Origin of the sequence: Sporosarcina sp. BI001-red (genome assembly GCF_003384035.1) — a bacterium.
Lineage (GTDB): Bacteria > Bacillota > Bacilli > Bacillales_A > Planococcaceae > Sporosarcina.
Genome location: NZ_QQAK01000011.1, coordinates 230685 through 346027, shown reverse-complemented (window position 1 = coordinate 346027; position 115343 = coordinate 230685). Strand labels below are relative to the sequence as shown.

Below are 115343 nucleotides of genomic sequence, written 5' to 3'. Positions count from 1 at the left end.
TTGTCGTCACCAACGCCAGGTGCAGCAAACGCAATCGGGTTTGTCCCGAAATACGGCTCCGCTCCGCCAAAAGGAACGACCATTGGATCGGATTGGCACATCGAAATTCCAATCATGCCAGCTTCTGCTGCTTGTTGGACGAAGTAAGACATGGCCCCACTATGACTCATCCGACGAATGCCAACAACTGCCGTTCCGTTTTCCCGTGCCATATCAATTGCACGCGTCATCGCTTCTTTTGCGGCAACGTGGCCTACGCCGTTATCCGCATCCAATACAGCGCTCCCTGGACCTGTCTGCTTAAATTGAACGTTTGGATTTAAGGTGATCCCGCCTTTTGCTATTCGCTCGGCGTAATACTCCGTCCGCATCGCCCCATGTGAAAAGATCCCACGAGCGTCAGCGTGCGCAAGTACATCTGCAACTATTTCCGAATCATTAGGTTGTAGTCCTGCCTGTGTGAGTTTGTTCGCCATCAGTTTTTTCAATTCCTCAATCGATATGTTCATCTCCAACACTCCTTTAGTTCTGCTAGTAATTTAAATTGTCTTCATAATTGAAACCGTTCTTGTAAAAACTCTATTACATGCTTCACAGCGTGCACAGAGTCAGGGTCGTCCATGTTGGCATCGAAGTTATGCTTCCCCTGAGCTATCGTCATGAGTTCGTTCGGAACACCTACTGAATCTAGTCTTGCTTTCATGGCAACAGACTCCGCGTACGGGACATCCTCGTCAACATCCCCATGTATAAGAAGGGTTGCTGGAAAGTCTGTATCTGCTAATTCAACAGGTGCATACTGCGTCAGATCGCTTTTACTTGTAGCATCAGAACCTGCCACCCAATCGAGCCACGTGCCTTGCTGACGGCAATATAAGTAAATCGCATATCGCCGTTCGATCGGAGCCGATGAAATCGGATTTGGCTGAATCAGTTGTTTTGCCAACAGTTCAGGCACCATCGTCATCGACGTAAAATGTGGACTGGGTTGCTGATACCAGTCACCCGTAACTTGTCCGTATCCATAAAACGAAACAATGGCATCTGGCTTCACTTCAAATGTACCTGATAACAGGGCCAGATATCCTCCTGCTGAACTACCAATTACAGCAACTCGTTCACGATTGAAGTCGAATTGAGCGTGCGCTTCGGTCTTAATCCAAGCCAACAAATCCTTCAGGTCATCCCGAATTTCAGAAAGTCGAGACTCAGGAGCAAGACGATAATCGACAGAAAACACATTGAATCCAGCCTCATTGTATAGACGGATTTGCTCACGGTTCATGTCATTCCGAGTCCCCCAAATCAGTCCGCCACCGTGAATGTAGATCAGTAAAGGTGCCTGTTCCAAAGCGGTTTCATGAAGTACTCCTTGAATTGCACAACCATTCACATGTTTATAAACAAAAGTCTCTGCCATAACCGCATCCTCTTTTCTTAATACGTTCCTATCCTACTCACTAAATATTTCAATTGGTGCTTTTACTAGTCTACATAACAATCTATAAAACTATTTCTGAACCTATATTACGACACGAAACGCCAAGAATACAGCTTTCGACTCACAATTTTATGTTTTTGTAATGTTACACTCTAGTATTTTATTCGTCTGTAATGCAAATTGCGTTACAATTAGTTTGGATAAACAAAACCAGCTTGCGCACAAGTTTTGTGTTCATCGATTAGGGAAACACATGCTACTGCAAGCTCGCAGATTTAAAAATATACTTACAGGGGTGATTTTTGTGCTTCATACGATTATCAAGAAGAACTCGTACCAAGACTCCATTAACCTCATGTTGCTTACAAACTCAGTAGCAACTATGGAAGGTCTCAACAAAGTACAAATTATGATGGCGACACCAGCTAACAAAGACATCTTTAAAGATGCAGGGTTGCATACAGAAGAACTAGAAGCAGCAGAATCGAACGACATGGCAATTGTTGTCGACTCAGACAATGCAGACATGATGGATTCAGTGCTGGAAAAAGTAGAACAATATTTGAATGACCAATCCATTAGCAACAAGAAGCAAGGATTTGAAACGGTACGTACGTGGGATAAAGCGGTAGATGCATTACCAAATGCAAACGTTGCTATGATTTCAGTTCCAGGTGAATATGCAGCAGAAGAAGCGGACAAGGCATTGGACCGTGGCCTTCACGTGTTCATGTTTAGTGATAACGTATCCGTAGAGGACGAATTACGATTAAAGCAAAAAGCGCACGACAAAGGTTTACTTGTCATGGGACCTGACTGCGGTACTGGAATTCTTGATGGTGTTCCTTTGGCATTCGCAAACGTAGTGAACAAAGGTCGTATCGGACTTGTCGGTGCATCAGGAACAGGAATTCAGGAAGTCTCTACAATTATCGATCGCTTAGGAGAAGGCGTAAGCCACGCAATCGGTACAGGTGGACGTGACCTGAAAGATCCAATCGGTGCAATTACGATGATGGATGGAATCCGTGCTCTTGAAAACCATAGTCAGACTGAAATTATCACGATTATTTCGAAGCCACCTGCAGAACACGTGCGTAACGAAGTAATGGAACTTCTTCAAAGCTTGACGAAGCCAGTCGTTGCTGTATTCCTTGGAGAAAAGCCTGAACAGTATGAAGGCAATGTCTACCAAGCATATACACTCGCGGAAACTGCACATATTGCAGTGGATCTAGCACGTGGTAACGAAGTGAAAGCAGACTACAACTCAGGCGACTTCACTGTAGAGAATTCAAGCTTGAAAGAAGGTCAGAAAACGCTAAAAGGATTGTACTCTGGTGGTACACTCGCTTCTGAAGCGGCAGTTCTAATTTCTGACGCATTAGGTCTTGGCACACATATTAAAAACGAAGAAGGCTACGTCTTAAAGCACGAGGGTCAGGAAATCGTTGACCTTGGAGATGACAAGTATACACAAGGGAAACCACATCCAATGATCGATCCGGAAACTCGTTCGAAGTTCATCGAACAAGCGGGTGCTGATGAAACAACAGCTGTTATCTTGCTCGACTTCGTCCTTGGATATGGCTCACACGATGACATGGCTAGCGCGTTGCTTCCTTCTATCAACAAAGCAGTAGCAAAAGCAAAAGAAGGCGGCCGTACATTACACGTTGTCGCAACTGTTTGTGGTACGAAAAACGATCCCCAAAGCTATGACGGTCACGTGAAACAGTTGAAAGAAGCTGGCGTAATCGTTAAAGAGACAAACAACGAAGCGGTCCGTACTGCGCTTAATATTGTTGGCCTTCACGTAGAAGACAACCAGAAGAAACATGTAGAAGGAACTAAGTCAGCTAAGAAATTCGATCTCTCTGTATCTGAAGACATTGCGTTACTCGTTTCGGAACGCCCACGCGTCATTAACGTTGGTCTGAAAGGCTTTACTGGTGCGCTATCAGATACAGGCACACAGTTCGTCCAATACGACTGGCGTCCAGTTGCTGGCGGTAATGCACGTATGGCTAAAATCTTGAGCTTACTGAAATAATTTCAGAGTGATGAAGATAGAAGGTCCAGATCCGCTCTGGACTGGGCCTTCTCCATGCAGATGGTGGCATCTGTAAATATGACGAATGAGGTGTGTACGTTATGAACTACAAGTCAATGGATGAAGCAAACAAAGCAGTTGTTGATAAAATTACTGGATCGGCTCCATTTCTAGTGGATGTTGTACCGGCTAAAGATAAAATTAAAGAACTGAATGACGGAAAGGTATTGCTACATGCAGGTCCACCGATAGTGTGGAATGATATGACCGGTCCGATGCAAGGATCTTGTATCGGTGCTTCGATCTATGAGGGTTGGGCATCTAACGAAGAAGAAGCGGAAAAGCAACTAGCAGGCGGCGAAGTGAAATTCATCCCGTGTCACCATGTAAACGCAGTAGGACCAATGGGTGGTATCACCTCTGCTAACATGCCAGTATTCGTTGTAGAAAACCGTACAGACGGTAACGAAGCCTACTGCATCATGAACGAAGGGATCGGGAAAGTTCTTCGTTTTGGCGCTAATTCACAGGAAGTCATCGATCGTTTGAAATGGATGCAAAACGTGCTTGGACCGACGATTGCAAAAGCTCTTACGCTCACTGAAGATGGCTTGAATTTGAACGTTATCATCGCAAAAGCAATTACCATGGGGGATGAGTTCCACCAACGTAATATTGCCGCGTCCTTAATTTTCTTGAAAGAGATCAGCCCGTACATCGTACAGTTGGATATAAATGAAAGCGATCGTAAAGACGTTATTCAATTTTTGGCGGATACAGATCAATTCTTCTTGAATATCATGATGGCAACAGCTAAAGCCGTAATGGACGGAGCTCGCACTATTCAAGACGGAACTGTCGTTACAGCAATGTGCCGTAATGGTAAAGACTTCGGAATCCGCATTAGCGGAATGGGGGACGAGTGGTTCACAGCGCCAGTTAACACGCCACAAGGTCTATTCTTTACTGGGTATTCCCAAGATGATGCTAACCCGGATATCGGGGACAGCGCGATTACTGAAACTTTCGGTGTCGGTGGTATGGCAATGATCGCAGCACCTGGCGTAACACGTTTTGTAGGAGCAGGTGGATTTGACGATGCACTTGAAACAAGTAATGAAATGACAGAGATTTGTGTATCCCAGAATAGTAACTTCACTATTCCAACTTGGGATTTCCAAGGTGCTTGTCTAGGAATTGATGCTCGTAAAGTAGTCGAGACAGGTATTGAGCCAGTCATCAACACAGGAATTGCACACAAAAAAGCAGGGATGGGTCAAGTAGGTGCAGGTACTGTTCGTGCTCCTAAAGAATGTTTTGAAAAGGCACTGGAAGCATATGCTGTGAAGTTAGGCTTGATCTAATGGCCAGCCCGCAAGCAAGGCTAACAATCCTGCATGCGACTGAATACCAGCAACAGATTCCATTCCATTTAGCAAATCATCCTGTTTGTCAGATCCATAGTATCTTTCAAAATGGGTTGAATATCAGAAGTGGAAATTGCTTATTTTTCGTGGGAACAGTGAAGAACGGACGTTTACCATTCGGTATCCATCTAACATCAGAACAATTACGACAGCTACTGAATGGGATAAATGAAAACTCCTCGGTCTCTTGGGAACCAAAGGAACGCTGTCTCGCATTTGGAGAGACAGGACCAATTGTGAGCATTGTTGGTGCGGATCCTTTTGACTGGAGGATATCTAGTGAACTTGTAACGAATGAGCTACTGTCCGATAACTTGGCAATGTTTGCATCTATTTTACTTGAAGAACCACGAGTGACAGGCTTAGACATCGATGTCGAATCATGGCTAACCAGACACTTAGAAGGAAGTTCTCCTAGTGGACTGACAGAGCAACGTTTCACTTCGTTACTAGATGTATTAGATTCTTCAAACACGATCGATATTGAACAGCAACTAAGATTTGTCATCGGCCGGGGACAAGGACTGACCCCGTCAGGTGACGATCATCTAGTAGGCTTACTCGCCATCCATGAAGCAACAGGGATTTTATCGACAGCATTTTTAGAGACGTTAAAACGGCTCATTGAGAAAGAGAGTCTTACGACTGATATAGGTAGGGAGTACTTACTCTACGCATTAGAAGGACAATTCAGTTCGACAGTAGTACAAGCGGCTTCAGAATTGACACGGAAGACAGATATTTATATGCTGAAAACATTGCTTTCCGAATTGCTCGATATGGGGCATAGTTCTGGAATTGATACGGTTTTTGGCATGTTACTCGGCTTACTAGCGCTAAGGAGGAAACTAGAATGACAGAAAAAGTAGTAATTGCCCTTGGGGGAAACGCAATCTTGCAACCTAAGCAGGAGGCGACTTATGAGAATCAGCGTGAAAACGTACGGATTAGTACTGAAATCATCGCGAAAATTGTCAAAAACGGTCACGAAGTCATTGTTACACATGGCAACGGCCCGCAAGTAGGCAACATTCTTCGTCAGAATGAAGAAGCAAAAGATGTTGTTCCCGCACTTCCACTTGACGTATGTAGCGCAGAATCACAAGGATTCATAGGGTACATGATGGAACAAACATTGAAGAACGAATTGAATAAACTCGGTCTCAAAAACGAAGTGGTTAGCATGCTCACTCAAACAGAAGTCGATCGAAATGACTCGGCGTTTGAAGACCCATCGAAGCCAATCGGTGTCTTCTATTCAGAAGAGGAAGCAAAGCAATTGGCAGAAGAAAAAGGCTGGGATGTAAAAGAAGACGCAGGTCGTGGATGGAGACGTGTTGTTGCTTCTCCAAATCCGAAGTCGATCTTAAGCTCCGATACAATTAAATTACTGACTGATAACAACATTATTGTTATCGCTTCAGGCGGGGGCGGAATACCTGTTGTACGTGAAGAAGATGGTAGCTTAACAGGTATTGAAGCGGTTATTGATAAAGACCGCAGTGCGTTCCGTTTAGCAGAAGAGGCGAAAGCGGACGTTCTTATGATCTTGACTGATGTCGATAACGTATTTGTAAACTACGGAAAACCAGATCAAAAAGCGCTTGGCACAATTACGCTTGAAGAAGCAAAAGGCTATGCAGATGAAGGTCAATTCTCTGCAGGCAGCATGGGTCCTAAAATGGAAGCGGCAATGGAGTTCGCAAAAATGGGTGGACGTGCTATTATTTGTTCACTTGGACAAGCTGACCAAGCAGTTGAAGGTAAAGCTGGAACACAAATTAAAAAGTAAACCAATGAATGGTATTGGCTTTGGTCGTTATGACACAAGCCAATACCGTTTTGGTATGTACATAACCATTTTAAGTTACATAAAAAGTAATCACGGGGGGAGAAGATGAGAATGAAGAATAGACGATCGCGTTCTTTTAAAAAGGAACTAATTTATTCGTTTCTCACAATTGGACTGACTTCAATTATTCTCCTCGGAATTTTTCAATACTTCCAGCTCTCTTCGTTAATCGAAGATAATCAGGACAGTCAAACAAAAGTAACCGAGTTTTTAGAAGATAATATTGAAGGCTATATGGAACAGCACGGACGAATCATAGAAACGATGTCTACGAGTATTGCACCACTTTTAGAGAACAATCAACCAGACAAAGTTGAAGAGAAACTCCGAGATATTAAACACAACTATCCGGGTTTCGTCAACTTATATGTTGGCGATAAAGACGGAAAGTCCCTCGTCTTTTATCCAAGGTCTTATACCGATGGTGCAACACGTGAGCATTTGGATTTTAGCGATCGATCGTATTACAAAGAACTGCTGGAAACGAACGAACAAGTGATTTCGCATGTATTCCACGGTCGAGGTGGAACAGATACGTTGCTCGTTGCAATTGTTTCACCAATTTTCGGCAGTGATGGCAAGATGGAAGGATATATTTTAGGGGCAATCGATTTAAATGCGTTAGAAAATTATGTATCCACGAGAATAACCGGAGAAGCCAGTTACGCCGTTTTACTGGATCAAGATAACAATGTGATTGTGCATCCTGACGTTAATACAAGGACGGAAATGGTCAATTTGACTAATTCGAAAACTGTACAAAAAATTACCGATCAAGAGAATCAATCCATGAATAGCTTGACCATCAAAGACGAAGGCAAAGAAAAAGAGTTCATCACCTATGCAAAAATCAGAGAACTGGGTTGGACGGTATGGATTGCAAATCCCTCCACTCTTATTAACAAGCCACTCAGAAGTGCTACCAAAACGATTTTATGGTTTATCCCAATCACAGCTTTGGTTGTGGTACTCGCTAGTGTCTTTTTGACGAATCGTCTTGGGCGAACCATCCGAAATTTACTGGATACTATAAAACGTTATACAACGAGTTACAAAACGAATCTACCGGTTGAATTAGCTGAACGCATTCAAGGACCGCAAGAAATGACGGATTTACTTACGCATTTCAATGATATGATGTCTGAAATTGAAGAAAACCGAGTCGAGCTTATGGAGTTGAATTCAGAACTTGAAGCTCGTGTTCATGAGCGAACATCAAATTTAGAACGGCGAAATGCAGAATTACAAGCAGTTAATCAACTCATTACTCCGGTTTCATCGAAAATGGACTTACCGCATTTTATTCAATTATGTCTAAATAGTATTAAACAGTCTGTTCCATTTAATGTACACATCTGGTTTCGTGAAATAGCTGTGACGTGCGAAAAGATTTACTCCGATAATAGTTTGCAACAGTATTTAAAGACTAACGTTCATGGTACGAATCATCATATGGAACCGATTGTATTGGATGGTTTACCTAGCGGATATCTTATTGTGGATCTGCAAGACGAGCAGACGATAAAGCCCAAAGAACAAGCGTTTCTTCAAACGTTCTCTCGGTCACTTGCAATTATGTTGCAAAACAAATTGTTATTTGAGCGTTATCGAAATAAGCATGCGGAACTCGATGCTGTTCTGGAAAGTATGTCAGAAGGGGTTATGCTCCTTAATAACGACCATGAAGTCGAGTATGTAAACGAATTCTTTTTGAATGTAATCGATGGAGACGGTACGAATGTACCCCTGGGACGTTTGTCTGATGTTCTCGATCGTATTAACGTTCTGTTTGAAATTACTGGAGAAGAGCTCGCTTCATTTTTTAACGGGGAAGCGAGTGAACTGAAACTTGAAAACAAAACGAAATCAGGGAACACCGATTTTTATATGCTCCACAAGTTCTCTGTTGTATCCGATGAGAAAAAGATTGGCGAGGGACTGCTCATAAGAGATATAACAAAAGAAGAAGAAATTGACACGTTGAAAAATAATTTGATTTCTTTAACTTCCCATGAATTCAAAACTCCGATTACGAACATAAGAGGAAGTGTAGAAACGCTGTTGCGGGAAGATGTCGAATGGGAACAGGACTTCCAACATGAATTGCTTGAAGGAGTTCATGAAGACATTGAACGTATTCAACACTTAGTCGATGATTGGATGGATATTTCTAAAATCGAATCGGGTTCAATGTATATTGAACGGAATATGGTTCGAGCAGACCATGTGATTGAGAAATCGATTGAACTCGTGCCTATTACACTAAAAGAAGGGGCAACCCTAACGTTCCACAACAAAGCGGAAGATTACCTATTCTTCTACGCAGACAAAACTCGGGTACAGCAAGTGCTAGTGAATCTCTTTACGAATGCATTACGATATAACGACCATCCACGAAAGCAGATCCACATCACCTTGGAAAAAAAGGAAAAATACTTAACGATTGCAGTGTCGGACAATGGAATTGGTATTTCGAAAGAGCATTTACAGAAAATCTTTAACCGATTTTATCAAGTGGATGTCACTGCCACACGACGATCAGGAGGAACGGGCTTGGGATTATCTATCTGCGAAGGAATTATGGAAGCGCATGAGGGGAAAATCGAAGTCGATAGTAAACCTGGGGAAGGCAGCACATTTACACTCTACTTTCCAATACGAGAGGGGTCTTAAGAGATGAAACAAAAAATATGTGTCGTAGATGATGAAGCAAAAATTTTACGTTTCATCTCTGCGAATTTACGATCCGTTGGATACGAAGTCATAACTGCTGATTCCGGTGAAGAACTGTTGGAAAAGTACGATCTGATCTCACCCGATCTAATATTGCTCGATATTATGATGCCAGGACGGGATGGCTTTTACGTATTAGAAGAACTTCGAAAGTTCTCCCACACGCCGATTATCATGCTAACAGCAAGAAGTAACCCAAAAGATAAAGTGAATGGGTTAAATCTGGGGGCCGATGATTACTTAACAAAACCATTTTCGTTGGATGAGCTGTTTGCACGCGTCAACGCAGTTCTTCGTAGAAGTCAGCCGAGTCTTGCTGATTCGGCGGCGGGTACATCATCTGTAATTGAAACGGGATCTTTACAAGTGGATGTCGGTGGAAAGAGGATCTGGATAGACGATGAAGAGTTGAAATTGACACAGACGGAGTTTTCGTTGTTGGAAATTCTAGCATTGAATCTGGACAAGGTCGTCCAACATGAATCGTTGCTTTCAGAAGTGTGGGGACCCCAGTATCGAGACGATGTCGAGTATTTACGTGTCGGTATAGCAAGAATCCGCCGCAAAATCAAAGAGCGCTTGAAGGAGCCTGAGGAGTATATTGTTACGTATCCTGGACTTGGATACATGTTAAAAAGTGTAACAGCTTATCACGAAAAGGATGTGGATGGTCCAACAGTTTAGACTCTTATATTCAATGAAGAGAGCCAGGATTCTGCATGGAATGACCCTACTGTATATAAGGGAGAACATTCTTTTAGATATTTAATGTTTTGGCAATGTTAACTGTTTTGATTTTATTCGTCTGTAATGCCTCCTACAGTATTATACAGGTGTAAGGCAAATGATCATTTTACTTAAGTAACTAATATAAAAAAATTGAGGAGGAACAAAAGATGGCGAAAAACGTACAAGATAATGGCCAGAAAAAAGAACTTATACCTTATTGGATCAAAGCCGTTATCGTATTCTTCTTAGGTTGGGTTGCAATTTACGGAACACGTGCAATCTTGAACCCAGTCATGGATGATATTCAAACCGAATTTAGCTTGTCTGCCAGTCAACTTGGTATGATCAGTAGTATTTTCTTCATCGGTTACGCAGGATTGAACATACCGTCCGGTATACTTGGTGATAAAATTGGTAAAAAGGTAGTACTTGTACCAGGGATTATTATGTTTGGTGTCTTTGCAGCAATTGCAGGCTCGATGCCGACATTCTTCCTATTTATACTAATGTGGTTAATGGTTGGTGTGTTCCAAGGGTTCTACTATGGACCTCAATATGGATTATCGTCTGAAGCAATTCCTAAGAAACACATCACAGTCGGTTCAGCAATCATCAACAGTGGTATGGCGTTTGGTCTATCAGCTGGTTACTTCTTATCAAGTTGGACTATCGAAGCGGGTATGTCGTGGAGAGCACCATTTTATATCGTTGCGATTCCAGTCGTCCTCATCGGTTTGCTAATGTGGTGGCTTGTTAAAGAAAACCCATATGGCAAGAAAGCTAAAGCTGAACTTGATAATCAAGAACCATTCAAGATCAGTGTGCTGTTCAAAAACCGCAACTTGCTCATGTCTTACATCGTAATCTTCTGTGCGATTTACGGATTCTTCGTAGTCGTTACATGGATGCCTTATTACTTGCAACACGCACGTGGAGTTGAAGGAAGCGCAGTTGCGACAGTTTCTTCACTAGTACCGTGGGCAGCTGTTCCAGGTTCAATTTTCTTCAGCTGGGTTGCTGACCGTATGGGTAAACGTCGTCCTGTACTACTCGTCATGCTTCCACTTTCACTTATTTCACTCGTTTCCATCGTTGCATTCGACAACATGTATGTCCTTTATGCAGCACTAATCGGTTACGGGATCTTTGGTAAAATCAGTACAAACCCAGTATTGGTTGCTGTTGTAGCAGACAATGCTCCTAAAAATGCATATGGAACATCATTTGGTATATACAACTTCATCGGAATGTGTGGATCCATCCTTGCACCATACATCACAGGTTACTTGGCTGATGTAACTGGTAATCTGGATATGGGCTTCTACTTTGCAGGTTTCCTACTAATCATCGGTACAATTGCTGCCGCGATGATTAAGGAAGATAACAAACCAAAATTAACAGACCAGAAAGCAGTAACTGAATAAGTGAACTAGACAGGCTGTCCTTTTAGCGGGGCGGCCTGTTTTTTATATTATGCACTCTTAGGTTGATGGTTAAACAACAATGTTTTTTCTAGAATGTATACGTACAAACTTTATCTGGGAATTGTCTGAACAGTGTTTCTTCACTTATACTAAACAAAACGTGTGGAGGAGGAGTCGGATGGAATTCATCATTTCTCCTTTAGGAGATCAGGCAGCTCACCTAGAATTCGGTAGACCTTTTCATGAAGAAACAGAGAAAAAGATTAGAACCGTCACTACTGTATTGGATGAACAATGCCCCGCCTGGGTCATCGAATATATACCATCCTATACGTCGGTTACAATTTTTTATGATATCCATTTCTTCAAGAAAGAAGCACTTCCTTATGAGGCAGTTCGTTTGGAAGTAGAACGGTTATTTAATCATCTTGAACCGATGGAACTAAACGATCGACGCAAGGTGAGGATCCCTGTACTCTATGGCGGAGAATCGGGCCCTGATTTGCAGGAAGTTGCGACACTGAATGGATTGACGGTAGACGAAGTAATCGATATACATACTTCGAGTGTCTACACCGTGCAAATGGTAGGGTTCTCACCTGGGTTTCCATTCTTAGTGGGAATGTCGCCTCGGATTACAGCACCACGTCGAATGAATCCGAGACTTCGAATACCACCCCGATCTGTTGGGATAGCCGGTGGACAAACCGGGATCTATCCCATTGAAACCCCGGGTGGCTGGCAGCTGATCGGGCAGACACCGATTGAATTGTTTTTACCGAACGAAACGCCACCCAGTTTGTTACGTGCGGGTGATCAGCTCGAATTTTTCTCCATCACAAAAGAGCAGTATGATGCTTATAGGGAGGGGGATGTATGATTCGAGTAAGGAAGGCGGGGTTGTCAGACACGATTCAGGACAGCGGTAGGATTGGCTACCAACAATTCGGAGTCATTCAAAGTGGAACGATGGATTCAAACTCTAGTCGAATTGCCAACCTTCTTGTTGGAAATGAGGAAGGAGAAGCCGTTCTGGAAATGGCGCTCATTGGACCGATTTTATTATTCGAAGAAAGGATGCTCATCGCTTTATGTGGAGGGGAATTTGCACCTGAAATCGATGGAGTATCCGTCCCGATGTGGAAGCCTATCGTTGTAAAAGAAAACTCTGTATTGAAGATGGGCACTGCAACAAGAGGGTGTCGTCTCGTGATGGCAGTTGGAGGAGGGTTTGACTTGCCTCAAGTGCTCGGGAGTCATTCCACATACTTAAAAGCAGGATTTGGTGGGTTCAATGGAAGAAGTCTGCTGAAAGGAGATCTACTTTCAGTTAATAAACCTAATGAAACATCTAAAATAATAGACAAGCAGGCTCTAGATTGCAAAACTACACCTTTTTCGACGACTAGATGGTCCGTTGCCAAACAACTACGACCGTTTGTCGGGAAATCCTATATAATTCGAGTTTTACCAGGCAGACAGAAAAACTTGTTCACTCATCAAACCCAAAAAGACTTTTTGTCCTCTGTTTTTACATTGGGCTCAGAATCAGATCGCATGGGCTACAGACTACATGGTCCAAAACTTCAACTATCTGAACCGAAAGAGCTCCTGTCTGAAGCTGTCACGTTCGGTACCGTTCAAGTCCCTTCAAATGGACAACCCATTGTATTAATGGCGGATCATCAAACTACGGGTGGCTATCCAAAAATTGCTCAAGTGATCTCGGCTGACCTCTCGATGTTAGCACAAGTGAAACCCGGGGATTCAATAAGGTTCGAAGAAGTCTCTTTGCATACTGCGCAGCAGCTACTCATGCAAATTGAGAGAACTATACGCGAACTACGTAAAGGTATTGAACTTCAACAATACAATGGAGGTATTCAATGACTGTACATATAGATATCAATTGTGACTTAGGAGAAAGTTTTGGTGCTTACAAACTTGGAAACGACGAGGAGGTCATGAAGCATATCACATCTGCGAATATTGCATGTGGATTTCACGCAGGAGATCCAAAAACGATGCATACAACAATCGATCTCGCTTGTCGGCATGATGTTGCAATCGGTGCTCACCCAGGGTTACAAGACTTAAATGGGTTCGGTAGACGGGAAATGAAACTGACACAACGGGAGATATACGATTTGATGGTCTATCAAATCGGAGCACTTCAAGGATTTGTAAAAGCGGCTGGGGCGACACTCCACCATGTAAAGCCTCATGGAGCCCTTTACAATATGGCTGCAAAAGACAAAAGAATCGCTGAAGCCATTGCGCTGGCGGTATTAGCAGTAGCACCTGAAGCCATATTATATGGATTGTCGGGAAGTGAACTAGTTCTAGCGGGTAAAGCGCAAGGGCTTTTGACGGCCAATGAAGTGTTCGCAGACCGTACGTATCAGCCGGATCTATCGCTAACGCCGAGAGCACATCCAGATGCAATCATCGAAGACTATGATGTAGTGATGATGCAAGTATTAGGTATGGTGAATGATGGGGTCGTGCCTACAGGTATTCAACAAGAAACATCAATCCAAGCAGATACAATCTGCATTCATGGGGATCATGAAGGTGCGCGGTCTTTGGCTAAGAGAATGCGTACTGACCTTACCCTAAATGGGATTTCTGTCACGAAGGCAGGAGACTTTATTCATTGGACCCCTTAACTTCCTTAAAAATAGAGTGGGTAAAGAACGATGACGGAATCTTTGCTATACTGAATGCATGACAACACTTACAGCGAACCAAATCAGCCAACTTCATAGCAATGGTGTTTATACAACACCCCCTGAACATCCGCTTTTTACGTTAGAAACCTTAACTTTCCTAACTGATGGAAAAGATCTATTAACAGTTCTTCAAACAGTGAGTCAAAGTCCGAATACGACTGTTGCGGCCTCTTTTTTTATGCGGCGTTATGGAATGTTTACGGCTATGCAACTTGTTCAATTCATTCAATATGAAGAACTTTGGCAAGGGGAGCATGACGACTTATGGTTTGGAGCCATTCAAGAGTATGGCAATTTGACTGTCAGTACATATCCAGAAGTCACTGGATGGATAGAAGCCTCTATTGAAGACGCTGCGGAAGTTGTTCGAAGTCTTCTTGTCCAAATCCATACAGTAATTGAGGCGCTACGGTCATCGGCATTAATCTCTGCAAATGTGTTATGGGAGAATGTATTCGGCTTCTGGCTTTGGCAGTTTCACATCATGCTGAATGATCCAACCTGTTCGCACGAAGCAAGAATTACATTCAATTACCTCAAAGATGATTTGTTATGGGAAGGGATCTCTTCGCATTCTCGATTTTCATCCTACTTAAACGGATGTGAACCGACAGACTTGTTGAACACAACGGTCCGGAAAACATGTTGTCTTTCTAAAGATGTCCCAGGATTAATGCAATGTGGATTTTGTCCATTAAAATCGGAGTAGGGCGCTCATTTAGCCCGGAATGCTAGATAAGATTGCTTCATTGAATAGAGGGCTCCCATCGCGGCACCGCTATAGAAGAATCCCATGAAGATACCCGCTGAAAGACTTTGCGGATGACTGATGAAAATGGACAAGATGAGAGCAACGACCGTCGAAACTGTAGAAAGCCATGTAGGACGAACCCTAAATACCCATTTAGCAATGAGTACGATTGCAAATGTCACAGGAACCGCCCAAAAAGCATCCCAAATGTTCGTATGAATCGTTGGGAATTCCGTCAGCATAATCCACCCCTCCTTTTATAACTTAGTGTGGAAACATTTGTGAGAGACTATACATAGACTGGAGCGATATAAATGCCGAAACAACAACCTATGAAAATTAGAGCGAGGGGGATTCAGATTGGGACACTTCCAACAGGGAAGAAGAATTGTATTACGGACGTCGCAAATGTACGAGTCGGACACGTAACACTCGATGAACCGTTAGAAAAGGGAGAGTATATAGCAACAGGTGTGACTGCTATCTTGCCTCATCTCGGCAATCCGTTCCGCGAAAAAGTGGCGGCGGCGAGTTATATCATTAACGGATTCGGGAAGACGACAGGACTCATTCAGTTAGACGAACTTGGGGTTCTGGAGTCACCCATCATGTTGACGAATACATTCGGTGTTCCAGCTGCAACTGAAGGAGCCCTACGCTGGATGCTTGACCTGACACCGGAAATCGGTGACACGACTGGAACTGTTAACATTGTGGCAGGAGAGTGCAATGACAGCCGGCTTAACTCCATTAGAGCACTGTCCATCACGCCAGCTCATGCCGAGCGAGCAATTGAAATGGCATCCACTGAACCATCTGACGAGGGAGCGGTCGGTGCAGGGAAAGGAATGGTCTGTTTCGGTTATAAAGGAGGCATCGGGACATCCTCTCGTGTTCTTAGCTCAGAAGTATTGACCGAGTCATATACAATAGGGTGTCTCGTATTAAGTAATTTTGGCAAACGGGAAGAGTTCGCCATTGATCGATATATGAAATTGGTACCTATGGATCAACCTGATGCTCCAAAACCTGCAGACGGATCGATTATGATAGTCCTAGCAACAGACGCTCCACTCGATCATCGTCAGTTAAAGCGGATAGCAAAACGCGCTGGAATTGGACTCGCAAGAACAGGTAGCCATTACAGTAACGGTAGCGGAGATATCGTGATTGCATTTTCAACAGCGCACAAATTCGCTCATGAACAACCAGCTGGTTTTGAAAACGTCCATTTACTTCGGGACAGTCATCCTGTCATGAATGAGCTATTCCAAGCAGCAGCGGAAGTAACGGAAGAGGCGATCTTGAACTCGTTGTCACAAGCGATTGAAACGACTGGACGAAATGGTTTAACTGTACACCCAGCACCGTTTTCTTAACTGTTCCATGTGAAACATTTTCCGACTTATTTCGACAGAATAGAGATGGTACAACTAAAAAAGCTGTTTCCCCATCAGTAAACCTAGTGGGGAAACAGCTTTTTGTTATGGATGAAGTTAATTCCAATGACCTTGTTTTTGAAGTTTTTTCTTACCTTCAAACGCATATGTCACGAGAAGAATATTTAAAACTAGTAAGGCAAGCACAATATACAACGCTGGTGTATAACTTTTCGTGAAATCATAAATATATCCGTAAGCAGGAAGTGCAATAAGACCGGCGATTGCAAGTCCTAGTGAAGCCGTGGAGTAAATTTGAGAGTATTCTCTACTACCAAATAGGCTAGTTGTGAGTGCTGGTGCTAGAGTTCCAACAGAGTTGGATACAGTAAATCCGTACAATGAAGTTGCTAAAACGACAACAATTTTACTATCAGCAGCAAACAGAAGAGCAATAACAGCTACTATTGCTAAACCCATTGCTACATAAACAGTGTTTCGTGAACCGATTTTGTCTACAAGATAGCCTAGTGCAAGTGCCCCTAAGAGGACGCCAATCATATATCCTGCCATGGCATTTCCGGCAAATATGGCATCATATCCGATGGATTGGATATATGAAGGAATATGAATTGAGAAACTGGCGGTCGATGTAATCAGAAGGAAGAAGAAAAATAGTGAGTAAAAAGCAGATGACTTTCGGGCAATCGCTAATGTAACCCCTTTGTCTACTTCATCTGTTTTTGTTTCGTCGGTAACATCTGTAACATCTTGTGCTCCATAAGGTAACAAATCGATGGATTGTGGTGATTTACGAATGATTAAGAGAACTGTAGGGACAACAATAATGATAACTGCTAAGCCAAGTCCAATGTAGCCTGTACGCCAAGTATGTTCAGCTGTAGCAATTGTATATCCAATGATTGGTTGAGCAATGGCGCCTAGTAAACCACCAGATGCTCCAATTAATCCAAGTGCCATACCGTTTTTCTTCTTAAACCACTGATTAACGAGGACAGGTCCAACGATAACCGTTGTAAACACGCCGCCGACAGCCAATGGAATAGCGAAAATATACCAACCCCATACGGAGTTACTAAAACCAAATCCAACATAAGAGCCTGCTTGTAAAATAATAGCAATCACTAATACCATACGAATATCATATTTAGCTAGGATCTTACCCCCAATTGGAAGGAAAATCATCGTCACTACTGAAGAAATACTAAAGTATAACGTCAAGTTACCAGTTAGAATACCTAAATCTTTTGTAGCTCCTGGAATGAATAATCCAGATGATGTATTTAACGCACCTTTTGCAAGTCCGACAATAATACAGAGTGCTACAAGTGTCCACCAAGCATAGTGGATTTTCTTCTTAGCCTTCGCCATCATTTCCCACTGCTTTCTCTATTATATTTTTCGCAATCAATATCTTGTGTTCTCTGTTATGACGATTTATATACGTTTATACAATCTCTTCAATCTAAAATAACCACCTGTATACAGGAGGTATCTATGAAGAGCAGTTAGTATGGGTAATCGAATAGCAGAGTCCTTCGGGGAAATCAATTACCAATCGAGCATACTTAATCGACAGTTATGTGTCAATAGAAATAATTTAAGATTAAACCTTCTGATTTGATTGTACAATTGTTTGACATTAAAAGGGTAGTCTAATAGCACTTCATAGTTAGTAAAATACTTTAATACAATAAAGTAACCGATCCGAATTGAAACAAGTTTCGTCAATTTCCAGTCTGTTTATGGATTTTAAATAGGAGTCATTTCCTCATATTTCATTACCATTCTAGGGGACATAAGAAAAAGGGTATTTTGTTCTTTTGTAATGGTAATTAGTACTTTTGGAACAATAGTATTGCAAAAACATTAAAAACTAAAAAACATAATTTCATTATACTAAATTGTCTTGTAATTTTGAAAATATTTTGGTATTGTTAGTTGACAATAAAATCAGACAGATTCTCTTTTCTGTTTAATAGGTGGAGGCTTATATGAAATTATTTGTATCCGTTGATATGGAAGGAATCACAGGTTTGCCAGATGAGACGTTTGTAGATTCACATCGAAATAATTACGAACGGGCTCGGCGTATTATGACCGAGGAAGCGAATGCAATCGCAACAGCTGCATTTGAAAAAGGTGTTCATGAAGTTCTTGTGAATGATAGCCACTCAAAAATGAATAACTTACTAGTTGAAGAGATGCATCCTGATGTGGAGCTAATCACTGGAGAAGTGAAACCGCTTTCAATGGTGCAGTCGTTGGATGAAACGTATACAGGTGCTGTGTTCGCCGGGTATCATGCTCGTGCAGGACAACCTGGTGTCATGAGCCACACGATGATTTTTGGCGTTCGTAACATTTTTATCAATGACGTCGTAGTTGGAGAACTCGGGTTCAATGCTTATGTTGCGGGACATTTCGACGTTCCGGTCCTATTGGTAGCAGGTGATGATGGAGCATGCCGGGAAGCAGAAGCACTCATTCCGGGTGTCGTAACAGCTGCAGTGAAGCAGTCCATTTCCCGTTCATCGGTACGGACGCTACATCCTTCGAAAGCACAGGCGTTACTGAAAGAAAAAATGGCAGAAGCGCTTGAAAAACTTAGTGAAATTAAACCGCTCAAAGCACCGGATAACCCTATCATGCGTATCGAATTTACGAATTATGGAGAAGCAGAGTGGGCTGCGATGATGCCAGGATGTGTGATAGAAGAAGGAACAACAATCGTTCGCTATGAAGCAAAAAATATTATTGAAGCCTATCGTGCGATGCTCGTCATGACAGAGCTCGCGATGCAAACGAAGTTTTGTTAAGGAGGAAGCAGAGTGCCGCTATACATATTGAAGCGTTTCATCATGATGATTGTCACCGTCCTAATTATTGCCACGCTTACATTTGTACTCATGCGGGCGATACCAGGCTCACCGTTTGACGAAGAGCGCACGTCCAATCCGACGATCCAAGCAAACTTGGAGAAGTTTTATAAGTTAGATCAGCCAATGCCGATTCAATACTTGAATTACTTGAAGTCCATTGTAACGTTCGATTATGGTCCTTCAATAAAAAAACCAAATGAATCTGTGAATACGCTACTTGCGCGGGGCTTCCCAATCTCCTTTGAACTAGGAATGGCGACAATTATTGTCGCAGTCATTTCAGGAATTATTCTCGGTACGTTTGCTGCCCTTCGGCATAATGGGATTATCGATTATGGGGCCATGACCTTCGCAGTTGTGGGAATATCAATTCCGAACTTTGTTCTTGCGACGCTTCTGATTCAGCAAGTTGCAGTAAACTGGCAACTGCTGCCTCCCGCTACTTGGAGCAGTCCGAAGCATATGATTTTACCAGTTATTGCACTAGCTACTGGACCGACTGCCATTATTGCACGTCTTACTCGCGCCAGTATGTTGGAAGTGTTGACGCAAGATTATATTAAAATGGCACGTGCGAAAGGCTTAACCCCATTTCGAATTGTAGCGCGACATGCATTACGAAATGCACTCATGCCGGTTGTTACCATCATGGGTACGATGCTAGCGGGGATTTTAACAGGTACATTTGTTATTGAAAAGATTTTTGCAATCCCAGGTATGGGGAAGTACTTTGTCGATAGCATTAACAACCGCGACTATCCTGTCATTATGGGGTCTACCGTATTTTATAGTGCATTTCTAGTGTTCATGCTGTTTTTAGTGGACATTGCATATGGATTCTTAGATCCACGCATTAAGCTTCACAAAAAGGAAGGTGAAGTGTAATGGTTGCCAAAGACCCGAATGTCTCTATTCCGGATGAGTGGTTCCGCAAAAAAGGAGATGGGCACGAACAAGCCGAAGCAGTTGTTCGTCCATCGTTATCTTATTGGAAAGATGCGTGGCGGAGGTTGCGAAAAAATAAGCTAGCAATGATTGGGTTAGTGTTCCTAGTTATTCTTACGTTTCTAGCAATATTTGGTCCTGTATTTTCTCCATATGAAGTTACTGCAACCGATTTGCGAAACCAAAATATGGCTCCCAGCGCAACCCATTGGTTTGGAACAGACGAAATGGGTAGAGATGTTTTCACGAGAACGTGGTATGGTGCACGAATTTCGTTATTCGTAGGTGTCATGGCTGCGCTCATCGACTTTTTCATTGGCATAATTTACGGTGGTGTTAGTGGCTACAAGGGTGGACGCACGGATTCCATTATGATGCGAATTATTGAAATCCTTTATGGACTCCCTCATTTACTCGTTGTCATTTTGTTAATGGTTGTGATGGGTCCGAGTCTAACGACAATCATTGTCGCACTGACGATTACAGGATGGGTAGGAATGGCCCGGATCGTCCGTGGCCAAGTCTTGCAAATTAAAAACTATGAGTTTGTGACCGCATCGAAATCATTCGGCGCTGGAACTTCACGGATAATCCGGAAAAACCTGATTCCGAACACAATGGGCCCGATCATTGTTCAAATGACACTTACTGTCCCGAGTGCGATTTTTGCCGAAGCCTTTTTAAGTTTCCTCGGCCTTGGTATTCAGGCACCGTATGCAAGTTGGGGCGTAATGGCGAACGATGCACTCCCAGTAATCCTATCCGGTGACTGGTGGCGCTTATTCTTCCCGGCGTTCTTCATCTCCATTACGATGTTTGCCTTTAACGTGCTAGGAGATGGCATGCAGGATGCACTCGATCCGAAACTGAGGGGGTAATGGATGTGATAGGACAACAGATGGCAAACGCGTCCAACTTGGGAGATGCCCCAGCAAAAAGTGAGCATCGACCTGGTTCAGGTATTGCTACAGAAGAGAAAAGAAAACAGAAGAAGACAATTTCACAAGAGGTAATGCTCTCTGTACGTGACTTGGAAGTTTCTTTCAAAACGTTCGGAGGAGAAGTTCAAGCAATCCGAGGAGTTTCGTTCGATCTATATAAAGGCGAGACTCTGGCAGTAGTTGGCGAATCGGGATGTGGGAAAAGTGTGACAGCGAACACGATTATGGGGCTTATCCCACAACCACCGGGCAGGATTAGGAATGGGGAAGTAATCTTTAAAAATAGGGATTTGACCAAGCTGAACAAAAAAGCACTGCGTGAAATCCAAGGTGTAGATATTTCGATGATCTTCCAAGATCCGATGACAGCCCTGAACCCTACATTGAAAATCGGAGAACAGTTAATAGAAGGTTTACGAACACATCATAAGGTATCACGTGCAGAAGCAAAAAGGAAAGCGGTTGAAATGCTCACCCTTGTTGGCATCTCCAATCCGGAAGAGCGTCTCAAACAATACCCGCATCAGTTCTCAGGTGGTATGCGTCAGCGTATTGTTATTGCGATCGCTTTGATATGCGAGCCTGAATTGCTCATCGCAGACGAACCAACGACAGCATTGGATGTCACAATTCAAGCACAGATTTTGGAGTTGTTCGATGAAATACAACATAAAACGGGTGTAGGGGTTATTCTGATCACACATGACCTGGGAGTTGTCGCGAAAATTGCAGACCGCATCGCAGTCATGTACGCAGGGAAAATTATTGAAATAGGCAATAAGCGGGAGATTTTCTACAATCCGCAGCATCCATATACGCAAGGACTTCTGAACTCAGTACCTCGACTTGACTTGCAAGAAGAAGAGCTGAAACCGATCGAAGGAACTCCACCCGACTTATTCGCACCACCAGAAGGATGTCCATTTGCAGCGAGATGTCCTTATGCCATGGAAGTGTGTGACCGCATCTACCCAGCAACTACCCAACTCACCAGCCAGCATACTGTTGACTGTTGGCTTCAAGACCCAAGGGCGAAAGCCGTATTGTCTTGACAGCTAGTCTTTAATAAATACCCGTAGTTACAGTGATATTCGTTGAGTGAAGCAAAAGATGGTGACTCCGAAGGGATCAGCGCAGATTGAAGACCCTGGACTGAGCGAAGCGAGGGAAGCGGCTGAAATCAAGCTCTTCGGAAAGCGTCCATCTGTAGCGGAAGTCAATACTGTTCATCCCTAGAGTGTGTAAATGGTATCAATGGATTCATTATATAAAAGGGGGAATTTACATTGAAGAAGTGGATCAAGTTTGTATTGTTTACTGCATTACTCGTAGTACTCGCGGCCTGTACAGCAAACGAAGAAGCAGGCAAGAAGACGGAAACCGATACAGGAGGAAAAGATGGCAAAGATAACAAACCCGCCGCAGAAAAAGTACTCTATTTAAACAACGGAGAAGAACCTACGTCATTCGACCCATCCGTCGGCTTTAACGCAGTCTCATGGAGTGCCCTTAACAACTTAATGGAAGGGCTCACACGTTTGTCAGAAGATCACTTAGCGGTAGAAGCTACTGCGGAAAAGATCGATATCTCAGAAGACGGGTTGACGTACACATTCACGATCCGCGATGGCGCAAAATGGTCAAATGGAGATCCACTCACAGCAAACGATTTCCTATTCGCTTGGCAACATATGCTAGACCCTGAAACAGCCTCTCCTGCAGCTTTCCTTGCATACTTCATTGAAGGCGCTGAAGACTATAACAATGGGGAAGGCACTGTTGAAGACATCGGAATTGAAGCGCCCGACGAAAAAACTTTCGTCGTGAAGCTGACTGCTCCAAACGAAGCATTCTTAAACATCATTACCAACCCAAGCTTTTTCCCAATCAATGAAAAAGTAGCGACTGACAACCCGAAGTGGTTTACAGAAGCTGACTCATTCGTTTCCAATGGTCCATTCAAGTTAGCTTCATGGGATCACGATGTGAAGTTTGTCTTTGAAAAGAACGAAAATTATTGGGATGCAGACAAAGTTAAGCTCGACAAAGTGAACTGGGAAATGGTGAGTGAGTCTACAACCGCTTACCAAATGTACCAGTCTGATGAGCTGGATAGTACAGATGTCCCATCTGAAATTGCTGAAGACTTAAAAGACAATCCGGAAGTTAAACTAGAAGACCAAGCAGGATTGTACTTCTTCCGCTTCAACACATCTATGGAGCCATTCACGAACAAGAAAATCCGAAGAGCGTTCGGTGAAGCGGTTAATCAGGAAGATATTGTAGAGTTTGTCACGAAAAATGGAGAAAAACCTGCACATGGTTTCGTAACTTACGGATTTATCGGACCGGATGGTAAAGAGTTCCGTGAGTCTGCAGGAGATTTTGTTTCATTTAATCCTGAAGAAGCGAAGAAATTACTTGAAGAAGGTATGAAAGAAGAAGGATACACGGAATTACCTAAAGTAACATTAACGTATTCTACAAGTGATTCTCACCAAAAAATTGCGGTTGCGTTGCAATCGATGTTTAAAGAAAATCTTGGTGTGGACATTGAATTACAAAACGTAGAGGCTGGAGTTTTCCTTGCAGATCAGAAAGAATTTAAATATCAGTTCTCACGTTCATCGTTCTTGCATGACTATGCAGATCCGGTCAATGCGTTGGAAAGTTTCATTACAGATTCATCTATGAACCGTACTACTTGGTCAAATCCTGAATACGACAAGTTGATTGAAGCTATTAAAAATGAAACAGATGAGAATAAGAGATGGACATTATTGCAACAAGCAGACGAAAAGCTTATGGACGAAATGCCAGTCATTCCACTTTACTATTACAATCAGTCAACATTAGAAAAGCCTGGTGTTACAGGGATTCTCCGTCACCCAGTCGGCTATCTCGACCTGAAATACGCTGACAAAGAATAAGTAGGGGAGACTGTGTGCGCCGAGTGTTCGACGCACACAGTTTTGCTTGTTTTAGGCGAGAAAGGAGAAGGTGTACATGAAGATACAATCGATTGAACTGGCGACAGTTGCTGTTCCGTTGCGAAAACCATTTAAAACAGCATTGCGCACTGTTCATACGGCCTACTCAACTTATGTAAAGGTCACAACAGAAGATGGGAAGTCCGGTTGGGGGGAAGCTCCACCAACTCATGTGATTACAGGCGATTCCATGGCGAGCATTGCGTATGCGATTGAAGAAGTGATGGCTCCCAAACTGATTGGGATGGATATTCGGAACCGATCCGAACTTTTCGCTGTTCTACATAAAACAATTATGAGAAACACTAGCGCCAAAGCGGCAGTCGACATGGCGATACATGATTTGCTTGGTCAACTTGCTGAACTCCCTCTTTATCAATTTCTAGGAGGAGACAAAAATAAGCTCGATTCGAATTTTACAGTAAGTGTGAATGATCCTCAGGAAATGGCAGATGATGCGTTTCAGTATACGGAAGATGGATTTACAACGTTGAAAGTGAAGGTAGGCATCGGTTCTTCTGAATTAGATATTGAGCGTGTTAAAGCGATTCGGAACCGAGTTGGACATACAGTTAAGATTCGCTTGGATGCCAACCAAGGGTGGCATCCTAAAGAGGCAATTCGAACAATTGCTGCGATGGAAGACGCCGGTCTTGAGATTGAACTCGTCGAACAACCCGTCCATGCAGAAGATATAGATGGATTGCTGTATGTGACTCAAAATACATTGACACCCATTATGGCAGACGAAAGCGTATTTTCACCTCGTGATGCGTTGCGAGTCCTACAATGTAGAGCCGCGGATTTGATCAATATTAAATTGATGAAGTCAGGTGGAATTCATGAGGCATTGAAGATTAATGCACTCGCTGAAAGTTATGGAGTCCAATGTATGACAGGCAGTATGATTGAAACGAAATTGGGGATCACGGCAGCCGCTCACTTTGCTGCAAGCCAGCCAAATATTACTCGTTGTGATTTTGATGCACCTCTCATGCTAAATGGTGATCCTGTAATTGGAGGCGTCACATATTCCCGGCAAACGGTTCAGCTACCTGACATGGCGGGACTCGGTGTACAGATTGATACATCCTGGCTCACACATCTAAGAACGTCTGGAAACGAGGAGGAACAAAGATGACAGATTCCCAATCGGTATTGTTATCTGTAAAAGATTTAAAGCGACACTTTGAAGTAGGTAAAGGTAAAACGTTAAAAGCGGTGGATGGACTGAGTTTTGATATTTACAAAGGTGAGACGTTTGGTCTCGTAGGAGAGTCGGGTTGTGGAAAGTCCACAGCGGGACGGACAATTTTAGGGCTTTATAACAAAACTGCCGGAGACGTTGAATTTGAAGGACAAAATGTCCACGATATGAACGACAAAGAACGTCATCAGTTTCTTAAAAAGATGCAGATGGTTTTCCAAGACCCTTATGCATCTCTTAACCCTCGCTCAACAGTTTACGAAATCATTGCCGAGCCGATGGAAATCCATAATATGTACAAGTCCAAAAAGGAGTTGCGAGCACGCGTGAATGAGCTTTTGGAAGATGTTGGTTTAAATCGCGACCATGCGAACCGGTATCCTCACGAGTTCTCCGGTGGACAGAGACAACGGATCGGTATCGCTCGTGCACTTGCCCTTGACCCGGAATTCATCATTGCAGATGAACCCATTTCCGCATTGGACGTATCAGTTCAGGCGCAGGTTGTTATGTTATTCCAGCGCTTGCAGCGCGAGAAAGGGCTCACCTATCTATTCATCGCACATGATCTCTCGATGGTGAAATACCTCTCAGATCGGATTGGCGTCATGTATTTAGGTCATTTAGTAGAATTGACGACAAGTGATCAGCTCTATCAGAAACCTTTGCATCCTTATACAGAAGCCTTGCTCTCGGCCATTCCAATTCCGGATCCTGATATAGAGGAATCGAGAGAACGGATTCTATTGCAAGGAGAGTTGCCGAGTCCGATTGACCCACCATCAGGTTGTGTATTCAGAACGAGGTGTCCATACGCGATGGAGGTTTGCGCGACACACAAACCACAGTGGCTTGAAAAAGATGAGGGCCATTTTGTTGCGTGTCACTTACATGATGAGACTTTAATGAATGAAGTTAGTGAACAGGCAAAACAGTTGCCTGTGTAAAGGAGATTGTTAAGTTGAAGAAATTACTATTAACAGGATTTGAACCCTTCCTATCATTCCCAATGAATCCAACGATGCAAGTTGTCGAAAAACTGGATGGTTCTGTGATTGGAGACTATCTAATTTGTGGAAAAATATTATCTGTGAACTTTAATGCATCTGGTGAAGAATTGATTGGACATATAAATAAGGAGAATCCAGATGCTGTCTTATCATTAGGACTTGCAGGTGGACGGTATAAAATGACTCCAGAACGGGTTGCGCTCAATGTGAAGGATGGAGAACCAGACAATGAAGGCCATCAGCCGATCGATGAAACTATAGAAGTTGCTGGCCCACCCGCATACTTTTCAACACTTCCGATCCGTGAAATGGTAAACCGCTTGACCAACGTGGGATTACCTGCAGCAATCTCCAATTCTGCAGGAACTTATTTGTGTAATAACGTGATGTATGCAGGACTTCACTGGGCGGCCCAATATAAACCAGGTATGCCATCCGGCTTTTTGCATATACCTGCTTCTTTTGAGCTGGCAGTTCAGCATGGAAAAATCCCAGGTTGGCCGTTGGACGAGTTACTGAAGGGTGTACAGGTATGTATTGAAACACTTTCTGACTGAAAACTACACAAGTTATTATAGTGGAGTGGACTTTCGTGTCGCGAAATGTCGTAATTTAGAGAACGATTGCACTGGATGGAATAGGTTCGTTGGGAATATCCTTCTAGAGTAATGGGGGATTTTCCAGTGTTGTGGAATCGAACAATTTTAGGATGCTGAATTTGAAAATAGTGATGCAAAGGGATTTCAATTCACTAATAAAAAATTCCAACTAAGTTCTTTAGGAAAAAAATGGTCTTAGACCGCTTTGTTACAGAGTTTGTCACGGTTTTGTCACAGTTGAAATAATCTATGTATTTGATATTCTGGAAAAATAGTATTGCCAACATAAATATTGTGTAGTATAGTTGAAAAAGCTTATAAAGTCTGAAAATTACATCAACCTTTTTTTGTACATATCACCAAAGGCAAGGAGGAACTACGTTGGCTGAGACAGTTTTGGAAATTGAGAATCTACGAACATCATTCAACATCAAGGGAAACTATTACGCAGCTGTGGACGGTGTTTCACTTACTGTTCATAAAAATGAAGTCGTGGCAATTGTCGGTGAATCAGGATGTGGTAAGAGTGCCTTAGCACTCTCCATCATAGGTCTTCATAATGCGAAGACGACAAAACTCGAAGGTCAAGTGAACTTAAAAGGGCAGAACTTACTAAGTCTTCCTGTAGAAAAGTTGAACAAAATTCGTGGGAAAGACCTGGGCATGATCTTTCAAGATCCAATGACAGCTTTGAACCCGCTTGCAACAGTTGGCCGCCAAATTGAAGAGCCGATGGATTACCATATGAAACTATCCAAATCTGCAAAGAAAAAGCGGGTTTTAGAGTTACTTGAACAGGTTGGTATTAAAAATGGACCACGCGTTTACAAACAATATCCCCATGAATTATCAGGGGGGATGAGACAGCGTATCGTCATTGCCATTTCACTTGCCTGCAATCCAGTAATGCTCATCGCGGATGAGCCAACAACAGCATTGGACGTGACGATCCAAGCTCAGATTATGGATTTGATGAAAGAGCTTCAGCGTATTACGGATTCAGGAATTATCCTCATCACGCACGATTTGGGTGTAGTTGCTGAGATGGCAGACCGGGTTGCAGTTATGTATGCAGGTGAATTTGTAGAGATTGCAGATGTGAATACACTATTTGCGAATCCTTTGCATCCATATACACGCTCGCTGCTGAGCTCAATCCCTTCGAATATGACAGACAAAGAAGAACTGCATGTTATTGAAGGTATTGTGCCATCGATTCAAAAACTAGATCGCGGAGGATGCCGATTTGCTCCTAGAATCCCGTGGATTTCTGAGGATGCGCATGAAGACAATCCGATGCTCCATGAAGTGGAACCAGGTCATTTTGTACGCTGTACGTGTTACAAAGACTTCCACTTCCCTGAAGAACGAGTGGAGGATGAAAACTATGTCACTACTTAATGTAAAAGACTTACAAGTACACTTTCCAATTAGAGGTGGTTTCTTCCGTCGAGTAGTCGATCAAGTGCGTGCGGTAGATGGAGTCAACTTTGAACTGGAACCTGGTGAAACATACGGTCTAGTTGGGGAATCCGGCTGCGGTAAGACAACAACAGGTCGCGCAATTATCGGACTCAACAAAGCAACTGGCGGGGAAGTTCTATTTAATGGAGAAAACCTTGCCACTATGAACGGACATGATCGTAAAAAACATATCCGTGATATTCAAATGATTTTCCAAGACCCTTACTCTTCATTAAACGGTCGAAAGAACGTCTTAAATATTATTGCAGAGCCTTTGCGCAACTTTGAGCGTCTTTCTCCTAAAGAGGAGCTAACACGTGTTCAAAATATGATCGAGCGTGTCGGATTGAGTCCAGAATCTATTTACAAGTACCCTCACCAGTTCTCTGGGGGGCAACGACAAAGAATTGGGATTGCCCGGGCGTTGATGCTCAATCCGAAACTGATCATTGCGGATGAACCTGTATCTGCTTTGGATGTTTCAGTACAGGCTCAAGTCTTGAACTTCATGCGTGAAATTCAAAAAGACTTCGGATTGACTTACTTATTCATATCCCACGATCTTGGAGTTATTAAACATATCTGCGACAGAATCGGAATCATGTACAAAGGTCGCTTTGTTGAAGAAGGTACTGCAGAAGATGTCTATACGAATCCTCAGCATCTATATACAAAGCGATTGATCGCAGCAATTCCCGAGATGGACCCCGTAAAACGTTTCGAGAAAATGGAATTGCGCGAACAAATCAATGTTGCTTATCGAACGGAATACGATAGCTACTTCGACAAAGACGGTCGGATGTTTGACTTGAAACCGCTTACTCCCACACATTCGGTTGCTGTGCATCAAGGGGGTATGTAAACGATGGTTAAATTTATCTTTCGGCGCTTGCTAGTTATGATTCCCCAGCTCTTTTTGTTAAGTCTTATCATTTTTGTATTGGCGAAACAAATGCCAGGTGATGCGGTAACAGGAGCCTTCATGGGGAATCCAAACGTAACGCCTGAACAAGTGGAGAAGATACGTGAGCAATATGGACTCAACGATCCTTGGTACGTACAGTACGGAGCATGGGTTGGCAAAGCTGTAAAAGGCGATTTAGGACAATCTTATACTCACAAGCAACCTGTTACATCATTGCTAGCAGGTCGTGTAGCAAATACGATAACTCTATCACTTTTCGTCCTGATCGTTTCCTATGCAGTCGCCATACCGCTTGGCATTTTAGCGGGAAGGTGGTCGGACACCTGGGTGGACAAATTGATTGTCACCTATAATTACTTTTCGTTCGCTACCCCATTATTTGTATTTGCGTTACTCATGCTGTTCGTATTCGGTTTCATACTTGGCTGGTTTCCAACTGGCGGCAGTGTCGATATCCGAATCGAATCAGGCACCTTTGCACAGTTCATGAGTAAATTACATCACTTAGTACTGCCAGGATTGTCCGGTGCACTGCTTGCAACTTTTGGGACAATCCAATATTTACGAAATGATATTATCGATACAAAGTTAAAAGATTTTGTTAAAACGGCGCGTTCAAAAGGTGTTCCTGAAGGTAAAGTTTACACACGGCACATTTTGCGTAACTCGTTATTGCCAATCGCAGCATTCCTTGGTTACGAAATAACAGGATTGATTGGCGGTTCGATTTTCTTAGAAGTCATTTTTAGTTATCCAGGCCTCGGTCAGCTCTTTATTCAATCGATTACAGGACGCGACTTTACCGTCGTAACAGCTATCGTCATGATTTCTGGTGCGGCTGTTATTGTCGGAACTATGCTCTCAGACGTCATATTGAGCGCCATCGATCCGCGTATTCGAATTGAATAAAAAAAGCAGATGAGGAGGGAATAAGAGATGGTTACAGTAAATCAAAAAGAATTAATCGCTAAAGAAAAAGCGAATAACCCGTCACTTTTAAAAACGATTTGGCGGGAAATTAGACACGATAAGCTAGCACTGGTTTCGTTAGTGTTACTACTTGGTATTATTATCACCGCGTATAGTTCACCGTTGTTTATCGATCAGGAACAACTGCAACGTGTTAATTTCTTAGAAACATGGGAGAAACCATCCGAAACTCATCTGCTTGGTACGGATGATGGAGGACGAGATGTATTCGGCCAATTACTTCTTGGAACGAGAAACTCATTTACAATTGGTCTCAGCGTGACGCTTATTGCCGGTTTGTTTGGTTTAACAATCGGTCTAATCGCAGGATATTTTGGCGGTTTTGTAGATAACATCATTATGAGAATAATAGACTTCTTAATGGTATTGCCTAGTTTGATGTTCATCATTGTATTTATCGTAATCGTTCCGGATTACTCAGTGTTCACATTCGTCTTAATGATGAGTGCGTTCGCCTGGTTTGGAAAGGCCAGACTCATCCGATCTAAAGGACTTGCCGAACGGGAATTGGATTATATCAATGCATCCAAAACACTCGGCACCCCAAGTTGGAAGATCATGGTTTTTGAAATGTTCCCTAACCTTAGCTCACTTGTCATTGTAAATATGACGTTGACGCTCGCTGTCAACATCGGTCTTGAGACCAGTTTAACATTTCTAGGTTTTGGACTTCCGGCAAGTACACCGTCTCTTGGGACATTGATCGCGTTTGCGACGAATCCGGATATCGTTCAAAACAAATGGTGGGTTTGGTTACCCGCATCATTACTGATTCTAGTAATGATGCTGTGTATAAATTACATCGGGCAAGCGGTGAAACGTGCGTCTGATGCGAGACAAAGATTGGCTTAAAAAAAAGGGGAGGTAAGACAATTGAAGAAAAGAAGTTTAATGTTGCTGGCAAGTCTAATGCTCGTTCTCAGTGTGTTCCTGGCTGCTTGTAGTGGCGACGATAGTGCAGATGGCGGGAAAGACAAGGACAAAGGGAAAGATAAAGGAAAAGATAACGAAAAAACAGAAGAAGGTTCAGGTGATAATGCAGCAGAACTTGATTTTCCTCTGGCAGTATCTAATGACGCAGAAGCAATGGAAGATGGCGAAATGACAGTAGCAATGGTTGCTGGAGAGCCGTTCGAAGGTACATTGAACCGTAACTTCTACTCAGGTACGTATGATGCAGAAATCCTTAGTTACTTCGATGAAGGACTTCTCGATACGGATGGTGACTATTTGATCACAAATGAAGGTGCTGCAACTTACGAGCTTTCTGAAGATAACAAAACACTTACTTTGAAAATCAAAGACGGAGTAAAATGGCATGATGGAGAGCCGGTTAAAACTAGTGACCTTCTTTACTCATATCAGTTACTTGGCCACCCGGACTATGCTGGAAACCGTTACGACTTCATAATTGAAAATGTTGTAGGTATGCCTGAATATCATGAAGGTAAAACAAAAGAAATCTCTGGTATCGAAATCATTAACGATCAAGAAATGAAGTTCACGTACACTGAAGCATCACCATCTATCCTTTCAGGATTTTGGTCATATGCAACTCCACGTCACTACGTTGGAGACGTTATGACTGGTGAAACAACTATTAAGGACCTTGAGTCTTCAGACAAAATCCGTGTAAACCCAATCGGTTTCGGTCCGTACAAAATTGACAAAATTGTACCAGGCGAGTCTGTTCTTTATTCTCGCAACGACGACTACTGGAGAGGCAAGCCAGCTCTTAAGTCAATCGTACAAAAAGTTGTAAGCCCAGCAACAATTGTTGAGTCTGTTAAAAAAGGTGATATTGACCTAGCTACTATCCCAGCAGATCAATACCTAACAGTTAAAGATGTTGATAATATCGAATTGTTGGCGCAAGTTGACTATGCATATACTTACATTGGATTTAAACAAGGTAAGTGGGATGCAAAGAAGAAAGAAAACGTAACAGATCCAGATGCTAAAATGGCAAGCAAAGAACTTCGTCAAGCAATGTGGTATGCAATGGATAACGCGACAATTGGTGAAAAACTTTACCACGGTCTTCGTTTCCCAGGAACATCACTAATCATTCCTGTATTTAAAAGCTTCCACGATGAGAGCGTTGAAGGTCGCATGTTTGATCCTGAAAAAGCGAAACAACTTCTTGACGACGCTGGATTCGAAGATAAAGACGGAGACGGATTCCGTGAAGATCAGAACGGTGAAAAATTGGTCATCAACTTCGCTTCTATGTCAGGTGGAGAAACTGCTGAGCCAATTGCAAAAGCTTACATGCAAAACTGGGCTGACATTGGTTTGAAAGTTGAACTAGTTGACGGTCGTCTACACGACTTCAACGCATTCTACGACATGGTTGAAAACGATGATCCTAAGATTGACATCTACCAAGGTGCTTGGGGAACTGGTTCTGACCCAGATCCATCTGGTCTATATGGCCGCACAGCATCATTTAACTACACTCGTTATACTAGCGAAAAGAACGACGAGTTGTTGAAAGCTGGTACTTCTGAAAAAGCATTTGACTTAGAGTACCGTAAAGATATCTACAATCAATGGCAAGAGCTAATGTATGAAGACGTTCCGGTTGCACCAACTGTATACCGTTACGCTCTTGAAGCAGCTAATAAGCGCGTTGTAAACTACTCAATCGAGCCAGGTAAAGAATCTGATCGTTATAAGTGGGGAGTTGCTGAATAAGCAACCAAATGGAAAAGTCGTCCCTTGCAAAAGGGGCGGCTTTTTTTGTGCGATTGAATCGAACTTAATGGGTATACTTATTGTAAGGAGTTGATGAAGACATGTCTGCAAAAAATTCAGATCGATTTATTATTGCCTACAATCGTATTGAAAAAACGCTTTCTAAAAAAGTAGATGAGAGTGGTTTTCTGCCTTTTTATCGACTCATTGAAAAGGCGAAAATCAAAAACTCGGTAGTTCGTAATTATGAAGAAGACTTACGCGAGTATGGTGACTTGCGAAACGCTATTATTCACCATAGGACAGGGGTCGATTATGTTATTGCCGAACCTCATGATGATGTTGTAGAACGCATTGAATTGATTGAACGCAAAGTGAGTAATCCGCTCAATGTGGGTGCCCTGTTCGGTTGTAAGGTACATACACTACAAGCATCAGATCCGCTTACATCTGCCCTAGCGTTAATGCGTGATAATAAGTTTGGTCAGCTGCCAATTTACGAAAGTGGAAAATTCAAGGGGCTCATTACAGCTGCAGGGATTACTTATTGGCTAGCAGGCCAATCGACAGAAGACTCTATTTCCCGGGAAATACCGACACTGTCTGACGTCTACAACTATGAAAAACGTAAAGAATCGTTTGAATTTGTCAAAAGAGATCTATCTGTGTACGAAGCAGAAGAATATTTCAAGCGTGCAATCTCAAGAGGGACTCGTCTAGAAGCATTGTTGATAACGGAAAGTGCAGGGCATGACGAAGAGTTGATCGGGATTATTACGCCTTATGATTTATTGCAGATTGACTAGTTTTTCAAGGGAGTGTTTGATGGAACGGGGATTAGTGTGATGTGAATATGGGAAGTGCTCATAAATATGGATAAATGCTCATAAATGTTGAAAAGTGATCATAACCTATAGAGGTAACCATCCGCACAACCTGAAAGCACCGATGTCTATCATAATACCTCCATACATCTGCATAAGCAGGCGTATGGAGGTATCTTTTTTGTCATCCTGTATGGACGCGGTCGTATGAATACTTGAAAGACTCTTTCTTAGGACGAATCAGAAGGAAAAATAGTGTCAGCGGTCCGATTCTTCCTAAAAACATCACCGCACAAATAATCCACTCCCCGGCTGGACTCAAATCACCTGTAATTCCAACGGACAGTCCTACGGTACCGAATGCCGACATCGTCTCCATAAGCAAAGGAAGGAAAGGAAATGGTTCAGTGATAGTCAACAAAAAGAATGCTGTGAATACGAGCATGGAACTAACGGCTGCAATAGCTAGAGAACGGAAAATGATTTCTGATTTAATCGTTCTTTTGAATAGGTGTGGCTCCGTCCCCCCTCTAAAATACGCCAGCGTTGCGACTACGATGACGATGAATGTAGTTAGTTTAATTCCTGATGCTGTAGAAGCGCTCCCTCCGCCGATGAACATGAGCAACAATGTCAGTAAGAGAGAACTGTCCTCCATATCGCCGATAGGTACCATGTTGAAACCAGCTGTCCTCGGCGTAACAGCTTGAAAGTAAGAGGTCTGCGCTTTATCCACGAAAGACATGTTGCCAATCGTCTTCATGTTGTGATACTCCAGCACAAAGAATAAGAATGTGGCAATTAGGTTGACGGTTAGTGTCCCAGCAAGCATCATTTTCGTATGAAGTGACCATTTTTTAAGAGATCGCTTTACAACAACCTCCATGACGACCGTAAAACCAAGTCCACCGATGATGAAGAGTGAAGAGAGAATAAGTGTAACGGGTAGATTACCTGCAAAACTCATTAAATTGTCGGGAAACAAAGAGAACCCCGCGTTGTTAAAGGCTGAAACGACATGGAATAGACTGTAGTAGAGGCCTTGTTTCCAACCGAATTCCGGGACCCAGAAAAGTGATAATAAAATAAATGCGATTCCTTCTGTTATGAATACAAACACCAGAATGCTTTTTAGAAATTTAACGGTTCCCCCAATCGATTGTTGACTGAAGGACTCTTGAAGAAATATCCGGTTTTTCATACCCACTTTCCGTCCAAGCACAATAAGAATGGCGACAGCGAAAGCCATTAATCCAACGCCACCAACTTGAATGAGGGCAAGAAGCACAATTTCACCGAATAGCGTGAGCGTAGTAGCGACATCGAAAACGCTTAGTCCTGTTACGGTTGTCGCAGACGTTGCAGTAAATAGTGCGTTGGTCCAAGTAATAGGAACAGTTGTTGCAAAGGGGAGTTTTAGCAAAGCTGTACCGATAAGTATTGTAACTAAAAAACTGCTTGCTATAAGAACCGGTGGAGTGATCCGCCTTTTCTTACGGATGAACGATTTATGCATGGCAAGACCTCCCTGGGGAACAAGATATGGTATGGTTTGATTATTGATCGAAATGGAAAAATTACAATAGGTCAATGGGTGGAATAAATCGGAAATATTAAAGGTTGGAAAAATGATAAGATCTATACGATCGGAGGTTGTAGGATATGAATCAAGAAAATGGAGATATCGTATCTCCATCACCCGCCATTCGGCTAGATGGTGTGAGTTATCGTGCGAATCATACAGATATTATAAAAAAAGTGAGTGGACAGTTTCCAACGGGTAACATTACTGCATTGATCGGACCTTCGGGAGCGGGGAAAACGACATTGTTAAAGTTATGCAATGGCCTTATCAGTCCCGTACAAGGTGGCATTTACATAGAGGGGAAGCGTATTGAAGAACAATCCCCACTGTCAGTCAGAAGACATGTTGGAATCGTGCTGCAAAGTTCGCCAATGATACAAGGCACGGTGCAGGCTAATTTAGCCCTTCCATTACAGCTACGTGGAAAAACTTTGTCCGAAGAACAAGCAATCGCCACTATGGAACGTGTAGGACTTCCTACGTCTCTTCTCACAAGAGATGCTCGCGAACTATCAGGAGGGCAAAAGCAAAAAGTATCTATTGCCCGTACGTTATTAAATGAATCCAAAATCTTGTTGTTAGATGAAATTACAGCATCTCTTGATCCATCTTCCCTTCAAGAGATTGAAGACTTGATCGTCAAATTAAAGGACACTGAGAAGATTACAATCGTTTGGATCACTCATAATTTGGAACAGGCAAATCGAATAGGGGAGTATTTCTGGGTAATGGTGGATGGACAGTTGCGTGAAGTGGGCACCAAAGAAGAGATTTATGCATCAGAAGATGAAGACGTAAAGCGGTTTGTGAAAGGAGTGTTATCGTGAGTTGGATGACATTAAGTTTAACGTTACTATTTGTATTTATCCCTTTATTGTTATCAAAAACACTGAATCTTGGACTGGAACGAGATACGATGGTTGCGGCGCTTCGTTCAACTATTCAGCTCATAGCGGTGGGCTTCGTATTGAAGTTTGTGTTCGATTCAGAACATCCTATTTTTATCATCTTAATGGTACTGTTGATGATTGTCGCCGCTGTACAAAATGCTCGCCATAAAGGAAAAGCAATTAAAGGAATCACCTGGAAGTTATTTGTCACGTTTGTTGCGATTGAAGTGTTGACGCAAACTGTATTACTTGGATTACATATTGTTCCTGCAACTGCTCAATACATTATCTCATTAAGTGGTATGGTTATCGGAAATTCAATGGTTCTTGCGATTTTGTTTTTAAACCGTTTTACAGCAGAAGTGGAAGCACACCGTGATGAAAGCGAACTGATCCTATCCCTTGGTGGAACTCCAAAGCAGTCCATCAATCGTCAGTTACTGAAATCCATTCAGGCCAGCATGATCCCAACGATTGAAAGCCAGAAGACAATTGGACTCGTACAACTTCCTGGCATGATGAGTGGGCAGATCATCGCAGGGGCGGATCCTATCCAGGCGGTTCAATTTCAATTGCTCGTAGTGTTTTTATTACTGGCAACTGCAGCGATGACGAGTGTGTTGCTCGGCTTTTTATCCTATCGAAGTTTGTTTACGGAACGGATGCAGCTATTGAAGATAGACTTGGATTAAGCTTGAGCCAGTGATATCCCAACCGTTTCAATGACGTTTGGACACTGATAAACCTAGGAAAGTGATCATAAAACATGAAAAGCGCTCATAAACCCAGGAAAGTGATCATAAAGCATGAAAAGCGCTAATAAACCTAGGAAAGTGATCATAAAACATGAAAAGTGCTCATAAACCCAGGAAAGTGATCATAAAACATGAAAAGCGCTCATAAACCCAGGAAAGTGATAATAAAACATGAGAAGTGCTCATAAACCCAGGAAAGTGATCATAAAACATGAAAAGTGCTCATAAACCTGGGAAAGTGATCATAAAACATGAAAAGCGCTCATAAACCTAGGAAAGTGATCATAAATCCCAAAAAGCTACCTAGCCAACAACCGCAACGGTGTTCACTAGATAGCTTTTTCTGTCACTGTTGAAATTGTTGAAACATCTCACTCAAACAAGTAACCGTCCGACTCATCACGGCACCACTTCCTAATGCAGCGGCTATACTGCACGCTTCTAGCACTTCCTTTTCTGTGCAACCAGCGTCAACACAGCCCTTTGCGTGGAAGGACATACAGGTTTTATCGTCGGCATAGACGCTGAGAGCAAGTGCAATCAGCTGCTTCTGTTTGCTATCAAGAGCTCCCTCTGCAAAGCAACTTTCTGTAAAGGAGTGGAACCCGCTGCCGATGTCTGGTAATTGTTCAGTAAACTGTCCCATCCCTTCTTTATACCCTTTTAAAACGCTATCTGCTGAATACTCCTCCATTATTAAAGCGCCCTCCTGTTCAATTCACCAGTAGCATACGTATTTTAACGGTAATCATACTGTCCAGTACATTAAGACTTGTCTCGAAAGAGAATGAGTTCAGGACGAATTTCATCTCCAATTTCCAGTGTGATAAATGAATAGAACGGTAATTTACGCTTGTCCGTAGGGGAACCCGGATTCATGAGAAGCCTCCCTTTGAAATACTTAATAACTGGAATGTGTGAATGGCCGAAGACGATGACATCCACTTGCTCCTCGGCAAACGCTTCGACCGCACGCTGCTCGGTCGTTTTCTTGTCCCCATGACCGTGGACTAGTCCCATCCGTAGTCCTCCAATATTGATCAGCTGCTGTGCTGGAACAAGAGCACGCATCTCCTCTCCATCCACATTGCCATAGACACCTTTCACCTCTGCTAAACTAGAGAGTGTTTTAAACACTTCAGGAGAACACCAATCACCTGTGTGGATAATGAGGTCGGCATCGTTACATGCATTAAGCAACCGACTCGGTAATTTACTTCCTCTGCCTGGAATATGAGTGTCTCCCGTGATAATTACTTTCATTTGAATCCATCCTTTCCAGTTCAACTATTCTATATGTTGCGGAGGATCGTTGTTATGGCATCTATTCGCAACTTCTGTAAAAAGACTTTTGTCAGAAGAAGGATTCTGCGGCGAACTCATCATGCCGGAAGAGTCGGAAAGATAGTGTTAATACGAGCACGAGTCCTACTGTGAACGTCGACCAGATATTATGGCCGACAATCGGTTGGACGATTAGTGATCCTAATCCAATAACGATGACGGTTTGTGCGAGTGTCATTTGAGAAATTGATTTTCTTCCAGCTAGTCGCAATAGACATGTTCCGACAAGTACTACAAGAATTGATTTCCACAATAAGTGCCAGTCCATTACTTCACCTCGTTTTTAGAACAGTATGGGAAACGCGAACTGAAAGTATCCTTGGCCTGTAATTCTTTCATTTCTCGTAACGTACCCTGAAAGGCAGCGAAAGAAAACCGCGCTAGCTATCCATGAAACCTTTTGTTCATATTATCGTAATAGAAGGTATACGATATATGTTCACATGAAAAATCGCCCTCCTAATAAGGAGAGCGACCCAGTATTCAATCTAGAACTTTATCAAGGTACTGAGAAAGCTTTTCTTCATACTCGCCTGTGATATTGTCAAACGCTTTTGTATGTCCAGCGTCTGGAACTATCCATAACTCATTATCACCACTGGCTGCTTCGTACAATTCAGTCGCCATTTCGGTAGGAACCAAGTCATCTGCTTCGCCATGAATCAGAAGTAAAGGGACCTTATTTTTCTTTACTTGAGCTACAGCGGATGCTTCTTGTAGCGTGTACCCTGCACGTATCTTAGCGATTACACTCGTAACGTCAAGCAAAGGGAACGCGGGTAATCCATAAATCGATTTCAACTGGTGCGCCAATTCCTTTTTAACTGTGCTATAAGAACTGTCTGCGACAATTCCTTTCACTTGCTTGGGCAATTTTTCACCGCTCGTCATTAAAACAGTCGCAGCACCCATGGAATTTCCTTGCAAAATGATTTGTTCAGCGTCATGCTGTTGAATGAGATATTGAATCCAATCTTTGTAATCAAGGCGTTCGTGCCATCCGTAGCCAATATAATCGCCTTCACTATCTCCGTGTCCGCGTGCGTCAGGGAGCAGGACGTCAAAACCTTGATCGTAGTAAAACTTAGCATACTTCCCCATATCTTCTCCGGTATTGCGGAAACCGTGGGCAAGAATAACTGCTTGGTGTGCATCACTTTTATTGTTTTTGATAAACTGTGCTTTGAGTTTTAAGTTATCATAAGATTGCATGGTAATGGTGTTCTTAGGCTGTTCGGCATACCAGATTTTGGCTTCCTTTAGTAGCGCCTGATCCTCATCACTGGCGAGATCATTAACCGCTTCAGATTCACTATGCAATTTTACCTCAGTGCCGCGCTTAATTCCTTGGTTATAAAAGTAATTGCCAGCAAAAACGAGTGCAACAAGCAGTACGACAATGAGTGTACTGAGTGCAATTGCAATTTTTCTTTTCAAAAAATTCCACCCCCTAAAAATTAGTGTACCATCTTTTCTATCAAAGGGGAGTGACAAGTTCTAAGGAGGACTATTTATGAATTTAAAACCATTGCTCACGATTTGGAGCAGGCCGACTGAAACTTTACGGTACTTGAAGGACGAGACAACTACGGGTTATGCTATCCTTATCTTTGCCATAGCTGCACTTGCTTCGGGAGGATACCAAGCGGGAAGTTCAGGGTTACTGAGCAATTTACCGCTTGGTGCTCTCATTCCGCTGTTCATCTTATTCACATTTGTGGGTGCACTCATTTCATGGGTGATTGGTGCAGCAATCTACCACTGGATAGGAAAAGGGATGTTTGGGGGGACCGGTACATTTGCTGAAATGCTCCGCGTAGTCCCGGGCACGACGTTACCAACAATATGGCTGGCACCAGTCAATTACCTAGTAATTTTAGGTTATGGAAAATTAGCATTCCAAGCACCACCTGCAGAAGCGTTTGCGATTACGAATCTTCCAATTGGCGTATACTTAATCTCTATGCTTCTGACATTTGCAATCGGAATTTATAGTACAGTAATTTCATGTAAAGGAATCGGTCTAGTGCATGGATTCTCCGCATGGCGGGGTCTAGGTGTCTTTCTCGTTACGGTCGTCATCGCCGTTATCGTATCAGTCGTCCTATCATTAACGATCGGAATCATTATCATCTCGATCTTTTCTTTATAACCACAACAAAACCGGAATCCTCAATAAAGGGATTCCGGTTTTTGTACGCATTCAAGTGAATGACCTAAAGTCCAAATCAACACAGTAAATCGTAATTAATAAACTTTATCTCCATTAAAGATAGAGTTCTTCACAATTGCATAATCCACAGTACGGATCGCGTCCAGCTTTTTACCACCGGCATAAGAAATCGATGACTGCAAATCTTGTTCCATCTCCGTCAACGTATCTTGAAGAGGACCTTTGTACTCAACGAACATTTTCTTACCTTCAACGTTTTTCTTCTCGCCCTTTTGGAACTCTGAAGCGGAACCAAAGTATTCCTTGAACTGTTCGCCATCACGTTCTACTGTTTGACCAGGTGACTCTTCGTGACCTGCAAATAGTGAACCGATCATGACCATACTAGCACCAAAACGAACAGATTTCGCGATGTCACCGTGTGTACGGATTCCGCCATCTGCAATAATCGGCTTAGAAGCAGCTTTCGCACACCAGCGAAGTGCAGCAAGCTGCCAGCCGCCTGTACCGAAACCAGTCTTAATCTTAGTGATACAAACCTTACCAGGTCCAATCCCGACCTTTGTTGCGTCAGCACCAGCGTTCTCGAGTTCACGAACGGCTTCTGGTGTTCCAACGTTACCAGCGATAACGAAACTCTCAGGTAAGTGCTTCTTAATATGTTGAATCATACGAATCACTGCGTTTGAGTGACCGTGTGCAATGTCGATTGTAATATAATCTGGAATCAGTGAATCTTGAGCGAGCTGTTCAACAAACCCATACTCGTCTTCTTTAACACCAACGCTAATTGAAGCAATCAACCCACGGCCTTGCATATCACGGATGAAAGCTGGGCGTGATGCAGGGTCAAAACGGTGCATAATATAGAAGTAACCGCCTTCAGCAAGTTGAGTGGCAATTTTTTCATCGATAATTGTCTGCATATTGGCAGGAACGACAGGCAAGCGAAATGTGTGCTTTCCTAGTGTAACGGAAGTGTCACACTCAGAACGGCTGTCAACGATACATTTTGCGGGAATCAGTTGAATATCTTCATAGTCGAATACTACATCCATTATTGAACACTCCTAAAAGCGAATAATTTGTTTGGTACGATACGTAATTGTTCGTCCTTATGTAATGTACAAGATTCTTATGTCATTGTCAAACAATTATTAGTCTCTTATTAAGGTTTCCACAATTGAGATTGGTAGGTAGCTATGGCATGATGAAAGATAGAAGTGTTGCTTAAATGAAACCGCTATTAATCCAAGAAAGGAAGGACACCCATGGCCTATTTATTAAAACGGAGTAAATTATTTATCTTTCTTATCTTTATCCTTATGCTAGTTGGAGTTTATACATTTTTAACTCTGCCAAAACGTGAAATTCCTGAAACCCCTGTCGACCTTGTAATGGTTTCTTCCATTCTACCAGGTGCAGAACCAGGTGAAGTAGAAAGAATGGTAACGAATCCACTAGAGCGAGCAGTTAAGAAAGTGGACGGTATCGATACTATGAAGTCTGTCTCTGCAAATTCTGCATCGATCATTACATTGTCGTTAAAGGATGGGATCGACTCAGAACAGACGATTAGCAAACTACAGCAAGAAGTACAGCGATCGGCTAGTGAGTTACCAGAGAACGCACAAACGCCTGAAGTGAAAAAACTCGATCTCGCATTTCCACTCGTTTCTTACATGTTCACTGGAGACGATGCAGCACTTGCAGACTTAGAGACATCATTTGGAACGCTATCAGATGATATCCAGTCTATAGAAGGAGTAGCAGGAACAACCGTCAAAGGATTCACAGAAAAACAACTGATGATTACGCTCGATCCTGAGAAATTAGCCGAGAATCGATTGCAACCGTTTGATGTACTCAGTGTGTTGCAACAAGCGAATCAGCCACTATCACTAGGAACACATGATGACGGTAAAGAACGTGTTGTTCTGACAGTGAAGCAAGATGAGGGAATTGAAAAACTAAAACAATTACAAATCGGAGATGCTGCTGTTCCATTGACTAAAGTAGCCGATATTGGAGAAGTGGCAAAAGAAGCGAAGGATATTGTTACATATGACGGACAATCTGCAATTTCTTATACGATTTTCCTTCAGCCAGGGCAAGACATCCCTTCGATGGATAAAAGCATTTCAAAGAAGATGGATCGCTATATTGAAGAACTTCCTAAAGTAGTAACAGCTCACACATATGAATCGCAAGCAGACAATGTGAACTCCATATTCAATAGCTTGTATGTGTCACTACTCATTGCAGTCATTGCGGTACTAGTTGTAACAACAGCTGGGCTGACATTATTCGGTTCTTTTGCAGTTGCATTGACCGTACTTGCTTCTGTCCTCGTTGGCCTTATTCCAATTCCGTACATGGGAGTCGATTTGAACCAGATATCGGTCATCGGGCTCATAATCGCAATCGGGATTCTAGTAGATGATAGTATCGTCGTGAATGACAACATTCAGCGACGCTATAAGCTAGGGGATTCACCCTTGGATGGTGCCGTTAATGGTGTCAAAGAAGTCTATACGTCCATTATTTCTTCCAGTTTAGCGATAGTCGTAACGTTTTCACCGTTACTTTTACTATCCGGTGGCAATGGTGCATTTATCAAAGCACTCCCGAGTATCTTAATCACCACAATTATTGCATCGACTGTGTTATCGGTCACGCTTGTTCCGATGCTTCAATTCATCAAAACGAAACGACGCAATAAAAAGATCTCAGATACGCCGGGATTCTTAGGAAAGCCATTGGAGAGAATCGCCGTATTCTATTCTGAAAAAGTGTTGCGCACCGTGTTGAAGCGACCGTTACTCGTCGGAATCGGTGGTCTAGTTATCGCGACTGGATTGCTATTCCTAGCACTTCTAACACCGTTTGAGTTCTTCCCAGCTGCTGATAAGGAAGAAGTGACGATGAATGTCCGACTTCCAGCAGGAACGACGATTGACGAAACGAATAACGAGATCCAAAAGATCATTGACGACGTTTCAGAGGAAGATAAAAACGTAAAAGAAACAGCTATCTTCTCAGGTAGCGGATTACCTAATCTGTTTGCTTCTTCTATGGATAATACGGGTGGAAATACCGGGCAAGCCGTATTCCGTATCAAAAAAGAAAACACGAGCGCTTCTGAATTCATCGACAAGTGGGAACCGGAATTACGGAAACGCTATGGTGATGCGGAAATCTTCCTGGATACAATTGTCCAAGGGCCGCCTGTCGGAGCGCCGGTCACCGTAACGATTAAGGGCGAGGATATCGACCAGCTCGCTCAGCTACGTAACGATTTGAGAGCTCGTTTGCTTGAAAATGGCGCCGACATCGTGACGGATAATTTAGGAGAACCAGTTCCAGCAGTCCAGTACGTGCCGAATCGTCAAGCACTGGAGGAGAACGGGATTTCGTTGAACTTAGTAACGAATCAGTTACAGTTACTGACGCAAGGTATTCCCTTATTCAAGTTGTATGAAGGCGACATTTCAAAGCAGGTCGTGTTAAAGGAAAAAGGAGTGAATGAAGGGGAACCGGTAGATCTCTCAGGAAGTGTCGTACCATCCATGATGACTCAAGGTCCGCCAAAACTCGTTTCATTGGATGAATTGCTTACTTCAGAGAAAGCATCGTTACTCGCACAAGTGCCTCATGAAAAGGGGGAGCGAGCAATTACGTTAAAAGCGTATGGCGATGCGGATGGATTTAAAGATGACATGTTAGATGCTGCTGAGGTAGAAAAGAAAAGCTTACCTGAAGGCTATACGATTTCAACGGGTGGAGAGAATTCAGATCAGCAGGCATTCTTTGCGGAGATCGGCATTCTATTCCTAGTCGTCTTGTTACTCGTATACTTGGTCATTGCGTTCCAATTCAAGTCGTTCAGTCTACCGTTCCTCGTATTGTTTGCCGTGTATCTTGGTATTTCGGGAGCGATACTTGGATTGTTCATCACACAAACGCCCCTTAGCTTCCTCGGTGTCATGGGAATTGTTTCATTGACCGGTATTGTCGTGCGGAATGCGGTAGTGCTAATTGACTTTGTGGAGGCACGCCGTCTTCTAGGCAATATGGATGTCATCGAAGCTATTGTAGAATCGGGCTACGCGCGTATTAAACCCATCATTTTGACCTCCCTGACATCGATTGTGGCACTGATTCCAGTTGCTGTATCGGGTGATCCGTTGTTTGAAGCACTTGCAATTACGATCATCGCAGGGCTTGCGTTCTCGAGTTTGTTTACACTGGTGATGATTCCATCATTGTATCTTGTGTACTACAAACTGATTGGACATAAAGCAGAGCGTGTATAAGTGAACCCACAGCTTTCGAGCTGTGGGTTTTAATATTGGGAGATGGATTTATCACGTGCTCACATGGTTGGTTTTAGGCAGTGAAGTTTTATTGCAAACTTTTAAGATGGCGAGGCGATGCAAGGCGTGGTTTGTGGAACGATAAAAAAATCCGGAGGGACTTAGCCCGCCGAATTCCATTCTGTTTATTTATATTTTACATTCGGTCGTTTGTCATTGTGCAATGCATTCTTCATGAATTCATCACTAAGCGGCAAGTGTTCTTTCAAAAGATGTGGTGGTGTCTGAGACATCCATTGATTGAGAGATACATCTGCAAAGTGATCACTCCGGAACATTTCCAGGAATCGTAACGGAGTATTTCCCGTATTTTGAACATAGTGTCCCATTGCAAATGGGACATAACCCACGTCGCCTGCCTGGAAATCATACGTACGTGCTTTTCCACCAGACGCGAATACAGTCATGCGACCTTGACCTTCAAGGTAATATTGCCACTCGGATTCGTTAGGATGCCAATGCATTTCTCGAATGCCACCAGGTTCGACTTCAACTAAAGCGGCCGCAATAGTTTTAGACACCTTAAAGTTATTGGAATCTACAACCCATGCTTTTCCACCGCTCGTTTCTACGGGCTCGACATCCGTCAATTTAAAACTGTAAGGGAATTCGACGAATTCGTTCGGATCCTCTGGAAGGTCTTCTGCGATAGGGCCTGGTACAGCCCCCTGATACATATAAACTTCGCCATCGGGAATTTTGTCAAATTCTTCTTCAGATACTCCGAAATTTGCAGCCAGCACATCTTTTGGAGTGCTGGAAAACCAATCGGTTATGGAGAATGTACTATTCTCTGAAAAACTTCCGTTGTCAAACGCAAGGACGAATTCAGCACCTTCACTGAGCCCCTTAATGGAATGCGGGATGCCTGAAGGGAAATACCATAGGTCTCCCGCCCCCACATCATCTACAAATTCACGTCCATCGGGGGAAATCGCTGTAATTCGCGCCTTTCCTTTGATCATATAAGACCATTCAGCCTCTTTGTGCCAGTGAAGTTCCCGTACACCTCCAGGTTCAAGGTGCATATTAACACCCGCGATTGTTTCAGCAGCTGGCATTTCACGAATGGTTACCTCTCGTGACCACCCGCCGTGCTCGACACGCATGTGAGAGTGAGCAAAAGGGAACTTCAAGTTAGGCATCGTTCCACTGTCCGTGTCAGGTGGCACGATAATGTCAGGGTTTTGACGATCAATTTCAGGATTAGTGGCGCCCCAAATGTGGCCACCACGATCATTTTTAATTGGTTGAGGATTAGTTTGTGTTGTGTTATCAGTATTTGTGTTCATCATAAAATCTCCTTTCGAATTTTAGAAACCTAGTAGAATGGTTATCTCCTATTAGTTACCAATTGCAAGTCCACCAGCACGAGGATCGGCACCAGCTTCGATCCGGTCCGGCCAAATACGGATTGCTTGGGCATGTCCCATTAGATCACTAAAGTTTTCAATCATGGTCACGTTAACGTGTCCCAGATCACGTAGCTTATCCGCAATCTTTTCATCATATCGTCCTTCTAGTCGCAATCCTCTAAGGTTTTCACCCCAGGTCCTACCTAGTAACCAGCGTGGCGCGTCAATTGCTTCTTGAACGGAGTATCCTTGGTTTAAAAGTCGCATGATGATTAAAGCTTGTGTCTGTGGTTCTCCATCTCCACCCATAGCTCCAACAATAATTTCTGGTTTGTCTTCATGGAAGACCATGGAACAGGTTAGCGTATGAGCTGGGCGTTTGTGCGGCTCTAATTTGTTGCGCGCCTTAGCGTCAAGTGAGAAGTAGCTACCTCTGTTCTGTAACAACATTCCAGTTCCTTCTGCAACAACGCCTGAACCCCATTCCCAGTACAGGCTCTGGATGACACCGACTGCATTACCTTCATCATCTACTGCGCAACTAAAGGTAGTATCACCTTTATTGGCGTAGCCGTTTTCGGGTGGCCCTAATGCTGGATCATGCATCTTTTTCACACGTTCTTTGAAGTACTCTTTACTTAAGAGTACGTCTGTTGGAACCTTATTGAAGTTAGGGTCATCAAGGAATGCATCACGATCCATGAACGAAAATGCAGTCGCGCGCGTGAATGCGTCGATGAACTTTTCCTCATGGCCTTTCATACTTGTAATATCCAGATGATCCATCATGCCAAGAATCTGGAGGGTCACCATACCAGCGGAGTTTGGAGGGGGAGCGATAACTGTTCGATCACCATATTGGACTTCAACGGGATCTTCCCAAGTTGCTTGATGGCGTGAAAAGTCATCTTTTTTCAGCAAACCTCCATGTTGTTGTAGGAATTCGGTCACCTTATCGGCAATATCACCTTTGTAAAAAGCATTCGTTCCGTGTTCTGCAATTTGTTCAAGTGTTTTCCCTAAGTCAGGGTTCTTCATCGTATCGCCTTTCATATAGGGGGCAACGCCTTGTTTAAGAAAGACTTTTGCGGTGGATGGATAAGTACGAAGTAAGGTTAATGCCACTTCGGAAAACTTTGCTAGGGATCTACCTACTGGAAAACCTTCATAGGCGTATTCAATCGCCGGCTCCAGACATTCTTTCATGGTCAGTTTTCCAAAACGTTCATGAGCGGCAATCCATCCACTTACAGCTCCGGGTACTGTCGTTACAGCTTTAGGGCCGCGGATGTCCATGCCTTCTTCTTTGTCGAACTTGTCCATTGTCACGTCTTCTCCTGAATGGCCTGTAGCATTCAGGGAATACCTTTTACCGGTTTTTGCATCATAGATGAGCCAGAACGAATCTCCTCCTGCACCAGTCATATGAGGAAATACCACGCCGAGTACTGAGTTTGCAGTTACCATAGCATCAATTGCGTTTCCCCCTTTGTTGAGGATACGATTGGCTGCCATCGAGGCGAGTTTGTTAGGGGTGGCAACAGCATTTTTCTTAGCCATGAAAGAGCTGCCGTACCGAGGATCGATATCTTCTCCTATTCTGTTCGATTCATAATTCATAGTGTCACCTTCCTTTTTTTATTTTTCCTAGTAAATTGGTTCTACTAATGTGCATACCCAGTTAATTTCCTGTAAAACTTGTATTCTGAGTTATCAGATGAATTTTATGAAATCTTAATGTGATCCCACTTAATGGTGTTTTCTAGAATAAGAGCAATCAGAATACCCATCAATAGGCCGTTACCAATGATTGGTTGAAGAAATCCTGGCAGAGAAGAGAAGTACGAGTCAGGCATTACCATAATGACAACAGCGATGAATATTGGAATTGCAGATCGATAAACGTTCCGTTTGTTGAGCCGGATTTCCTCAAAGAATCCGAAAGACGAGTTAAGCAGTTGTAAGTAAGCAACAAACAGTACAGTGCTTCCAATGCTGAGAGGGATGTTAGAGAAAAAGTGGGAGACGGGAGGAATGATTCCTATCAAAAGAAACAAACCACTGCCGATGACGAAGGGAAGTCTCTTAACGATGCCGGACTGTTCCAGAAAACCGATTGACGACACGAAAGGTGCGTAGGGGACAAGACCGAATAATCCACTCACTACTGTGAGTCCACCTGAAATGGTCAAACTACGGTTGTATTGCTTTTTGCTTGTTTCTTCATCGTATAAATCTTTGCCTTCTGTACCTTTTAATGCACCGAATGTATTTGCGAGATTCATAAGACCTGTAATGACTGCCATAGATATAATCCCGATATTCCAAGCAGGCTTTCCTAATAGGAATAGCTCAAATTTAAACGAAGCATCTGGTTTCACCGAATGTTCGGGACCGAATAGGAGTGCATAAGCAGCCCAACCGATTACTATACCGCCGAGTAATGTGTACTTACTTACTTTTTTAGGAGCTTTGATGTTAATAACAATCATGATAGCAGCAATAGAAAACGTGAGTGCTGCAACGGAAAGTTTGATTTTTGCATCATCGGGTGGATTTCCCATCGGAATGCCAAGCATCCCTTCAAGAAAGATCTTAATAAGCTGGAACCCGAATAGCAGCATGAAGACGCCCATGACGCCGGGTTTGAAAAGTTTGGACAGGGCAGGACCCCAGCCGAAAATTCCGATGGCGACCGTCAGTACAGCAGAAATCAGGAATCCGACAGTAAGGCTTCCACCTAATTCAGCCATAGAAACGCCTTGCGCACTTGCAAGGCTCACGATTGACAGGATCATCCCCCACCAAAGTCCTGATTGCCCTTCCAGAATGGATCTTTTATGTCCAAAAAATGACTGCAGCAAACAGGCGACTCCTGTCACTATGAAAGACAACTGTAAGGTGGAAATTATACTATCTTGAGGAAGGTGGAACGCTTTTCCGACAGTTAGGGGAATGATAACAATGTTGGCGAATATGAAGAAAAACCACTCCAGGCCAGCTATCCAATCGGATGGACTCTTCAGTTCAGCTGCTTGCTTTTCGGCTTCTTTTTTTACATCCATAGTGGAAGTCCTCCAATTTTTCAGAGTTGTGTATGTTATTCGAGTTTCCCTTATGGAGAAGGTTTAAACTAGTAATGATCGATTTTACTAGTGTTAGGATGTTGGTGATTGGAACATAAAAAAAGAGCACTTCTCGGGAGAAGTACTCTTTTGCATAGTATTATTTAGCGTTGCTTAACGCGACAGCAATCTTAGCTCCAACGACTGCATTGTGTTTAACAAGAGCAATGTTGGCAACTAGACTCTTGCCATCTGTAAGGTCTTTAACTTTACCAAGCATGAAAGGTGTTACGTCTTTCCCTTTGATGCCTTTATCCTTCGCTTCCGTTAATGCTTGATCAATAATTCCATTGATCATTTCAGGATCAAGTTCATCTGCTTCAGGAATCGGGTTTGCAATCACAGCTCCACCGGTAAGTCCGAGATGCCATTTCACAGCAAGCGTTTCAGCGACAACTTCTGGATTGTCCGCACGGAAATTCACAGGGAATCCGCTCTTACGTGTATAGAATGCAGGCAGTTCGTCCGTTTCATATCCGATGACCGGCACGCCTTTTGTTTCTAAATATTCCATGGTAAGACCGATATCAAGAATGGATTTTGCACCAGCACAAACGACAGCTACATCTGTTTTTGCAAGCTCTTCCAGATCTGCAGAAATGTCCATTGTTGTTTCAGCACCACGGTGTACGCCACCAATTCCACCTGTTACGAACATGCGGATTTCAGCAAGGTCTGCACAAATCATTGTCGCTGCAACTGTAGTCGCTCCTAGTTGTTTCGTTGCAAGCAAGTACCCGATATCACGGCGGGAAACTTTTGCGACATTGTCGCTTTTACCGAACATTTCAAGTTCGTCATAAGATAATCCGATTTTGATTTGCCCGTCGATTATTGCGATCGTCGCTGGGACTGCACCGTTGTCACGAATGATTTGTTCGACTGCACGAGCGGTTTCTACGTTTTGAGGATACGGCATGCCGTGAGAGATGATAGTAGATTCAAGTGCCACGATGGGTTGTCCAGCTGCTTTAGCGTTTAAAACTTCTTCTGAGAAGACGATATATGATTTCATTTGTATTCCTCCAGTTCATTTTCTAATCCATTTGCGGTCAGTTCTGGTCTTACTGTATAGGTGGATGCTAACGTTTTTGCTGCGTTCACAAGGCCATAGGAAATTGCGTCATTGAGTGACCGGTCCATTACTGCAGCATGCAGGACTCCGGAGACAAATGCATCGCCAGCTCCTGTCACGTCTTCTACTGAGACTCCAGGAATCGCGCAATGATGATGGATTGTGCGCGTTGTGCGGTCCCCTGCCATAATTCCTTTTTTTCCGCGAGTAATAATGGCATGTGCTGCTCCTAAGTCAAGGAGTGCCAAAACTGCTGTTTTCCAGTCCTCATCATTTTGAATTGTGATGCCCGTTAAGGTTTCGGCTTCATCCTCATTGCAGATGAACCATGTCAGCCCCTCAAGCGTATCTGGCAAATGCGCCATTTTAGGGCCAGAAACAGGGATGATTGCCAGTGGAACCTTGTGACGAATCGCTGCATCCCGAATCGCCTCTGCCGTTTCTTTTGCTACATTGAGGTCTATGACAATCATCTTGGCACGAGCCAAGTGCCGTTCGACAGAAGCGATATAGTCGGTGTTTAGTGACTCATACACATCCATAACCGCCATCGCAATCACCAGTTCACCGTGACTGTCTAGCACCGCCGAATACGATCCAGTTGAGGCATCAGGTAATACCCGTACTGACGTTAAGTCCATATAGGGCGATGAATGCATCGCAATCAGGTCCCAGTCTGCGTCTTTGCCTGCAGTAGTGATCAATCGAACGGGATGGTCAAGACGCCCAAGGTTTTCAGCGATGTTGCGGGCGACACCGCCAATTGTAACCGACAGTTCAGCGGGGTTGGATGTACCAGATACTACCTGTCCAGTGACATGAAACTTCCGGTCGACGTTCGCACCACCGATACAAATAATTTCATCTTCCGGAGATAACACATAGGCTCTACCTGTAATATATCCGCGTTTCGTCAGAGCAGATATCAAATTGGCCACAGCAGGTCGGGAAAGTCCAAGACCTTCTGCCAGTTCTTGTTGGGAACAGTATGGGTTTTGCCGGATCAACGACATCAGTTGCTGTTCTTTTTCGTTCATTAAGTAAACACCTCCCGTTCGTTATTTCATGAACCAAACTTATGTTTACATAATAAACAGAAGTTTGTCGAGATGCAAGTCAAACGACCAACCTGTATGGGATGAATCTTTTTAACAAAAAGCGTACACTCAAAAGTAGACAGGTTGTTGCTGTCAGGATGCCAGCACGTAATTAAAGAGGAGGGTTTTTAATGGCAAACCAACATACTCGAACAGAACTGCAGTGGAATACGCCCGAAACATTACAAGCATTATTGTGCGAGCTCGTCAATTGGGATAGTCGGACAACAACAGAAGGGGAAAAAGCTTTCCCACATCGTCTCGCTGAAAAGTTGAAAAGTGTCCCTTATTTCGAAGCACATCCTGAACAGTTGGAGTTGCATGATGCAGGGTTAGGGCGCAATTCAGTCACTGCGTTGTATAAAAACCATGAAGCGCAAGATACGATTGTGCTTATCAGCCACTTTGACACGGTATGGACAGAAGAATATGGTGCACTAGAGCCATTCGCATTCCATCCTGAAGAGCTAACCGCAAAATTACATGAATATAAAGAAGAACTCCCTGAAGAAGCGTTGGCCGATCTCGAATCAGGGGAGTATTTGTTTGGTCGAGGAACGATGGATATGAAGATGGGGCTCGCTTTACATATGTCCTTAATCGAAAAGGCATCATCGGAACAATGGCCGGTGAACTTAGTGTTACTCGCTGTTCCTGACGAAGAAGTGAGTTCTGCTGGTATGCGTACCGCAGTCAAGTCACTCGTTCGTATGAAACAAGAACACGACTTAACGTATACGCTGTTCTTAAATGGCGAACCCGTTTTCTCTCAGGAACCCGGCGACCCAAGGGAATATATTTACTCGGGATCCATCGGTAAAATCATGCCCGCTGCATTGTTTTATGGAAAAGAAACGCATGTCGGGGAACCGTTAAAAGGAATTACGTCGACATTCATGGCTTCTTTCTTAACACAACGGATGGAGTGGAACAATATCTTTGAAGAAACTGATCATGGGGAAACCACGCCACTACCCGTGACATTGCAGCAAAAGGATCTAAAAGCGCATTACTCTGTGCAAACTCCATATCGCTCAACTGCGCTTTATAATGTCTTCACAATGAGAAGAACTGCTGCAGAGGTGATGGAATTATTTGAAGGCATTGCAAAAGACGCAGTCCAGGCATGTGAATCAACGTACACAGAAATTTGTGAGCGTGAAGGGGTTCCTAAAGTAGGGGAGATCAAGCTACTCAAGTTTGAAGAGTTGATGGATTACGCAACCAATAAGTTAGGTAAATCGGAAGTGAAACGGATCATTACAGAAGTATCTGGAGATTGGGAACTTGACGATCGGGACAAATCATTTAAAATCGTCGATGTCCTCATGATAGAGTGTCAAGAACTTACGCCTGCAACCGTTCTATTATTTGCGCCACCGTATTACCCTGCTGTGAATACTTCTGACGATGCACTCGTTCAGGAGCTTGTCACACTCATGCAAGACAAAGCGACCTCACTCGGAACAGAAGTGTCTCAAATTCATTACTTTAATGGGATTAGTGATTTGAGCTATGTACATTATGAGGATGAAGGGACAGGTTGGAAATCATTTGAGCGGAATACTCCTGTATGGGGCGCTACTTATTGGATGCCGTTTGAAGAAATGAAGGCACTCGATGCACCTGTTTTGAACGTCGGACCATTCGGTAAGGATGCACACCAACGTACAGAGAGGCTGCATATCGAAAGTGCTTTCGTCCGTCTCCCTCAAATGCTGGAGACACTTGCCATGCACTTTTGTGGAAAGTAACGAATGACTTTGGGATAGTGAAGCGATGTTTAGTAAACAATACACATGAAAAGGTAGAAGGAGAGTGAAAGAAATGGCGAATTTCTTTAAAAAAATGGCACAGTCGTTAAAAGGGGACAATCCAGCTGAGGAGCAGCAGACACCTGCATCACAGACACCTGCAGAAAAGGGGATTGGAGAAGAAGCATTTGTCATGCCGATTGATGGGACGGTTATTCCATTAACTGAAGTACCGGATCCCGTTTTTGCACAGGAAATGATGGGACCTGGTTTTGCGATTGATCCGACAGGGGATACTATTTGCTCACCCGTCGATGGTAAGGTCGTCAGTGTGTTCCCGACCAAACATGCGATTGGACTGGAATCTTCAACAGGTGTTGAGGTCCTGATTCACGTGGGATTGGATACGGTGAAATTGAATGGCGAAGGTTTCGATCTATTGGTTAAGAACGACCAACCGATTCGTCGTGGAGATGCATTATTGAAAATTGATGTTGCCCATATCAAAGCAAATGCGCCGTCCGCTGTAACTCCTGTTATTTTCACAAACACCGATAAAGAGAAGATCCATTTGTTGAAAGAAGGGAAACAAACTCAAGGTACAAGCGGTATTGTACGAGTAGATGCTTAAGGTGACTCATTAAATTAAAAACAAAAAAGTGATTGCAGATCCCTATGCAATCACTTTTTTTGCATACTTTTAAACTTTTAAACATAAATTCGTAAAAACGCTTACATTCTTTCTGGTTTTCTGGTTTAATTGGTATAGACAACTAGACCGGTATAACGGTATAGTGAAAAGTAAGATAACTTAAAAGGAGTGAGAAGAAGATGATGAACTTTATTCAGCGAATCGGTAAATCACTAATGTTTCCGATTGCAACCTTGCCGGCAGCTGCATTGCTTTTGCGACTTGGGCAAGAGGACTTGTTTGACCTCCCGTTCATTGCCGCAGCCGGTGCTGGAATCATTGATAACTTAGCAATCATATTTGCTATCGGTATTGCGATGGGCTTGGCACATGATAACAGTGGAGGCTCTGCTTTAGCCGGTGCAGTAGGCTATTTGGTGCTTACGAATTCCATGCAAGTCGTCCTTGGCGAAGATTTCACAATGGGCGTATTTGGAGGTATCATCTCAGGTATTGTAGCAGGACTTCTCTATAACCGCTTTTATAATATTAAACTTCCTGATTTTCTTGCCTTCTTTGGAGGTAAACGTTTTGTGCCAATTGTCACCTCGGCAACAATGACCATCCTTGCAGGAATATTGATTTTCGCATGGCCGCCTGTGCAAAACGTTATTGACAGTATCGGTAACTGGGTACTTAATGCAGGTGCGCTTGGTGTAGGAACTTACGGATTCTTGAACCGTCTACTCATCCCTACAGGTCTTCACCACGTTATTAACACAGTTGTTTGGTTCGACTTCGGATCATTCACAGATGCTAGTGGTACGGTTGTAAAGGGTGAAATTAACCGATTCCTTAAAGGCGATCCAACAGCAGGACCATTCTTGTCTGGTTTCTTCCCGATTATGATGTTCGGTCTTCCAGCTGCATGTCTAGCGATGTATGCTGCAGCTAAAAAAGAGAAGAAAGCAATTGTCGGTGGTATGCTATTCAGTATCGCATTCACTTCTTTCCTCACTGGTATTACTGAACCAATCGAATTTGCGTTCATGTTCCTATCACCAGTACTTTATGTTGTGCACGCATTGCTAACCGGTGCGTCCATGATGATATCGTATATGTTTGACGTCCATCACGGATTTGGATTCTCAGCAGGTGCGATTGACTATGTCTTGAACTTTGGATTAGCTCAAAATCCGCTGCTCCTAATTCCGATAGGACTCGTGATTGGTGCATTATACTTTGTGATTTTCTACTTCCTCATCGTGAAACTCGACTTGAAAACACCTGGTCGTGAAGATGATGACGATATGGTAGAAGATACTGCAGTCTATAGTGATGATATTGTTGAAGTAAAGGCGTATCATACAATTGAAGCACTTGGCGGTCTTGATAATATTCAAGCCATTGACTACTGTACAACCCGATTACGTCTAACTGTTAAAAACTCTGACGTTGTGGATGAAAAACAATTGAAGCGTTACGGCGCAATGGGCTACATGAAAATTAGTAAAACAAACGTTCAAGTTGTCATCGGAACAGCTGTTGAATTCTTGGCTGAAGCGATGAAACGACGTATGAAGAACGGTAACCCAGCTCCGAAGACGGAAGAGTCTATGGAACTGGATACACAGCCACACGCTGTGAAAGCTTTACCAGCATCTGATTTCCATATGCCAATCGACGGAGACATTATTGACTTGTCTGAAGTTCCGGATGATGTATTTGCGAAAGAAATGATGGGCCCTGGTTTCGGAATCATGCCGAAAGGGAAAACGATTCATTCACCAATTGACGGTAAAGTTGTTAGCGTCTTCCCAACGAATCATGCGATTGGGCTGGAAACAGACACAGGCGTGGAAGTACTCATTCACGTAGGTTTGGATACAGTGAAGTTAAACGGAAAAGGCTTTGAATTGCTTGTAGAAAGTGGTCAGCTCATTCAACGAGGCGATGCATTGTTGAACATTGACTTAGACTACATCAAAGCAAACGCACCATCCGTTGTAACACCGGTTATTTTCACAAACGTGGAAAAAGCCAACCTGCACATTTTGAAAAAAGGGTTCCAACGTAAAGGAACTGATTCAATCGTTAAGGTTGATGAATAATAACTAATTACGCCGGCGGGAGAGACGACAGTCACTCTTCCGGCGTATTTTCTTAAGGAGCGGACAGCAATGACAAATACACTATTACTGACAAACGGAACCGTAGTAACACCAGGTGGAATCCTTGAGAAAGGACAAATGTTCATAGAAAATGGAGTGATTCAGGAAGTTGGAACATCCATTTCTAGGGAAGCTGATCAACAGATTGATGCTCAAGGTGGCTTCGTGCTGCCGGGGTTCATCGACATGCACATCCATGGAGCAGCTGGAGCAGATGTGATGGATGCTACACCTGAAGCATTGGAAACGATGGCGAACGTCCTTCCAAAAGAAGGGACGACCTCTTTTTTAGCGACTTCAATGACGCAATCACCTGGGGCGATTGAAGCTGCGTTGAAAAATGCGGCAGCATTCACGACGAAGGCTGGACAAGCCCACATGCTGGGTGTTCACCTAGAAGGACCATTCGTATCACCAAAGCGTGCAGGAGCCCAGCCTATAGAATATATTTGCCCTCCTGATGCCGAACAGTTTGATGCTTGGCAGCGGGCAGCTGAAGGCAAAATCCGCATGGTGACACTCGCACCGGAAGAAGAGAATGGAATGTCATTCATCCGTAAACTTGCATCTGAAGGCATTGTTGCATCCATGGGTCATACCGATGCAACAATCGCCCAAATGGAAGAGGCTGCTGGAGCGGGAGCTGTGCAAGCTACGCATCTATATAACCAGATGTCTCCCTTCCATCATCGTGAGCCAGGTGCGATCGGCGGGGCACTTCTCGTAAACGAAATAAGTGCAGAAGTAATTGCAGACTTCATCCACAGCCATCCTAAAGCAGTTGAGATGGCATACCGGGTGAAAGGTGCGGACAGACTTATCCTCATAACGGATGCAATGCGTGCCAAAGGACTCGAACCGGGAGAATATGATCTTGGTGGTCAACCTGTCCATGTAACAAAAACAGATGCGCGCCTTTCAGATGGTACACTTGCTGGAAGTATTTTAACGATGGAACATGCCGTCAAAAATGTCGTCCGTACATTAGGAATCAGTCCACTCGATGTGGCAAAAATCACTTCTGGAAACGCAGCTCGTCAACTGGGTCTAGCGAAAAAAGGCGGTCTGATTGCTGGAAATGATGCGGATGTCGTGATTCTCGATAAAGAGTGGACAGTCATGCATACGATTTGTGGCGGTGTAGTCGGGTATGATCATAATAGGAAGGTATGATGTGTTTGAAAAATTCGATTGGTGGTGGCAGGTATGCTAGATAAGCAATCGGCCATACCGATTTACGTTCAAATTGAAGATTATTTAAAGGGGCAAATTTCACAAGGTGTGTATCCCGTAAAGTCCCTTATCCCATCTGAGCGTGAATTGACGGACATGTTTGGCGTTAGTCGTATGACAGTCCGTCAATCACTTACAAACTTAGTGAAGGACGGGTTGTTATACCGTGAAAAAGGTCGTGGTACGTTTGTGGCGGAAGAAAAGATGGAACAGCCACTTAACGGATTAACGAGCTTTACTGAAGACATGAAAGAGCGAGGCTTGGTTCCTGGGACGAAGCTGATTAGCTTTAGCCAAATCCATCCAGACACTCAGATTGCCGCACGACTCGGAATCTCCCCTGAAGCATTTGTTCATAAAGTTGTCCGCATTCGCTATGCTGATGCAACGCCAATGGCGATTGAACGATCGTATTTGCCTGTGGAATTGTTTCCTAGGCTTACAGAAGAAGCACTGCAAGGCTCCTTATATGCATTCATCGAGCTACAGGAGAAACTTGTGATCGGTCAGGCGACACAGCGGATGGAAGCGGCTCTTGCAAAAACTGAGGACGCTGGATACTTACAAATAGCGCTTCCTGCTGCAGTTGTACTTATCGAACGCGTGAGTACACTTGAGGATGGTCGCATTTTTGAAGTCGTTCGAAGTACGTATCGTGCAGACAGATATAAATTCATTAGTGAAATTGGAAGGTGAATACCTTGAATTCATATATAAGCGAGATTACGGCCCTCATAACAGAAGCGGGTCATGAAGCAAAAGGGGCAGTGGAACAAGCAGCTGCACAACTAGCTGATCGAATAGCGGAAGGCGGTATCATCCATCTCTTCGGATCGGGCCATTCCCAATTGCTCGCACAAGAAGGGTTTTTCCGTGCTGGAAGTCTAGCGTGTGTTCAGCCAATTTCTATTGGGCCACTTATGTTGCACGAAGGAGCGCTACTTTCATCTAAAAACGAGAAAGATCCTGAGTTCAGCAAAACCTTTTTAACTAGTCTAGATATACGGCCGGAAGATGTCGTTATCATCATTTCAAATTCAGGGCGTAACCCCGTACCCATTGATATGGCAGAATATGCGAATACGCAAGGCGCTTATACGGTTTCCATTCAGTCTTTATTGTATACTGAAAAAGAACATCCATCTCGTCATTCTTCAAGCAAACGACTGGAAGCATTAGTGTCTACTGTGCTGGATACAAAAGTCCTTCCAGGCGACGGAATTATGCACATCGACGGAATACAATGCGGTCCTGCATCCTCAGTAATTGGGAATGCGTTGCTGCACGCTTTGTTCTGCGAGGTTGTTGTGCGAATGAGTGAGAATGGAATGGAACCGCCTGTTTTTAAAAGCGGTAATATAGAGGGCAACGATACACATAATAATGCACTCGTCGCCCACTACAGCGACCGCATCGATTTTTGACTTAAAAGGAGAGATTTAGTTATGGAAAAGAAGACGTACACAATTACAAGTAGCGAAGGGTTGCACGCACGTCCGTGCTCAATGCTCGTGTCAGCAGTAACACCATTCAAGTCAGAGGTCACGATTACGTACAAAGAGCGCACAGCCAATTTGAAATCCATCATGGGCGTCATGGGCATGGGTATTGAATCCGGTGCGCAAGTTGAAGTCACAGCAGACGGCGCAGATGAGTCAGAGGCGATCGCAAAAGTGGATGACATTATGAAAAAAGAAAGTATTGGCGAGTGAAACAAACTATTACAGGGATCGGTGTATCCGACGGCATAGCGATCGCCAAAGCGTACCGTCTGGAAACGCCTGACCTGACAGTCGAAAAACTGACTATCGAGCAACCGGAACTGGAAATTGCCCGTTTTGAAGCTGCTAAAGATGAAGCTGCAGTTGAACTAGAAGAGATTCGAGCAAAAGCAGCCGAAAACTTCGGAGAAGACAAAGCGGCCATTTTTAGCGCACACTTACTCGTATTGAACGACCCTGAGCTTGAGAGCAGCGTCAAAGGTAGCATCGAACAAGGCATCAATGCAGAATTTGCCTTGCAACAGGCTGCAGATACATTCACGGCAATGTTCGAGTCAATGGACAACGAATATATGAGAGAACGTGCTGCAGACGTGCGCGACGTAACTAAGCGTCTCCTGGCTAAACTGTTAGGCGTCCATGTATCCGATCCTTCTACAATCAATGAAGAAGTGATTATTATTGCAGACGATTTAACTCCATCTGCAACGGCACAATTGAACAAGCAATTCGTCAAAGGATTTGTCACTGACATTGGAGGGCGTACATCGCACTCTGCAATCCTAGGAAGAATGCTAGAGATTCCAGCAGTTGTCGGAACGAAAACGGCTATGGCATCGATTGAACAAGGAACCTCTCTGATTATCGATGGAACAGACGGAACAGTATTACTAGAGCCGACTGATGAAGAAAAGCTGACTTATGAAACGAAGAAAACGACGTTCGAGCAAGACAAGGAATTGTTGAAGCGTTTTGTTTCTGAATCGACGGTTACAAGTGATGGACATCATGTTGAAGTGGGCGCGAATATTGCGTCGACTGATGATTTACCATTAGCAGATAAAAACGGTGCAGAAGGTGTCGGCTTATTCCGTACAGAGTTCCTTTACATGGGTAAAAGTGATTTCCCTACGGAAGAAGAGCAGTACGATGCTTATAAAACCGTTCTGACATCCATGGGAGACCGTCCAACGGTTGTCCGCACACTCGATATCGGCGGGGACAAAGAATTAAGCTATTTCAGCACTCCTGAAGAGATGAACCCATTCCTAGGCGAGCGTGCCATTCGTCTTTGCTTTGAACATCCAGAAATGTTCCGTACGCAGTTACGCGCATTGCTGCGCGCGAGTGTCCACGGCAACTTGAAAATCATGTTCCCAATGATTGCGACGCTAGAAGAATTCCGACGCGCAAAGGGCATGCTACTCGAAGAACAAAAGAAGCTACAAGCTGAAAACGTTCAAATTAGTGATACGTATGAAGTAGGGATGATGCTTGAAATTCCTGCAGCTGCTGTCATTGCCGATTTGTTTGCAAAAGAAGTAGACTTCTTCTCCATTGGAACAAATGATTTGATCCAATATACGATGGCGGCAGATCGCATGAACGAAACGGTTTCGTATTTGTATCAGCCAAATCATCCGTCTGTGTTACGCCTCATTCATAACGTGATTCAAGCCGCCCATAAAGAAGGCAAGTGGGTTGGTATGTGTGGTGAAGTAGCGGGAGATCCACTGTCCATCCCTGTTTTACTCGGTATGGGACTGGATGAGTTCTCAATGAGCCCGTCGAGCATTTTGAAAGCACGTGCTCAATTCGCGGATCTTTCTAAAGCGGAATGGGAAGGATATATCCCGGAAATTCTCCAGATGGAAACATCCGAGAAAATTATTGAATTTGTACAAGCACATAGCTAAAAAAGAAAAGCGGAACCGAATTGACGGTTCCGCTTTTACTTATTTTTTATCTTCGAATTGGATTTTTTGGCCATCAGGCATTGTGATTTCAATATCAAATTTGACGTAATCGTCTTTCAAATTGAACGCGTCCAATGCTTGTTGAATGGCTTGCTCTTTTGAAGTGGTTTCTGTGATGTCCAGCTTTTCCAACTTCGGATAAATTTCATCGAACGCTTCCCGACCTTTTAAATTGGTATTGGAAAGTTCATCCTCAACGGTCGATTCTACCTTGCCGTTGTCTTGCTCGATTTCGATTTCATATTCTTTGTCTTTTCCATAATCGACTTCCAACTCAAATTCATCATAGGTCAGCTTGTCCATTTTCTCTTTCATGTAGTTCTGATCGCTGTCTGAGACTGTTGAGTTATTAGTTGTAGAGGAATCGTTTGTATCGGAAGAGGATTTGTTAGCGGACTCATCGTTGACAGTTCCAGACCCAGTCGTCGTATCTTCCGTACCGGTTGTGTTCTTTTCTGTGCTCGTGTCGTTGTTACCACATGCACCTAAAAGTAGGGCTGTCGCAAGAATGCTTCCTGCAATAGATGCTGATTTTCTCAAGATGATGACCTCCTATGATTTATACATTCCTTATAGTGTTCCCCGCTCATTAAATTACAAACGAGTTCAGAATGAGTTATAATTGTTGAAATTGTATTTAAATTAAATGAGGAAGGAATTGATCGAATGACTACTTTAATTGACCAACTTTTTGTTGAATTGACCGAGTTTTTAGAGATTGGGCAAGTAACGCAAAACGAAACAGTACGAGACTTACATAGCAAGGACGAATCTTACCATACGCCAAGCCTCCCGGATCTTGTGGTGTTTCCTAGGACCACTGAAGAGGTGAGCCGTATTGTAAAAGCAGCAGGGAAATTAAACGTCCCTGTCGTTCCATTTGGCGTTGGCTCCAGTCTGGAAGGTCACGTAATCCCCTATGATCATGGGATTACAATCGATTTCAGTGAGATGAATCAAATACTAGAAGTGAATCCATCTGACATGCTGGTAACTGCGCAACCTGGAGTGACTCGTTCTGTTTTGAACAAAGAGTTAAAAAAACATGGGCTATTCTTCTCTGTCGACCCAGGAGCAGATGCCACACTTGGTGGTATGGCGGCAACAAATGCAAGTGGAACGACATCCGTAAAATACGGAGTTATGCGTGATCAGGTGAGAGATTTGGAAGTGGTTCTAGCGGATGGAACTGTGATTCACACGGGGAACAAAGCAGCTAAATCATCCTCAGGGTATCACCTGAATGGATTATTTGTCGGTTCAGAAGGAACTCTCGGATGTTTTACGGAACTAACACTTCGTGTGTTCGGAATCCCGGAAGTGACCACAGCAGCTCGCGCAACATTCACATCGATTACGAATGCTATTGAAGCTGTGCCTGCAATTTTGCAAGCGGGTATACCCATTGCGCGAGTGGAGCTGGTTGATACGGAGTCCATTCGTCAAGTAAATGCGTACAGTGAAACGGACTACGAGGAATTGCCAACCCTCTTTTTAGAGTTTCATGGCAACGAAGCCGGTCTCGCACAAGACGTTACCTTTACAGAAGAAATTGTCGCAGACTTCGGTTGCAAAGAAATTTTGTTCGAAACAGAAACTGCAAGTCGCAATCGTTTGTGGGAAGCTCGCCACAATGCCGCATACGCCTATACACATGGATTCCCAGGCAAACAGATGATGCTGACGGATGTATGTGTACCGATTTCCAAACTAGCAGAAGCTGTTGTCTTTGCACGCGAGGAACTGGACCGCACAGGTCTTGAAGGTGGAATTGTAGGACACGTTGGGGATGGTAATTTCCACGTGTTGCTAATGATTGACCATGAAAATGATGAAGAACTCAAGGTCGCTGATGAATACAATGAAACCATCGTCCGTCGCGCGCTCGCTTGTGGTGGAACCTGTACAGGCGAGCACGGTGTTGGCGTTGGCAAACAGAAATACCAGCGAGATGAACACGGTGCTGCGTACGACGTCATGCTGAAAATCAAGCAGGTACTGGATCCAGGGAATGTATTGAACCCAGGCAAGTTAATTAAGTGATTCAAGTGGAAAGGGCTTTTGCAAAGCCCTTTTTTCCTTGCAATGAAATACTAAGGTGCAGACGTGTATGATAGCATGCTCATAAATCTTGGAAAGTGATCACAACCCAGAGAAGGCGCTCATAACTCGGGGAAAGTGATCATAACCCAGAGAAAACGCTCATAAATCTTGGAAAGTGATCATAACCCAGAGAAAGCGCTCATAAGTCTTGGAAAGTGATCATAACCCAGAGAAAGCGCTCATAAATCACAGAAAGTGATCATAACCCAGAGAAAGCGCTCATAAATCACAGAAAGTGATCATAACCCAGAGAAAGCGCTCATAAATCTCAGAAAGTGATCATAACCCAGAGAAAGCGCTCATAACTCGCAGAAAGTGATCATAACCTAGAGAAAACGCTCATAACTCCCAAACTTTATTTGAAATTTTCCTGGATTGCCAGCCCATCACTCATGAAACCCATAAAGCCTCCTTTACAGAGAAATCCTCAATCACTTAACAAGCACAGCGCTACCAATTAATCCTTTAACGCACTTGACTTGTGTCCCGTTATCGAAAAAAAGCCAGATCTGTCGGAGAAATCATGCGCTGTAACGGATATCCTCGAAAATTAAATCCACAACCCAGAGTCAGGTGGGTTTTCATTAACTTTCCCGGAACAATGTCAACTTCCGATTATTAAGCAGAAGCTCCAAAAAAACTTGTAACGCCTTTGTCTGATACGGTGAACTGGTCACAATCGAGAATTGCCGCACAAATGGTAAGTTCTTCACAGATAGACGCACTAAATCGCCATAACGGACTTCCTTTTGTACAGCCCACTCTGATAGCAAACTAATTCCTAACCCTGCTTCCACGGCTTCCTTAATGGGCTGAGTACTACTGAACTGCATCGTACGGGCAGGCGTGATCGAGTTGCGTTCAAAAACAGATTCCACAGCTTCACGCGTGCCGGATCCTTCTTCTCGAATTATCCAAGGGAGTTCAGCCAATTCCCCCCACTCGATTGCCTCTGTCCTTAACGCTAGGGGATGACCTGCTGAAGCGACAACGATCATCCGATCTTCTGCAAAATCTTGTGTGGTCAGCATTCGGTTTTCTTTGAATCGACCTTCAACAATCCCTACATCAAGTTGCTGACTTATAATGAGATCTGCAATTTCAGCAGTATTTCCAATCGTTACCTCCGGCTGAATGTGAGGATAGACTTCCAACAAACGAGCCAAGATATGAGGAAGTACATATTCACCAAAAGTGTAACTGGCTCCAATTGAGAGTTTTCCGCTTGCCACGTGGGATAAGTCATTAACTAAGTGATGCATGCGACCATATAATCCTACAATTTCTTTCGCATGGTGGTAAACGATTTCTCCAGCCTTTGTCAGTCTGACGTATTTGTTCGTCCTTTCGAGCAAGCGCACATTCATCGTCTCTTCCAAGGAACGGATATACTGGCTCACAGCGGGCTGTGTCATATGGAGGTCCTCCGCTGCACGTGAAAAGTTTTTCTTTTCGGCGACCGTGACAAAAACGTTTAAACTCTGGTCCATGTGATCACTCCTTTCTCATATATCTATTTACTTATGATAGCTATTATATAATGTTATTTTCCTTATGGAAACTGTCAGCGTATACTTAACCCAAGGAGGTGTTACCCATGAATTCATCGTCATTATCCCCATCCCCCAAAAAGTTATCGAAATCGACTGCTTGGATCGGCGGGGTTGCATTTACATTTTTCATTGCATTTTTAGGCTATCTACTCGCGAAGCTCCCGGGGTTTGACCATATTGGGCAAATGGCATCTGCAATCATCATTGCAGTTGTGTTCCGTCAGTTTTTCGGATATCCGGAAGCGATTCGGTCGGGTATTGCCTTCTCATCTAAACGCTTGTTGCGAACAGCCATTATTTTGTACGGCATTAAACTTAATATCGACACCGTATTCAGTGATGGACTCGGATTGCTTGCCCGTGATGTCGGCGTTATCATCTTTGCGATTTTCATGACACTTTGGCTAGCCAAGATGTTTAAAGCAGATATGAATATTTCTCTCTTATTGGGTGTCGGGACCGGAGTTTGTGGCGCAGCAGCGATTGCCGCAATAGCACCAATCGTAAAATCAAAAGACGAAGACACAGCAATCGGTGTCGGAATCATCGCTTTGATGGGTACAGTCTTTGCTATCGGCTATACCGTGTTACGTCCATTCTTACCTCTCGATGCAATTCAATACGGAATGTGGTCAGGTATCAGCTTGCATGAAGTCGCGCATGTTGCGCTAGCAGGAGCTCCTGCAGGTGAAGATGGACTTGCGATCGCACTACTTGCTAAGCTTGGTCGCGTGTTCTTACTTGTTCCACTGTGCTTCATCTTTATCGCAATTATGAAACGTAAAAGTAAAGGAGCAGACGAAGGGGATTCGAAAATCGAGTTTCCATGGTTCCTAGTGGGCTTCATCATTTTAAGTGTGCTCGGAAGTTATGTATTTGGACCGATCATTCCAGTATCCGATGCAGTCTATGAATTCATATCAGTATTAACAACTTGGCTCTTAACAGCGGCTATGGTTGGACTTGGATTGAATGTAAGTCTTCGCGATTTGCGAGCGCGTGCGCTTCGCCCACTCGCTGCCATGACCATCACATCAATCTTACTATCCGTCATTGCATATTTCATCGTCTGAACAATCGACTTTCCATAAAAAAACCACGTAGAAAGGGGCTTACCTTTTCTACGTGGTTTTTTATAAATTAATCAATCAAACCTGACTCCTTTAAGAAGTCCACTGCCACAGTTTCGTATTGTTCTTTATCAATATCAACACGTGCGTTTAGCTCTTGCATCTTTTCAGTATCAATTTTACCAGCTAGCATATTTAGAACCTCTTCTAATTCTGGATGCTTATCCAGCACATCTTGACGGATGAGCGGAGCTGCGTAATAAGGGGGGAATAGTTTTTTGTCATCTTCTAGCACTTTTAAGTTGAACGCTGGGATACGTCCATCGGTTCCGAAAGCGTCTATGACATCAACATCACCATTTTTAATGGCACTATACATAATGCCTGTATCCATTGTTTTTGCATCTTTAAAAGAGAACCCATAAAGTTCTTGGAAACCGGGATATCCATCTTTTCGCTCCTGGAATTCGGGTTCTGATCCTAGGACCATGGAATCTGCGGTCCGTTGCAAGTCGGACATTTTTTCTAGTCCGTATTTGTCTGCATCTTCCTGACGCACAGTGAGTGTATACGTATTGTTAAAGCCAATTGGATCGAGCCAGACAAGGTCATATTTTTCTTTAAATACTTTTTTCACGTACTCATACGCTTCGTCCGGATCGTTAATGGCATCTTCTTTCAAATAGTTCATCAACCCAGTTCCTGTGTACTCTACATAGACATCATAACTGCCTTGCTGTAGCCCTTCGAAAGCGAGCGTGGAACCACCAAGGAATGATTCGTATTTAACATCCAAGTCCGTTTTCTCTTCTATCAAGTGGCCAAGCACATAAACCATGATTTCTTGTTCGGTGTAGTTTTTACCTGTAATCGTTATGGTATCCTTATTCCCACCTGTGAAAGAGGTGATGGAAACCACTAGGACGACGGCTACTACAACAGCTATTGCACCGCGTGTTATGTTCTTTTTTGTTTTGCTAGAAAGTTTACCTGGTTGCGCCATAGTCTCTACCTTTTTTAAGATGAAGTCGAGCGCGATAGCTAGCAATGCAGAGGGGATAGCGCCTGCAAGGATAAGTCCTGAATTGTACGTTTGTAAACCGCGGAAAATGAGATCACCAAGTCCACCGGCTCCTATCAGCCCAGCAATGGTAGCAACACCGACGATTAAAACGGCTGCTGTCCGGACACCTGCCATGATAACACCTAACGAAAGCGGTAATTCCACCATAGTTAGCACTTGTCGGCTCGTCATACCCATACCGATACCCGCTTCTACAGTAGCACGGTCAACGCCACGTATACCAATATATGTATTGCGCAAAATTGGCAGTAAGCCGTAAATGGTGAGCGCAATAATTGCAGGTGCTTTGCCTGTCCCCATAAACGGGACAAGGAACACAAGCAAGGCCAAGCTTGGGATTGTCTGAAGTACAGAAGCGATCCCTATGATCGGTTCGGCTACTTTTGTGTTGCGTGTCAAAATGATACCTAAGGGCACTGAAATGAGGATTGCGATTCCGATGGAGATTAAAGAAAGGGTTGCATGTTCAAGAAATAGGCTCCAAATTGTGGGCCATCGATTCGTAAAGACATCTACTGTATCATTCCATATTTCGTTAATAGTAAAGACCTCCTGTCAATATGTATCCTATCCTTCAGATTAGAGTAGCTCATCAACGATGTACTCAACGAGACTCGAGCGACTGACGAGACCTAGTAGCTTTTCATTCCGATCGACTACAGGGACAAACCAATAACCTGATTCATTTAGCTTCGTGAAAATTTCTGCGACGGGTTCGTCAATATAGAACTTCTGATGATCTGTTTTTTTAATGTCGTTTAACGTAAGAGATTCGTCATTGAAATGCTTTTGCACATCCCAAATAGAGGCTACACCAAGATAATGATCGTTTTCGTCAACGACAATCAAGGTATCGACTCGTTTTTTTTGCATCGTTTTCAGTGCTCCTGCTAGACCTCTTTTGTAAAGAGTAGAGATGGGTTTGATAAGAAGAGATTCGAGTGGGGGAAGTACAACCGCTTCGTTTAAGCGATCTTCTCCGATGAAATTCCGTACAAATTCATTGGCTGGACGACGTAAAATTGCTTCAGGAGAATCGACTTGTACAATTTCACCATCTTTCATAATACAAACACGATCTGCTATTTTAAGAGCTTCATCCATATCGTGTGTCACGAACACAATCGTCTTTTTTACATCGCGCTGAAGTTTGACCAATTCATCTTGTAGTTGTTCACGGCTTATAGGGTCAAGCGCACTGAATGGCTCGTCCATTAAAATAATTTGAGGTTCTGCGGCCATCGCACGAATCACACCGATCCGCTGTTGTTGCCCTCCGCTCAATTCTTGAGGATAACGATCTGCATATATGACTGGATCCAATCCAACCATTGTCATCAGCTCATCCACTTTGTGGTGATAGTCTTTTTCCTCCATCTTTTTGAGTTGGGGAACAAGCCCGACGTTTTCACGGATGGTCATATGTGGCAACAAACCGATATGTTGAATCACATAGCCGATACTTCTCCGCAGCTCTACAGGATTGACTGAGGAGACACTTTTTTCATCAATTTTAATATCTCCACCAGTAGGTTCGATTAAACGATTAATCATTTTCATAGTGGTCGTTTTCCCACTACCACTTGGTCCAATCAGTACAAATAGTTCACCTTGATGAATATCAAAGTTCAAATTTTTCAGTGCTTCAAATCCATCTGGATATTTTTTAGACACGTTTTTAAATGTTATCAACTGGCTTCCTCCTTCATCATTTTTAAAATTATTCCATAGACAACTCTAAACTTAATATTTGAAAATAGCAAAAAAATAGTCCTAATTGTCTAGTAATAAAGGTTACTTGCTAAGGTGTGTGAAAAAGCGACTAAGTCTCTAAAGACTTGACTAGCCGCTACATTTTTCCAGATCTGAAAATGGAAAAGAGAAGAAATACAAACATTAAAAATGCAACAATCGCACCGATTTCAATGACAGGTAGATTCAATAGCATATTACTTTCTCCAGCGATAGCGGATCCGATGATCAAACCGGTCATAAGAATACTGAATGCAAGAAGTATGACACTGAATGCAAGTCGGTTGCTAATGATATCCATGCGCCGAAGAATGAAGCTGGTCTGCCTTAAGTTAATGTCCAGTTTCAATTTCCCTTTTTTTGCTGCAGTACTAATATCTTTGAAGTCACGAGGGATATTCGCTAGAATCTCTGCATTTTCACTCACACTTTCCCAAGCGGATTTTAGAAGGGAAGTGGGACTGTAATACTCTCTAATGAGTTTCTTCCCAAAGGGTTCTACGCCATCCATGATGCTCATATGAGGGTCTAACTTTGAAATTAACCCTTCTAGCGTTAATATGGTTTTCCCTAGTACTGTGATTTCACTAGGAATCTTAATCTGATGACGATAGGCAACCCCGAACAGATCCATGAAAATGTCTCCTAAACTCATGTTTTGTAAAGAGACATCATAATATTTTGTTTTGAGCATCCCTAAATCTTTTTGCAGGCTTTTGATGTCTGTTTCGTCTTGCAATATCCCCATTGCATCCAATACTTTGATAATGCCTTTTGTGCTACCGCGTTCCAATTCCATAATTAGTTTTGCGAATTGGAGTTTGAGATCATCATCCATGACTCCAATCATTCCAAAGTCGATAAAAGAAATAACATTCCCGGGCATTATGTATATATTTCCCGGATGGGGATCACCGTGGAAGAATCCGTGATCGAGCACTTGACTAAACATGGAGTGCACGAGTCTTCTTGCAACTAATTCCCGATCGTATCCTCTTTCATCCAGAGTATGGATATCATTGGACTTAATTCCTTCGATCATCTCCATCGTCAAAACCTTTTTGGAGGTAAGATCCCAGTGTATTTCTGGAATGTACACAAAAGGATCTTTTTTCGCTTGTCGCGAGATTCGTTCAGCATTTCTCCCTTCGTTTTCGTAATCGAGTTCACTGAGTAGTGAGTCCGCAAACTCGTTAATAATTGCACGAACGCCATACATCTTACCCCAATCCGTGTTGTTTTCTACGATAGAGGCTAATTCTTTCAGGATAGACAAATCAGTCTCTACTGTTTGTCGGATATCAGGGCGTTGTACTTTTACAGCCACTTTCTCACCGGTGTATAAAAAAGCTTGATGTACTTGACCAATTGATGCAGTCGCAAGTGGTTTGTCATTGAATGATTCAAATAGTTCGTTCAGCGGTTTTCCTAACTCTTTTTCAATAATTTGCTGGACTTCATCAAACGAAAAGGGGTCTGTGTGGTCTTGGAGTTTCTCTAGTTCTCGAATGATTTCAAGGGGAACTAAATCGCGTCGTGTACTTGCTATCTGTCCTAACTTTATGAAGGTCGGACCGAGTTCTTGTAATGTCCGATTCAACTTTTGCCCGATGTGTTGAAGGTTCGTGTCCATTGGTTCGTTTTTCATCGTTGCGGCAGCTCTACGTTCTGTAATACCTAACCGAAATAGTACATGGCTGAAACCGTTTTTTAAAAACGTATTGACAATCTCTTGAAACCGATACGTTCTGCGGATGGAAATCTTAATCACACCAACACCTCCATTCAACTTATTAAAGTACCCTATAAGTGTCTATGTTAAACGGTTATTGAGTGAATGATACCATGAAAATTATACAGAGGCACTTGACACCTAGTTTTCTTATACATATACTGTTCAACATTGACTTGTCAGTCAACCAATAAAAGAGGGACGGTGAAAACCTAAAATGAGTCCTAGAAATAAGGAGCAATTTAAGGAGATCCGCGACCAGCGTCAGCAAGAATTGAGACGTTCCGCAGTTCAGATGTTCAGCCAAAAGGGTTTTGCTGCTGCAAAAATCAGTGATATTACTTCTAACGCAAAACTCAGTCACGGACTTTTTTATCATTACTTTGCCTCAAAAGAAGAATTGTATATAGAAGTAATCCGAGATATTTTATACGATTTTGTCGAGTTGGTGGAACAGGCAACTGAATTCGAAATGACAGCACTCAGCAAAATGGAATGGCTGACGGATGCCACACATTCTGGTTCAATTCGAGAAGGGGTTTACCGACATATTCTTGTCCTCCAAGCTCTGTATTCAGATCATTTGAATGAGCTTGCCAAACAAGAAATTGTTGCATTGTATAAAGAAGCTGTGGATGGGATTGGCAGCATTATTAAAACAGGACAAGAAGAAGGGGACTTCATAGAAGGGGATCCTGAAGAATTGGCTACCTATCATTTGTCGTTAGCTCACGGACTATTATTATGGAATGCACGAACAGAAAACCCAGTGGAGCTGTCCACTGACAAAGTATTGAGACAGCTGAAAAAAATAGAGAACAGAGGAGCCTGTTAATGAACAAAAGAATGTTAGCACCAACGATTATTTCGATTGCAATGGCAACCGTAATGGCAGGTGCCGCAATTTCACCGGCGGTCGGTTTGATTGCTTCGAACTTTCCAGACGCCGATCCAATTCTAATTAAACTTATTTTAACGGCACCATCGTTAATCATTATTCCGTTTTCATTTGTATCCAGTTATTTAACGACCAAAATATCCAAACGTGCAATCGTTATGATTGGCTTGACGATCTATATCATCAGTGGTGTAGGTGCTCAATTCACAAATACAATTGAGACATTACTCGCTTTCCGATTTGTACTTGGCGCTGGTGTAGGACTCGTCATGCCGCTATCTATTTCGCTTATTAGCGACCACTTTGTAGGAAGAGAACAAGTGAAGATGATGGGGTATAGTTCTGCATTCAGCAACCTCGGAGGAATTGTCACAATGACGCTTGCTGGGTTTCTTGCAACATTTGGCTGGAAGGTACCTTTTAACGTCTATTGGATGGGCGTGATCATCTTCATACTCGTCTACTTCTTCCTGCCGAAGAATGATCCTGTTCAGCCTCACGGATCGGGTCCTAAAAAGAGATTGCCTCTTTCGGTGTATGGATACGCACTTGCCTCAGGGAGCATTATGCTCGTCTATTATGGAATTGCGACCAATATGGCGCTCTTCTTGGAACAAGGGAAACTCGGGGGATCTAGCGTTGCAGGGGCAGTCATATCGTTTACGACGATTGGTGGAATGATAACGAGCTTGACGCTTGCACAACTTCAGGATGCGTTAAAGAAGTTTCTCATTCCTGTAAGTCTCTTGTTTATGGGCTTAGCGTTCGGAACTCTCGCGCTAACGTCTTCCATTCCTGTGATTCTAGCAGCTGTTTGTTTCGTGGGTCTAGGGCAAGGTATTTTGTTCCCTCTTATAAACGTCAAAGCATTAGGTTTAGTCAACCCGTTGAACAGTGATCGGGTCATTGCAGTTGTGTCTAGCTGTATTTATATCGGTCAGTTCAGTTCGCCACTTGTACTAGATTCTATCGCACGTACGATGGGACACCCTACAATCCGTTTCCAGTACTTCTTTATTGGCTCAACATTGGTGCTTAGTGTTGTCATTATGACGATCGTTGCGATCATATTAAAACCAAAAGATGGACCTTCACTTAAAGTGGAAGATCCAGCAGCATAACGAGTAAAAAACGGACACAACCCTACCTTGGGAAGTGTCCGTTTCTTTTATTAAACTTGTCTTTCAAGACGTTCCATCTGAAGAATACGGAAACCAGCTTTCTCAAGTTTCGCACGAAGCGTTTCGATTTCCTCTTCTGTTTTTTCACCTTCAAGAGTTAGAACAACACGTCTTACAAGTACGGATCCGTTATCGAGCGTAAGCATACCCTCAATGTTTTCTCCTCGAAGTGTACGAGCAAGTTTTTCAATCATTCCACGTGCTTCCGTAGATGAAATAGTTAGATTCAAACCGCCCGTGTTGACACCAAATGCATCTTGAAACACACCTTCAATTTTGTTGTGTGTCAGAATACCGACGAGTTTGCCGTGATCGGTAACAGAAATGAAAGGAAGTGCTTTGATTTTTAAGAGTGCATCCAAAAATGAGGAAGTCTCTTCAATAGAATCCTCCTGGTGCTTCACAATCGTATCCAGAGTGGCATCTGCGTCACCATTCTGTTCGTACAAGTATTCAATAAGGTGGATCTTGTAAATCATTCCTTTGTAGGTGTCATTGGCATCCACGACAGGAACAGATCGAAAACCACTTTTCCTGATTTTATCGAGTGCTTCAGTTACAGTATCTTTGTCATTAACAGTCGTTACATAATTTCTAGAAACAAGTAAGTCACGTACGCGCATTCATAATCCCTCCAGTTGTTTTCGATAATTTCTAAATGTTTAGTAAATACTATTATAAGTGAAACAGAAAGCATAGAGCAAGGTATTTTCAGTCGCGCTGTTCACCTTCTATTGTATAGCACGCACTCCAGAAAGTCTTGTAAGCGTTCAAGTTTTCACGCGATGTATATTTCTTCCCGTTTTCTATAGATGCAAATCCTCTATCCTGAGTTTGCTTCAACAGGAAGAACAGGTAAACTAGAGAAATGAACCTTATGAAAGAGAGGAATCGGTGTGTATTTTTCTTTCAAGCAAGACAACTGGGAATGGATTGAAGTCGAGCAGAAAACCGAATTAAAAGCAGAACTTTCCCATCAATCCCATATGAGTAGTAAATGGCTTGAAACCCTTGAAAAGAACAAACAGGATGTCATTGGTAACTCAACTGCAGTGCCGAGCGAGGAGGCGCTTTGGGGACGACTTACGTACGAACAAAGCATGCATTGTAAAGATGAAAATAAGACATTTTCATTTTTCCTAACGAAAGATACGTTGTTGACGTCGCAGTTAAATCAGGAATTGTTTCCGAGTGAAGCACGTGAAGAAATGGAACAAAAACTTAATACATCAGAAAACGCTGTTCAAGCGTTTATCGTGCTTTTGAATGCTGTGTTGCATAAATTCCTTGAGCAAATTGATCAGTTCGAATATCGGTTACGGGAACTGATTTGGGGAATTAAAGACAATAATAATATGGAGTTGTTAGAACGTATTGCACAGAGCAGACACGAACTAATTATTTGGAATAACCTGGTGATCCCGTTGGTCGAGACTCAATTGACAATTGAGGAGACTTTTGATGAAAAACAACTAGGGACACTTGAATATAAGAGACTTTGTGCGAGACTAAAACGGATCCGGATGCTCATTAGAGAGTACAGTCAAGAAGTGGAAGCACTAACAGATATGGAGACATTGGTGTCTAATCAGCGAGGTAACGAAATTATTAAAACACTCACAGTGATTACAACAATTTTTACACCTGCTGCGGTATTCGGAGCAATCTGGGGAATGAACTTCAAGTCGATTCCTGAATTTGAGTGGGTGCATGGTTATGCCTTTGCACTAACCGTCATACTGTCTACTACGTTTGGCCTTTATTTTTATTTAAAAAAGAAGGGGTGGATGGGAGAAATCCTGAAAACCAAATCGAACCGGTCCATGTTTAAGTGAACGTAAAGGAGGGTGAGAAATGACCGATCAAGAAATGGACAAAATCCTTCGTATCCGAACGGAAGGGACAATTGAAATCTTGCAGAGTTCAGCGCATTATAACCGCTACGAAGCTACACCATACAGTGTATTGGATATCTTATTCGAATTCTATCCGCTACATTCCACGGATCATCTCGTGGATTTTGGGTGTGGGAAAGGGAGGGTTCCAATCTATAGCGCGTATCGTTTTGGAAACGTTGTCACAGGCGTGGACTTGAATGGGCGTTTGCTGCAAGAAGCATTTGTTAATCTTGCAGACTTTCGAGCTTCACAGAAACGTTTTCGTGGCTCCATTGAGTTTGAACAAAATACTGCAGAAACGTATGAAATTCAAGCTAGACAAAATGTATTCTACTTTTTCAACCCCTTCTCAGTGGAGGTTTTTCAGACAGTCATTCGTAATGTGTTAGCATCTGTTGACCGCTTTGAGCGTCAGGTGGATGTCATACTCTATTATCCAACGACTGCCTTCGTATACTTTTTGGAAGAACAAACTCCTTTTGAGCGATTTGAAGAATTACCAATCCCTATGCTGTCAACTGACAATGAGGATGAACGTATTCTGATCTATCGGTATGAATAACAAAGAGCCAGCCTATGCAGCAGGCTAGCTCTTTCAGACAGATAGTGTTTGCAGAAGTTTCTCGATTTCGAGTTTCGGCAATGGGCGAGAGTAGAGAAATCCTTGAACTTCGTCACAGCGAAGCGTACTTAAGAATGTGGCTTGCTCATCCGTTTCCACGCCTTCTGCAATAACATCGATGTTCAAGTTTTTAGCAAGTTCGATGATGGTTTTAATAATCGCGGTGTTGCTGCTGCTTAGATCTTGCAAGAAAACCTGATCAATTTTCAAATGGGTAATGGGAAATTTACTTAAGTAACTAAGGGATGAATACCCGGTCCCAAAATCATCAATACTGACGTGGATTCCTTCGTTATGCAGTTGCTGTAAAATCTTTTGCGAGTACTGCACATCCGTCGTCATGCTCTCGGTGATTTCGATATTTAAATATGTAGGGTCCAACCCAGTCTTTTGTAGAACGTTGAGTACGTCGGTGATGAAAGTAGGTTGTTTGAATTGGCGAATCGAGACGTTCACACTCATTCGTAGGGGGAACAAGCCTTGTTCTTGCCACTGCATGGCTTGCTTACAGGCAGTTTCCATTACCCACAAACCGATGGGTAGAATCAGACCACTTTCTTCTGCAATCGGAATGAATTGACCAGGTGAAATCAATCCTTTTTTAGAGTGGTTCCATCTCGCCAATGCTTCAACGCCCGTCATGACGCCAGTTTTCATGTCATACTGCGGTTGATAATGGAGTTCCATTTCGTTACGACTGATTGCTTGTCGCAAATCCATCTCAAGCAATGTCTTTTCAATCATGTCATTGTTCAATTCTTGCGTAAAGAAACGGTGCGTACTCTTTCCTTGATCCTTAGCAAGAAATAACGCCGTATCTGCATGTCGCATGAGAGTGTCATAATCCTCTCCGTCAAATGGGAAGCGGCTAATACCAATACTGGGCGTAATATACACTTCAATCGATTTAAATGTATAGGAATTCGAAATTTCTTCGATAATTCGTAGTGAAATTTCGTTGACTTTGTCGGTGTCGGTTTCTCGAAGCATGATGACAAATTCATCGCCAGCGAGACGACATGCTAAATCGTTCGGTCCAAGACAATCAGAGAGCCGATCAGCAACAGCTTTCAATACTTCGTCACCAATGAAGTGACCGAGAGAATCATTAATATTTTTAAAGCGATCTAAATCTAAATACATAATCGAGAAGTCGTTTTCGGCTTGTCTAATGGTTTGGTTAACCTGGGACTCAAACAATCTCCGATTCGGAAGCCCGGTTAAGGCATCATAGAAAGCCATATGTTCAACGAGTTTCTCCGCCTTTTTCCGCTCTGTAATCTCCACGCACGTCCCTACGACTTCGATCACGGTTCCACTCTCACTCACAGGAGACAAATAAATGATAAATGAATGGTCCAAATAATCGAGCTCAAATTGACAAGGTTCCCCATACAGAGCTGCATATACGAAAGGACGTAGTTGTTGGAGCTCAGTTTGGCTAAAGAGATTGGACTCGTTTCGAGTATTTATGAGAGTACTCGTCAGCCCTAATTTTTCACAGATTTGACCTTCCAACAGAGTGATGAAAATACGTCCGTTTTCATCTGCTTCGTATTTAAAGATAGCATTTTGCAAATTCTTCACGGTCGTCCGAAAATCATTTTTTAGAGCCGATTCAAGCGCCTGCTCCGCTTCAATTCTTGAAGTGATATCCGTCCGGATTGAAATGTATTCATAGGGTTTTCCATTGTCATCTGAAAATGGAACAATCGTAGTATTCATCCAATAAAAAGATCCATCCTTAGCACGGTTTTTCATATCTCCGCGCCAAACTTCACCACTTTTAATGGTAGTCCACATGTTTTCAAAAAATGCTTTCGGATGATGTCCTGAATTGATGAGTCGATGTGTTTTCCCTACCAACTCTTCTTCAGCATACTTAGATAGCTCACAAAACTTAGAGTTTACGTACTTTATGACACCCGCCTCATTTGTAACGGCAATAACAGAGGCGTGATCCAGCGCAGATTCTAAATTATGAAGCACTTTTAGCGTAGCATCATGTTTTTTGCTAGCTAGTTGTTCAGCGGTGATGTCCAAATCGATTGAAATGTAATGTGTCGTTATCTCTTGTTCGTTAATGACAGGCACAATTGTGGTGCTCACCCAGTAAGGAGTCCCATCCTTTCTGAAACTCTTAACGATTTGTTGCTTGATATCTTGCTGGTTAATGCTGTGATTCATTTCATCAAATACTCGTTGTGAATTGTAATCGGGGGATAGTAATTGGTATGTATTACCGAGTAATTCTTCTGCATTATATTGAGTAAGACTACAAAAGAGGTCATTAACATAGGTAATCGTTCCGTTTGTATCTGCAATGGATACACAGAACTTTTCGTCCAAGAGTCGAGATAGAGACTTTATATTTTTAGATTCTGTTAACACCATAGGACAGTATCCTTTCTTGCAATATGACGAATTTCCATATTGACAGGTACTAGATATCTTGAATTGGTAGATATATATATTGTGAATGCATGTAAAAGTGCCTAGTTCTAATGGTTTAATTATAACATTGTATCTTTAGACCTTCTAGCATTTTAAAAATAAACTTATCTGCACTGTTGGAATGTCCGAATAGTTCTCGGTTTTTAGACACAACTTCAGACAGGTTGCAGCCGATTGATGGCGAAGGTATCATATAAGAAGAACGGCCATGCAAGTATTACATCGGCTTCCTTCGAACTATTTTCACAGAAGGATTAGAAAATAACTTATTATTATTACATTAAGGAGCTGTCGGAAATGAATGGACAGTTGGACAGAATAAGACGGGAATCATTAAAAAATAAAGTGGTTACGGCAGAAGAGGCCGCATCTTGGATCCAAGATGGGATGACACTCGGTTTAAGCGGCTTTACACGCGCGGGAGATGCAAAGGCAATTCCAGAAGCACTTGTGAAACGATCTCAACATGAATCTTTTAAAGTGAATGTATTCACAGGTGCTTCTCTAGGTCATGATATCGATAAACTTTTTACGGAAGCTGGAATTGTAAATAAGCGACTTCCATTTCAGGCGGACACTACAATGCGAAAAGGCATTAATAATGGAGAGTTGCTTTTTGTTGATCATCATTTATCGAATACGTCTGAACTGATACGGGGAGGCGTTTTACCGCAAGTGGACATCGCTGTTATAGAAGCGGTTGCGATTGCGGAAGATGGGGCAATTATTCCTTCAACTTCTATCGGAAACTCGTTAATTTTTGCAGAACATGCAAAGTCAATCATTGTAGAAATTAACGTAGCACATTCTGAAGAGTGGGAAGGGGTCCACGATATTTATGACCCTGGAGTGTTGGGAGATCGGGAGCCGATTCCATTGAGGCATCCAGATGAACGAATCGGAACGTATGGAATTCCTGTTGACCCTGATAAAATTATTGGAATTGTGTTGACAGAAGAATATGATTCCTTTTCGACAATTGACGAGCCAGATGAAGAGACCGAAGTAATGGCAAGACATTTGCTCCGATTTTTGAGATCTGAAATTGCTGCAGGCCGGTTAACGAAAGAACTAGCTCCTTTGCAATCAGGAATTGGCTCACAGGCGAATGCAGTGCTTCACGGATTGTTAGATTCTGAATTTGAAAACTTAGAAATTTACTCAGAAGTACTCCAAGACTCTGTATTTGAACTGATTGATGCTGGCAAAGTGAAATCGGCATCGTGCACATCGATTACTGTAACTGAAGAACGTATGGACATTTTAAGACGTAACCTACCTTTTTATAAAGAGAAAATTGTTATGCGTCCACAAGAAATTTCGAATCACCCAGAACTCATTCGCCGACTCGGTACGATTTCCATCAACACGGCCCTTGAATTCGATATTTATGGAAACGTCAACTCCACACATGTGGCTGGAACTAAAATGATGAACGGGATTGGTGGATCGGGGGACTTTGCCCGTAATGCTCGCTTAGCCATTTTTGTTACGAAGTCACTTGCGAAAAAGGGCGCGATTTCGAGCTGTGTACCATTCGTTTCTCATGTCGATCATACGGAGCACGACGTGGATATCCTAGTCACTGAACAAGGGTATGCAGATTTACGTGGACTTGCCCCAAAAGAACGTGTTGAGCTAATTATTGATCATTGTGCGCACCCTTCTTATCGCAAGGAATTATGGGCTTATTATAATGAGGCAGCACTACGTGGTGGACATACCCCTCATATTCTTGAGAAAGCGTTAAGTTGGCACATTCGTTTATCAGAAACAGGAACTATGCAGGAATTGATGGAAGAAGTGACGCAATCATGAGAATTTCACTATTCGGTGGAACAGGTCGTGTAGGATCGCTTTTGTTACAGAGATTGCTAGATGGTGGACATCGAGTAACAGCCCTTGCCCGAAACCCGGAGATGTTACCCATTCACCCTAACTTGACTGTCATTCAAGGTGATGCAAAGGAACAGCCTGCTATTGCTACGACAATCCTTGGTAGTGAGGCTGTGGTGAGTGCCCTTGGAACTGATAAAACAACGACATTGAGCGATGCCATTCCTCACATAATCGAGGCTATGAGAGATGAGAATATAAAGCGAATCCTTACGATAGGTACTGCTGGTATTTTGCAGAGCCGAATTGACACCAAGCAACTTCGTTATGAAGCAGGGGATTCCAATCGAAAATTAACAACAGCTGCAGAGGAGCACCATGCTGCGTATCGAGCGCTGTCAGATTCCAACTTGGACTGGACAATCGTTTGCCCAACCTACTTGCCTGATGGTGAAACTACAGGCATCTACCGGACGGAAGATAATTGGTTACCTCTAGATGGGAAACAAATTTCCACCGGAGACACCGCGCACTTCGCAGAGCTAGAGCTGTTTGATTGTAATCACCTTCATGCCCGTGTAGGCATCGCTTATTAAAGACTCACTCATGTCAAAAACCCCTGCGTGTCCCATAATTATAGGGATAAGCAGGGGTTTTGGCGTTAACTCAATTGTGATAGGAACATTGTAGCGATCCCGAAGTAGATTAGTAGCGATAATATATCATTTAATGTGGTAATGAGGGGTCCGGAAGCAACGGCTGGATCGATGTTGAATCTATTAAGAACTAATGGGATTATCGTACCAGCGATGGTCCCGATAATGAGTGTCGCTAGTAAGGAGACTCCGACAACAAAGCCAAGGACCATACTTCCTTGCCAAAAGAACGCAATGATGGCGATAAGAGAGCCACAAGTGACCCCGATGACGACTCCGACAACAATTTCTCGAGCCACCAACTTAAGTGTTTTTTTCCATGTCATTTCTTCAGATGCTAATCCCCGAACGACAACTGCTAACGATTGTGTGCCTGTATTCCCCGTCATTCCGGCAATCATTGGCATGAAGAAAGCGAGGGCGACAACTGCATTCAGCGTTTCTTCAAACTTTGAAATAATACTCCCTGAAACCAGTCCTATGAATAAAAGTAAAATCAGCCACGGTAATCTGCGACGAGCAGCGACAAACGGTTTTGTCCTGAAGTCTATGGATTTACCTGATGCCAATAGCATTTCAATGTCCTCATCTGCTTCACGGACGACGATATCGAGCACTTGATCACCAGAGATGGTTCCGACTAATACATGGTCTCCCGTTGTGACAGGAATCGCTTCGAAATCGTACCTGCCAATCAGTTTGGCAACCTCTTCTTGTTTAGTGAGTGCATCGACTTGAATGGGCTCTGTTCTCATAATGTCAGATACCCGCTGATCATCATCTGCGAGCAGTAAATCCCTGAAAGTAACTACGCCAATTAGACGCTGGCTTTCATCCACTACATATAAGTAATTGATATAGTGAGCAAGGTTCTCAAACCTTTTTAGCTTTTGTTGAGCATCGGCCACAGAGAGCTGTGGGGAGATAGGGATGTACCGGTTAGTCATGACTCGTCCGGCTGTTTTGGGTGGATAGTCCATAATATGGAGGATGGACTCCATCTCTTCCCGTCGCATTTTTGCGATCAAATCATCAATTTTCGCTTTTGAAAGACCTGTCAACAAAAAAGCTAAATCGTTATTTTGCATCTTGTGTAAAATCTCAGTGGAACGGTCCGGGCCAATCCTTTCAAGCACAGAAAGTTGTTCGTCTTTACTGAGATAGCGCAGCAACTCAGTTAGCTCTGGAATTGTGAGCCACTCTAGAAACAAAGGCTTCTTTTTCCGAGGGAGCTCTTTGTATTGAGCGGCAATTTCATAGCTTTCCAGCCCATTAATGAATTCAACGAAGGCATCTTTCTTTCCTTCATTCAATACGCGAATTAGTGCTCTTTCCAGTTGACCTTTATCCAGTTTTTTATCTTTTTTTTCGTGTTGAAATATTGCCACGCCCTCACCAACCTTTTGTCCATTCTATTCTTCCAATCACGTTACCTATAAAACTATCCCCTTTTTGGAATGAAAAGAAACAGCAGCAATGCCATTTCTTCAGGGAAAAAATACACAAGGAAGTATAAAGATTCACATTTCTGAAATTTCATGTTTTAATAGAAGACATATCTAAAAAAGGAGAGGGTTAAGGAGACATGAACAAATGGTCAATTGCTAGTTGCATAGGTATTTCTTTTTTGTTGCTTGGTGCATGCGATAGCGGAAATGGCGGAGGGGAGGAGGCAAGAGATTATGAACTGGTACATAAAGGAAAGTTGACCTTTGCCGCTAGCGGAGAATACAAGCCATTTAACTTCGATGAAGGAGGGAAACTAACCGGTTTTGATATTGAGATTGGCGAAGCTATTGCAGATAAACTAGACCTTGAACCTAACCCCGTTACTAATCCATTCCAAACGATCTTGCAAGGCTTGGTCGCAAAAAAATATGATGCGATCATCGGCTCCATGGCCTACACAAAGAAACGTGCTGAACGAGCAAGCTTCACAAAACCATATTATTACTCCGGAGGTATGATCTTTGTCTCTAAAGAGAACACGACCATCAAATCAGCAGACGATTTAAAAGGGAAGAAAATCGGTGTAGGTGCTGAAACGACATATGAACAGCCTGCCTCCACGCTTTCCGATAACTTGCAATATTACAGTAGTGATGGTGTGGCACTGAAGAATTTGACAGTAGGAGACCGTCTAGAAGCCGTAATCACGTCTGATATTGTCGGCTATGAAGCTATGGACAATGGATTTGAGATTAAAGAAATTGGAAAACCTCTATGGGTGGAACAGCCTTCAATTGCGGTAAGAAAAGAGAATGATTCGCTACGCCAGGCAATTGACGATGCACTCGTGGAATTGATTGATGAAGGGACCTATAAAGAAATTTCAGAGAAGTGGTTTGGGCGAGATTTACTCGATCTTGACCTGGAAGGTGTTGAACTCCTTGAATAATTCTACACCCGATGTTTCACTAGGAAACTGATATTACAGTTCCGTTACGGTTTTTTCAATTTTCATGTTTAAATGAATTCTACTAGGGAAAGTGGATAGAGTAGAGTTAAAAAAATAGCCTATAGGCTAAAACAAAAGGGGAGTTTCAAAGAATGGGAAAAGTGAAAATGATGTTTTTGATGCTTGCTGCATCAGTATTACTACTGGCGGCATGCGGTAAAGAGGACGATGGCAAATCGTCTGGCAGTGCTGGTGAATCTGGGGATGCCGGCTATGATTTAGTTAAAAAAGGGAAATTCACATTTGCTGCAAGTGGTGTATACAAGCCGTTTAGTTTTGAAGAAGACGGAAAGCTAACTGGATTTGATGTTGAAATCGGAAATGCGCTAGCTGAAAAGATGGATCTTGATCCAAATCCCGTAACCAATCCATTTGAAACAATTTTACAGGGGTTAGTTGGTAAAAAGTTTGATGCAATTATCGGTTCTATGGCGTACACAAAAGAACGAGCTAAACAAGCAGATTTCACAGAGCCTTATTATTACTCTGGTGGAATGATTTTTGTTTCTAAAGACAATGACGACGTCAAAGGTCCAGATGATCTTGAAGGTAAGAAGATTGGTGTTGTAGCGCAATCCACTTACGAAGCACCTGCTAAAGAACTATCTGATAACATCCAGTATTACAGTAGTGATGTAGTAGCGCTCAAAGATTTGACAGTGAAAGGTCGTCTAGACGCGGTTATTACAGCAGATATCGTAGGATTTGAAGCAATCGATAATGGCTTTGAATTGAAAGAAGTTGGTAAGCCAATGTGGGTAGAACAACCATCGATTGCGGTGAATAAAGAAAACCCTGAATTGACAAAAGCACTAGACAAGGCGCTCCAAGAACTAATTGATGATGGAACGTACAAAGAGATTTCAGAGAAGTGGTTCGGTCGCGACCTTCTTGACATCGATTTGGAAGGTGTCGAGTTATTAGAATGAGTGAACTCCCCACCTATTTAATGGAAAGTTGGTGTGACGGTGCCTGAGTTATTTGTAACCTTTTATAATGTATTTATGGAAACCTACAAAGGTTTTTTAGAAGCAGGTCTATTAACCATTGAAATTACAGCGATAGCAGTGGTTATAGGTACGATTCTTGGGGTCATCTTCGCACTAATGAAGATTTCCAACTCCAAAGTATTGCAGACTATCGCAAACTTATATATTACGCTAATTCGTGGAACTCCATTGATCGTTCAAATCATGTTCCTGTACTTCGGGATCACCTCGGTCATCATCCTGGAAAACTTCTGGGCGGGTGCAATTGCTCTAGGTATCCATAATGGAGCTTATATTGCAGAAATCTTCCGTGGATCGATTCAAGGAATTGACAGAGGTCAGAGAGAGGCAAGTCTTGCATTAGGGATGAATAGTTCTCAAACAATGAGACGTATTGTATTTCCGCAAGCATTGCGACGCGCAATCCCACCACTAGGCAACCAGTTCATCATCACATTGAAAGACTCCTCGCTAGTCTACGTAATCGGAGTATCTGAATTGTTCGGTGTTGCGAACCGTGTAGCGGCATCTAACTTCAAACAATTTGAAACGTTCCTCGTAGTCGGTCTTTACTATCTTATTCTCGTTCTGATTTTCACTGCGTTACTGAAGTGGTATGAGAACAAATTGGATGTGGATAAATAATGGGGGCGGATACGATGATCAAAGCAGAAAACGTTCATAAGTCGTTTGGAAAACTGGAAGTGTTAAAAGGAATTGATATGGAAGTACACCCAGGCGAAGTTGTTGTACTCGTCGGTGTCAGTGGCTCAGGGAAAAGTACATTTCTTAGATGCCTGAACTTCTTGGAGTTGACCAATGAAGGAGTTATTACGATTGACGGAAAACGGGTCAATCAGAAAAAGGATGATCTTGCAAAAGTCCGTGCTGAAGTGGGGATGGTATTTCAGCATTTCAACCTATTTCCTCATAAGACGGTGCTTGAAAATGTGATGGAAGCGCCAATCATGGTCAAAAAGGTTGCCAAATCTACTGCTAAAACAACAGCTCTTGAAATTTTGGAAAAAGTAGGTCTGTCCGATAAGGCAGATGTCTATCCGAATAAGTTATCAGGTGGCCAAAAACAGCGTGTTGCGATTGCTCGAGCACTTGCAATGGAGCCGAAAGCGTTGTTGTTTGACGAACCAACGTCTGCACTGGACCCGGAGTTGGTAGGAGAAGTGCTGCAAGTTATGAAAGACTTAGCAGACGAAGGAATGACGATGGTTGTTGTTACCCACGAGATGAAGTTCGCAAGAGAGGTAGCGGACCGAGTCATCATGCTTAACGAAGGAATCATTATCGAAGATGCAGACCCAGACACGTTTTTCAATCACTCTACCAATGAAAGAACCCGCCAATTCCTTGAAATGGTGAATGTGTAGTAAATAAAAGAACCTCTATCCCCGCGTCTGACCGACGGGATAGAGGTTTTTTCATCGTTTGGGTGTATAGTTCAGTTCCTTGAACAGACCATTTCGTTCTGAATCTGTTAAATCACGCCATTGACCAACTGGTAGATTGCCCAACGTTAAGTTCATAATACGCATTCTTCGTAAGCTGACAACGTTATAGCCAAGTGCCGTACACATACGTCGGATTTGTCGGTTCAACCCTTGTGTGAGAGTGATATTGAACTTTCGGGATCCTAGTTTCCGAACTTTACACAGCTTGGTCACTGTATCCAGAATGGAGACCCCTTGTTCCATCTCACGTACGAACTGATCCGTTATGGGGCGATCCACCGTCACGATGTATTCTTTTTCATGCCCGTGTTCTTCACGCAAGATTTCATTCACAATGTCGCCGTCATTTGTAAGGAGTAGTAAGCCATCTGAGTCCTTATCCAAACGACCGATGTGGAAAATTCGTAAGGGATGGTTCACGAAGTCCACGACATTTCCATGGACATGTCGTTCAGTTGTACTTGTGATTCCAACGGGTTTGTTCAACATCAGATAGACGAGTTGTTCTTCAACTGATACCGGTTTACCATCTACTTTAACGAGATCGCCGTCTTCGACCTTACTGCCAAGTTCAGCAGTTTTCCCGTTAATGACGACACGCCCAGCCTCTATCCATTTATCAGCACCGCGCCGGGATGTGATTCCCGCTTCACTCAGAAATTTGTTAATACGCATGAGGTCCCACCTTGTCTGATTACTGTTTTTCTTATTGTAGCTTCTTTTTAGCTGCCAATCAAAGCTTCTAAAATAAAATACAGTTTTCAGAAAAGATAATGATTGACAGAGACTACGATAGGTTGTAAGATTGGAACAACTTTCAGATGGGTAGTTGGTGTCGGGAGCGACGCCGCCCACGGAGAGCAGAGACGAGAAGAGCATAGCTGAGAAATCATTGAAATAAGAAGAGTAGCATCGCATTAGACGGATTCAGAGAGTCGGTGGCTGGTGAGAACCGACCTGTCTTGTGGTGTGAATGGACTTATGAGAGCCTAGTGAAAACCATCTACTGGTTTTTTCAAGGACGCCATTCCCGCGTTACGGGAAGTGCTGAATGAACGCACACGAAGTGGGAGTACTTCTGTATTCCAATAGAGGTGGCAACGCGGATTTTTCCGTCCTCTGCAACCAGACATAACTGTCTGGATGCAGGGGGCTTTTTGTCGTTTTATAGAACTTAAACGAGATGGGAGAGAGTCAGATGACAATCGAAAAGATGGGGTTACGAGTAACAGCCAAAAGGATCGATGGAGAAACGGTAACACCTACTTTGCTCTTTGAAAGACTACGAGGCACACATAAATTTTTGTTGGAAAGTTCGTCAGGGCATACACAAAATGGACGCTATTCGTTGATAGGTGCAAATCCCTTAAAAGCCTATAAAGGACATCAAAATGGCGTAGAGGAAACCAATTACATGAATGACTCTTCGTTTCTTCATGAAGGAGACTTGTTCACACTGCTCAAACGGCTTATGCCGAGGGTGAGTGATGATAGTGAATTTCCGTTTACAGGTGGTGCGGTAGGCTATTTCGGATATGATGCTGGAAGAAAAGAGAATAACAGAGCAAATATAGAATTCCCGAGTGCTTATTTTAATATTTACGACACAATCATTGTCTATGACCACCATATAAACGAAGTGACATTGGTGCATACAGAAATACATCCTACCCATCAGGCACCTAATTTGGATGAACTTGCTGCAACACTTTTAACGGGTGTTGTAGATGGTGAAACAGATGTTACGGTTTCCGACTATCGAAGTGATGTATCGCAACAGGCATTTGAAACTAATGTACAGCGAGTAATCGATGACATAAAAGCAGGAAAAGCTGAACAAGTCGTCTTATCACGAAGATTGGAAGCAGATATTGAAGGAGATCCCTTCCAACTGTATCGACTTTTACGAGAAAGGAATCCCTCGCCGTATATGTATTACATGGAATTTGATGATCATATCGTTATTGGAGCTTCTCCTGAAAGCCTTGTACGTGTCCAAGAGAATCGCGTCCAAACGAATCCGATTGCTGGAACGCGTAAACGAGGGACTACTAAAAGAGAAGATGATGAATTGGAACAAACACTACGCAAAGATCCGAAAGAGTTGGCAGAGCATGACATGCTTGTTGAGTTAAGTCAGACCGAAATGAAACAGTTCTGTAATCCAGCAAGTGTTGAAGTAACTATGTACCAAGAAACGGTGAGGTATGAGCATGTGATGCATCTTGTATCAGAAGTGACAGGCAATCTTGCACCGGGGATGCATGCGCTGGATGCTCTCAAGACGAGTCTGCCGGCAGGGACGGTCACTGGTAGCCCGAAACCTGTGGCAATGGAGATGATTGATGAACTTGAGTCAGAGCCGAGAGGCATTTACGGCGGAGCAATCGGGTACATCGGTCTAAACGGTAATGTCGATTTTGCCCTAACAATTCGTACAATGGTTGTGAAAGATGGGGTTGTAAGTGTTCAGTCAGGTGCCGGAATTGTTGAAGCATCAAATCCACATTCGGAATTCATGGAGACGGTCAATAAAGCCAAATCTCTAACGGGATTGACAAAGAAAAGCCATTAGGATTGATGGAAAAGAGAATAGTTGAGAAGAGGAGAGATGAGTTATGAAGAGTTATATAGAGGCCATTCGAGCAAATCGAAATTTAACGTTTCAAGAGATGGAAGGTGTAGCAGGCCTGTTGTTTGATGAACGTACAGACGAGAAGAAAATTGCGAGTTTCCTGAAGTCTCTTGCACAAAAAGGAGAAACTGCTGACGAAGTGGCAGCCCTTGCATCCGTCATGTCTTCACATGCAATTCGCCCTGAATTTCCTGAAGGATCCTATATTGATAACTGTGGAACGGGAGGAGACGGTTCAAACAGTTTCAACATCAGTACAGCGTCTGCTTTTGTCATGGCAGCTTCGGGAGTATGCGTTGCAAAACACGGCAACCGGAAGATTTCAAGCGCTGCAGGAAGCCATGATGTACTTGAAGAGCTAGGGATGCGCAATGATCTTACGCTATCGGAAACGACGGCCATGATGGAGCAGACTGGTATTGCGTTCCTATTCGCCCCGAACGTGCATCCAAAGATGAAACGTATCGGAGAAATCCGAAGACGTATTGGCAGTCCGACAATCTTTAACCTAGTTGGTCCATTGACGAATCCAGTGCCCCTTTATTCACAATACACGGGCATTAACCGTAAGGAGTTTGTTATGGAGTATGCTTCTGTCCTGAACATGCTGGGACGGAAGCGGGCTGTAGTTGTCGCGGGTGCAGGAGGTCTTGATGAAGCAACACTTGCTGGTAGAAATACACTCGTTCTTGCAGATCGTGGTGATTTGATTCCATTTACGTTGACGGCTGAGGACGTGGGGCTAGAACCAGCTAATGTTGAAGCGATCAGGGGTGGGGATGCGGCACATAATGCAACGATTATCCGTTCAATCATGGATGGTCAACGAGGTCCGCAATTCGACACAGTCGTCTTCAATGCTGGGATTGGGTTATTCACAGAAGGTATTGTAAGAACCGTTCAAGAAGGGGTGCGACTTGCAGAAGATAGTATTCTTGCAGGGCGGGCGAAGAGGAAATTAGAAGAAGTGGCTGCCTTTTGTGAGCAGTGCTCCAATAAGGTGGTGACGTCATGACCATTCTCGATGATATTTTACGAGAGAAAGAACATGAGGTAAACAGATTGTTAGCAGAACCAACTGTCCCAGCTTCTTTAGCAAGAGTAGCTCGTCAATCGTTGCGTGATTCCATTATGAACTCAGATCAGTTACAAGTGATTGCGGAAATAAAACGGGCTTCACCATCGAAAGGAATTATTAAAGACACTGTCAACCCAGTCCATCAAGCAAGGATATATGAGCGAGCGGGAGCTGCATGTGTCTCTGTATTGACAGATACGCCATTTTTTAAAGGTTCGTTTGAGGATTTAAAGGAAGTAGCTGAAGCTGTTCTTATCCCGGTTCTATGTAAAGATTTCATCATTCATCCCATTCAAATAGACAGTGCGCTAGCAGCAGGGGCCTCCGTTATCTTGCTTATTGTCGCAGCCTTGCCGGATGCAGATCTAAAAGCATTGCATGTCTATGCAACAGCACTTGGATTGGAAGTGTTGGTCGAAGTTCATGATTCTAATGAGTTGGATCGTGCTTTAGAAGCAGGAGCGCAACTGGTCGGAGTGAACAATCGTGACTTACGGACGTTTGAGGTGGATCTTGCGAAAACGGAAGAAATAGCTTCTGTCTTCCCGTTTGAATCAGGGCGCGTGCTCATTAGTGAAAGTGGAATTGGAGGGACTACCGATGCACAACGTGTCGCGAAAGCGGGTGCAGGAGCTGTGTTGGTCGGTGAAACCCTTATGAGAAGTGAATCACCTGATCGGGCGATCCGTTCCCTTCAAGTGGGATTCGAGGTGAGTGGGTAATGACAAAGGTGAAGATTTGCGGACTTACGGAAGCCGTCCATGTGCAAGCGGCAGTGGAGGAGGGTGCTGATGCGATCGGTTTTGTATTTGCTCCGTCTCGCAGACAAGTGTCCGTGGGAAAAGCTGCTGAACTGGCATCGCAAATTCCACAATCCGTGTTGAAAGTAGGCGTGTTTGTCAATGCCACAATGTCTGAGATTCAAGCAATCTTTGAAGCGGTCCCATTGGATATCGTGCAATACCATGGAGATGAAACTCCGGAATTCATTGCCCATGTCGGTCTGCCCGCCTTTAAGGCATTTTCAATTAAGAACTCAGAAGATATCCATAGAGCTGGTGTCTATCCTGTAACCCCATTGTTTGACGCACCTGGGATTGAGTTCAAAGGGGGAAGCGGTAAAACATTTAACTGGGATATTTTAAAGGAAACAGGAGTTCAGGAACGCCCATTCATATTAGCGGGAGGGTTGAATGCTGAAAATGTAAGTGAGGCAATTTTGCGAGTAAATCCTATAATGGTGGATGTATCAAGTGGTGTTGAGATTGAGAAGAGAAAAGACGAGCAGCTAATCCGAGAATTCATCAAAATGGTTAAGCGAAAAAAGTGAGGAGAGATGAGCATGATTCAGACAGTAGAGGGTAAAGGACGGTATGGAAGATTTGGTGGACAGTACGTTCCTGAGACATTGATGGGTGCATTAACTGAACTAGAGGAAGCGCATGACTCTGCATTAGCAGACCCCGCGTTTAGAGAACAACTGAATAGTTATTTGAAAGACTTTGTGGGAAGAGAAAATCCTCTTTATTTTGCTGAACGCCTTACTGAAGCTGCAGGCGGTGCAAAAATATACTTAAAACGCGAAGACTTGAACCATACAGGAGCCCATAAAATCAACAACGCACTCGGGCAAGCGCTACTAGCAAAGCGTATGGGAAAGCGGAAAATTGTAGCGGAAACTGGAGCCGGTCAACACGGTGTTGCGACAGCTACCGCGTGTGCATTGCTAGGGCTAGAATGTGTGGTCTTTATGGGGAAAGAAGATATCCGTCGTCAGGAGTTGAATGTATTTCGGATGGAACTACTTGGTACACGGGTGGAGTCCGTCGACAAAGGTGCTGGGACGCTTAAAGATGCAGTTAATGAGGCACTTCGTTATTGGGTTGCACATGTGGAAGACACACATTATATTCTCGGTTCTGCCCTTGGCCCCCATCCATTCCCTAAAATCGTCAGGGACTTTCAGCAAATAATCGGACAAGAGACAAAACGACAAATTTTGGATAAAGAAGGCCGTCTTCCCGATGCAGTTGTTGCATGTATCGGTGGAGGAAGTAACGCAATTGGAATGTTCCATCCATTTGTAGAAGATGAGAACGTCGCTTTGTATGGTGTAGAGGCGGCGGGTGGAGGAATTTCGACTGGACAGCACGCAGCTGCGATCGCTGAAGCAAAAGAAGGCGTGTTGCATGGGGCATATATGTACGTGCTCCAAGATGAGGATGGGTTCATTCAAGAAGCGCACTCGATTTCCGCTGGACTCGATTACCCTGCAGTCGGTCCTGAGCATTGTCATCTCCATGATATCGGTCGGGTGCAGTATACGTCCGCAACAGACGCAGAAGCGCTTGAAGGGGTTCAATTACTTGCTCAAAAAGAGGGGATCATTCCTGCGCTTGAAAGTGCACATGCCATTCACTTTGCATTCGGTTTAGCGAAAAAGATGCAGTCTGATGATATTCTAGTCGTTTGTCTTTCAGGCAGAGGAGATAAAGACGTGCAGACGGTGCGCGATGCGTTAGGAGGTGGCGTTCAATGAGCAAATATACATTAACTGCGGCAATCCGTAAACGAAATGCAGAAGGTCTGTCGGCATTCATCCCCTATATGATGGCGGGTGACGGAGGATTGGAAGTGTTGCATGAACGCATTTCTTTCCTTGAAGAAGCAGGAGCTGATGCAATTGAAATCGGCATTCCTTTTTCTGATCCCGTGGCGGATGGTGAAGTGATCCAAGAAGCAGGAAGTCGAGCACTACAAAGAGGGGTCACGTTGAGGAAAGTGATGAGCACATTACAAGTGCAGTCACATAAGATTCCTCTGGTTATCATGACATATTTGAATCCAGTTCTAGCTTATGGGCTACCAAAGTTTGTTGCGGACTGTGAATGTGCGGGCGTTAATGGCTTAATCATACCGGACTTGCCACACGAAGAACGTGGACTGTTATCCGATGCACTCGAGGCTAAGGATATTGCCCTCGTGCCCCTTATTTCGTTAACAAGTTCCACTGAGCGGATTGAAAAAATTGCACGGGCAGCAGAAGGGTTCATCTACGCGGTGACGGTAAATGGGATTACAGGAGTTCGGAGCGGATTCAGTTCGGATTTAATGAATCATTTAACAGACTTGAAGCGAATAGCGAATGTACCAGTACTTGCAGGTTTTGGGATCTCCACGCCTGAGCAAGTCCGGGAATTCAGCTCCGTTACAGATGGTGTGATTGTAGGCAGTGCAATCGTGACGGCGTTTCACGAAGGAAAGTTGGATAAGATACAATCCCTCATTAAAGCGGGTCAAACAGCGGTTAAACACTGACACGTCCTAGTTAGCGAAAACGTGTAATTCGGCAATTAAGCACGACATTGAAACTTTCACCTCTGAAAAACGTACAACTGATGAAGGGAGATGTGCGGGATGGATTGGGAAACCGTGAAAATAGAAATGGAATGGACACATGAAAAAGTGTCATCTTTAGCAGGTTGGTCTGTTGATGAAAAAACAGTGCTTACCATTGCAGTGTACTATGTGCTCTCTCAAAAAGAATTTAGTTCGGAAAGTTTTTTACGCACGATGGAAGCGTTGGAAAAACGGGCTGGCTGGTTATCACCGGTGCGAGGGAATTTTTTGCCGATGCTTGCTTCTTTTTTAGATAGTCCAACATTTTCAGCAGACGATGCAGTCCAACTATTGTTTACGAAACAGCAGATAATCCGAAAAACAGGGTTCAAAAATACTGTGCATTCGTATTTAGCGGCCATACTGATGACGTCTGATCCCGCAACCTCCAAAGTCGAAGCGAAACAAGCTAAACGGTTGTATAACGCCATGAAAAAGCAACACCTCCTACTGACTTCAGATGAGGATTATTCGTATGCAATGCTGTTAGGCAAAGCAAACAACGATGCAGTCCAACAAGCCGCACTCATGCGCCGTTACTTTGATGAATTAAACAAGGTGGGATTTAAATCCGGTACTGAGTTGCAATGGCTATCTCAAGTTTTGACGATGGATTGTTGCTCATTTAAAAACGAGAGAGTGATTCGTGCGGAGCAACTGATGTCCCACATTCGTAAGCGTGTCAATTTAAAACCAATACATTACCCTGTCATAGGTTTTTTAGCCATTCTTGAATGTCAGGACAACCAAGTAGAAGAGTTGATCAGGTTTTCGAATTTCGTTGCAAAGGGAGAATTGTTTAAGTGGCATAAGACGCTGGCATTTTCATTTGCGTCTGGCTATTTTTTGCAACAAATGATAGAGAATAAAGAAGTCCCAGGCTTTTCAAAAGAATTGAATGTTCTTATTCAACAGGCCCTTATGGCGGCAACAGTCACAACTATCGCCTCTACAACGACATCAGCTCTCTCTTGATTCCCTACATAATTAACAGACCCAGCAGCCCGATTTGCTGGGTTTTTCATATACGATTTACGCAAAAAACAGTCTCATCCTTCATGCGTTACATTGTATGATAGACTTAAAGAAATAGCAGGAAATGTGAGGAGGAATTTTATTGAAAATAGCACCTAAACGATTGAAAGTTGGAGATACAATTGGCATCGTTGCTCCAGCGAGCCCACCCAATCAGGAAAGTTTGACACGTTCATTTGCGTTTTTAGAAAGTTTGGGACTGAATTGGAAATTAGGAAAACATGTGAAAGACGTCAATGGCTACCTTGCAGGAACAGATGACGATCGGCTGGCAGACTTAGAAGAGATGTTCGCTGATCCGGAGATCGCGGGTATTATTTGTGCAGGTGGAGGATATGGTTCTGCGCGGTATGCGGATCGATTGGATTACCAGCTTATTCAAGAAAATCCCAAAGTGTTTTGGGGTTTCAGCGACATCACCTTCCTTCACACTGCCATCGCAAACTATACGGATCTTATAACGTTTCATGGTCCGATGCTTGCCTCGTGTGTAGGGAAAGAGACGTTTCATGAGCTATCTGCAAAAATGTTCCGCCAGCTTTTTGAACCAATGGAATTGCATTATTCTGAAGCGATTAGTCCGCTCGAAACACTGTCTCCTGGAGTGGCATCCGGGGAACTGACAGGTGGTAACTTATCGTTACTTGCTAGCAGCATAGGAACGAAGTTTGAGATAAATACAAAAGGCAAAATACTCCTCATTGAAGATGTGGGAGAAGAACCGTACCGTGTCGATAATTTGCTGAATCAGCTACGACTTGCAGGAAAGTTTTCGGATGCAGCGGGTATTGTCATAGGGGACTTTGCAAAAGCGGAGCCCAATAAGCAGCCTTCATTAACTCTTGATGAGGTTTTACGCCACTATACCGCGGATCTCGGGAAGCCGGTTGTGAGCGGTTTTAAGATTGGACATTGTGAGCCACATTTTGCAGTTCCACTCGGTACGAAAGCACAACTGGATGCTGACCAAAAAACATTGACGATTTTACCTGGCGTTGAGTAAGTAGCAATAGAAACGGGAAAGGGGATCGATGAACAATGGAGCAGCAGGAGTCTATGTATTCATGTGCAGTACCCGTCGCAACAATTTGGACATCACCGGAATCTGTTAGGGAACTAGATGAAGCAGGGGTAGCAAATCCGTTAAGTATGAACCGATGGATTGCAGCTATGACGCTAGAAGAACGTTTTGAGTTGTGTAAAGAAAAGCGAGTTCAAAGTCAGCTTATTTACGGAGAGCCAGTGCTAGTGGAGTCTATCCAAAACGGCTGGGCGAGCATCATTGCGGTATGGCAGCGTACTAAGAAAGATGATCGTGGATATCCTGGATGGGTCCCGCTCGCGCAATTGAAGGAATTGCAACCACTGAACGATTCCGAAGGAGTTGTTCGGGTTGGTGTTCCGAAGTGTCAGCTGTGGCATCTGGATCGGACCCCCGCACAATTAGTTGTCCCGTATAATACGATTTTACCGATGATCAAGAAAGAGGAAAACTGGATTATCGTTGCGACTCCTGACGGCGACCATCTCATCCGGCAGCAAGATGTGTGTGTCGCGTCGTCGGTTCATCATTTCAAAAAATGCTCTTTATCATTAGCAGCAGAACGGGCAATGGAATTTCTCGATTTGCCATATTTTTGGGGTGGAATGTCTTCCTATGGGTATGATTGCTCGGGATTGACATATAATATGTTCAAAGCATGCGGGCAGTTCATCTCAAGAGATGCGAGTGATCAAGCGACCGAAGGGGAAGGAATTCCAATGGATGACCCGAATGTTTGGAAGCGCGGAGATCTTTTGTTTTTTGCAGATGAACAATCGGGTAATGTGGACCACGTTGGATTTTACTACGGAGAAGGACAGATGATTCACGCGACATCGACCAAAAAAGGCGCGGTAGAATTGTGCGTCCTTTCAGAAACATCCTATGCTAAACGATTATGTGCAGTTCGGCGATATAGTGAAGAGGCAGGAATACTGTGAGGCGCGTTGCATAGGTGTATAATAAATGCGTACTTATCGATAGCAGTCATGGAAAGGAAGATAGAATTGATCGAATCACGTAAAATGATCGAATCGAGAACGATTCAGACAAAGCTGGTACTTCCTCCAGACGCCAATCATATGGAAACAATTTTTGGTGGTAAAGTTCTCGCATATATAGATGAAATCGCGGCAATTACGGCTATGAAACACGCGCAAATGCCAGTAGTAACAGCGTCTATAGATTCAGTGGACTTTTTGTCATCGGCGGTCGTTGGGGATGTATTAGAGCTAGAAGCGAATATCACGTCAACGGGTCGTACCTCAATGGAAGTGTTCGTTATGGTACATTCAGCGAACTTGTTGACGAACGAACGCAAACTCACAACAGAATCATTCTTGACGATGGTGGCAATCGGACCTGATAATCGTCCGACACCTGTTCCAAGTGTGATTCCTGAGAGCGAAGGCGAAAAGAGATTGTTTGATTCTGCGCCAGCACGACGCCTTCACCGTAAACAACGAATTCAAATGGCACACTAATGAGAGCGACCGCTTTTTTTCAGCGGTCGATTTTTTTATGCCCTCCAATAGAGTAACTCTCAACAATGAAACCTTCCGTCGAGCGAATCCGTATATACAGAAAAAGGGGGATTTTGACAATGAAAGAAACGATGCAAGAGCGTCAAATGGCGCTCACCCTATTGAAAAATGAGTCAAACCGGATCACCCGAAGGCTAGCAGATGCTGAGCATAGGTTGCAAACAGCGACAGCAGAGAGAAGTCGGCTAGAACAAAAGCTGACGAAAGAACAGCGTGATGTCATGCAACTCGGGAAGTTTTCGTTTTTGAACAAACTTAAAGAGCTAACGGGAAAATGGGACCAGCAAATGGAAAAGGAAATTGCAGAAGCAGCTGAGGCGGAAATCGCTTTTAATGAGGCTCAAAAGCATGTAGATGATCTAACAGAAGAGGTAGCTCAGTTAAAAGCAGCCTCTATTAACCCAGATTATGTACATCTTCAAGAAGATTGGGATGATTTCTTACATGAAAAAGAACTATGGATTCGACAGAATGATTCTGCATCCCAAGCTACTTTACAAAAAATTGCTGATGACAGAGTCCGGGTACGTTCCATGATTCGCGAGGTGAAGGAAGCACATGAAGCAGGAGAGAAAGCGATACGTACACTTGATCAGGCGATCGATAAACTGAACAACGCGGAAGGCTTGTCGATGTGGGACACGTTTCTTGGGGGTGGCCTACTCGTCTCTGCACTTAAGTATTCTGAAGTGAACAGTTCCGATGACCTCGTTCATCAGGCACAACGGGCATTGCGGCACTATGAAACTGAATTGTCGGACGTCCAAGAAGCGGCCACAGCATCTTTCGAAGTGAATAAAAATGATATCTTCACATTTACAGATCTGTTCTTCGACAATATCTTTTCAGACTTTGCAGTCCACTCCCGCATAACGGAAGGGAAAAGTAAGTTGAACGGCGTACTACAAGACGTTCGACATACCCAGGCTCAGCTGAATAGGAAGTTGGAAGAGGCAGAGGCGGAACTCGAATCGCTTAGTTCAGAGGAGAAGAGTATTTTATTGTCCTGAATGGAAATGGGATTCGGAAAAGTTCAATTGTATTCCAGGAATTCAATGCGGTTTCCAAAAGGGTCGTGAGTAAAAAAGCGAGCGCGACCGGCAATGGGTGGCTCCTCATTGATTAGGCATGCTGCATCTTCCAACTGACGTCTTAGTTCAGAAAGGTTACTCACCATAAAACCAGGATGTGCCTTTTTCGCTGGTAAAAAATTAGACTGAATACCGATGTGAACTTCTTGTGCGCCACATTGAAACCAGCAACCACCGCGCGATTTCAGGTTTTCGGGTTTCTCGATTTCTTGCATCCCAAGCAGCTTTCCGTAAAATGACCGTGCTTTTTCTTCAGAACCTTGAGGTGCTGCAATTTGAATATGGTCAATTCCTTTAAATGTCGGGTTCATCATCATCACATCTCCTTTCATTTACTATACCTTCACACGTGTGAGTAGAATAATTGGATTATTCTATGACCTGTGTTTGGTTTATCTAATGACTGAGTTTACATATGAAAAACCACTTCGCAAAGGAAGTGGTATGGAGAAATTAGTTATGATGTTTGTATGATAGCGCGACTCCTGCAACAATGCCAACTAGAACAAAAGCAAACAATGCAAACATAATATAAACGAACCACATGAAGAAGCCCCTCCTTTACCATGTCATGCCATTACTGTACCATGCTGGTTGATTTCCGGCAATGTCATATTTCCTAGTAAAATTGGGGAAGACCGTTCCATATTACTCAGTGGGATTATTTGGTGGTAAGTGCCTGTCTTCAGACGTTGTTTCGTCAACTCCCGCTTGCTGAGTTTGTAATAAGTCGCGAATCTCTTTCAAGAGTTCTTCTTTTGCATCAATAGACGGTGTTTCAGCAGGTTGTTCAACTTCTTTCTTTTTGAACTTCGAGAGTAACCGAATGACCATGAAGATTGAAAAGGCGATGATTAGGAAATCGATAATGGATTGGATGAAAGCTCCATATGGAATGATCGATTTAGTGTTGGGTACAGAATATGCTTTACTAGATAAATCAATTCCGCCAGTTATTAATCCGATTAAAGGGGTAATGATATTTTCAACAAGGGACGTTACGATCTTTCCGAAGGCAGCACCAATCACAACGGCAATTGCCAAGTCAAAGATATTCCCTTTGAACGCAAACTCTTTAAAGTCTTTCCACATAGATAGTTGCACCTCTTTATTAAAATGATTTCTTGCGATTTTTTTATTCCTCGTCACCATTAAAACCAAGCCACCTATATACATTCAAGTCTATCTTGCCATTCGGAAGAAAAGAAACACCTTCAGCTTCTAACAACTGTCGCTGTCGACTTCCTTTTTCTTCTGCATCTGCCGGAGTTGAAATCCCACCTTTTGCATTGATAATCCGGTGCCAGGGAAGATGATGACTAGCACTCATGGAGTGGAGGACGCGTACAACTTGACGCGCCCCACGCCGGTTTCCTGCAGCTGCTGCTACTTGCCCGTATGTCATAACGTATCCTGGTGGAATGGATTGAATGGCATGTATCACTTTTTCGGTGAATGGGTTCACGACTTGTCCTCCTTACATCAGTTAGGATATTCAGCGAATGGAAGAATGGGTTCTGGATTGTCTTTTATTCATGAAAACGGAGTAGACACTTGTCGCAATCAGTACCCAACAAGCACTTGATGATATTCCCCCAACGATATCACTTGGGTAATGGACACCGAGATATATCCGACTAACACAAATCATGCCAATCATGAAGATTGCACAAATAACGTAAAGAATACGTCCGGAGTTTTTCGCGTTTCTCCAAAGGATAAATGCAAGAATGATATATAAACTTGTCGCTATCATCGTATGTCCGCTAGGGAAAGAGTAACCGCTGATTTCAATAAGCCGATTCAGATCTGGACGTGCACGGTGGAAAAATAGTTTCAGCACAAAGTTCAGCACGGCAGTTCCACCAATCACAATTAGAAACAGGATTGTATGTGCTTTTTGTCGAAAGTATAGCAGTAAACCTAGTGTAATAACGGAGATAACTAGGACGGTTTTAGTTGAGCCGATTATAGTAAATACTTTCATTACTTCAGTTAACCAAGGGGCTTCTGCGCCTTGAACGAAGTTAATTATTGGTGTGTCGAATTGGGCGATGTTACCATTTTTAATAGAGAAGGCAACATATCCAAAAGCCACGGTAAGAACCAGACAGGAAACAACGGTCGTTAGTAATCGACCAGATAACTCACGCATTACTTTCAAACCTTTCTTTTATCAAGTACATTCTCATTAATTTTCACGAAGCTGCTTATGAATTGCAAGCAATAAAGCTAAACGTCTAGAAATGGAGTAGTCGAATGGTTTTCCTCTTAATACTAACATCTTATATACTAGGGAATTTTTTACCGGCTTTGCAAATCGGAAGAAGAAAAGGGATGACCATTCTAGCTGAAGGGAGCGGGAATCCCGGTGCAAGGAATGTAGGCAGAGTGTTCGGTAAAAGGGCGTTCTTATGTGTGTTTTTACTTGACGCGGGAAAGGGTGCACTAGCTGTTTTCATAGCTTTTTTACTTGATGGTCGTCCTGTTATTGAGTTGCTGGCTTTAGCGGTGGTCATGCTAGGCCATTGCTATCCAATTGTTCATCGTTTTAATGGTGGTAAAGGAGCAGCAACGTTTATCGGTGGCTTACTCGTCTTTCATCCGATATGGATTCTACCTATTTTGTTAGGTTTCGTTGTTCTGTATCCAGCAATCAAGAAATTTACAGCTGCCAGTGTGCTTGCAACGATTGCAATAGTTCCGTGCAGCATTTGGTTATATGACGAAAAAGAGACTCTGATCGCATTATCCATAGTTGGACTGCTGCTATGGACTCATCGAGCCGATCTTCATATCTCAAAAGGAAGGAACTACAAGAGATGACCTACTTCTACAGAATAGCAAGCACCAAAAAGGATGAAGAACAGATTTGTAAATTGAATTATGAAACATTCGTTGAAGAAATCCCACAACATCGTCCAAACGACAATAGACAATTGTTGGATCAATTCCATAATGAGAATACATATTTATTATGCATGAAAGACTCGAAAATTATAGGGATGATTGCTGTACGCTCAACTCGTCCGTTCTCCCTGGACAAGAAACTGGGTCCCATTGAGGAAAAACTTTTAAATCCTCCTCGATATCCAGTGGAAGTCAGATTACTTTCGATAGAAGCACAGTATCGTACAGGGCGCCCTTTTCTAGGCATGTTACAGGCGCTAGTGAATTGGTGTTTGAAAGCTGGGTATGATGCGGCGGTTATTTCAGGCACGGTTAGAGAGTTAAAGTTGTACCGTCAACTGGGCTTTTTGCCTTTTGCTGAACCAACAGGAACAGCAGAAGCAAGTTTCGTCCCGATGATATTGACGTTGGAAACTTATGAAAACGGGGCAGCCGGTCGTATCGCAAAACCGATGTTGAACTTCTTGCCAGGACCGACCGAGATTGCAGGAGATGTACAGAAGGCGTTATCCTCAGATGCAGTCTCTCACCGATCGTCAGCACATGCACGTACGCTGAGATCTGTACAAAATGAGCTAAAGCTGTTGACCAAAGCCCGTCACGTGCAAGTGTTACAAGGTACAGGCACTCTTGCAAATGACGTGGTAGCCGCACAGCTCAGTCGCCTTTCTGGGAAAGGGCTCATTCTGGTTAACGGAGAATTTGGAGCTAGGCTTTGTGATCACGCATCCCGAATGGGGTTAGAATATGATTCCATAGAAATAGAGTGGGGAAATTCGTTCGAAACTAGTGAATTAGAGGCCGTGATGGATGTCGGAAATTATAGCTGGATATGGTTTGTTCACTGCGAGACTTCCACAGGCGTTTTGAACGATTTAGAAAAGATTCGTAACTTGTGCTTAGCGCGAAGCATTCAAATCGCAGTCGATTGTGCGAGTTCACTTGGAACTGTCGCCATTAACTTAGAAGAGATTGACTTTGCAGCGTCAGGAAGTGGAAAAGGTCTTGGTAGTTATTCTGGATTGGCACTCGTATTCCATAAACAGGACATACAACCTGATTCGAAAATACCGCTCTATTTGGACCTTGGCAATTATACCATTAAAGAAGGAATACCCTATACACAGTCCTCCAACCTTCTTCAAGCGCTTGAGAAAGCTGTTCAGCATATAACGTGCCACCCGAAAAGCCATTTCGCGGACATTCGTAAACGATCGAACATACTCCGATCGGCTATTGAAAAAATGGGCTACCAAATTCTTGCGCGGGAAACGAACGCAAGTCCCGGTATTCTCACGATTGTACCAAGAGCTGGCGAGTCTGCGCTGCAGTTGGGGGAAGATCTGTTTTTGAATGGATATAGAACTCACTATGAAAGTAGATATTTGCGTAAGAGAAACTGGCTACAGGTGGCTGCGATGAATGAGATGAGTGAAGAGGAAGTCACTCGTTTTTTACGAGTGCTAGAGCGTTTGACGTCGTTTAATCGAGAACAAATTGGGGAATTGAACATATATAATTAAAAGGAGAGGTTTTGTATGCAAGAGCTTCATACAATAGAAGACTGGAATCGTGTCGTTGAACAGTCGAATCATCACGACCCTGTACTTGTCATCAAGCACAGTACGACATGCCCAATCAGTGCAGCAGGGTATCGGGAATTTCAATCCTTTGAGACCAAGATCCCTAAATACTGTGTAATTGTCCAGACAAGTAAAGACGTATCTCGTAAGATTGATGAGGATACGGGTGTAAAACACGAATCACCTCAAGCGATTCTCATGAAAAATGGTGAGGTTGTTTGGCATGCTGCCCACTATGATATCCAGCAATCCAATCTAAAAAAAGCAGTTAGTGCAATTTGAAATAACGAACAGGCACTCGCAAATAGCGGTGCCTGTTTTGTTTAACTGTGATACGATATGAGTATTCAGATAGTCTAAAAGGAAGAGGGCGTTGTGTTTGCGAATATCCGGAAAAACAGCTGTAATCACTGGTGGGGCAAAGGGAATAGGAGCGACAGCTGCTCGTATTTTTTGTGAACAAGGGGCTCAAGTTGCCATCATTGATTTCGACGAAAAAGCCGGTGAAGCACTAGCTCAGCAATTACATGCTGAAGGATTTGATGCCGCTTTTTTTAAGGCTGATGTGGCAGACGAGCAAGATATCAACAATGCGGCAACGGCCATTAACGAGCAGTTTGGAAAGGTTGACATACTTGTGAATAACGCCGGCATTACAATGGATGCGATGACGTTGAAAATGGAAACGAGTGCGTTTCAACGTGTGCTCGACGTGAATGTCACAGGGGTGTTCAATTGTACCAAAGCGTTTTTACCAAGTATGGTAGAAGCAGGCGTAGGACGAATTATTAGTACATCATCCATTGCAGGAACGGGTGGAAATGTGGGGCAAGCGAATTACTCAGCTTCTAAAGCAGCCATTATCGGTATGACGAAGACTTGGGCAAAAGAGTTCGGTCCTAAAGGAATTACAGTCAATGCAGTTGCACCGGGCTTCATTGAAACCGAGATGATTAAAACAATTCCGGAAAATATAATTGCTCAGATTCGACAGTTGACACCTTATCCGCGTTTTGGAACACCTGAAGATATTGCCAATGCGTACTTGTTTTTGGCGTCCGATGAAGCTTCGTTCATTAACGGAACCGTCCTGGAAGTAGATGGTGGGATGCTTAAGTAATACGTGTATCTTTGTGAATAGATTCACGTAATGTGACACTTATCATATGAAAAGTCATGACATTCATGCCTATTTAAGAGGTTAGTTTCCTTGTACGATTAACGTACTAAGTAACGGCCGAGTAATCGGACCGCTTATCAGGAGGCTGTCATGAGTAAAGAAAAAACAAAACAGCTACACAAAAATGTTGCTCCATTTGCAAAGTCTGATTTAAAGAAAAGTATTATTCAAGTTGTCAATACCATACCTCCGCTACTCATTCTATGGTTCGCAGCGTATCAAGCGTTGTCTGTATCCATATGGTTAACACTAGCGATTTGTGTGGTAGCATCAGGATTTGTCGTTCGGACATTCATTATTTTCCACGATTGCACACATGGCTCTTTCTTTAAAAACAAAAAAGCAAATGACATTGTAGGAACGATTACAGGGGTTCTCACTTTGTTCGCATACGAGAAATGGAAACGTGAGCATGCTATCCATCACGCATCTAGCTCTAACCTCGACAAGCGCGGTGTAGGCGATATCTGGGTCATGACGATTCAAGAATATCAAGAAGCATCTTTTTGGCAACGCTTGGCATACCGTGTTTATCGTAATCCATTAGTGATGTTTGGGTTTGGGCCATTGTATCTTGTTCTAATTACGAGCAGATTCAACAGAAAAGATGCACGCAAGAAAGAAAGAATGAACACTTATCTTATCAATGCTTGTTTAGTTGTTCTATACACAGGAATGATTTTACTTGTAGGTTGGAAGGCATTCGTCATTGTTCAAGGAGCAACGATGTTTACAGCAGGTGCACTTGGCATTTGGTTATTCTACATCCAGCATACATTTGAAGATTCGTATTTCGAAGAAGAAGCTGAGTGGGATTATGTGAAGGCAGCAGTAGAAGGTAGTTCGTACTACAAATTGCCGAAAGTGCTTCAGTGGGCGACAGGCAACATTGGTTTCCATCACGTTCATCATTTGGCCCCACGTGTACCGAACTATAATTTAGAAATGGCTCATGAATTGACGCCGCCCCTTCAACAAGCGACGACAATTAACATGAAAAAAAGTTTGGAATCACTTCGTTATAAGTTGTACGATCCTGAGCACAAATCATTTGTAACGTTTCGTGGGATTGGAAAAGCGGCTAATTTAAAAAATGTATCTATTGATCTGAAACCTAAAAAGACGTCATTTGATGCAGAATAATTATAATCAGTAGCCATCTCATTGAGAGATGGCTTTTTTATATTTGAACCGGTACACTAGAGAGAAATGGAATGGAATGGGAGGAGTTCAAGTGAGCAGTTGGTATAATTTGTTTCCTCGATATCCATGGCTTAGCATCTACATATGGGTGATTTTCTGCGTTCTTCCCTTTTTCTTCATATTCCGGACGTCCGAACCGTTAAATATCGCAATCGGTATCGTCATGGTCTTTTTATTTCTACTATGCTATCGTTTTTCGTTTAAATCGCAAAGCGGACTCGTTTATATGTGGCTCGCGTTTGAAATGGCGATTAATATCGGGCTGACGTTGTTGTTTGGTTACGTTTACCTAGCTTTATTTACAGCGTTTTTCATAGGCAACATCAGACGACCAGTTGGTTTTTTCATAATGTATGGTATTCATATTGCACTAACAATCGGGGCAATTGTTGCGGGGTTTTTCCTCGAAATTGATTTGTTTTTACCACAAGTTCACTTCTTAATCCTTACGTTGATTGGTGTTGTACTACTGCCATTCAATTTGTACACCCATAACAAACAAGAAAAACTGGAAGGCCAGTTAGTCTATGCACAGGAACGGATTTCTGAATTGACCGTGGTAGCAGAACGACAACGAATTGCACGAGATCTCCATGATACGCTCGGTCAAAAACTCTCACTCATTGGACTTAAAAGTGATCTAGTAGGGAAGCTGATTACACGTGATCCTGAGCGTGCTGCAAGAGAATTACAGGATATACGTCAAACGGCAAGTGTTGCACTCAATGAAGTACGGGAACTGGTTTCCAACATGAGAGCAGTGCGTCTTCCAGAAGAATTGGCGAGAGTTCAGCAAGTGTTGCGTGCAGCTGAAATTGAACTCACAGTTGAGGGCGAGGCTAGGTATGCAGAGATTACTCCGATTGTCGAAAATGTACTTAGCATGTGCTTGAAAGAAGCGGTGACGAATGTAGTCAAACACAGCTTCGCTTCTAAATGTACAATTACCTTTCATCCCGTATCTGAGAATTTTTCGATTACAGTAGCAGACAATGGTATTGGATTATTGGAAGGAACCGATGCTTTGCCGGGAAACGGTTTGAATGGCATGCGAGAGAGATTGGATTTTGTGAATGGGAGTCTTCAAATCCAAAAGGAACAAGACGGTGGAACGGCAATGACATTCAACATCCCATCTATTTTAAGAAATATCGTAAAGGAGTGATTGGTACATGATACGGATAGTATTAGCTGAAGATCAGGGAATGTTACTGGGAGCCCTCGGTTCGTTACTTAGTTTAGAGGATGATATGGAAGTCGTTGGGCAAGCTAGAAACGGAGATGAAGCTGTAAAGCTTGTTCAAGAAACACTGCCGGATATTTGTATTATGGACATTGAAATGCCAGTATTGACAGGTCTAGAAGCTGCTGAAAAGTTACATACGGAACCATGTAAAATCGTAATTTTAACTACTTTTGCACGAGCAGGCTATTTTGAGCGTGCACGAAAAGCAGGAGTACGCGGCTACTTGTTGAAAGATAGTCCAATTGAAGAGCTGGTTAGCTCAATTCGCTCAATTATGGCAGGACGTCGTATTTATGCACCTGAACTTGTAGATATTGCATATGGCGAAGATCGAGAAATTGAAAGCCCGTTGACTGATCGAGAAGCAGAAGTCTTGGAATTGATAGCCGAAGGAAAAACAACAAAACAAATTGCCAACGTCTTACATCTAACCCCTGGTACTGTGCGGAATTATATCTCTATTATCTTAGACAAAATGTCTGCGGGTAACCGAATTGAAGCAGTGAAAAGATTCCAAGAAAAAGGTTGGTCCAAGAGATAGTAATCGAGGAAAACATGTATAGGGGGAGGTTTCATGCGGAAAATGGAGAGAATGATAACCGATTTTCCACTAATCGGAGATATGGCAAAAGAGCAAGAAGTTCTTTGGATGAATCCACATCTTGGAGATTCAGCTACAGGTATCCGCTCATCTGGGTTGACGGCGGAGGATGTGAAGGTTGCGTCCGATCGCCTGAAACGATTCGCACCATTTTTTTTAGAAGTATTTCCAGAAACAAAAGCTAACGGAGGGCTCATTGAATCTCCCCTTACTGAAATTCCGAGCATGAAGCAGATGCTAATCGATGAGGCCAGTATCAATCTTCGAGGTACATTGTTTATCAAACAAGACAACGCGTTGCCTGTATCCGGTTCTATAAAAGCCCGTGGTGGTTTTCATGAAGTGTTAAAACACGCAGAAGTGTTGGCGATGAAACACGACCTGATTCAAGAACAGCGGGACTATCGTCAATTTTCACAACAACCTTTCACAGAGCTGTTTGCCTCCCATAAAATTGCTGTCGGGTCGACGGGTAATCTAGGATTGAGCATTGGCATTTTAAGTGCTGCTCTTGGATTTGAAGTGACCGTACATATGTCAGCCGACGCAAAAATTTGGAAAAAGGAGTTACTCCGGAGTAAAGGGGTTACCGTCATTGAATATGAGGATGACTACAGCAAAGCGGTAGAAGAAGGTCGACGTGAAGCTGAGCGGGATCCGATGTGTCATTTTGTGGACGATGAAAACTCCCGTGATTTGTTCTTGGGCTATGCAGTTGCGGGTGAACGAATTGCTGCACAGTTTGCAGAACAAGGAACCGTAATAAATGAAACGCATCCGCTGTTCGTTTACTTGCCCTGTGGTGTAGGTGGAGGACCAGGTGGTGTCGCATTTGGTCTGAAATTGGCCTTTGGCGATGCTGTCCATTGCTATTTTGCAGAGCCTGTAAGTGCGCCATGCATGTTACTAGGTATGATGACGGGGTTACAGGATAAAATTAGCGTACAAGAAATTGGTTTGGACAACAAAACAGCAGCGGATGGATTAGCTGTCGGACGTCCTTCAGGCTTTGTTGGAAATGTCATGAAGCCCCTATTAGAAGGGATATACACTGTGAAAGACCGCACATTGTTCGGATTATTACGATTGCTCGCAGATACAGAATCGATTCAAGCTGAACCATCCGCACTTGCAGGAATGATGGGCGCTATTCACACGATATCTTCAGGTGTAAAGCTTGCGGATTCAATTAGTGCTCGACATCTCGTCTGGTCCACTGGCGGTGGAATGGTGCCGGAAGATGTGATGAAAGAATATTACCAAGAAGGTGGAAATGTCGAATTATTTCCCGGGAAATCGACAAAAAACGTGGAATAATTCACCTGCAGTTAACGTTCAAGTGAAACGTTAACTGTTTTTTTATTCATTAAATTGGATGGATATTAAGGGGATATATCCGTTTGAAAGACGTCCTTGAGGGGAATATTTAAAGATGATACTCAACAACTTTAACTGGAGGATGAACAACTATGAACTCCCCTGTTACTCAAGCGATGGACAACCAGAAAGAACAGCCTCAGTCAAGTATGCCAGTAGCAAAATGTGTAACTGAATATGATACATTACGTCGGGTCGTTTTGTGCGAACCTAAATATATGGCCATCAAGGATATTATTAATGATGTGCAAAAGAAATATAAAGATGAAAATATTGATCGTACCAAGGCGATGAAGCAACATGAAGAATTTGAAAGAAAGCTGAAAGAGCATAATATTGAAGTCATTAAGTTGCCTTCTTCTGAGCGGTATCCTGAGCAAGTATTCACAAGAGATATTGGTTTTACACTTGGAGACCGGCTATTTCTTGCTGATATGGCGAGTGATATCCGGAAAGGTGAGGAAGCAGCCCTTCAAAACTGGCTACTTCAAGAAAACATACCTTTCAGAGTTTCAGAAAGCAGGGTGGAAGGGGGAGATGTGATCGTTGACCGTAATCGTGTGTTCGTTGGCATTAGTAGCCGCACGAGTGAAGAGTCTGTTCAGCATTTAGAACAAACCCTTCCGGACCACGAAATCATTCGAGTGCCATTCAATGAAAAGTACCTGCACTTAGATTGCGTATTTAACGTAATTTCTCCAGAGGTAGGACTGTACTTCCCAGAAGCATTTGATGTGGAAACGCGCAAGAACCTGGAGTCGATGTACAATCTTATCGAAGTTGAAAAGGAAGAACAATTTACGATGGGCACGAATGTGCTGTCAATTGGAAGTGGACAGCTGTTCAGTTTGCCACAGAATCCGCAAGTCAATGCCGCGATGCGAAGTAAAGGTTTCGATGTAATTGAAGTCGACTTCTCAGAAATTATTAAATCAGGTGGCTCATTCCGATGCTGTTCGATGCCAGTAGTACGAAACGATTAATTAATAAAGCCACTACTTATTTTTGAGGAGTGGCTTTTTACAATTGTTGCGATTGAAATTTTACGATGTGGAGGGTGTTCAATGGAAAAAGTAATTTATCTTGTAAATCATGGAGAAGCAGAAGGATATGCCGCACATGACTCATTAACAGCGGAAGGGATAGTGCACGCTTCTGAACTTGCAGAGTTTCTAGAAAGTTATCCAATTGAGCGAGTTATCACAAGTCCATTGATGCGAGCGCGTCAGACGGCAAACCAAATTGGAGACAAACTTGGAATTCACACCGAAGAGGACAGCAGGTTAGCGGAGCGTCAAATGAGCTCGCAAGTTTTTAATGATTGGTTATTAAAAGTGGAAGACACTTTTTTAGATTTAAATCTTTCTTATGAAGATGGTGAAACATCAAATGATGCGATGCAGCGAGCGAGTGATGTCATCGATGAGCTGCCAGATAACAGTCATACGGTAGTGGTTACACACAGTTTGTTACTTGTACTGATTATGCGTTGTTTTAATGATCGTATTGGATTTGAAGAATGGCAAGCTATCAAGCATCCAGATGTTTACAAGATGCAAATCACTAAAGATGGGGCACAAATAACCCATTTATGGGAACATGAGTGACCAATAAGAGGGCGTCCAGGAATTTTCATGGACGCTCTTAATGTTGGGTGATTGTGAGTGGAGGCGATTTGCTGATATGTGCTTATGGATAGGTGGATATGCTCATAAATTCTGGGAAGTGATCATAAATCGGGGAAAGTGCTCATAACGACTGGAAAGTGATCATAAATTACAGAAAGTGCTCATAACTAAAGGAAAGCGATCATAAACCAGGGAAAGTGATCATAACCCGCGAAAAGTGATCATAACGACAGCAACCCACTCATATCCCACAAAAAAATCGCCAGACTGCAGCACCGATCCGCCACAATCCAGCAGTCTTTACTCACAAATGTTGCAATTGTCTTCCAACCGGATGGTGCAGCAACCGTGCAGCAAGAACCCCTCCAATAATCGCCCCGCTCACACTAGAAACTAAGAAGGGAGGAAGGAAGAAAAATGCCCCGACAGACGTTCCCATCAAAATAGCAGCGTATGGTACTGCGAACAAAGAGGCGATCAGGCCGGTGCCAATCATCTCACCTATCGCTGCCGCCCAAACTTTACCTGTTCTTTGAAACAAAATGCCAGCTAAGGCTGCACCTATCATCCCGCCTGGAAAGGCGAGCAATGAACCTGTTCCTGTTAGAATTCGTAGAACTGCAGTCACGAAAGCAATCATAATTGCGGGAACGGGACCGAGAAATACAGCGGCAGCTACGTTAACGGCGTGCTGAATCGGATATGCTCGTGCAATTCCAGCGGGGAATGAAACAAATACGGAACCTGCAACCGCAATTGAAACGAGTAACCCCATGATTGCAAGTTTACGTGTACCCATTAGATACTCACCCCAGCATGCTGAACTGCCTTAACGATTAAACGAGCAGCCTCTTCCGGATTCTTTGCAGCCGCAATTGCTGAAATGACAGAAACTCCTGATGCACCGCTTTTCATCACAATGTCCAAATTGGTGGGGGTGATTCCACCAATGCCCACAATCTTAAGTTCTGGAAAGATTGCAGCCACTTCTGAAATTTTTGAGGTTCCTGCCACAGGTTTCGAATCCGACTTTGAAACTGTTGGATACACGGGTCCCATCCCTATGTAATCTGCACCCGCAGCAAGAGCAATAGTTGCTTCTACAACGGAATGTACTGAAACTCCCAGCAGTTTTTGATCACCAATTTTGTTGCGTACCAGAGTTGCAGATAAGTCGTCTTGACCAACATGTACACCATCAGCGTCAATCAGAACGGCAAGTTCCACATCATCATTCACAATGAATGGGACGCCAAAAGCCTTACATAATTGCTGGCACTTTTTTGCGAAGGTCAGTTTTTCATCCCCTTGCAGCGCAGCGGGTCCTTTTTCACGTAGCTGAAAGCACGTAATCCCTCCCTTCAATGCTTGTTCTAACACTTTTAAGGGATTCCCATGGGGGGCATTAAACGAACCCATAATGAAATACACTTGCAAGTCAACGTCTCTCAATGAGCTTCACCTCCTTAGTTTTCAAACGACCATTCCTCCTGAAAGCAGCATGATTGGTTGGTCCATGCCCATGACCAATTTCGATTCCATCCTCTATAGCTATTTGAATAAAATGCTTTGCAGTCACAACCGCTTCTTCTAATGATTGGCCTTTCGCTAACTCAGCAGTAATCGCTGCTGCAAATGTACAACCAGTGCCATGTGTATGCTGTGTCTCAATCCGCTTTGAACGCAATAACAAATAATCGCCATTTGCGTTCATGAACAAGTCTTCTGCATAAGGAACATCATCACGATGCCCACCTTTTAATAGAACTGCAGAAGCGCCCATGGACAACAACGTGTTCGCGGCAATTTCCATGTCACTTTCTGAACGGATTGTTTGACCCGTCAAAACTTCTGCTTCTGGAATGTTCGGTGTAATGAGCGTCGCTATAGGAAGTAAGTGATTTCTTAATGCTACAACTGCTTCGTTCTGCAACAAAGAAGCGCCGCCTTTGGCAATCATGACGGGATCGATGACCAAGGGGATTGTTGGATACTCCATTAAAGCATTCGGGATTGTCTCAATAATTTCAGCAGAAAATAACATTCCTGTCTTAATCGCTTTTACAGGAAAATCAGTAAGTACCGCCTGTATTTGAGCTGCAACAATACATGCATCCACTGGCTGAACAGCATGAACCCCAATTGTGTTTTGTGCAGTTATCGCAGTCAGTGCTGATGTACCAAATACCCCGAGTTCCTGAAATGTTTTCAAGTCTGCTTGAATGCCAGCACCGCCACCGCTATCGGAACCGGCAATCGTTAAGGCTGCTGAGATCACGAAATCACCTCCTGCTCGTACTTGAATTGATCATCAGAAACATCTTCAGAGTTTAAAGAATGAAGTGTATTTAAGAAATTCATAGCAAAATCACCAGGACCAAATGACTGTTCAGCTGCAATTTCTCCAGACTTTTTATAGAATGCAAGACTCTCAGCTACTGTTTGAAGGGTATTCCCATGACTAACTGCCAAAAATGCTCCAGCTACTGCACTCAGAAGACATCCTGAACCAGTTACAAGCGACATAAGTTTATGTCCGCCTGATATTCGAATCACTTGCTCGCCATCCGTGACCAGATCCGTTTCACCCGTTACTGCGACTATACAGTCATTCTGTCGGGCAACTTGCTTCGCGGCATCTACTATATCGATATCACCACTTCCGGCGTCAACGCCTTTGGCATTCCATGCAACACCAGCAATAGCTGCAATTTCTCCGGCATTTCCTCTAATTAATGTGAAGTCCAGCTTGTTTAAGAGTTTAGCAACTGTTTGTTTACGAAACGAAGTTGCACCAGCACCTACAGGGTCAAGCACGAGGGGACGCTCATGTTGCAAAGCACCTTTTCCGGCTGCAATCATTGAATCGACAGTTGTTGAATCCAGTGTTCCTATATTCAGAAGGGTACAAGAAGAAATTGCGGCGATATCTGCAGCTTCTTCCAAGGAATCTGCCATTATCGGAGAAGCTCCAAGCGCTAATAAGCCATTCGCTTGGAAGTTAGCCACTACAATATTTGTAATGCAGTGTACTAAAGGATTGGTTCGTCGCAAATCTGTCAGAATGGTAGGCTGTCGTATCATAGCTCTATCTCCGTGGTAGATTCGACTTCCCATTGCTGCTGGGTCCAAGCCATTTCCCAGAATTGCAATTCATAATGACTGCTTTTCACGAAGTGTGCTTTCAGTTCATCGCGTTTTTCTGGTGAAACTGAATCCGCTAATGCATTCATGCGGTTAATTTGTTCAAGGGTTGCTAATTCAAACCATTCTGACCCGTAAGTCGCGATCCACTTATCGTAAACCGGATGATTGGGCGTAGCGTTTTTCAATCGTTCACCAATTTCGTAATATAACCAATAGCAAGGGAGTAGTGCTGCAAGTGTATCCGCGAGATCCCCATTCATCGCTGTCCTGTATAGATGGGAAGTGTATGCATACGCGGTCGGCGCCGCCTCAAACGAAGCGAGATCCTCATCCGTTACCTTTAGCAATTCAAAGAATCCTTCATGAAGTGAGATTTCAGCACCGCACGTTTCTTCCGCGTGTTGTGCAAAGCGTTGTGTTGTCACCAAGTCTTTCGCTTGCACAGCGGCAAGTGCATGGACTTTTGCAAAATGTTTTAAGTAATATGAATCCTGAAGTACGTAACATTTAAAAATATCCTCTGATAGTGTTCCTTTTGCTAAGTGTTGGATAAATGGATGGTTGAAACTAGCCTCCCAGCTTTCAGTACAAAGTTCACGAACCTCTTCACAAAACGTCATTTTAAACCGCCCCTTTCGATGAATGAACCGAAAAAAAGCCACTCCTATCGACTCATCAGTCGAAGGAGCGGCTCGCATTATAGGAAGTTTTCAGGGATCTACCCGAAAATAGACGTGTCCATTTGCGATCCACTTCCCTCCGCTGGTATGAGCCAGATCAGGTTCCAAGGGTCCGCATATCAATACGCGTCTCAGTCTTTTACAAAGACTCCCCCAGTGGGCAATCGTTTTCAGTTTTCTCCATCACTATACCATAGTTTTAAAAATTGGCAATAAGGGCAAAATACAACTACTACGTGAAAAGGAGGCCGTGTACATGCCGGAGCGCTTTGAAATCACATCTGTTACCCATGAAGTTGGTCGAATTGCGTTTGAATGGGACGATGCAGGTGGAATGTATCACGTGTATAAAGACGGCGAGCACATTTACGAAGGGACATCCCCTGATTTTCAAGATACTGATCTTTTAGCGGACACGTTTTATAAATATACAATTGAACGCTATGTAAATGACGAAGTGAAGGACGTGGTAGTCATGCAAACTTCCACGTTTTCCATGGAGAAAAACAAAAGCAATCCTCTTCAGTCACTTGTCACTACGACAATCATCGCTAGAACTCAAATTGCATTGTCTTGGGAACGTTTGAGTGATACAGAGACGTATACCATTTATCGCAATGGGGAACAGCTAGCTCAAGTGGATTCCAATCGATTTATAGACAGAGACTTTACGATGGATGAACCAATTACGTATGCGATTTATTGTGAGCGGTCCATTGTTCAATCTGAAGAGACCTTTAACAATGCGAGGTCCTTCATCGCCAAAGCCTTTGGATTTTTCTTACCTAAAGACAAGGAAAAACCAGTCTATATTGAAGGATTCACGATGATGAAATCTATTGATAGCCCCGCTGCGCTATTGACTTCAATTTATGATTATCAAAAACCAGTCACCATCAACCAATGGAACTTTCAATACAAAACGTTTCTTGAGGAAGATCTAGTTGAAAACCCAAATGTCCTATCCCCTAATCGGTATTTTAAAGGCGATAATAGACAATTTGACCCCGTGTCTGATGCCTTTCGAACTTTTGTAGACATTGAAATCCACACGAACACCCCGGAGGATCCCTTGACATTTACAAAAAAAGTAGGTGAAAGTGTTGCCTATGGATTGGGTAAGAAAATCCGAGACCGTGAAACGGCAACCGATGAAGGGATCATTTTAAAGCAATTTGATTATGGAAGAGATGAAACGAAATTTAGCTTAGAACACGCGGTGGGCAATCCATTGACGACCGCTCCAGCTATAAACTATGAAGTTCAGGCAGTTCTAAGAAAGAATGGGACGTATGACCTTACTGGTTTCCATGACCAGTCACCGAATCACGAAATCTATTTAAGAAAAGGGGATACAAATCGGTGGATTCCTGTCCATCTAAGCAGAAGTGAAGGTCTTGCTTATATGAGTGGAGTTACAGCACATCAGTATTGGCGTTTTTCAAACATTAATTAGCCTTATGCTACTGTTTTTCTAACACAGGGTTATTCAATTAAATCTATTTTGAACTAGAGATGAAAAAGGAGAGGGACGAATATGACAAAAACAGCTATTGTATATTACAGTTCAACAGGTACGAATTACCAGCTAGCGGAATGGGCAGCAGCTGCTGCTGAAGAAGCAGGGTCAGAAGTAAAAGTATTGAAAGTAAAAGAGACAGCACCTGCAGCTGCAATCGAATCAAACGCAGCGTGGAAAAAACATTATGACGCAACGCAAGACATTCCAGAAGTGACACCAGATGATTTGGAATGGGCGGATGCAATCATTTTTAGCGTTCCAACGCGTTTTGGTAATATACCGGGACAAGTGCAAAGTTTTATCGACACTGTTGGAGGTCTATGGGCACAAGGTAAACTCGCCAATAAGGCAGTGAGTGCGATGTCTTCCGCACAAAATGAGCACGGTGGGCAAGAGGCAACGATTTTATCACTTTATACGACGATGTACCATTGGGGGGCAATTGTCGTAGCGCCAGGATATACAGATCCTGTCTTGTTTGAAGCGGGCGGCAACCCATACGGAACAAGTGTCGCGGTTGCCCCAGATGGTGAAATGAAAACAGATCGGAAAGCTATTCAAGCAGCTGTTGACTATCAGGCGAAAAGAACAGTAGCTGTTGCAAAAGCGCTTCAGCATATGGAATGATTTAGATAGTGTTGCAAAATAACAAAACCGTCACCCGATTTTCGAGTGACGGTTTTGTTATTTTACGAGCAATACCGGGCAACTCAGGCGCTTCATCACTTTGTGACTAACGCTACCAAGAATCATTTCCTGGAAAGAGTTAAGCCCACGACTGCCAATGACGACGAGGTCGAACGACTCTGTATGTGCATAGTTAATCAAAACAGGTGCGGGCTCACCATGCAAAATTTGTACTTGGTAAGGCGCATCATATTCCCGCAAGACCATTTCGATAGGTTTGAGTTGCTTTCTACGAGTCAGTTCGAGCGAATCCTTACTTTCTGCATGTAGTACGGATTCTTTTGCTTTGTCAAAATCCGCAACGAACACGATAGTAATTATGGAGTCATCTGAACAATTAGCAAGCCGTGCAGCCTCTCTAGCTGCTCGAGTGGAGTTATCAGATCCATCTGCAGCGAGCATGATTTTCTGATACATCGTTACCCACCTCATTGATCAATAGAGTCAGGTCATGAGCTCATTGAGCAAACGCCTGCTGGATTCACCTAAACCGATAATCGTTACATTCACGCCCAGACTGCGATAGGATTCAGTTACTTTTTTGACGGCAACAGCTGCAGAATCATCCCATACTTGCGAATCTGTGAAATCGAGGATGATCTTATCAACGGTTTCATCCATAAGGAACGATTCGTGGAATTTCTCGACAGATGCAAAGAATAATTGACCTTTCACAGCGTAGCGGATGGAATCATCCTCAATAATGCGATCTACATGGATTTTAGAGATTTTAGCAACGAACAGAACAGCGCTCAATACGACTCCGGCAATCACACCTTTAGACAGATCGTTTGTTGCTACTACAATTACGACTGTAGCGAGCATGACAAGAGCATCTGATTTAGGTGCTTTTCGAATATAGGAGAAAGAGCCCCAGTCGAATGTTCCGATTGAAACCATAATCATAATCCCGACAAGAACAGGCATAGGAATCTGAACGACTAA

At 43.2% G+C, this 115343-nt stretch carries 107 protein-coding genes, 1 pseudogene, 1 riboswitch and 1 other annotated feature (2 of these 110 cut by a window edge); of the genes and pseudogenes, 73 read left to right on the top strand and 35 right to left on the bottom strand.

Annotated features, from left to right (window positions below):
- Together allD and DVB69_RS08780 are read right to left on the bottom strand one after the other, a co-directional pair.
- A protein-coding gene (allD, locus tag DVB69_RS08785; protein WP_116018612.1) for an ureidoglycolate dehydrogenase crosses the window boundary here: on the bottom strand, positions 1-509 show its start. The gene continues 541 nt to the left of window position 1, outside the view; the window shows 509 of its 1050 coding nt (coding positions 1-509); it begins with the start codon at positions 507-509; its stop codon lies off the left edge, out of view.
- 41 nt (positions 510-550) lie between these two features.
- Entirely contained in the window at positions 551-1420 is an 870-nt protein-coding gene (locus tag DVB69_RS08780; protein ID WP_116018610.1) for an alpha/beta hydrolase, read from the bottom strand.
- A 325-nt stretch (positions 1421-1745) separates the two neighbouring features.
- Here DVB69_RS08780 and fdrA point away from each other — a divergent pair, with 325 nt between their 5' ends.
- The 11 genes from fdrA to DVB69_RS08725 all read left to right on the top strand — a co-directional run bounded on the left by fdrA (position 1746) and on the right by DVB69_RS08725 (position 15100).
- Positions 1746-3494 carry an acyl-CoA synthetase FdrA gene (gene fdrA / locus DVB69_RS08775; protein WP_116018608.1) on the top strand — a complete coding sequence of 583 codons (1749 nt, stop codon included), beginning with the start codon at positions 1746-1748 and terminating at the stop codon, positions 3492-3494.
- A 101-nt stretch (positions 3495-3595) separates the two neighbouring features.
- Entirely contained in the window at positions 3596-4858 is a 1263-nt protein-coding gene (locus DVB69_RS08770) for a YlbE family protein (protein WP_116018606.1), read from the top strand.
- Positions 4858-5778 (top strand): oxamate carbamoyltransferase subunit AllH family protein, encoded by a 921-nt coding sequence (locus DVB69_RS08765; RefSeq protein WP_116018604.1) that lies wholly within the window; start codon positions 4858-4860, stop codon positions 5776-5778. Before DVB69_RS08770 ends, DVB69_RS08765 begins: the two co-directional genes overlap by 1 nt.
- Positions 5775-6713: a carbamate kinase gene (gene arcC / locus DVB69_RS08760; protein WP_116018602.1), complete on the top strand. Its 939-nt coding sequence runs from the start codon at positions 5775-5777 to the stop codon at positions 6711-6713. Before DVB69_RS08765 ends, arcC begins: the two co-directional genes overlap by 4 nt.
- A 111-nt stretch (positions 6714-6824) precedes the next feature.
- Positions 6825-9446, top strand: a complete 2622-nt coding sequence (locus DVB69_RS08755) for an ATP-binding protein (RefSeq protein WP_116018600.1) — start codon at positions 6825-6827, stop codon at positions 9444-9446.
- 3 nt (positions 9447-9449) lie between these two features.
- Positions 9450-10190: a response regulator transcription factor gene (locus DVB69_RS08750; RefSeq protein WP_116018598.1), complete on the top strand. Its 741-nt coding sequence runs from the start codon at positions 9450-9452 to the stop codon at positions 10188-10190.
- Positions 10191-10402: 212 nt separating this feature from the next.
- Positions 10403-11659 (top strand): MFS transporter, encoded by a 1257-nt coding sequence (locus DVB69_RS08745; RefSeq protein ID WP_116018596.1) that lies wholly within the window; start codon positions 10403-10405, stop codon positions 11657-11659.
- A 178-nt stretch (positions 11660-11837) separates the two neighbouring features.
- Positions 11838-12539, top strand: coding sequence for a 5-oxoprolinase subunit PxpB (pxpB, locus tag DVB69_RS08740; RefSeq protein WP_116018594.1), 702 nt, complete (start codon positions 11838-11840; stop codon positions 12537-12539).
- On the top strand, positions 12536-13549 hold the full coding sequence (locus DVB69_RS08735) for a 5-oxoprolinase subunit C family protein (RefSeq protein ID WP_116018592.1): 1014 nt from the start codon (positions 12536-12538) through the stop codon (positions 13547-13549). Before pxpB ends, DVB69_RS08735 begins: the two co-directional genes overlap by 4 nt.
- Positions 13546-14328, top strand: a complete 783-nt coding sequence (locus DVB69_RS08730; RefSeq protein ID WP_116018590.1) for a LamB/YcsF family protein — start codon at positions 13546-13548, stop codon at positions 14326-14328. The genes DVB69_RS08735 and DVB69_RS08730 overlap by 4 nt, the downstream gene beginning before the upstream one ends.
- Positions 14329-14386: 58 nt before the next feature.
- Entirely contained in the window at positions 14387-15100 is a 714-nt protein-coding gene (locus tag DVB69_RS08725; protein ID WP_116018588.1) for a hypothetical protein, read from the top strand.
- A 5-nt stretch (positions 15101-15105) separates the two neighbouring features.
- Here DVB69_RS08725 and DVB69_RS08720 read toward each other — a convergent pair whose 3' ends face one another.
- Positions 15106-15384: a hypothetical protein gene (locus DVB69_RS08720; RefSeq protein ID WP_116018586.1), complete on the bottom strand. Its 279-nt coding sequence runs from the start codon at positions 15382-15384 to the stop codon at positions 15106-15108.
- 90 nt (positions 15385-15474) lie between these two features.
- Between DVB69_RS08720 and DVB69_RS08715 the strand changes: the two genes are divergently transcribed.
- Positions 15475-16521, top strand: coding sequence for a DmpA family aminopeptidase (locus tag DVB69_RS08715; RefSeq protein WP_116018852.1), 1047 nt, complete (start codon positions 15475-15477; stop codon positions 16519-16521).
- A 117-nt stretch (positions 16522-16638) separates the two neighbouring features.
- Here the strand turns inward: DVB69_RS08715 and DVB69_RS08710 are convergent, their stop codons facing one another.
- On the bottom strand, positions 16639-17913 hold the full coding sequence (locus DVB69_RS08710) for an MFS transporter (RefSeq protein WP_116018851.1): 1275 nt from the start codon (positions 17911-17913) through the stop codon (positions 16639-16641).
- Between the two features lie 623 nt (positions 17914-18536).
- On the opposite strand from DVB69_RS08710, the gene DVB69_RS08705 reads away from it, so the two are divergent.
- From DVB69_RS08705 to DVB69_RS08640, 14 genes are all read left to right on the top strand, one after another.
- Positions 18537-19361 (top strand): M55 family metallopeptidase, encoded by an 825-nt coding sequence (locus DVB69_RS08705; RefSeq protein WP_116018584.1) that lies wholly within the window; start codon positions 18537-18539, stop codon positions 19359-19361.
- A 12-nt stretch (positions 19362-19373) separates the two neighbouring features.
- A complete protein-coding gene (locus tag DVB69_RS08700; protein ID WP_116018582.1) occupies positions 19374-20309 on the top strand; it encodes an ABC transporter permease in 936 nt (311 codons plus the stop codon).
- Positions 20309-21247 (top strand): ABC transporter permease, encoded by a 939-nt coding sequence (locus tag DVB69_RS08695; protein WP_116018580.1) that lies wholly within the window; start codon positions 20309-20311, stop codon positions 21245-21247. Before DVB69_RS08700 ends, DVB69_RS08695 begins: the two co-directional genes overlap by 1 nt.
- A 134-nt stretch (positions 21248-21381) precedes the next feature.
- Entirely contained in the window at positions 21382-22362 is a 981-nt protein-coding gene (locus DVB69_RS08690; protein WP_116018850.1) for an ABC transporter ATP-binding protein, read from the top strand.
- 234 nt (positions 22363-22596) lie between these two features.
- Complete coding sequence (locus DVB69_RS08685; protein WP_116018578.1) at positions 22597-24240, top strand: peptide ABC transporter substrate-binding protein; 1644 nt, start codon at positions 22597-22599, stop codon at positions 24238-24240.
- Between the two features lie 76 nt (positions 24241-24316).
- Positions 24317-25441, top strand: coding sequence for a mandelate racemase/muconate lactonizing enzyme family protein (locus DVB69_RS08680; protein WP_116018576.1), 1125 nt, complete (start codon positions 24317-24319; stop codon positions 25439-25441).
- Positions 25438-26454 (top strand): ABC transporter ATP-binding protein, encoded by a 1017-nt coding sequence (locus tag DVB69_RS08675; RefSeq protein WP_116018574.1) that lies wholly within the window; start codon positions 25438-25440, stop codon positions 26452-26454. Before DVB69_RS08680 ends, DVB69_RS08675 begins: the two co-directional genes overlap by 4 nt.
- 14 nt (positions 26455-26468) lie before the next feature.
- Positions 26469-27074, top strand: a complete 606-nt coding sequence (locus DVB69_RS08670; RefSeq protein ID WP_116018572.1) for a pyroglutamyl-peptidase I — start codon at positions 26469-26471, stop codon at positions 27072-27074.
- 423 nt (positions 27075-27497) lie between these two features.
- A complete protein-coding gene (locus DVB69_RS08665) occupies positions 27498-28517 on the top strand; it encodes an ABC transporter ATP-binding protein (RefSeq protein ID WP_116018570.1) in 1020 nt (339 codons plus the stop codon).
- The gene (locus tag DVB69_RS08660) at positions 28504-29442 is read left to right on the top strand and encodes an ABC transporter ATP-binding protein (RefSeq protein WP_116018568.1); all 939 of its coding nucleotides are present in this window, start codon (positions 28504-28506) and stop codon (positions 29440-29442) included. Before DVB69_RS08665 ends, DVB69_RS08660 begins: the two co-directional genes overlap by 14 nt.
- 3 nt (positions 29443-29445) lie before the next feature.
- On the top strand, positions 29446-30414 hold the full coding sequence (gene opp4B / locus DVB69_RS08655) for an oligopeptide ABC transporter permease (RefSeq protein ID WP_116018566.1): 969 nt from the start codon (positions 29446-29448) through the stop codon (positions 30412-30414).
- Between the two features lie 27 nt (positions 30415-30441).
- The gene (locus tag DVB69_RS08650; RefSeq protein ID WP_116018564.1) at positions 30442-31347 is read left to right on the top strand and encodes an ABC transporter permease; all 906 of its coding nucleotides are present in this window, start codon (positions 30442-30444) and stop codon (positions 31345-31347) included.
- A 21-nt stretch (positions 31348-31368) separates the two neighbouring features.
- Positions 31369-33192 carry an oligopeptide ABC transporter substrate-binding protein gene (gene opp4A / locus DVB69_RS08645; RefSeq protein WP_116018562.1) on the top strand — a complete coding sequence of 608 codons (1824 nt, stop codon included), beginning with the start codon at positions 31369-31371 and terminating at the stop codon, positions 33190-33192.
- 101 nt (positions 33193-33293) lie between these two features.
- On the top strand, positions 33294-33998 hold the full coding sequence (locus DVB69_RS08640; RefSeq protein ID WP_116018560.1) for a CBS domain-containing protein: 705 nt from the start codon (positions 33294-33296) through the stop codon (positions 33996-33998).
- Positions 33999-34200: 202 nt separating this feature from the next.
- Here the strand turns inward: DVB69_RS08640 and DVB69_RS08635 are convergent, their stop codons facing one another.
- Positions 34201-35532, bottom strand: a complete 1332-nt coding sequence (locus DVB69_RS08635; RefSeq protein ID WP_116018558.1) for a TrkH family potassium uptake protein — start codon at positions 35530-35532, stop codon at positions 34201-34203.
- 146 nt (positions 35533-35678) lie between these two features.
- Here DVB69_RS08635 and DVB69_RS08630 point away from each other — a divergent pair, with 146 nt between their 5' ends.
- Positions 35679-36428 (top strand): ABC transporter ATP-binding protein, encoded by a 750-nt coding sequence (locus DVB69_RS08630; RefSeq protein ID WP_116018556.1) that lies wholly within the window; start codon positions 35679-35681, stop codon positions 36426-36428.
- Positions 36425-37183 carry an ABC transporter permease gene (locus DVB69_RS08625; RefSeq protein WP_116018554.1) on the top strand — a complete coding sequence of 253 codons (759 nt, stop codon included), beginning with the start codon at positions 36425-36427 and terminating at the stop codon, positions 37181-37183. Before DVB69_RS08630 ends, DVB69_RS08625 begins: the two co-directional genes overlap by 4 nt.
- Positions 37184-37592: 409 nt before the next feature.
- Here the strand turns inward: DVB69_RS08625 and DVB69_RS08620 are convergent, their stop codons facing one another.
- From DVB69_RS08620 to DVB69_RS08605, 4 genes and pseudogenes are all read right to left on the bottom strand, one after another.
- On the bottom strand, positions 37593-37940 hold the full coding sequence (locus DVB69_RS08620) for a carboxymuconolactone decarboxylase family protein (RefSeq protein ID WP_116018552.1): 348 nt from the start codon (positions 37938-37940) through the stop codon (positions 37593-37595).
- 71 nt (positions 37941-38011) lie between these two features.
- A complete protein-coding gene (locus tag DVB69_RS08615; protein ID WP_116018550.1) occupies positions 38012-38509 on the bottom strand; it encodes a metallophosphoesterase family protein in 498 nt (165 codons plus the stop codon).
- A 142-nt stretch (positions 38510-38651) separates the two neighbouring features.
- Positions 38652-38858 (bottom strand): annotated as a pseudogene (locus DVB69_RS08610) (DUF421 domain-containing protein); the annotation flags it as partial.
- A gap of 215 nt (positions 38859-39073) precedes the next feature.
- Complete coding sequence (locus tag DVB69_RS08605) at positions 39074-40027, bottom strand: alpha/beta hydrolase (RefSeq protein ID WP_116018548.1); 954 nt, start codon at positions 40025-40027, stop codon at positions 39074-39076.
- Between the two features lie 76 nt (positions 40028-40103).
- On the opposite strand from DVB69_RS08605, the gene DVB69_RS08600 reads away from it, so the two are divergent.
- Positions 40104-40742, top strand: a complete 639-nt coding sequence (locus tag DVB69_RS08600) for a YIP1 family protein (protein ID WP_116018546.1) — start codon at positions 40104-40106, stop codon at positions 40740-40742.
- Between the two features lie 95 nt (positions 40743-40837).
- On the opposite strand, the gene guaC is transcribed toward DVB69_RS08600, so the two are convergent.
- Entirely contained in the window at positions 40838-41821 is a 984-nt protein-coding gene (gene guaC, locus DVB69_RS08595; RefSeq protein ID WP_116018544.1) for a GMP reductase, read from the bottom strand.
- A gap of 213 nt (positions 41822-42034) precedes the next feature.
- On the opposite strand from guaC, the gene DVB69_RS08590 reads away from it, so the two are divergent.
- Complete coding sequence (locus DVB69_RS08590; RefSeq protein ID WP_116018542.1) at positions 42035-45079, top strand: efflux RND transporter permease subunit; 3045 nt, start codon at positions 42035-42037, stop codon at positions 45077-45079.
- A 185-nt stretch (positions 45080-45264) separates the two neighbouring features.
- On the opposite strand, the gene DVB69_RS08585 is transcribed toward DVB69_RS08590, so the two are convergent.
- From DVB69_RS08585 to DVB69_RS08565, 5 genes are all read right to left on the bottom strand, one after another.
- Positions 45265-46431 carry an oxalate decarboxylase family bicupin gene (locus DVB69_RS08585; RefSeq protein WP_116018540.1) on the bottom strand — a complete coding sequence of 389 codons (1167 nt, stop codon included), beginning with the start codon at positions 46429-46431 and terminating at the stop codon, positions 45265-45267.
- Positions 46432-46482: 51 nt separating this feature from the next.
- A complete protein-coding gene (ggt, locus tag DVB69_RS08580) occupies positions 46483-48114 on the bottom strand; it encodes a gamma-glutamyltransferase (protein ID WP_116018538.1) in 1632 nt (543 codons plus the stop codon).
- Between the two features lie 104 nt (positions 48115-48218).
- On the bottom strand, positions 48219-49559 hold the full coding sequence (locus tag DVB69_RS08575) for a uracil/xanthine transporter (RefSeq protein WP_116018536.1): 1341 nt from the start codon (positions 49557-49559) through the stop codon (positions 48219-48221).
- A 160-nt stretch (positions 49560-49719) separates the two neighbouring features.
- The gene (locus tag DVB69_RS08570) at positions 49720-50634 is read right to left on the bottom strand and encodes a pseudouridine-5'-phosphate glycosidase (RefSeq protein WP_116018534.1); all 915 of its coding nucleotides are present in this window, start codon (positions 50632-50634) and stop codon (positions 49720-49722) included.
- Positions 50631-51731, bottom strand: a complete 1101-nt coding sequence (locus DVB69_RS08565) for a carbohydrate kinase (protein ID WP_116018532.1) — start codon at positions 51729-51731, stop codon at positions 50631-50633. The genes DVB69_RS08570 and DVB69_RS08565 overlap by 4 nt, the downstream gene beginning before the upstream one ends.
- A gap of 191 nt (positions 51732-51922) precedes the next feature.
- Between DVB69_RS08565 and DVB69_RS08560 the strand changes: the two genes are divergently transcribed.
- The 8 genes from DVB69_RS08560 to ptsP all read left to right on the top strand — a co-directional run bounded on the left by DVB69_RS08560 (position 51923) and on the right by ptsP (position 60998).
- Positions 51923-53545 carry a M20/M25/M40 family metallo-hydrolase gene (locus DVB69_RS08560; RefSeq protein ID WP_116018530.1) on the top strand — a complete coding sequence of 541 codons (1623 nt, stop codon included), beginning with the start codon at positions 51923-51925 and terminating at the stop codon, positions 53543-53545.
- A gap of 73 nt (positions 53546-53618) precedes the next feature.
- Positions 53619-54176, top strand: a complete 558-nt coding sequence (locus tag DVB69_RS08555; protein WP_116018528.1) for a PTS sugar transporter subunit IIA — start codon at positions 53619-53621, stop codon at positions 54174-54176.
- Positions 54177-54376: 200 nt separating this feature from the next.
- Positions 54377-56287 carry an N-acetylglucosamine-specific PTS transporter subunit IIBC gene (gene nagE, locus DVB69_RS08550; protein WP_116018526.1) on the top strand — a complete coding sequence of 637 codons (1911 nt, stop codon included), beginning with the start codon at positions 54377-54379 and terminating at the stop codon, positions 56285-56287.
- Between the two features lie 69 nt (positions 56288-56356).
- Positions 56357-57520, top strand: coding sequence for an N-acetylglucosamine-6-phosphate deacetylase (nagA, locus tag DVB69_RS08545; RefSeq protein ID WP_116018524.1), 1164 nt, complete (start codon positions 56357-56359; stop codon positions 57518-57520).
- 33 nt (positions 57521-57553) lie between these two features.
- Positions 57554-58276: a GntR family transcriptional regulator gene (locus DVB69_RS08540; protein WP_116018522.1), complete on the top strand. Its 723-nt coding sequence runs from the start codon at positions 57554-57556 to the stop codon at positions 58274-58276.
- A 5-nt stretch (positions 58277-58281) separates the two neighbouring features.
- Complete coding sequence (locus DVB69_RS08535) at positions 58282-59004, top strand: SIS domain-containing protein (protein WP_116018520.1); 723 nt, start codon at positions 58282-58284, stop codon at positions 59002-59004.
- 21 nt (positions 59005-59025) lie between these two features.
- On the top strand, positions 59026-59292 hold the full coding sequence (locus DVB69_RS08530) for a phosphocarrier protein HPr (RefSeq protein WP_116018518.1): 267 nt from the start codon (positions 59026-59028) through the stop codon (positions 59290-59292).
- On the top strand, positions 59289-60998 hold the full coding sequence (ptsP, locus tag DVB69_RS08525) for a phosphoenolpyruvate--protein phosphotransferase (protein WP_116018516.1): 1710 nt from the start codon (positions 59289-59291) through the stop codon (positions 60996-60998). Before DVB69_RS08530 ends, ptsP begins: the two co-directional genes overlap by 4 nt.
- 39 nt (positions 60999-61037) lie before the next feature.
- Here ptsP and DVB69_RS08520 read toward each other — a convergent pair whose 3' ends face one another.
- Positions 61038-61598, bottom strand: coding sequence for a YusW family protein (locus DVB69_RS08520; protein ID WP_116018514.1), 561 nt, complete (start codon positions 61596-61598; stop codon positions 61038-61040).
- 126 nt (positions 61599-61724) lie between these two features.
- Between DVB69_RS08520 and DVB69_RS08515 the strand changes: the two genes are divergently transcribed.
- On the top strand, positions 61725-63101 hold the full coding sequence (locus DVB69_RS08515) for an FAD-binding oxidoreductase (protein WP_116018512.1): 1377 nt from the start codon (positions 61725-61727) through the stop codon (positions 63099-63101).
- Positions 63102-63745: 644 nt separating this feature from the next.
- On the opposite strand, the gene DVB69_RS08510 is transcribed toward DVB69_RS08515, so the two are convergent.
- Entirely contained in the window at positions 63746-64651 is a 906-nt protein-coding gene (locus DVB69_RS08510) for a LysR family transcriptional regulator (protein ID WP_116018510.1), read from the bottom strand.
- A gap of 107 nt (positions 64652-64758) precedes the next feature.
- Here DVB69_RS08510 and DVB69_RS08505 point away from each other — a divergent pair, with 107 nt between their 5' ends.
- The gene (locus tag DVB69_RS08505) at positions 64759-65787 is read left to right on the top strand and encodes a YeiH family protein (protein WP_116018508.1); all 1029 of its coding nucleotides are present in this window, start codon (positions 64759-64761) and stop codon (positions 65785-65787) included.
- 67 nt (positions 65788-65854) lie between these two features.
- Here the strand turns inward: DVB69_RS08505 and DVB69_RS08500 are convergent, their stop codons facing one another.
- The 3 genes from DVB69_RS08500 to DVB69_RS08490 all read right to left on the bottom strand — a co-directional run bounded on the left by DVB69_RS08500 (position 65855) and on the right by DVB69_RS08490 (position 70391).
- Complete coding sequence (locus DVB69_RS08500) at positions 65855-67267, bottom strand: glycine betaine ABC transporter substrate-binding protein (RefSeq protein WP_233505356.1); 1413 nt, start codon at positions 67265-67267, stop codon at positions 65855-65857.
- A gap of 180 nt (positions 67268-67447) precedes the next feature.
- The gene (locus tag DVB69_RS08495) at positions 67448-68560 is read right to left on the bottom strand and encodes an ABC transporter ATP-binding protein (RefSeq protein WP_116018504.1); all 1113 of its coding nucleotides are present in this window, start codon (positions 68558-68560) and stop codon (positions 67448-67450) included.
- 157 nt (positions 68561-68717) lie between these two features.
- Positions 68718-70391 (bottom strand): ABC1 kinase family protein, encoded by a 1674-nt coding sequence (locus DVB69_RS08490; protein ID WP_116018502.1) that lies wholly within the window; start codon positions 70389-70391, stop codon positions 68718-68720.
- A gap of 178 nt (positions 70392-70569) precedes the next feature.
- Here DVB69_RS08490 and DVB69_RS08485 point away from each other — a divergent pair, with 178 nt between their 5' ends.
- Positions 70570-71187, top strand: a complete 618-nt coding sequence (locus DVB69_RS08485; RefSeq protein WP_116018500.1) for a TetR/AcrR family transcriptional regulator — start codon at positions 70570-70572, stop codon at positions 71185-71187.
- On the top strand, positions 71187-72371 hold the full coding sequence (locus DVB69_RS08480; RefSeq protein ID WP_233505355.1) for an MFS transporter: 1185 nt from the start codon (positions 71187-71189) through the stop codon (positions 72369-72371). The genes DVB69_RS08485 and DVB69_RS08480 overlap by 1 nt, the downstream gene beginning before the upstream one ends.
- Before the next feature lie 50 nt (positions 72372-72421).
- Here the strand turns inward: DVB69_RS08480 and DVB69_RS08475 are convergent, their stop codons facing one another.
- On the bottom strand, positions 72422-73054 hold the full coding sequence (locus tag DVB69_RS08475; protein ID WP_116018498.1) for a CBS domain-containing protein: 633 nt from the start codon (positions 73052-73054) through the stop codon (positions 72422-72424).
- 273 nt (positions 73055-73327) lie between these two features.
- Here DVB69_RS08475 and DVB69_RS08470 point away from each other — a divergent pair, with 273 nt between their 5' ends.
- Positions 73328-74266, top strand: a complete 939-nt coding sequence (locus tag DVB69_RS08470; protein WP_116018496.1) for a magnesium transporter CorA family protein — start codon at positions 73328-73330, stop codon at positions 74264-74266.
- Between the two features lie 19 nt (positions 74267-74285).
- Positions 74286-74891: a class I SAM-dependent methyltransferase gene (locus DVB69_RS08465; protein WP_116018494.1), complete on the top strand. Its 606-nt coding sequence runs from the start codon at positions 74286-74288 to the stop codon at positions 74889-74891.
- Between the two features lie 33 nt (positions 74892-74924).
- Here DVB69_RS08465 and DVB69_RS08460 read toward each other — a convergent pair whose 3' ends face one another.
- A complete protein-coding gene (locus tag DVB69_RS08460) occupies positions 74925-77345 on the bottom strand; it encodes a sensor domain-containing protein (protein ID WP_116018492.1) in 2421 nt (806 codons plus the stop codon).
- 357 nt (positions 77346-77702) lie between these two features.
- Between DVB69_RS08460 and DVB69_RS08455 the strand changes: the two genes are divergently transcribed.
- Together DVB69_RS08455 and DVB69_RS08450 are read left to right on the top strand one after the other, a co-directional pair.
- Positions 77703-79223 (top strand): succinyl-CoA:acetate CoA-transferase ScpC, encoded by a 1521-nt coding sequence (locus tag DVB69_RS08455; RefSeq protein ID WP_116018490.1) that lies wholly within the window; start codon positions 77703-77705, stop codon positions 79221-79223.
- Entirely contained in the window at positions 79220-79837 is a 618-nt protein-coding gene (locus DVB69_RS08450; protein ID WP_116018488.1) for an NAD(P)-dependent oxidoreductase, read from the top strand. The genes DVB69_RS08455 and DVB69_RS08450 overlap by 4 nt, the downstream gene beginning before the upstream one ends.
- Before the next feature lie 65 nt (positions 79838-79902).
- Here DVB69_RS08450 and mgtE read toward each other — a convergent pair whose 3' ends face one another.
- Positions 79903-81285 carry a magnesium transporter gene (mgtE, locus tag DVB69_RS08445; RefSeq protein ID WP_370452935.1) on the bottom strand — a complete coding sequence of 461 codons (1383 nt, stop codon included), beginning with the start codon at positions 81283-81285 and terminating at the stop codon, positions 79903-79905.
- A 197-nt stretch (positions 81286-81482) separates the two neighbouring features.
- Between mgtE and DVB69_RS08440 the strand changes: the two genes are divergently transcribed.
- The 4 genes from DVB69_RS08440 (at position 81483) to DVB69_RS08425 (ending at position 84729) form a co-directional block, all read left to right on the top strand.
- Complete coding sequence (locus tag DVB69_RS08440; protein WP_116018486.1) at positions 81483-82295, top strand: transporter substrate-binding domain-containing protein; 813 nt, start codon at positions 81483-81485, stop codon at positions 82293-82295.
- Between the two features lie 152 nt (positions 82296-82447).
- Entirely contained in the window at positions 82448-83284 is an 837-nt protein-coding gene (locus DVB69_RS08435) for a transporter substrate-binding domain-containing protein (protein ID WP_233505354.1), read from the top strand.
- A gap of 39 nt (positions 83285-83323) precedes the next feature.
- The gene (locus DVB69_RS08430) at positions 83324-83989 is read left to right on the top strand and encodes an amino acid ABC transporter permease (RefSeq protein ID WP_116018846.1); all 666 of its coding nucleotides are present in this window, start codon (positions 83324-83326) and stop codon (positions 83987-83989) included.
- Positions 83990-84003: 14 nt separating this feature from the next.
- Complete coding sequence (locus DVB69_RS08425) at positions 84004-84729, top strand: amino acid ABC transporter ATP-binding protein (protein ID WP_116018845.1); 726 nt, start codon at positions 84004-84006, stop codon at positions 84727-84729.
- Between the two features lie 51 nt (positions 84730-84780).
- Here the strand turns inward: DVB69_RS08425 and rluF are convergent, their stop codons facing one another.
- Positions 84781-85485, bottom strand: coding sequence for a 23S rRNA pseudouridine(2604) synthase RluF (gene rluF, locus DVB69_RS08420; protein ID WP_116018484.1), 705 nt, complete (start codon positions 85483-85485; stop codon positions 84781-84783).
- Between the two features lie 208 nt (positions 85486-85693).
- Positions 85694-85933 (top strand) — a binding site (T-box leader).
- A 75-nt stretch (positions 85934-86008) separates the two neighbouring features.
- On the opposite strand from rluF, the gene DVB69_RS08415 reads away from it, so the two are divergent.
- From DVB69_RS08415 to DVB69_RS08365, 11 genes are all read left to right on the top strand, one after another.
- Positions 86009-87385 (top strand): anthranilate synthase component I family protein, encoded by a 1377-nt coding sequence (locus tag DVB69_RS08415; protein ID WP_116018482.1) that lies wholly within the window; start codon positions 86009-86011, stop codon positions 87383-87385.
- A gap of 43 nt (positions 87386-87428) precedes the next feature.
- Positions 87429-88460: an anthranilate phosphoribosyltransferase gene (gene trpD, locus DVB69_RS08410; RefSeq protein WP_116018480.1), complete on the top strand. Its 1032-nt coding sequence runs from the start codon at positions 87429-87431 to the stop codon at positions 88458-88460.
- Positions 88457-89245 (top strand): indole-3-glycerol phosphate synthase TrpC, encoded by a 789-nt coding sequence (trpC, locus tag DVB69_RS08405; RefSeq protein WP_116018478.1) that lies wholly within the window; start codon positions 88457-88459, stop codon positions 89243-89245. The genes trpD and trpC overlap by 4 nt, the downstream gene beginning before the upstream one ends.
- A complete protein-coding gene (locus DVB69_RS08400) occupies positions 89245-89853 on the top strand; it encodes a phosphoribosylanthranilate isomerase (RefSeq protein WP_116018476.1) in 609 nt (202 codons plus the stop codon). The genes trpC and DVB69_RS08400 overlap by 1 nt, the downstream gene beginning before the upstream one ends.
- 12 nt (positions 89854-89865) lie before the next feature.
- Positions 89866-91062 (top strand): tryptophan synthase subunit beta, encoded by a 1197-nt coding sequence (trpB, locus tag DVB69_RS08395; protein WP_370452933.1) that lies wholly within the window; start codon positions 89866-89868, stop codon positions 91060-91062.
- The gene (gene trpA / locus DVB69_RS08390) at positions 91059-91841 is read left to right on the top strand and encodes a tryptophan synthase subunit alpha (RefSeq protein WP_116018474.1); all 783 of its coding nucleotides are present in this window, start codon (positions 91059-91061) and stop codon (positions 91839-91841) included. The genes trpB and trpA overlap by 4 nt, the downstream gene beginning before the upstream one ends.
- Before the next feature lie 99 nt (positions 91842-91940).
- Complete coding sequence (locus tag DVB69_RS08385) at positions 91941-92897, top strand: DUF4003 family protein (RefSeq protein ID WP_158541066.1); 957 nt, start codon at positions 91941-91943, stop codon at positions 92895-92897.
- Between the two features lie 142 nt (positions 92898-93039).
- Complete coding sequence (locus DVB69_RS08380) at positions 93040-93960, top strand: S66 peptidase family protein (RefSeq protein WP_116018470.1); 921 nt, start codon at positions 93040-93042, stop codon at positions 93958-93960.
- Between the two features lie 35 nt (positions 93961-93995).
- Positions 93996-94940 carry a C40 family peptidase gene (locus DVB69_RS08375; protein ID WP_116018468.1) on the top strand — a complete coding sequence of 315 codons (945 nt, stop codon included), beginning with the start codon at positions 93996-93998 and terminating at the stop codon, positions 94938-94940.
- Between the two features lie 84 nt (positions 94941-95024).
- A complete protein-coding gene (locus DVB69_RS08370; RefSeq protein ID WP_370452941.1) occupies positions 95025-95483 on the top strand; it encodes an acyl-CoA thioesterase in 459 nt (152 codons plus the stop codon).
- Between the two features lie 119 nt (positions 95484-95602).
- On the top strand, positions 95603-96553 hold the full coding sequence (locus DVB69_RS08365) for a hypothetical protein (protein ID WP_116018466.1): 951 nt from the start codon (positions 95603-95605) through the stop codon (positions 96551-96553).
- A 23-nt stretch (positions 96554-96576) separates the two neighbouring features.
- Here the strand turns inward: DVB69_RS08365 and DVB69_RS08360 are convergent, their stop codons facing one another.
- The 4 genes from DVB69_RS08360 to DVB69_RS08345 form a co-directional block, all read right to left on the bottom strand.
- Positions 96577-96945 (bottom strand): VOC family protein, encoded by a 369-nt coding sequence (locus tag DVB69_RS08360; protein ID WP_116018842.1) that lies wholly within the window; start codon positions 96943-96945, stop codon positions 96577-96579.
- A gap of 337 nt (positions 96946-97282) precedes the next feature.
- Positions 97283-97726, bottom strand: a complete 444-nt coding sequence (mscL, locus tag DVB69_RS08355) for a large conductance mechanosensitive channel protein MscL (protein ID WP_116018841.1) — start codon at positions 97724-97726, stop codon at positions 97283-97285.
- A gap of 43 nt (positions 97727-97769) precedes the next feature.
- On the bottom strand, positions 97770-98099 hold the full coding sequence (locus tag DVB69_RS08350) for an MGMT family protein (protein ID WP_116018464.1): 330 nt from the start codon (positions 98097-98099) through the stop codon (positions 97770-97772).
- Positions 98100-98129: 30 nt separating this feature from the next.
- The gene (locus DVB69_RS08345; RefSeq protein ID WP_116018462.1) at positions 98130-98789 is read right to left on the bottom strand and encodes a phosphatase PAP2 family protein; all 660 of its coding nucleotides are present in this window, start codon (positions 98787-98789) and stop codon (positions 98130-98132) included.
- 104 nt (positions 98790-98893) lie between these two features.
- Between DVB69_RS08345 and DVB69_RS08340 the strand changes: the two genes are divergently transcribed.
- The 10 genes from DVB69_RS08340 to DVB69_RS08295 all read left to right on the top strand — a co-directional run bounded on the left by DVB69_RS08340 (position 98894) and on the right by DVB69_RS08295 (position 108341).
- The gene (locus DVB69_RS08340) at positions 98894-99460 is read left to right on the top strand and encodes a glycerol-3-phosphate acyltransferase (RefSeq protein WP_116018460.1); all 567 of its coding nucleotides are present in this window, start codon (positions 98894-98896) and stop codon (positions 99458-99460) included.
- On the top strand, positions 99457-101067 hold the full coding sequence (locus DVB69_RS08335; RefSeq protein WP_158541065.1) for an aminotransferase class V-fold PLP-dependent enzyme: 1611 nt from the start codon (positions 99457-99459) through the stop codon (positions 101065-101067). Before DVB69_RS08340 ends, DVB69_RS08335 begins: the two co-directional genes overlap by 4 nt.
- A gap of 15 nt (positions 101068-101082) precedes the next feature.
- Entirely contained in the window at positions 101083-101409 is a 327-nt protein-coding gene (ytxJ, locus tag DVB69_RS08330) for a bacillithiol system redox-active protein YtxJ (RefSeq protein ID WP_116018456.1), read from the top strand.
- Positions 101410-101506: 97 nt separating this feature from the next.
- The gene (gene fabG, locus DVB69_RS08325) at positions 101507-102247 is read left to right on the top strand and encodes a 3-oxoacyl-ACP reductase FabG (protein WP_116018454.1); all 741 of its coding nucleotides are present in this window, start codon (positions 101507-101509) and stop codon (positions 102245-102247) included.
- A gap of 150 nt (positions 102248-102397) precedes the next feature.
- Entirely contained in the window at positions 102398-103450 is a 1053-nt protein-coding gene (desA, locus tag DVB69_RS08320; RefSeq protein ID WP_116018452.1) for a Delta(5) desaturase DesA, read from the top strand.
- Between the two features lie 91 nt (positions 103451-103541).
- A complete protein-coding gene (locus DVB69_RS08315) occupies positions 103542-104675 on the top strand; it encodes a sensor histidine kinase (RefSeq protein WP_116018450.1) in 1134 nt (377 codons plus the stop codon).
- 7 nt (positions 104676-104682) lie between these two features.
- Positions 104683-105297 carry a response regulator transcription factor gene (locus DVB69_RS08310; RefSeq protein WP_116018448.1) on the top strand — a complete coding sequence of 205 codons (615 nt, stop codon included), beginning with the start codon at positions 104683-104685 and terminating at the stop codon, positions 105295-105297.
- Between the two features lie 33 nt (positions 105298-105330).
- On the top strand, positions 105331-106674 hold the full coding sequence (locus tag DVB69_RS08305) for a D-serine ammonia-lyase (RefSeq protein ID WP_116018446.1): 1344 nt from the start codon (positions 105331-105333) through the stop codon (positions 106672-106674).
- 209 nt (positions 106675-106883) lie between these two features.
- A complete protein-coding gene (locus DVB69_RS08300; RefSeq protein ID WP_116018840.1) occupies positions 106884-107717 on the top strand; it encodes a dimethylarginine dimethylaminohydrolase family protein in 834 nt (277 codons plus the stop codon).
- A gap of 81 nt (positions 107718-107798) precedes the next feature.
- Positions 107799-108341, top strand: coding sequence for a histidine phosphatase family protein (locus DVB69_RS08295; RefSeq protein ID WP_116018444.1), 543 nt, complete (start codon positions 107799-107801; stop codon positions 108339-108341).
- A gap of 325 nt (positions 108342-108666) precedes the next feature.
- Here DVB69_RS08295 and thiW read toward each other — a convergent pair whose 3' ends face one another.
- The 5 genes from thiW to tenA are packed head-to-tail and all read right to left on the bottom strand — an operon-like array spanning position 108667 to position 112129.
- Positions 108667-109161: an energy coupling factor transporter S component ThiW gene (thiW, locus tag DVB69_RS08290; RefSeq protein WP_116018442.1), complete on the bottom strand. Its 495-nt coding sequence runs from the start codon at positions 109159-109161 to the stop codon at positions 108667-108669.
- Positions 109161-109781, bottom strand: a complete 621-nt coding sequence (thiE, locus tag DVB69_RS08285; RefSeq protein ID WP_116018839.1) for a thiamine phosphate synthase — start codon at positions 109779-109781, stop codon at positions 109161-109163. The genes thiW and thiE overlap by 1 nt, the downstream gene beginning before the upstream one ends.
- Before the next feature lie 19 nt (positions 109782-109800).
- Positions 109801-110640 (bottom strand): bifunctional hydroxymethylpyrimidine kinase/phosphomethylpyrimidine kinase, encoded by an 840-nt coding sequence (thiD, locus tag DVB69_RS08280; RefSeq protein WP_116018440.1) that lies wholly within the window; start codon positions 110638-110640, stop codon positions 109801-109803.
- Entirely contained in the window at positions 110637-111446 is an 810-nt protein-coding gene (gene thiM, locus DVB69_RS08275) for a hydroxyethylthiazole kinase (RefSeq protein WP_116018438.1), read from the bottom strand. Before thiM ends, thiD begins: the two co-directional genes overlap by 4 nt.
- On the bottom strand, positions 111443-112129 hold the full coding sequence (gene tenA, locus DVB69_RS08270; RefSeq protein WP_116018436.1) for a thiaminase II: 687 nt from the start codon (positions 112127-112129) through the stop codon (positions 111443-111445). The genes thiM and tenA overlap by 4 nt, the downstream gene beginning before the upstream one ends.
- Before the next feature lie 117 nt (positions 112130-112246).
- Positions 112247-112354: riboswitch (TPP riboswitch) on the bottom strand.
- 91 nt (positions 112355-112445) lie between these two features.
- Here tenA and DVB69_RS08265 point away from each other — a divergent pair.
- Together DVB69_RS08265 and wrbA are read left to right on the top strand one after the other, a co-directional pair.
- A complete protein-coding gene (locus DVB69_RS08265; RefSeq protein ID WP_116018434.1) occupies positions 112446-113645 on the top strand; it encodes a DUF3238 domain-containing protein in 1200 nt (399 codons plus the stop codon).
- An 81-nt stretch (positions 113646-113726) separates the two neighbouring features.
- Entirely contained in the window at positions 113727-114338 is a 612-nt protein-coding gene (gene wrbA, locus DVB69_RS08260) for an NAD(P)H:quinone oxidoreductase (RefSeq protein ID WP_116018432.1), read from the top strand.
- Positions 114339-114395: 57 nt separating this feature from the next.
- Here the strand turns inward: wrbA and DVB69_RS08255 are convergent, their stop codons facing one another.
- Together DVB69_RS08255 and DVB69_RS08250 are read right to left on the bottom strand one after the other, a co-directional pair.
- Positions 114396-114815, bottom strand: coding sequence for a universal stress protein (locus DVB69_RS08255; RefSeq protein WP_116018430.1), 420 nt, complete (start codon positions 114813-114815; stop codon positions 114396-114398).
- Between the two features lie 27 nt (positions 114816-114842).
- Positions 114843-115343 carry the final stretch of a SulP family inorganic anion transporter gene (locus DVB69_RS08250; protein ID WP_116018428.1) on the bottom strand. It continues 930 nt past the right edge of the window, so 501 of the gene's 1431 nt are visible here — the last part of the coding sequence; its start codon lies off the right edge, out of view; it ends in the stop codon at positions 114843-114845.

Coding starts and splice junctions, on each gene's coding strand:
- DVB69_RS08780 (WP_116018610.1), bottom strand. CDS start 1,420: ATGGCAGAGACTTTTGTTTATAAACATGTGAATGGTTGTGCAATTCAA.
- DVB69_RS08770 (WP_116018606.1), top strand. CDS start 3,596: ATGAACTACAAGTCAATGGATGAAGCAAACAAAGCAGTTGTTGATAAA.
- DVB69_RS08765 (WP_116018604.1), top strand. CDS start 4,858: ATGGCCAGCCCGCAAGCAAGGCTAACAATCCTGCATGCGACTGAATAC.
- arcC (WP_116018602.1), top strand. CDS start 5,775: ATGACAGAAAAAGTAGTAATTGCCCTTGGGGGAAACGCAATCTTGCAA.
- DVB69_RS08755 (WP_116018600.1), top strand. CDS start 6,825: ATGAAGAATAGACGATCGCGTTCTTTTAAAAAGGAACTAATTTATTCG.
- DVB69_RS08750 (WP_116018598.1), top strand. CDS start 9,450: ATGAAACAAAAAATATGTGTCGTAGATGATGAAGCAAAAATTTTACGT.
- DVB69_RS08745 (WP_116018596.1), top strand. CDS start 10,403: ATGGCGAAAAACGTACAAGATAATGGCCAGAAAAAAGAACTTATACCT.
- pxpB (WP_116018594.1), top strand. CDS start 11,838: ATGGAATTCATCATTTCTCCTTTAGGAGATCAGGCAGCTCACCTAGAA.
- DVB69_RS08735 (WP_116018592.1), top strand. CDS start 12,536: ATGATTCGAGTAAGGAAGGCGGGGTTGTCAGACACGATTCAGGACAGC.
- DVB69_RS08730 (WP_116018590.1), top strand. CDS start 13,546: ATGACTGTACATATAGATATCAATTGTGACTTAGGAGAAAGTTTTGGT.
- DVB69_RS08725 (WP_116018588.1), top strand. CDS start 14,387: ATGACAACACTTACAGCGAACCAAATCAGCCAACTTCATAGCAATGGT.
- DVB69_RS08720 (WP_116018586.1), bottom strand. CDS start 15,384: ATGCTGACGGAATTCCCAACGATTCATACGAACATTTGGGATGCTTTT.
- DVB69_RS08715 (WP_116018852.1), top strand. CDS start 15,475: ATGAAAATTAGAGCGAGGGGGATTCAGATTGGGACACTTCCAACAGGG.
- DVB69_RS08710 (WP_116018851.1), bottom strand. CDS start 17,913: ATGGCGAAGGCTAAGAAGAAAATCCACTATGCTTGGTGGACACTTGTA.
- DVB69_RS08705 (WP_116018584.1), top strand. CDS start 18,537: ATGAAATTATTTGTATCCGTTGATATGGAAGGAATCACAGGTTTGCCA.
- DVB69_RS08695 (WP_116018580.1), top strand. CDS start 20,309: ATGGTTGCCAAAGACCCGAATGTCTCTATTCCGGATGAGTGGTTCCGC.
- DVB69_RS08690 (WP_116018850.1), top strand. CDS start 21,382: ATGCTCTCTGTACGTGACTTGGAAGTTTCTTTCAAAACGTTCGGAGGA.
- DVB69_RS08680 (WP_116018576.1), top strand. CDS start 24,317: ATGAAGATACAATCGATTGAACTGGCGACAGTTGCTGTTCCGTTGCGA.
- DVB69_RS08675 (WP_116018574.1), top strand. CDS start 25,438: ATGACAGATTCCCAATCGGTATTGTTATCTGTAAAAGATTTAAAGCGA.
- DVB69_RS08660 (WP_116018568.1), top strand. CDS start 28,504: ATGTCACTACTTAATGTAAAAGACTTACAAGTACACTTTCCAATTAGA.
- opp4B (WP_116018566.1), top strand. CDS start 29,446: ATGGTTAAATTTATCTTTCGGCGCTTGCTAGTTATGATTCCCCAGCTC.
- DVB69_RS08650 (WP_116018564.1), top strand. CDS start 30,442: ATGGTTACAGTAAATCAAAAAGAATTAATCGCTAAAGAAAAAGCGAAT.
- DVB69_RS08640 (WP_116018560.1), top strand. CDS start 33,294: ATGTCTGCAAAAAATTCAGATCGATTTATTATTGCCTACAATCGTATT.
- DVB69_RS08635 (WP_116018558.1), bottom strand. CDS start 35,532: ATGCATAAATCGTTCATCCGTAAGAAAAGGCGGATCACTCCACCGGTT.
- DVB69_RS08630 (WP_116018556.1), top strand. CDS start 35,679: ATGAATCAAGAAAATGGAGATATCGTATCTCCATCACCCGCCATTCGG.
- DVB69_RS08620 (WP_116018552.1), bottom strand. CDS start 37,940: ATGGAGGAGTATTCAGCAGATAGCGTTTTAAAAGGGTATAAAGAAGGG.
- DVB69_RS08615 (WP_116018550.1), bottom strand. CDS start 38,509: ATGAAAGTAATTATCACGGGAGACACTCATATTCCAGGCAGAGGAAGT.
- DVB69_RS08600 (WP_116018546.1), top strand. CDS start 40,104: ATGAATTTAAAACCATTGCTCACGATTTGGAGCAGGCCGACTGAAACT.
- guaC (WP_116018544.1), bottom strand. CDS start 41,821: ATGGATGTAGTATTCGACTATGAAGATATTCAACTGATTCCCGCAAAA.
- DVB69_RS08590 (WP_116018542.1), top strand. CDS start 42,035: ATGGCCTATTTATTAAAACGGAGTAAATTATTTATCTTTCTTATCTTT.
- DVB69_RS08585 (WP_116018540.1), bottom strand. CDS start 46,431: ATGAACACAAATACTGATAACACAACACAAACTAATCCTCAACCAATT.
- ggt (WP_116018538.1), bottom strand. CDS start 48,114: ATGAATTATGAATCGAACAGAATAGGAGAAGATATCGATCCTCGGTAC.
- DVB69_RS08575 (WP_116018536.1), bottom strand. CDS start 49,559: ATGGATGTAAAAAAAGAAGCCGAAAAGCAAGCAGCTGAACTGAAGAGT.
- DVB69_RS08570 (WP_116018534.1), bottom strand. CDS start 50,634: ATGAAATCATATATCGTCTTCTCAGAAGAAGTTTTAAACGCTAAAGCA.
- DVB69_RS08565 (WP_116018532.1), bottom strand. CDS start 51,731: ATGAACGAAAAAGAACAGCAACTGATGTCGTTGATCCGGCAAAACCCA.
- DVB69_RS08560 (WP_116018530.1), top strand. CDS start 51,923: ATGGCAAACCAACATACTCGAACAGAACTGCAGTGGAATACGCCCGAA.
- DVB69_RS08555 (WP_116018528.1), top strand. CDS start 53,619: ATGGCGAATTTCTTTAAAAAAATGGCACAGTCGTTAAAAGGGGACAAT.
- nagE (WP_116018526.1), top strand. CDS start 54,377: ATGATGAACTTTATTCAGCGAATCGGTAAATCACTAATGTTTCCGATT.
- nagA (WP_116018524.1), top strand. CDS start 56,357: ATGACAAATACACTATTACTGACAAACGGAACCGTAGTAACACCAGGT.
- DVB69_RS08540 (WP_116018522.1), top strand. CDS start 57,554: ATGCTAGATAAGCAATCGGCCATACCGATTTACGTTCAAATTGAAGAT.
- DVB69_RS08530 (WP_116018518.1), top strand. CDS start 59,026: ATGGAAAAGAAGACGTACACAATTACAAGTAGCGAAGGGTTGCACGCA.
- DVB69_RS08515 (WP_116018512.1), top strand. CDS start 61,725: ATGACTACTTTAATTGACCAACTTTTTGTTGAATTGACCGAGTTTTTA.
- DVB69_RS08510 (WP_116018510.1), bottom strand. CDS start 64,651: ATGGACCAGAGTTTAAACGTTTTTGTCACGGTCGCCGAAAAGAAAAAC.
- DVB69_RS08505 (WP_116018508.1), top strand. CDS start 64,759: ATGAATTCATCGTCATTATCCCCATCCCCCAAAAAGTTATCGAAATCG.
- DVB69_RS08485 (WP_116018500.1), top strand. CDS start 70,570: ATGAGTCCTAGAAATAAGGAGCAATTTAAGGAGATCCGCGACCAGCGT.
- DVB69_RS08480 (WP_233505355.1), top strand. CDS start 71,187: ATGAACAAAAGAATGTTAGCACCAACGATTATTTCGATTGCAATGGCA.
- DVB69_RS08475 (WP_116018498.1), bottom strand. CDS start 73,054: ATGCGCGTACGTGACTTACTTGTTTCTAGAAATTATGTAACGACTGTT.
- DVB69_RS08465 (WP_116018494.1), top strand. CDS start 74,286: ATGACCGATCAAGAAATGGACAAAATCCTTCGTATCCGAACGGAAGGG.
- DVB69_RS08460 (WP_116018492.1), bottom strand. CDS start 77,345: ATGGTGTTAACAGAATCTAAAAATATAAAGTCTCTATCTCGACTCTTG.
- DVB69_RS08455 (WP_116018490.1), top strand. CDS start 77,703: ATGAATGGACAGTTGGACAGAATAAGACGGGAATCATTAAAAAATAAA.
- DVB69_RS08450 (WP_116018488.1), top strand. CDS start 79,220: ATGAGAATTTCACTATTCGGTGGAACAGGTCGTGTAGGATCGCTTTTG.
- DVB69_RS08440 (WP_116018486.1), top strand. CDS start 81,483: ATGAACAAATGGTCAATTGCTAGTTGCATAGGTATTTCTTTTTTGTTG.
- DVB69_RS08435 (WP_233505354.1), top strand. CDS start 82,448: ATGGGAAAAGTGAAAATGATGTTTTTGATGCTTGCTGCATCAGTATTA.
- DVB69_RS08425 (WP_116018845.1), top strand. CDS start 84,004: ATGATCAAAGCAGAAAACGTTCATAAGTCGTTTGGAAAACTGGAAGTG.
- rluF (WP_116018484.1), bottom strand. CDS start 85,485: ATGCGTATTAACAAATTTCTGAGTGAAGCGGGAATCACATCCCGGCGC.
- DVB69_RS08415 (WP_116018482.1), top strand. CDS start 86,009: ATGACAATCGAAAAGATGGGGTTACGAGTAACAGCCAAAAGGATCGAT.
- trpD (WP_116018480.1), top strand. CDS start 87,429: ATGAAGAGTTATATAGAGGCCATTCGAGCAAATCGAAATTTAACGTTT.
- trpC (WP_116018478.1), top strand. CDS start 88,457: ATGACCATTCTCGATGATATTTTACGAGAGAAAGAACATGAGGTAAAC.
- DVB69_RS08400 (WP_116018476.1), top strand. CDS start 89,245: ATGACAAAGGTGAAGATTTGCGGACTTACGGAAGCCGTCCATGTGCAA.
- trpB (WP_370452933.1), top strand. CDS start 89,866: ATGATTCAGACAGTAGAGGGTAAAGGACGGTATGGAAGATTTGGTGGA.
- trpA (WP_116018474.1), top strand. CDS start 91,059: ATGAGCAAATATACATTAACTGCGGCAATCCGTAAACGAAATGCAGAA.
- DVB69_RS08385 (WP_158541066.1), top strand. CDS start 91,941: ATGGATTGGGAAACCGTGAAAATAGAAATGGAATGGACACATGAAAAA.
- DVB69_RS08375 (WP_116018468.1), top strand. CDS start 93,996: ATGGAGCAGCAGGAGTCTATGTATTCATGTGCAGTACCCGTCGCAACA.
- DVB69_RS08370 (WP_370452941.1), top strand. CDS start 95,025: ATGATCGAATCGAGAACGATTCAGACAAAGCTGGTACTTCCTCCAGAC.
- DVB69_RS08365 (WP_116018466.1), top strand. CDS start 95,603: ATGAAAGAAACGATGCAAGAGCGTCAAATGGCGCTCACCCTATTGAAA.
- DVB69_RS08360 (WP_116018842.1), bottom strand. CDS start 96,945: ATGAACCCGACATTTAAAGGAATTGACCATATTCAAATTGCAGCACCT.
- mscL (WP_116018841.1), bottom strand. CDS start 97,726: ATGTGGAAAGACTTTAAAGAGTTTGCGTTCAAAGGGAATATCTTTGAC.
- DVB69_RS08345 (WP_116018462.1), bottom strand. CDS start 98,789: ATGCGTGAGTTATCTGGTCGATTACTAACGACCGTTGTTTCCTGTCTG.
- DVB69_RS08340 (WP_116018460.1), top strand. CDS start 98,894: ATGGTTTTCCTCTTAATACTAACATCTTATATACTAGGGAATTTTTTA.
- DVB69_RS08335 (WP_158541065.1), top strand. CDS start 99,457: ATGACCTACTTCTACAGAATAGCAAGCACCAAAAAGGATGAAGAACAG.
- ytxJ (WP_116018456.1), top strand. CDS start 101,083: ATGCAAGAGCTTCATACAATAGAAGACTGGAATCGTGTCGTTGAACAG.
- desA (WP_116018452.1), top strand. CDS start 102,398: ATGAGTAAAGAAAAAACAAAACAGCTACACAAAAATGTTGCTCCATTT.
- DVB69_RS08310 (WP_116018448.1), top strand. CDS start 104,683: ATGATACGGATAGTATTAGCTGAAGATCAGGGAATGTTACTGGGAGCC.
- DVB69_RS08305 (WP_116018446.1), top strand. CDS start 105,331: ATGCGGAAAATGGAGAGAATGATAACCGATTTTCCACTAATCGGAGAT.
- DVB69_RS08300 (WP_116018840.1), top strand. CDS start 106,884: ATGCCAGTAGCAAAATGTGTAACTGAATATGATACATTACGTCGGGTC.
- DVB69_RS08295 (WP_116018444.1), top strand. CDS start 107,799: ATGGAAAAAGTAATTTATCTTGTAAATCATGGAGAAGCAGAAGGATAT.
- thiW (WP_116018442.1), bottom strand. CDS start 109,161: ATGGGTACACGTAAACTTGCAATCATGGGGTTACTCGTTTCAATTGCG.
- thiE (WP_116018839.1), bottom strand. CDS start 109,781: ATGGGTTCGTTTAATGCCCCCCATGGGAATCCCTTAAAAGTGTTAGAA.
- thiM (WP_116018438.1), bottom strand. CDS start 111,446: ATGATACGACAGCCTACCATTCTGACAGATTTGCGACGAACCAATCCT.
- tenA (WP_116018436.1), bottom strand. CDS start 112,129: ATGACGTTTTGTGAAGAGGTTCGTGAACTTTGTACTGAAAGCTGGGAG.
- DVB69_RS08265 (WP_116018434.1), top strand. CDS start 112,446: ATGCCGGAGCGCTTTGAAATCACATCTGTTACCCATGAAGTTGGTCGA.
- wrbA (WP_116018432.1), top strand. CDS start 113,727: ATGACAAAAACAGCTATTGTATATTACAGTTCAACAGGTACGAATTAC.
- DVB69_RS08255 (WP_116018430.1), bottom strand. CDS start 114,815: ATGTATCAGAAAATCATGCTCGCTGCAGATGGATCTGATAACTCCACT.